Source organism: Pseudomonas sp. TAE6080 (assembly GCF_018732265.1).
Lineage (GTDB): Bacteria > Pseudomonadota > Gammaproteobacteria > Pseudomonadales > Pseudomonadaceae > Aquipseudomonas > Aquipseudomonas brenneri.
The window spans coordinates 1-114,719 of record NZ_JAHIDY010000004.1 but is presented as its reverse complement, the minus strand read 5'-3'; the positions used below and the strand labels follow the sequence as shown (position 1 = coordinate 114,719).

The following is a 114,719-nucleotide window of genomic DNA, read 5'->3' as shown; positions in this document are numbered from 1 at the left end:
CCTGACACCATGAAAAGCCAACTGACGATACAAGTTGCCGTAGCCAGGCGTTTCAACCACCACCGTGTCGCCGGCCTTGAGCAAGGTGCGTATCAACAGGTCCTGGGCATGGCTGGCACCGTGGGTGGTGAGGATCCGTTCGGCGCTGCTGGCGACCTGAATCTGGGCCAGGCGTTTGTGCAACTGTTCACGCAACACCGGCAACCCCAGGGGCGTGCTGTAGTTGAAAACCCCTGCGGTATCGGTGCGGCTGATTTCGCGAATCGCGTAGCTGATGTCATCCGCTTCACGCCAGGAGTCCGGCAGCCAACCGCACCCCAGCTTCAATTCGCCCAACTGGTTATCGGTAAAGGCCCCCCACCTGCGCTCCGCGCCCTCATACCACTGACACTCAGCCAGTGAGCTGCTGGCAGTCGGCTGTGCCGCGATCACAAACCCCGAGCCGGCTCTTGAAGCCAGCACCCCTTCGGCCACCATGCGTTCAAGGGCCTCGATCACACTGGATTGACTGAGCAGGTTGGCATGGGCCAGTTGCCGGATGGAAGGCAGGCGCGTTCCAGGGCTGACCCCGCTCTCCCGAATCCACGCGGCAATGGCGCTGACAATTTGCTGAACCACCGGCACAAGGGCTTGTCGATTGATCCCTAAATCCATGAGCCACCCCCTTCAACTGTTTGGCATTTAACTCAAAACAGTTAAGCACAGAAGGTCAGGATCACTCCGTTCATATTTTTATTAAATCATTGATTTTATTGAGATATTTACCTATTGAAACATAATGAGCCAGGGCATCTTGCCACCTGCGGAAACGCCCCACAGCACTCGAAATCACTTTCTCAGTAGCGCAGGGCAGCAGGTCCTAAATAGCCGTCGCACCACCATCTACGGCCAACGCATGACCGGTGGTGAACGCAGCGCCATCGCTGCACAGATAGAGCACCGCGCTGGCAATCTCACCGACTGTCCCAATACGCCCGACCGGATGCATGGCGGCGGCAAATTCGGCCTTGCGCGGATCGGCTTCATAGGCACGGCGGAACATGTCCGTATCAATCACCGCCGGGCACACCGCGTTGACGCGGATTTTCTTTTTCGCATACTCGATGGCCGCCGACTTGGTCAGGCCGATCACCGCATGCTTGGACGCTGCATAAATGCTCATCTTCGGCGCAGCCCCCAACCCGGCCACCGATGCGGTATTGACGATCGCCCCACCGCCCTGGGCCAGCAGCAACGGCAACTGATACTTCATGCACAACCACACGCCCTTGACGTTGACGCCCATGATGGCGTCGAACTCGTCCAGGGTGCCGTCAGCCAGCTTGCCCTGTTCAATCTCGATGCCGGCGTTGTTGAACGCATAGTCCAGGCGACCATAGCTGTGCAACACCTGCTGCATCAGTTGTTGTACATCCGCCTCCAGGGTGACGTTGCAGCGCACGAACACCGCTTCGCCGCCTGCCTCGCGGATCAACGCGATCGTACCTTCGCCGCCCGCCACATCCAGGTCGGCGACCACCACTTTCAAGCCTTCCTGGGCAAATGCCAGTGCCGTGGCGCGGCCAATGCCGTTGGCGGCGCCGGTGACCAGGGCAACCTGGCCGGAAAACGTCATGCTCATGCTTATTATCCTTGGATGAATGCCTTTGGACCCAGCATAGCCAGGAGCCAGCGCCGCGCGTCAGCACTATCAGAGGGCCGGTTGGACGCCCATGCGTGGCAGTGATAAGCCTGCCGGGCTCACTATCAACCCAGCCTATCGGCGGGCATTCGCAGTGATCGGCCGAGCTTGCTCCCATGGCCTGGAAGGTCTATCACTTGAGGTCCATTTACCCAGAGTCCTTGCCATGACTGCCCAGACCAACCGCCAATTCCTGCTTGCCAAACGCCCGGTCGGCGCGGCCACGCGGGACACCTTCACCTATCAGGAAGTGCCGGTGGGCAACCTGGCAGACGGCCAGGTGCTGGTGCGCAACGAATACCTGTCCCTCGACCCGGCCATGCGTGGCTGGATGAATGAAGGCAAGTCCTACATCCCGCCGGTAGCCATCGGCGAAGTCATGCGTGCACTGGGCGTAGGCCAGGTCATCGCCTCGAACAACCCGAAGTTCGCGATCGGCGATTACGTCAATGGTGCCCTGGGCGTGCAGGATTACTTCCTCGGCGAGCCGCGTGGTTTCTACAAGGTCGATCCGAAACTGGCACCGCTGCCGCGTTATCTGTCGGCACTGGGCATGACCGGCATGACCGCCTACTTCGCCCTGCTCGACACCGGCGCGCCCAAGGCTGGCGATACCGTGGTGATCTCCGGCGCCGCCGGTGCGGTGGGCAGCATTGCCGGGCAGATCGCCAAGATCAAGGGCTGCCGTGTGGTGGGAATTGCCGGCGGCGCCGACAAGTGCAAGTTTCTGGTGGATGAACTGGGGTTCGACGCGGCCATCGACTACAAGAGCGAAGACGTGCCGACGGCCCTCAAGCGCGAATGCCCGAAAGGCGTGGATGTGTATTTCGATAACGTCGGCGGCGATATCCTCGACGCCGTGCTCAGCCGTCTCGCGTTGAAAGCGCGGGTGGTGATCTGTGGAGCCATCAGCCAGTACAACAACAAGGAAGCCGTGAAGGGCCCGGCCAACTACTTGTCACTGCTGGTCAATCGGGCGCGCATGGAAGGCTTTGTGGTGATGGATCATGCGGCGAACTTTGCCGCGGCCGGGCAGGAAATGGCCGGCTGGATGGCCCAGGGCAAGCTCAAGAGCAAGGAAGATATTGTCGAAGGGCTGGAGACATTCCCGGAGACGCTGATGAAGCTGTTCAACGGTGAGAACTTTGGCAAGTTGGTGCTGAAGGTCAACTGACACACCACAAACCAATGTGGGAGCTGGCTTGCGTGCGATGCAGACGCCTCGGTTTTTCAGTAACCCCGAGGTGATGCTATCGCAGGCACGCCAGCTCCTACATTTTTAGCCCAAGGGCATCAGGCGATTTCGGCGACCACCGCCGCCAACGCCTTGGCCGGGTCAGCCGCCTGGCTGATCGGGCGACCGATCACCAGGTAATCGGAACCAGCATCCAACGCCTGGCGCGGGGTCAGGATACGACGCTGGTCGTCCTGGGCGCTGCCCGCTGGACGAATCCCCGGAGTCACCAATTGCAGCGCCGGATGGGCGGTCTTCAACGCCTGGGCTTCCAGCGCCGAACAGACCAAACCATCGAGGCCGGCCTTCTGCGCCAGGGCCGCCAGGCGCAACACCTGCTCCTGAGGTTCGATATCCAGGCCAATGCCGGCCAGGTCTTCACGCTCCATGCTGGTCAGCACGGTCACACCGATCAACAACGGCTTGGGACCGCTGCGTTGCTCCAGCACTTCACGGCACGCGGCCATCATGCGCAGGCCACCGGAACAATGGACGTTGACCATCCACACGCCCATTTCGGCAGCAGCCTTGACCGCCATCGCAGTGGTGTTGGGAATATCGTGGAATTTCAGGTCGAGAAATACTTCGAAGCCCTTGTCACGCAAGGTGCCGACGATTTCTGCGGCGCAACTGGTGAACAGTTCCTTGCCAACCTTGACCCGGCAAAGCTTGGGGTCCAACTGGTCAGCCAGCTTCAGTGCGGCGTCACGGGTGGGGTAATCCAGGGCGACGATGATAGGAGTCTGGCAGACGGACATTGGAATGGGCTCTCAGGCAAGTCGAAATCGGCGCGGATTGTAGCGCAAGCAGCGGCTTTGCGGGATCCGATGATCGGTAAATCCTCGGCAAGCGCTCATTTAACGGGGAGAACCGGCTAATATTTCAAAGCCGATACATTCGTTCACCGCAAGCCTCAAGGCCATCATCGCCGGCAAGCCGGCTCCTACAGGGGATCAGCCCACCTTGTCTTCCCGGCGCACCTGCGCCTGGCTCGCACTCCAATCCGTCAACAGGCTGTACGCCACTGCCAACAATGTCGGCCCGATAAACAAGCCGATAAAACCAAACGCGATCAACCCACCAAACACCCCCAGCAACACGATCACCAACGGCAGGTTGCCGCCGCGGCTGATCAGGTACGGTTTGAGTACGTTGTCCACGCCGCTGATGATGAACGTGCCCCAGACGCCAAGGAATACCGCGTAGGTGTAATCGCCCTTCCACACCAGCCAGGCGGTGGCCGGGATCCAGACGAGCGGCGGTCCCATGGGGATCAGGCTCAGCAGGAAGGTGACGATACCCAGTACCAGCGCCCCGGGCACTCCGGCGATCAGGAAGCCGATCAGTGCCAACAGTGCCTGGGCGGCGGCAGTGCCGATCACACCGTTGACCACCCGCTGTACAGTGCCGGCCACCAGGTCGATGTAGTAACCGGCACGTTCACCGATCAAGCGCTCCAGCAGGCGGTGAACGAACATCGCCAGGCGCGGCCCGTCGCGGTAGAAAAAGAATACAAACACCAGGCTCAGGGTCAGTTCCAGGATGCCGCCGCCAATCTGTGCGCTACGGGCCAGCAACCAGTTGCCGACCTGCCCCAGGTACGGCTTGATTGTGACCATCAAGGCCGCGCCCTGCTGGTCGATGCTGTCCCACATGCCAACCAGTCGTTCCCCGACAAAGGGGATCGAACCCAGCCACGTCGGTGCTTCGGGCAAGCCATCGACCTGCACATCCTTGATCAGCGCCACGGCGTCACGTACATGGTCGGCCAGGTTGAAGCCCAACCACACCAGCGGCACCGCCACCAATAACATCCAGCCCAAGGTCAGGATTCCGGCCGCCAGGGATTCGCGGCCGCCCAGGGCGCGGGTCAACAGGCGCATCAGCGGCCAACTGGCAAATGCCAGCACCGCGCCCCAGAACAGCGCCGACCAGAACGGCGCCATCACCCAGAAACTGGCACCGAACAGCACCAGGAGCAGGATCTGCACCAGCAGGCGATCATTGTTGAGCATGTGGTTTCTCGAAAAGAAGTTTGTAGAGCAAGAGCTTAGGCGAACGGCACGGGTCCGTTCGCCCTGGAGCGATCAGCGGATCACTTGCAGATGCAGGCCCTTGGCTTCTCCAGTGCCGGTTTCCAATCGCGCCGCGCGTACGCCCTTGTCGATCAGGCCCTGGCGCCAGGCTTCGGCGTTGGGCCCGCTCAAACTGACCCGCAAGGTGGTATCGAGGTTCAATCCACGGGAAATCAGGGTCAACCACGTTGTGTCGGGCTCAGTGCCCAACAAGGGGAAGTCCAGGTCGCCGGTGCTTTTCAATTCGCGCAGCAGCGTGGCCGAGGTCGGCAGCAATTGCCCCAGTGGCGCACTGGCGTCCATTTGCTCGACATGCAGGTAAGCCCGACGATTGCCGCGAGTGATGCCGTACAGCGCCACCAGGGAATTGTCCTGAGGGGCTGCGAGGCGCAGCAACAGGAATTCCTGCTGGCCATCGGCGCCGACCAGCTTGGCATTGCCCAGCACTTCATTGGCCCACAGGCTGCTTTCGCCACAATCGCGGGCCTGGCACCAGAACAGCAACTGCGCACCCTGCTCTTGCAATGCCTCACGCGTGGATTTGAAGGCCGCGCTGGAACTGTGTTCGGCGGGCAACTCATAGGTAATGGCTGTCACTTGGCCACGCGCCGTGGCCTGGCCTTCGTAACGCAACTGGCCGCTGATCTTGCGGATCGCGCCCATGGGGTAGATGCGTTCTTTTTCTTCGGCGGGCCGGTAGTCGACAATCTGCGCATCCACCTGACGGACTACGCTGGGCAAATCCTGGCTGCCTGGTACATCGGCAGCGAAGACCAACGGGCTGATACAGCACAGCCCAAGTACACGGATAACTCCCTTGGCACTACTCATCGGATCGGTGCGCCTTGGCCGGTGGATGCCTTCGCGGTATTCGGATTGTTCATGGTTGACTCCCTTTCAATCCGCCCAGCCTCGACAGTTGACCCCGTCAAGTCAAGGCGCGGTGAAGAACCGATTGAAACAGTCTGCAACAAGAGCAGCCCCCGACTCGTCGTTCAGGTGCAAATGATGGCCACCTGCAAGGGTGGTTACAGTGAAAGGAAGCTGCGCAAGCAGCTCGGGATGCTTGGCCAGCATGCCCTCTTGCGCAACGACCAACTGCGTAGGACACGCCACCCGACGCACGAAGGCCATGGCCTGTTCTTCCGTCAGGCGCATCGGGGATGCCAGGGTCAGGCGACTGTCGCTGCGCCAGGTATAACCACCCGGCACCGGCATCAAGCCCCGCTGGGCCAGGAGTTCCGCGGCTTCGCGGCTGACGGCGACCACGCCTTTCATCCGCGCCTCCACGGCTCGGTCGAGGGTGCTGTACACCGGCTTGCGCTTGTCTTGCAGATTGATTTGCGCCTGCAAGGCCATGCCCAGGCGCTCGGCGGCGTTCTCGCCGGTGGCAGTCGGCGGAATCACACCGTCGATCAACCCCAAGTGCGTCACACGCTCTGGCAAAGCCCCGGCCAACACCGTGGAGACAATCGCGCCGAGGGAGTGGCCAAGTAATGCAAAACGTTTCCAGCCCAGTTGCTCGGCCACTTGCAACACATCAAACACGTAATCCCACACAGCATAACCGGCGCCAGCCGGGCGGTGGGCCGAGTGGCCGTGACCGGCCATGTCCAGGGCGACAATGCGCAAGCCCTGCAGTTTGGGCGCCAGGCGCGCAAAACTGTTGGCGTTGTCCAGCCAGCCATGCAGGGCTATCACCGGCAGGCCATCTTCCGGGCCGAACAGGTGGGCCGCCAGCTCGATATGCGGCAGGCTCAGGCGTACTTCTTCGACGGGTGTGGTCATGCGCAACTGCGCTCGCGGGCTTCCCAGCGGGTAAACAGGTTCTTGATCAAGGCCGCCGTGTCCTGCGGACGCTCAAGGGGGAACATGTGGCCGCCGGGCATGGTCAGCATCTCGCCCATGGGCAGGCGCGCGACGCCGCTGGCGTGGTGGCGCATCACTACCCGGCTCTGCCGACCGCGCACCACGGCCAGCGGCACTTTCAGTTGGCGGGTCTGGCCAGGGCTGGTATGCGGCACGCCCCGGTAAATACTGATTTCGGTTGCCGGGTCGAACCGCAGGCGCAGGCGATCGCCGACCTGGTGCAAGCCGTGTTGCAGGTAGGCTTCCAGGCATTCGGGGTCAAACCCGCGAAACAGCGTCTTGCCGGAAAAATATTGGCGGGCGGCGTCCAGGTCAGAGAACTCTTCGCGCCGGCCCAGGGTACGGCCAGCAGGCGTCAGGCGATCAATCAAGCCAAAACGCTTGGCCGCGCGGATCACCCAGCGGTCGGCAAGGGTCAGCACCGGCGAGTCGAGCATTACCACCCCGCGATACAACTGCGGGCAGCGCAGGGCCGCGTGCAAATGCAACACCCCACCCAGTGAATGGCCCACGCCCCACACCGGCTCCGGTTGCTGCTCCAGGTGGTGGATCAGTTCATCCACCAGGTTCTGCCAATTATCGTCCACCGGAAACCGCGGATCGTGACCGTGCTGCGACAGGTGCGCCACCGCGTACTCCGGCGCCAGGGCGTCGAACAATTTGCCGTAGGTCGCCGAAGGGAAGCCATTGGCATGAGTGAAAAACACATGTTGCGACATAACCAGCCCATCATCCAAAACAGAAATCGATTGTCCCCATGCCCGGCCGCCACAGCAATGACTGTAACTGCCAGGAATGATGACACTCACGCCACACCTATCGCGCCGGCGGGTTTTCGCCCAAGGGCACCACGGCCATGGTCAGGCGCGATACGCAACTGGCCTTGCCCTCGTCGCTGGTCAGGCGAATATCCCAGACATGAGTGGTGCGCCCGATATGGATCGCCCGGGCCACCGCCGTCACCCGCCCGGAACGCAGGCCGCGCAGGTGGTTGGCATTGATTTCCAGACCCACGCAATAGAACTTGCTGGCGTCGATGCACAGGTAGCTGGCCACGGAGCCCACTGTTTCGGCCAGCACCACCGAGGCCCCGCCGTGCAGCAGCCCATAGGGTTGATGGGTGCGATGGTCGACCACCATGCTCGCGGTCAGGGATTCGTCGTCGAAGCTCTCGAAGCGGATATCCAGCACTTCACCAATGGTGTTTTTCTGCCTGGCATTGATTTGCTCGATGTTGGGAACGGTGCGCCACAGGCTCATTGCAGTGTCCTTATTGATTTTATTGAATGCTCAATCCTGCCACAGCACGGCCTCGGAGCGCGCGCTCCAGGCCTGGAACTGTGGGCCGTAGGTTGACTCGATGACGTTGCGCTTGATCTTCAGGGTCGGCGTCAGAAAGCCGTTTTCCACCGCCCAACTGTCTTTCACTACCACCAGTTGACGCAAGCGCTCATGTTTATCCAGCACCTGGTTGACCTCCTCCAGCAAGCGCTCCAGGCTGCCGTGCAATGAATGCCGGGCCTCGCTGGCGGCCTCCTGCAGGCCCACCGCAGACAGTACGCACAAGCCCATCGGTGCGCTCAAGCCATCACCGACCACGCACACCTGTTCGATGCGCCCATGCTCCGCCAGGCGGTTTTCGATGGGCGCCGGGGCGACGTACTTGCCCTTGCTGGTCTTGAAGATTTCCTTGAGACGCCCGGTCAGGCGCAAGCGGCCTTCGCCATCCTGCTCGCCCTTGTCACCTGTGCGCAGGAAACCGTCCTCGGTGAGGGTCTCGGCGGTTTTCTGCGGGTCCTTGAAATAGCCGAGCATAGTCGCGCCGCTGCGCACCTGGACTTCGCCGGCCAGATCAATGCGCACCTCCACGTCCGGGCACGCCAGGCCGATCCAGCCGATCTTCTGCTGGCCGGGGCGACAGACATGGGAATAACCACAGCTTTCGGTCATGCCATATACCTCCAGCACATCCAGGCCCAGGCGCAGGTACCAGCGCAGCAGCGCCTCGGGCACCGGCGCGGCGCCGGACAGGGCCACCCGCACCGCGTCCAGCCCAAGGCCGGCGAGGACCTTGTGACCGACCCGCTTGCCGATAAACGGCAGACGCAAGAGCCATTCCAGGCGTTTTTCCGGGATTTTTGCGTAGACGCCCATCTGGAACTTGGTCCAGATCCGCGGCACGCCAAACAAGGCCGTGGGCCGGGCACGCTGGAGATCGGTGAGGAACGTGTCGAGGCTTTCGGCAAAAAACACGGTTTGCCCGGTGTAGATCGAGGCCATTTCGACAAACATGCGCTCGGCCACATGGCACAGCGGCAGGTAGGACAGCAGGCGGTCGCCCTCCCCCAGGCCAAACAGCTCGGTGCCGCGGGTCGCCGCAAACCCCAGGCCGCCGAAGGTGTGCATCACGCCTTTAGGCAAGCCGGTGGTGCCGGAGGTGTAGATGATGGTGGCCAGATCTGTGGCCGCCGGCGCAGGGTCATCCTGGATCGGCGAGCAGGCCTGCAGGTCGGCCCAGGTGAAATCGAACCGGCCCTCGGGGCACAGCGGCAGACTGATGGTCGCAAGCCCGGCCTTGACGCCCGGGGCCATGGCCGGCCAGTCGTCGAGCTTGCCGATAAACACCAACGCCGCCTCGGAGTGCTCCAGCACATGGGCCACGGAGTCGGCGGTAAGGTTGGGATACAGCGGCACCGAGACATGCCCGGCCATCCAGATCGCCAGGTCGGCGATGATCCAGTGCGCGCAGTTTTTCGAGATCAGGGCAATGTGCGAGCCCTGGGGCAGGTCACGGGCGCGCAGCCAATGGGCAGCGCAACGTGCCTGATGGCCGACCTCGCCCCAGGTGAGGGTCTGCACCTCGCCGCCGCCAATGGGCTGGACCAGGAAGCGCTGGCGCGGATGGCGCGCCTCACGTTCAAAGAAGACCTGCAGCGGCAAACGAAAAGCGACAGACATGGGACGCGCTCCTGTGTGTTCAGATGGCAGCCAACCAAGCACTTGCTTGGTGGACTATTCCATGCACAAAGAAGCACTGCAAGTTCCTTGCAGGCATAACACAATCAAACGGTGGGAAAGACTTATTTGGGAAAGGGCTTGTGTGGGAGCGGGCTTGCTCGCGAAAGCGGTGCATCAGTCAATGAATGTATTGGCTGACACTCCGCTTTCGCGAGCAAGCCCGCTCCCACCGTTTGATTGCGTTGTGCCTGAAAAATCAGGGTTTTTTGACGCTATTGAGGCTCATCAACCCCGCCAACGGAAAGTCCCCTTCCAACTCCGCCAGGCTGGCGGTGGGCATCGGCTGGGGCTGGCGCTGGTGACCGTGCTGCAAAAAGCTGATCAGGTTGCCCACCAAGGGTTGATGGCTGACCAGCAGCACATTGTCATCGGTGTCGAGTTTCTCCAGCACTTGCAACGGATTGCCGTCTGGCGTCAGCCACGCAGCCGTGCGAATTTCAGGAGCAAAGCCCAACGCCTCACGCACCAGTTGCGCGGTCTGCTGCGCCCGCACGTAGGGGCTGGCGATGATGGCCTTGATGTCAGCGCCGATCAGGTGGGCAGCGCTGTGCAACACCTCCTGGCGACCACGCTCGGTCAGGTTGCGCTGGGCATCGCTCGGCGCATGGGACTCGGCTTCACCGTGACGCAATACCCACAGTTTCATAGCTTGGGCTCTTCATCACGCACCGGGTGCGGGGCCGGCGGCACGCTGTGGGCGGCCTCGCCTTCCGGCGCGCGCGGGGTTGGCCAGTCGGCGAAGGGCCAGGGTTTCTGCTCGCTGTGGAAGCTGCCAAAACGGCCAACCTGGGCGAGGAACTGGCTGAGGCTGTCGCCAAAGTTCATCAGGCCCAGGTTCGGCGCGCCGTAGATCAGGCGGTAGATCAACTGCACCACCACCAACGCCCCGAGGAGGAACTGGGCCACTTGCCATACCAGGGCAAACACCAGCATCCACAGGATGCGCAGGCCGATGGATTCATACTTGGGTGCTGTTTTCGGATCGTTCATCGCGCGTTCCTCAGTTGAAACCACTGGTGGAAATAAAGTCGACATCGGTCTTGGGTTCGGCCCTCATCAGCAACTCGATGACCTGGTTCAAGGTGCGCCCTTCGAACAGGATCGCGTGCAGGCCGGCGACCAACGGCATATAGACCCCGGTTTCCTGGGCCTTGGCCTTCAGTACTTTGAGGGTATTGACCCCTTCGGCCACTTCACCGAGGCGGGTGACGGCGTCTTCCAGGCTCAGGCCCTGGCCCAGGGCGAAACCCACCTGATAGTTGCGGCTTTTGGGTGACGAACAGGTGACGATCAGGTCACCGACCCCGGCCAGGCCGAGGAAGGTCATGGGGTTGGCGCCCTGGTTGACCGCAAAGCGGGTCATTTCCGCCAGAGCGCGAGTGATCAGCATGCTCTTGGTGTTTTCCCCCATGCCCAGGGCCACGGCCATGCCGGCGATGATGGCGTAGACGTTTTTCAACGCGCCGCCCAGTTCCACGCCAAAGCGGTCGGCACTGGCGTAGACCCGGAAGGTACGGCCATGCAGCACCGCCTGCACCCGCTCGCACAGAACCTCGTCTTCACTGGCGACCACGGTCGCGGTCAAGGCATGCTCGGCCACTTCGCGTGCCAGGTTCGGCCCGGAAAGCACACCGATACGGGCCTGGGGCGCGATTTCCTCAAGGATTTCGCTCATCAGCTTGAAGGTCTGGGCTTCGATGCCTTTGGTCAGGCTGACCAGCATCTTGCCCGCCAGCCGCTCGGCATGGGGTGCCAGTACCGTGCGCAGGGCGCTGGAGGGCAGCGCGACAAAGCACAGGTCGCAGTCATCCAGGGTGGCCTGCAGGTCGGTGACCGGCGTGACCGCCGCATGAATCTTGATGCCCTTGAGGTAACGGGGGTTTTCGCGGTTGACCCGGATGGCCTCGGCCTGTTCGGGATCGCGCATCCACTGGCGCACCTGATGGCCGTTTTCAGCCAGTAGATTAGCCACGGCGGTACCAAAACTTCCGCCTCCCAGGACCGCAATTGGGCGCTGTTCAGTCATATGCAATCCGTTAATCCATACCAGTGGCGATGGCGGCATTATACGGGCCGACCTGACGGCGACCAGCCCTTCTGTGATTTCCCGCGATTGTCGGAAAATGGCCGAATGGACCACAGTAATTGCGATAGCGCCGACTGGCAAAAGCGCTCGCCTCAGTTAACATGGTCGGCTATCCGCAATTATCAAGGCCGTGCCGTGTATTTGGGCCCTCCTCCTCGTTCATCTCTGTTGCTGGCGCTGCTGGTCAGTACGCCGTTGCTGGCCGACGATTTGTTCCTCGACAACCAGCCGCTGCCCCAAGTCCTGACGGCAACCCGGCTCAAGCAGTCGGCCGCCGCCGTGCCTGGCAGCATGACGGTGATCGACAGCGAATTGATCAAGGCCAGTGGTGCACGCGATATTGCCGAATTGCTGCGCCTGGTGCCGGGGATGATGGTGGGCTACACCTCGGGCAACCAGGCCGCCGTCAACTACCACGGCACCAGCGCCAACGAGGCGCGGCGCATGCAAGTGCTGATCGATGGCCGCTCGGTGTACCGCGCCGGCCTGGCCACCGTGGACTGGAGCGACATTCCAGTCGCCATGGAAGATATCGAGCGGATCGAAGTGTTCCGTGGCCCCAATACCGTCAGCTATGGCGCCAATGCGCTGATGGCGGTGGTCAATATCCTCACTCGCTCGCCGGCCAACAGCCTGGGTACCCGGATGAAAATGACCCGGGGCGAGCGCGGGATAAACGACTGGTATGCCAGCCAGGGCCTGGGCTGGGACACCGGCAACCTGCGACTGTCGCTGTCCGGGCAACAGGATGATGGCTTTGACAGTGACCGGGTCGGCGCCGACTACCGCGACAGCCGGCGGCTCAGCCGCTTCAGCCTGGCGGTCAGCCAGACGCTGAACCAGCAGCAGAGCATCGACTGGCAACTCAATGCCAAGGAAGGGACCAATCAGCGGCCATACACCTACAAGCCTGTGTTCGCCGGGATTACCGACGGTGGTACCGACTCCGACGTCACCGCCAAGGACTACGCTGCATCCCTGCGCTGGAACTTCGACTTCAACCCCGATCACAGCCTGTATATCCAGGGTTCGGCGCAACAATGGGACCGCCGGCAGGTCTGGAAAGCCTGCGACGCCAAGGTGTCGTTCAGCCCGCAGCTGACGCAACTGTGGCAGATGAACCCCAACTACGCCGAGCAGTTGGCGCGGCACATGAAGGACTATGAAAACGGCAGCCCACCGCCAGGCTCTGCCGCCGAGCAGGCGCTGGCCGAAGAAGTCCTGAAGCAATGGAATAACGGCGGCAAGGAAAGCGTCTGCGGCAATATCGACCAGAGCACCAAGGAAAGCCGCTACGACCTCGAAGTACAAGACACCCTGAGCCTGTCCGACAGCCTGCGACTGGTCAGTGGGATGAATTACCGCTACGACCGCGCCGACTCTGACACCTATTTCAACGGCACCCTGGACGACACCACCTGGCGCCTGTTCGGCCATCTGGAATGGCGGGCCAGCGAACACTGGTTGTTGCAGGGCGGGGCGATGTACGAAAACACCCACTTGAGCGGTAACTCGCTCACCCCCAGGGTTGCGGTCAACTACCTGATCAACCCGCGCCACGGCTTGCGCGCGGTGTACTCCGAAGCGATCCGCTCGCCGGACATGTTCGAGAACAACGTCAACTGGAGCTACCGGGTCACTGGCCTCAGCTCCCCCGCCTACGGGCAGACAACCGGCCAGTATTTCGTCAAGACCCGCGGCCCGGGCAACCTCGACAAGGAACTGATGCGCTCCCGGGAACTGGGCTACAACGGCTTTTTTGCCGATAGCGGGCTGAACCTCGACATCAAGCTGTTCTATGACGAAATCACCGGCATGATCAGCGAGCCCTTGCGCAATAACCAGTACATTGCCAGCAACAGTAACCGCTCACGCTTTGCCGGCGCCGAAACCCAGCTGGACTGGCACGTCAGTAGCGCTGACCGGCTGCGCCTGACCTATGCTTACGTCGATGCCAGCGCCAGCAACCCGCTGGACCAACGACAGACCGCGCGCAACAGCGGCTCAGCCGGCTGGATGCGCGAATGGGGACACGGCTGGTCCAGCGCGTTGTTCTATTATGGGGACGATGCACTTAACCAATATCGCTTTGAACGGGTCGATATGCGGGTCGCCAAGCGCATCGCCCTGGGCAAGGCCAACCTGGAGCTGGCCGGCATGCTGCAACAACGCCTCGATAACCAGCCCACTACCCAGATCGACAACAACTACGACCAACGCCATGTGCTCTACTTCAGCGCGGAGTTAGAGTTCTGACATGACCCCTGCCCAGTCAAGGATGACCGCCCTTCCCGGCGCCAGGTTCTGGCGCCGCTGCCTGCTGCTCGCCAGCCTGGCATTGGCCATGCCCGCGTGGAGCGCCGAAATCCTGCTGACCGCCGCCCAAGACAGCCCTGGCGTGCAGGCCTTTGCCCAGGCCCTGCGCGTGCAACGCCCCGTTGATGAGGTCACCTTCAAGGCGCTGCAAGACATGCCCGCCCCCGGTCAATTGCCGGCCAGCACCCGTCTGATCCTGCTGGACCTGCCCAGCCTCGACTGGCGCCTGCAGGACACCCAGGGCCCGGCGACGCTGGTGCTGCGCATCAGCCGCCTGCAAGCCCGCCAACGCCTGGGCAACCATGTGCCCGGCAAGATCAGCCTGCTGTGGAGCGACCCGCCCCTGGACCGGCAGTTACGCCTGATCGCCAATATCTTGCCCCAGGCCCAGCGCATTGGCGTGTTGTACGGCAACGACAGCGAGTTCCTGCTGCCGGAACTGCGCCAGCATGCCACGGCCCTGGGCCTGGAAATCGTCGCCCAGCCCTGGGACAACATTAATGACAGTCGCCCCCTGCTCAGCCTGTTTAAAAGCAGCGATGTGTTACTGGGCCTGGATGATCCACAGCTATACAACCCGAAGACCGTGAAAAACCTGCTGTTGAGCAGCTACGCCAGGCAATTGCCGCTGATCGGGCCCAACGCCGGTTTCGTGCGGGCCGGCAGCCTGGCCAGTACCTACAGCGACCAGGCCGATTGGCTGGATGTGCTCAACCGCCTGCTCGATCACCCGCCGGCCGGCTGGCCGCGCTCGCTGTACCCGGAACACTTCAAAGTCGTGGGCAACCCGCAAGTGGCGCGCTCGCTGGGGATCGAACAGGTGGACGAGAGCGCCGTCGCGACCCGATTGACCGAAGGGGAGAAACGCCCATGACCTTGCGTCGCCGTTGGGATATCAATACCCGAACCCAGATCATCACCCTGGGCCCGGCCCTGTTGCTGACGCTGCTGCTGATCAGCTTCTTTACGTTCGTGCGGATCCAGGACCTGCGCCAGGAACTGGACCACACCGGCCAGTTGATCGCCAACCAACTGGCGCCGGCCACCGAGTATGGCGTGATCTCGGGCAACAACGACGTGCTCGACAGCCTGCTGCGAGCGACCCTGGCCACGCCGCATGTGCGCTTCCTGGAAATCCAGGACAGCGCAGAAAACATCCTGGTCTATGTCGAACAGCCCTCGGAAAAGCACGACCGCTCGCTGTCGGTAAAAATCTTCCAGGCCCCGATTCGCTTGCAACATATCCAGTTGGGCAATGACTTTTTCCAGGACAGTACCGCGCAACCCAAGGCCCCCAAGGCCGACTATCTGGGCCGGGTGATCGTCGGCATGTCCAACGACGCCTTCAGCCAGCGCCAACAGGAAATCCTCTTCAAGGCCGGGATCCTTGCGCTGTTTGCCCTGCTCTTTACCTTCCTGCTGGCGCGGCGTCTGGCTGCCAGCCTGTCGCAACCGATCAGTGCCATGGGGCATGCGGTCAAGGCAATCCAGCGGGGCGACTACAAAACCCCACTGCCGATTGTCGATGACTCCGAACTGGGCGACCTGTCCCGCCATATCAACAACCTGGCCGAAGGCTTGCACCACGCCAGTCGCGAACAGCAGCAAGCCATGGCCCAGTTGATCCAGACGCGCGAGGAAGCCGAGCGTGCCAACAGCGCCAAATCCGACTTCCTGGCGATGATGAGCCACGAACTGCGCACGCCGATGAATGGCGTACTGGGCATGCTGCAACTGCTCGAAACCACCTCCATGACCGACGAACAGACCGAGTACGCCGCACTGGCCTCGGAGTCAACCGAACACCTGCTCAAAGTCATCAACGATATCCTCGACTTCTCGCGGATCGAACGCTCGGCCCTGGAGCTGGAACATATTCCGTTCAATCTGGTGGACCTGATCAACAGCTGTGCCCAGGCGTTTCAGCACAGCGCCATACAGCGCGGATTGGTCCTGGAGTTGCCAATCCCGCCGGGCATGGAAGCGTTGCGCGTGCAGGGCGATCCGACGCGGATCCGGCAGATCCTGGTGAACCTGATTGGCAATGCGCTGAAGTTCACCGAGCAGGGCACGGTCAGCGTCGAGCCCAACTGGCAAACCCTGGACCATGAACTGCTGTGGTTCACCTGTACGGTACGCGACACCGGGATTGGTATTTCGGCCGAGCGCCTGGAACTGATGTTCGACGCCTTTCAACAGGCTGACAGCTCTATCTCCAGGCGTTACGGAGGTACCGGCCTGGGCCTGCCGATTGCCCGTACCCTGGCCGAGCGGATGGGCGGCACCCTGCGCGCCCAGAGCGAAGAAGGCCTGGGTTCGGTGTTCACCCTGGAAATCCCGCTGGCGATCTACCAGCAAAGCCTGCCGCAGATTGCTGCGGACACCCCGCATAAAGCCAGCGCCGGTGACGGCCGCAATGTGCTGCTGGTGGAAGACAACCCGGTCAACCGCACCGTGGTCGAGGCCATGCTGCGAAGCCTGGGGTTCGAGGTGAGCATCGCCACCGATGGCGCCGAAGCGATTCGCAGTGCTGAAAGCCTGATTTTCACGGCGATTTTGATGGATTGCCGACTGCCGGTGATCGACGGCTATGAAGCCACCCGTCAGATTCGTCAGCTACCTGGCTGCGCCGACCTGCCGATCATTGCCCTGACGGCCAATGCGTTGCAGGGCGATCGCGAGGCGTGCCTGGCCGCCGGGATGAACGATTACCTGGCCAAGCCGTTCAAACGTACGGATTTGCAGCAAATCCTACAGCGCTGGGTGCATTAGATGGGCATCATCAGCCAACTGCGACTGGCGTGAAAGGCGAAAGTGCGGCAGTCTTAGGCACCCGAGCGGGCCCATAAATAAGCCCGGTTTAAAATTTCAGTGCACAAGTGTACATTCATGTCCTTGATGCTGTGACTTTCACTACAACGCAATAGTCTACCTGTAGGCTGCCGACGTGAGGCAAGCACGCTTCAGTCGGTCGGGAAGATTTACCCGGCCCTGCCGCATGGGATTATTGAGGAGCTCGCATGACCAAACAAAACGCCTTTACCCGGGAAGACCTGCTGCGCTGCAGTCGCGGTGAGCTGTTCGGCCCAGGTAACGCGCAACTGCCCGCCCCGAACATGCTGATGGTGGATCGCATCACCCATATCAGCGAAGAGGGTGGCAAGTACGGCAAAGGTGAATTGGTCGCCGAGCTGGATATCACCCCTGACCTGTGGTTCTTCGCCTGCCATTTCGAAGGCGATCCGGTCATGCCGGGCTGCCTGGGCCTCGACGCCATGTGGCAGCTGGTCGGTTTCTACCTGGGCTGGCAAGGCCTGCCGGGCCGTGGGCGTGCCCTGGGTTCGGGCGAAGTGAAGTTCTTTGGCCAGGTCCTGCCGACCGCCAAGAAAGTCACCTACAACATTCATATCAAACGCGTCCTCAAGGGCAAGCTGAACCTGGCCATCGCCGATGGTTCGGTCACTGTCGACGGGCGCGAGATCTACACTGCCGAAGGCCTTCGGGTCGGCGTGTTCACTTCCACTGACAACTTTTAAGGGTTATCCGCATGCGCCGCGTCGTTATCACTGGTCTGGGCATCGTTTCGTGCCTGGGCAATGACAAAGAGACCGTCACCGCTAACCTGCGTGCAAGTCGCCCTGGCATCCGCTTCAACCCGGAATATGCCGAAATGGGTCTGCGTAGCCAGGTTTCCGGCTCCATTGACCTACCCCTCGAAGAACTGATCGATCGCAAGATCTATCGCTTCGTCGGCCACGCAGCCGCCTACGCCTACCTGGCCATGAAAGACGCGATTGCCGATTCCGGCCTGAGCGACGACCAGGTGTCCAACGTGCGTACCGGCCTGATCGCCGGCTCCGGCGGTGCGTCGACCTTGAACCAGATGGAAGCGCTGGACATCCTGCGCGAGAAAGGCGTCAAGCGCGTTGGCCCGTACCGCGTCACGCGGACCATGGGCAGCACCGTTTCTGCGTGCCTGGCCACTCCATTCCAGATCAAGGGCGTGAACTACTCGATCTCCTCCGCCTGCGCCACCAGTGCCCACTGCATTGGGACTGCGGTCGAACAGATCCAGTTGGGCAAGCAAGACATCGTGTTCGCCGGTGGCGGTGAAGAAGAACATTGGAGCCAATCGTTCCTGTTCGACGCCATGGGCGCGCTGTCCACCCAGTACAACGAAACCCCGGAAAAGGCCTCCCGTGCCTACGACGCCAAGCGTGACGGTTTCGTCATCGCCGGCGGTGGCGGCATGGTCGTGGTCGAGGAACTGGAACACGCCCTGGCCCGTGGCGCGAAGATCTACGCGGAAATCGTCGGCTACGGCGCGACTTCCGACGGCTACGACATGGTTGCGCCAAGCGGCGAAGGTGCCATTCGTTGCATGCAGATGGCCATGGCCACCGTTGATACGCCAATCGACTACCTGAACACCCACGGCACCTCCACTCCAGTGGGCGATGCCAAGGAAATGGAAGGTGTGCGTGCGGTATTCGGCGACAAGGCACCAGCCATCAGCTCCACCAAGAGCCTGTCGGGTCACTCCCTGGGCGCCGCTGGCGTGCACGAAGCGATCTACTGCCTGCTGATGATGGAAGGCAACTTCATGGCGGGTTCGGCCAACATCGACGAGCTGGATCCAGCCGTTGCTGATATGCCGATCCTGACCAAGACCCGTGAAGATGCAACCATCAACACCGTGATGAGCAACAGCTTCGGCTTCGGTGGCACCAACGCCACCCTGGTACTGAAACGCTGGCAGGGCAAGTAAGCCCCGCAGGTTGATCATGTGAAAACGCCCCGACTGGTTCGGGGCGTTTTTTATTGGGCGGGGTTAATGCTGGTCCGTGTCGCCTTCATCGCAGGCACGCCAGCTCCCACATTGACTGTATTCGCAAATCAAAATGTGGGAGCTGGCTTGCCTGCGATAGAGCCAACTCAGGTCTGCAGCCCTACACCGAAAACCGCGCCACCATGGTGTTCAGGTCCACCGCCAACCGCGACAACTCCTGGCTCGCCGCACTGGTCTGGTTGGCCCCCGCCGACGTCTGCATCGCCAGGTCGCGAATGTTCATCAGGTTGCGATCCACCTCCCGTGCCACCGCCGCCTGCTGTTCCGAAGCGCTGGCGATCACCAGGTTGCGTTCGTTGATCAGGGTGAACGCCGAGGCAATTTCCTCCAGCGCAGTGCCCGCCGACTTGGCGATATCCAGGGTCGAACGCGCCCGGCTGTTGCTCTGCTGCATCGAGCTTACCGCCTGATCGGTGCCCTGCTGGATCCCGCCGATCATCTGCTCGATTTCCTGGGTCGATTGCTGAGTACGATGAGCCAGGGCCCGCACCTCATCGGCGACCACCGCAAACCCGCGCCCGGCCTCACCAGCCCGTGCCGCCTCGATTGCCGCGTTGAGCGCCAGCAGATTGGTTTGCTCGGCAATTGCGCGAATCACATCCAACACCTTGCTGATGCCGTATACCTTCTGCGCCAAGTCCTCGACCTGGGTGGCATTGGCCGTCACGTCATCAGCCAGCGACTCGATCGACAGCACCGTCTGATGCACTTGCTCACGCCCTTGCTGGGCAATGCGATCGGATTCGCGCGAGGCCTGCGAAGTGGCCACTGCATTACTGGCCACCTCCTCCACCGCCGCCGTCATCTGATTGACCGCCGTGGCAGCCTGTTCGATTTCCTGGCTTTGCTGGTGCAGGCCACGGGTGGCGTCCTCGGTGACACAACTGAGCTCCTCGGAAGCGGAGGCCAGTTGGTTGGAGGAATCGGAAATGCGTCGGATCGTCTCACGCAGGTTTTCCTGCATGCTCTTGAGCGCCTGCTGCAGGCGCGCTGGCTCGTCCTTGCCGCTGACGGTGATCTCGCCGGTCAAGTCGCCGCTGGCCACTCCCTGGGCGACCCTCACCGACTGCGCCAGTGGCAACACGATGCTACGGGTCAACAGGACGGCCAGACCGATGGTAATCAACGCGGTCATGGCGATCATGCCGATCACCCAGATCCGCGACTGGCTGAATACCTGCTGCGCCAAGTCTGCCGCCTGGTTGGCGCTGACCTTGTTGAGGATGACCAACTCGCCCAGGGTACCGGCCAAGGTATCCGCCAGGTGATTCATCTCGCCGTTGACCACCTTGAGCGCGTCTTCCAGCTGATTCTGCCGGGAAAACGCCATGACCTGCTCCTGGCGTTGCAAATACTGTTGCTGCTCAACCTTGAAGCGGTCGAACAGCACCTGGTCTTCGGGCAGGACAATCAACGCTTCATACAGACTCTGCGCGGTGTGCAGCTGCTTTTTGATATCGAGGATTTTTTGTTCATTCTGGGCCACCGCCTGAGGATCGCGGTTGATCAACAGACGCAAGGTCAAGGCGCGTATCCGCAGCAGGTCCTGATTCATTTCGCCGGCCGCCATCACGCTGGGCAGCCAGTTGGTTTCCACCTGGTCCGACTGCTCGCGCATATTGGCCATTTGCATCAAGGCGAACCCGCCCAGTACAAACACCATCAACGCCAACAATCCAAAACCCAGGCCAGCACGGGGAGCGATATTGAGACTTCTGATACTCATTGCTCGGATTCCTTTCAAGAGCGCTGCATCCACCTGCAGCGGGTTGCTCATGAAAGGTATCGGCGTCTTCGACTTTTTGCGTAAGACGAAAACGCGATATCAAAACGCCTTTATCTACCGACCCTATAACTGTAGCGATTCAGCGCACGGTAAAGCTCTTCTGGGTCAGCAGTCGATCACCCTGGAACACCATGAATCGCCACTCGCCCGGTACCACTTCGTGGCTTTCGGTGAACTCGTAGGCCATCACGTCCTGAGGCGCGCCAGGCACCAACTTCTGGGTCACTTCGAATTTGTCATGCCGCTGGCCATCGGCCGTGCGGATGCCAGGAGTGAAGTAGAGCAAGGTCAGCGGCGTGTCTTCGGCGACCTTGCCAAGCAACTGGTAACGCAGGCCAAACTTGGTCCCCAGCTTGGCCGGCACCACGGTGGTGGCCTGGATCTGCTCGTTGCTGCGGCGCAACACGCGCTCGCCCGACTGCAGCTCGGCTTTCGGGCCTTCAAACACGCCGAATTCCACCGGCCCTTCGATACGGACTTCGGCGCTGGCCATGCCGCTGATCATCATCATTGCCGCCAGGGCGCTTAAACGGGTGAGGTGCATAGTGGGCTCCTTGGATTAGATGGCGGGAGCTTATGACACCGGTATGACCGGACGATGACAAACCCGATCAGCGAGGCTTGGGCAAAATCGCCAGGAAATTGTCCCGCGCGACTTTTCGCGCAACGTCTTGCGGCAAGGCATCAAGGAAGGGATTGAAGCTGCGCATTTCCTTACCCAACTTGTTAAAGCGCCCTACAACATCAGAACCCAGCATAAAGCGCTCCGGAAAGCGCTCTACCAGCGCCAGCCATTCGGCCCGGGGCTTTCCCGCCTCGTCCAGCAGATAAGGCGTGAGCATGCTCCAGGACAGGTCGATATACAGGTTGGGATAAGCCTCCAGCATGCGGCTCAAGGTGGGCAGCAGGAAATCCAGCTGCGTCTGGTGACGGTGGATCTCCATGCTGGTGCCGGCATGGGCCCAAATGAACCGGGTGTGCGGATGATTGCGCAGCGGCGCTTCAATCTCTGCCAGGTACAGGGGATTGCGCTCGCGCTTGGACGTGATATTGGAATGCACCAGCACCGGCAGGTCGTTTTCGGCGGCCAGGTGATAGATCCGCGTCATCGCCTCGTTGTTCGCCCGCGGGGTATCGCCTGAGGTCAGGGCCGTCAGGTCGTCGTGACGGGTGAACACCTCGCCAATGCCCTGCCACAGGCCAGGATAGAGGTCGAGCATGCGCTGGATATGCGCCTCGGAGTTCTTGTCATTGGGGTTGAAGCCGCTCAAGAAGGGATGAAAATGCTGGCGTTGCTGCGGGGTCAGCTTGTTGACCGCTGCGGCGACGATCACATCGGTGGCGCTGTACCAATAGGCATCGGCGTCATCGCCGGCGTAGTAGCGCGGACGCTTGGGTTCGTCTTCATGCCATTTCTTCGCCACCGGGACGCCGGAAATCATCACGTGTTCGATACGGTTATCGGCCATGGCCTTGAGCAACTTGTCCATGCCCGCCGTCTCCTGGAAAAAATCGACGTAATGCAGGTGCGCGTCACTGTAGGCATAGTCGCGAGCCTGCACGGCAAGGCTGCTGGTGGCGAGCAACAGGGCAATACTCAGGCGGGTCCAGGGCACGATAAAACCTCAATCCAGGGGCAAGTCAGGTAGACCGCAGGCATTGCACGGGGGTTCACCGCGCAAAAAATGCGGAACACTCAAGTGCCAGCATGCTCTATAACTGCATGACCTTCATCCTGCCACCTTCCGAGGTTTGCCATGCCTGTTATCGTCAATACCCTGAATGCCGACAACTTTCGCCATAGCGTCAACATCAACAACCATGAATTGTTTACCGACCTGCCCAAGAGCCTGGGTGGAGACGACTCGGCGCCTTCGCCCCACGATTACTTCGACGCCGCGCTGGCCTCGTGCAAGGCGCTGACCGTCAAGCTGTATGCACAGAAAAAGGATATCCCCCTGACGGGTGTGACCGTGGAAGTCACCCACGACAGCACCGAAGAGCAAAAGGGCAAATACAAGCTCAACGTCAAGCTGACCCTCAAGGGCGTGCTGACTGATGCCCAGCGCGATGAACTGCATCGTGTGGCGGACAAGTGCCCGGTACACAAGCTGATGACCACCGCCGAGATCAGCATCGAGACCCGACTCTCGGAAGGCGCCTTCAGCCAATAACACCGATTTCCTGCCGGGCGGGTTATGCTCAAACCCATCGAACCCGCTCAGACAGGGATGCACCATGACCACCGTGACCGTAATTCGCCCACGCGCCGAAGATGTCGAGGGGCAGCCTATCCTGCGCCCCCTGCCCTCGCGGGAATGCCGCAGCGTCGGACCTTTCGTGTTCTTCGACCATATGCTCGAAACCCGCTACGCCCCTGGCAGCGGCATGAATATCCGCCAGCATCCGCATATTGGCTTGTCGACACTGACCTACTTGTTTGAAGGCGAACTCCTGCACAAGGACAGCCTCGGTTCTGATCAGGTGGTCAAGGCCGGTGACGTCAGCTGGATGACTGCCGGCAGCGAGATTGCCCACGTCGAGCGCACACCTGACGCCCTCAAGGCCAAGGGTTTCAACCTGCATGGCCTGCAAGTGTGGCTGGCGTCACCCAAGGCACACGAGCAAGGACCGGGGCATTACAGCCATCACCCGGCGGCGAGCCTTCCAGTCAGTGACAACCTTGGAGTAAGCATCCGCCTGATCGCCGGCAATGGGTTTTGCCTGGCGTCACCGGTACCGGTGCTGTCACCGACGCTGTATGCCGAAGTGCAGATGCAGACGGCCACCACCCTGCTAATTCCCGATGAACATGCCGAGCGCGCGGTGTATGTGCTGCAGGGTGATGCGCAACTCGACGGTGAGCCCCTGGAGGCCCATAGCCTGGCGGTGTTACCGGCGGGCCAGAGCATGGCGCTGTTTGCCGAGACCGAATGCCACCTGGTGATCTTCGGTGGCGCGCCGCTGGATGGGCCACGGCGGATCAACTGGAATTTTGTGGCCAGTGACTCGGCGCTGATCGAGCAGGCTCGCCAGCGTTGGGCGGCTGGGGATTGGCCAACGGTGCCGGGGGAGACCGGCAGAATTGAGTTGCCTGTCAAATAGCTATCGCGAGCAAGCGCGCCCCCACATCTACGGTATTCACCCATCAAAGTGTGGGAGCGGGCTTGCCCGCGATGAGGCCCTAACAGGCGCTGAAGACTCAGCCCTTGAACACTTCTTCCAACAGGTTATGCATCGCCTGGAACGCCCGCCCAGCCGTCTTGGCGTCATACATCATCTTGCCCGGCACATTGGCCTGCGGGTCGGTGAACGAATGCACCGCGCCGCCGTAGCTCAGTAACTGCCAATCCACACCCGCCGCGTTCATCTCTTCTTCAAATGCAGGCAGTTGCTCCCTCGGCACCAACGGATCGCTAGCGCCATGCAGCACCAGCACTGAACCCTTGATGTTCTGCGCGTCCGCCGGGTTTGGCGTGTCCAGGGTGCCATGGAACGACACCGCAGCCTTCAACGGCGCCCCGGTACGCGCCAGCTCCAGGGAGCAGCAACCGCCAAAGCAGAAGCCAAAGGTCGCCAGTTTCGTGGTATCGACAGCGGCTTCGACCTGGCCTTGCAGTTGTTCAAAGGCCGCCTGCATGCGCTTGTTCAGCAACCCACGGTCATTCTTCAACGGCATCATCGCCGCACCGGCTTCATCGCCATTGGACGGGCGCACGGTTTGCCCGTACAGATCAGCGATCAACACCACATAGCCCTTGCCGGCCACGGCCTTGGCGATCTCTTCGGCGCCTGCGCTGACACCCATCCAGTTCGGTGCCATCAGCAAGCCCGGCCGCGGGCCCTTGTGACTGGCATCGAAGGCCAGGCGGCTTTCATAAGACTGGCCATCAATCTGATAGACCACGGAACGCACAGTGACTTGGCTCATCATTTACTCCAGTTTTAGGTGGATTGACGATGCTCCCTGTAGGAACGAGCTTGCTCGCGAAGAACGTCAACGATAACGCGCAAATGCTGAATGAACGCGGTGATCTCACGTTTTTCGCGAGCAAGCTCGCTCCTACAGTAGAGCCAGAACGAAAAACCCCGCCGAAGCGGGGTTTTCTTGCAACGTTGTTAAACCGACAGTTCAACCAACAGCTTGTTCAGTCGGCGCACATAGGCCGCCGGGTCTTTCAGGCTGTCGCCTGCGGCCAGCGCCGCCTGGTCGAAGAGAATGTGCGACAGGTCGCCAAAACGCTCTTCGCTCTGCTCGCCGTCGAGTTTCTCGATCAACGGGTGAGCCGGGTTGAATTCGAAGATCGGCTTGGAGTCCGGCACCTTCTGCCCGCTGGCTTCGAGGATCTGGCGCATCTGCATGCCCAGGTCCTGCTCGCCGATGGCCAGGATCGCCGGGGAGTCGGTCAGACGGTGGGAAACCCGCACTTCGCTGACAGCATCGCCCAGGGCGGCCTTGATCCGTTCAACCAGGCCTTCTTTGGACTTGGCCACTTCTTCAGCGGCTTTTTTGTCCTCTTCCGAATCCAGGTTGCCCAGGTCCAGGTCACCACGGGCCACGTCGACAAAGCTCTTGCCGTCGAACTCGCTGAGGTAGCTCATCAGCCACTCATCGATACGGTCGGTGAGCAGCAGCACTTCGATGCCTTTCTTGCGGAAAACTTCCAGGTGCGGGCTGTTCTTGACCTGGGCGTAGGTTTCACCGGTCAGGTAGTAGATCTTGTCCTGCCCTTCCTTGGCGCGTGCCAGGTACTCGGCCAGGGACACAACCTGCTCGCCGTCTTCGCCCTGGGTGGAAGCAAAGCGCAACAGGCCGGCGATTTTTTCCTTGTTGGCGAAATCTTCTGCCGGGCCTTCCTTCATGACCTGGCCGAAGTTTTTCCAGAAGCCTTTGTATTGCTCAGGCTCGTTCTTCGCCAGTTTTTCCAGCATGTCGAGCACACGCTTGGTCAGCGCCGACTTCATCGAGTCGATGATCGGGTCTTTCTGCAGGATTTCCCGCGACACGTTCAGCGACAGGTCATTGGAGTCGACCACGCCCTTGATAAAGCGCAGGTACAGCGGCAGGAAGGACTCTGCCTGGTCCATCACGAACACACGCTGTACGTACAGCTTCAGGCCTTTGGGCGCTTCACGCTGGTACAGGTCGAACGGGGCACGGGCCGGGACGTAGAGCAGCGAGCTGTATTCCAGCTTGCCTTCGACCTTGTTGTGGCTCCAGCTCAACGGGTTTTCGTAGTCGTGGGCGATGTGCTTGTAGAACTCCTGGTATTCCTCGTCCTTCACTTCAGTGCGAGGACGGGTCCACAGGGCGCTGGCGCGGTTGACCACTTCCCATTCCAGGGCTGGAGCCTCTTCGCCTTCGGCTGCCGCTTGTTCTTTCGGCAGTTCGATTGGCAGCGCGATATGGTCGGAGTACTTCTTGATGATATTGCGCAGGCGCCAGCCATCGGCGAATTCGTCTTCACCGTCCTTGAGGTGCAGCACGATACGAGTACCACGGTCGGCCTTATCGATGGTGGCGATCTCAAATTCGCCCTCACCTTTAGAGGACCAATGCACGCCTTCACCAGCAGCGAGGCCGGCACGGCGGCTGAACACTTCAACCTTGTCGGCGACGATAAAGGCCGAATAGAAGCCCACGCCGAACTGGCCGATCAGGTGCGAATCTTTCTTCTGGTCGCCCGACAGGTTCTTCATGAAATCGGCGGTGCCGGATTTGGCGATGGTCCCCAGGTGGGTGATCGCGTCCTCACGGCTCATGCCGATGCCGTTGTCTTCGAGGGTGACGGTCTTGGCGTCCTTGTCGAAGCTCACACGGATTTTCAGTTCGGCGCCACCTTCCAGCAACTCAGGCTTGGACAGGGCTTCGAAACGTAATTTGTCGACAGCGTCAGAGGCGTTCGAGATCAATTCGCGAAGGAAGATTTCCTTGTTGGAATACAGCGAATGGATCATGAGGTGCAGCAGTTGCTTCACCTCGGTCTGGAAGCCCAGGGTTTCCTTTTGAGTTTCCACACTCATGGTCATCAAACTCCAATTGGATGGCAATGGCCGCCCCCGAAAGGGTTGGCGGCGGGTTGTCATCAAAGTTGGGGGCTAAGACCAGGATTTCAAGGGTGGCCCTGCTCCTGAATCTTGAAATGCGCCCGAGCGGTGGCAATGGGCTCGGCCGGGGTGCTTTGCCAGGCGGTGATCGCGACATTGGCCACGCGCCTCCCCTGGCGCCACACCTGACAAGTGGCGTAAGTGTCGCGAAACTGCCCGGCCCGCAGGTAATCCAGGGAAAAATCGACGATCTTGGGCAAACTCCTTTCAACCCCTGGAGCCTGCGTGGCTACCCATAAATGAAAGGCCGCCGACAGCTCCATAAAGCCTGCGATGACGCCCCCATGGATGGCCGGCAATATCGGGTTACCAATATTGTCCTTGTTGGCAGGCATGCGAAACAGCAATTCATCCCCCAGGCGCGTGCATTCGATGCCGATCAACCGGGCATAGGGGATCAGGTCGAGCAGCGCCTTGTAGTCGCCGCGCTGGTGGGCCTGCTCCATGCGGGTCTTGAATCGGTGTGTCATGCCTGTTCTCCCTTGATGCTGCTGCCAAATCCCCGCGTGCCCTTCAAACGCTTGCCCATGCGCATGAATGTGCCCACCACATGGGCAATCGGTTGCTCGGGGTCATCTTGATAAGCAAAACCACGGGTAAAAATCACATCAGTGGTCACCCGGTAGCATTGGGCAAACCCGAACACCGGCTTGTGCGGCTCGGCCGGGTGCATGTAATCGATGCGCAAATCCAGGGTGGGGCACACTTCAAATTCCGGCAGCACACACAAGGTGGCCATGCCGCAGGCCGTGTCCATCAACGAGGTCAAGGCGCCACCATGAATGATCCCGGTTTGCGGATCGCCAACGATCTGCGGGCTATACGGCAAGAGCAAGGTCATGCCGTCCGCGCTCGCGTCATGCACCTCGATACCCAGTACCTGACAGTGACGCAGGGCTGAGACAAAACGTGCGGCACGCTCTAAAAGGGGGTTATCGGTCATTCGATAAAGACTCTTATTAGTAGTGATCCGGCGAAACAAGTACCCCGGAAGAAAGTTCCTTGGAGAAACGGCTTATATATCTGTGAGATTAAAGGAACTAATACAGGCACCCCGTGCTCGAAAGGCCAGTAGATATCTTCAATAAGGAGAAACACCCCATGCGCAAGACTTTCGCTGTTTCCTTGATGTTGGCTGCCGCCCTTGGCCTCGCTGCCTGCGATAAGAAATCCGAGGACAAAGCTCAGGATGCCACCCAGCATGCTGAACAAGCTCAGGAAAAAATGAGCGAAGCTCAGGATAAAGTGAACGACGCTGCAAAAGAAAACGCCGAAGCCGCCAAAGCCCAAGCTGAATCTGACGCAGCCGCTGCTAAAGAAAACGCTCCAGCTACACCTGCAACCGGTTCCTGATACCGTGGTTTAAATACCATGTTGCAAAAGAAAGCCCGCTTAATAGCGGGCTTTACTTTGTGCGCTGTTTTTGTGAGCAGCCAAACCGGAAAGCCGGACTAAGCAGCCGTAATAAACGATCTAGTCAGGAAGCGACCTCTTTATTTACCTCAGGCAAAGGTGCCTCTGTCGGGGTATAAACCATGACTTCCAGAACATCGGAATGAAATTCCCGCCGGTACAGCACCAGCACCACCCCGCTGCTCATCAGCATGAACAGCCAGGGGCTGACAAACCAGGCGAGCATGGTCATGCCGAAGTAATAGGAACGCAGGCCGAAGTTGAACTGGTTGGCGGCCATGGAAATCACCCGCGCCGCCCGCAAGGCAAACGCCTTGCGCTCCTGCTCTGAGACATGCCGCTCACCGACCATCGGCGCCGAGCCAATCAGGATCGCTGCGAAGTTGTACTGGCGCATGCACCAACTGAAGGTGAAGAAGGCATAGACAAATACCAGGGCCAGGCACAGCAGCTTGATCTCCGACATGCCCTGGGACGCCTGTTGCACCATGGGGATATCCGCCAGCAGCGAGACAGCACGCTCTGAGGCCCCGAGCACGGTGAGGATACCGGCGAGGATGATCAGGGTGCTGGAGGCAAAGAATGAAGCGTTGCGCTCCAGGTTGCCGATCACGCTGGCATCGGCGATGCGGTTGTCGCGCAGCAGCATGCGACGCATCCAATCTTCGCGGTACAAGTGCAGCACACTGGCAAGGCAGGCAGTGTCTCGGGCTTTCCAGCTGGCATAGCGGGTGTAACCGCCCCAGCAGATGACAAACCAGAGCGCGGCAAGCAAGTGGATCAGGTTGGCTTCAACGAACGACATGCGGGTCCTTTACACGATGAGTCTGGCGAACGCAGAGCAAGGTGGGAGCGGGCTTGCTCCAACATTGTTCTGCGCTCCAACTTTGGAATTTCGTACCCCTTCGACGTTAGTCCACGAAAAAAGACACTGCCCGTCGCCCATAAAAAATGCCCCGGATCGATTGATACGGGGCATTTCGATTTCAGCGTATGTCAGATCGCTTTAGGCGATGGCTTCGCTGCGTTTGCCCAGCATACGGTCAACCCCGAATGCAGCCACCAGGGTAATCACACAAGGTACCAGCCACGCCAGGCCTTGTTCGCTCAATGGCAGGTTAGCCATTTGCGCAGGCATCCAACCGGCCAGGCCAGCGCCCTTGAGAGCGTCGATGGTGCCGAAGATGAACGACACCAGCATCACCGGGCCAAGGATGCGGCCATGCTCATGCCAGAAGTCCTTGCAGAAGCTCAGGGCCACCAGAACGATGCACGGCGGGTAGATGGCGGTCAGTACCGGGATCGAGAAGGCAATCAGCTTGGTCAGGCCCAGGTTCGACACCAGCAGCGAGAACGCAGCCAGGATCACCACCAGGGTCTTGTAGGACAGTGGCAACACCCGGCTGAAGTACTCGGCGCAGGCACAGGTCAGGCCTACCGCCGTGACCAGGCACGCCAGGGAGATCAGCACCGCAAGGAAACCGCTGCCCAGGGAGCCGAAAGTGTGTTGCACGTAGGCATGCAATACCGCTGCGCCATTGGCTGCACCGGCGGCCACCTCATGGCTGCCCGAACCGAGGCGGAACAGGCTGACGTAGACCAGCGCCAGGCCCACGCCGGCGATTAGCCCGGCAATGATCGCGTAGCGGGTAATCAGCTGTGGCGACTCGACGCCACGGGAGCGAATGGCGTTGACGATCACGATGCCGAACACCAGCGCGCCCAGGGTATCCATGGTCAGGTAGCCATTGATAAAGCCCTGGGAGAACGGTGCGGCGACGTATTCAGGCGTTGCAACGCCGATATCACCCGCAGGCAGGGCGAAGGCCGCGATCCCCAGGACCGCCAGTGCGATGATCTTCAGCGGCGCGAGGAAACGGCCGACGGTATCCAGCAAACGCCCTGGATACAGGGAGATGAAGAACACCAGCAGGAAGTACACCGAACTGTAGAGGAACAGGGCCAGCGGGCTTTCGCCGGTCAATGGCGCCAGGCCTACCTCGAACGAAACCGTCGCGGTACGTGGCGTGGCGAACAATGGGCCGACAGCCAGGTAGCACGCTGCAGCCAGGATGCCACCGGCGACCTTGCCGATGGGGCTGCTCAAGGCATCCATGCCACCACCGACCTTGGCCAGCGCGATAACGGTAACCACCGGCAAACCCACGGCGGTGATCAGGAAACCCAGCGCTGCCATCCAGACATGAGGCCCGGACTGCAAACCAACGATTGGCGGGAAGATGATGTTGCCGGCGCCCACGAACAGGGCAAAAGTCATAAAGCCCAACGCCAGGATATCCTGGCTTTTCAACACTTTCATTTGAGGAAATACCACACTACTGAATCGGAATTTAGAGAGGGATTCCCTATGGATGAGGGAAATACTGCCGGCCCTTATGGGGACCGACCGGTCTAGCACGCGGCTTCCTTTTGGGATGCGGGCGCATAAAGAGGCGGCTAGCGTACAGAATTTGCCTGACAAACGCACTGTTGCGGGGCAGACTGTCCGATAAGCGACACTTCGATGTCGCGTTTTCATACTTAACTTGGCAATGCAGTCCACTGTGGGAGCTGGCTTGCCTGCGATGCAGACGGCGCGGTGATACAGGCAAGCCAAGGTGATGCAATCGCAGGCAAGCCAGCTCCCACAATGGACGGCGTCAATTTCAACAAATGGATACACCCAGAAAGCACAAAGGCCACCCGAAGGTGGCCTTTGTGTGGTGAGGCGTCAGTTAAGCGCGAGGCTTACTTGACAGCCCAGCCAGTCAGCTCGGACAAAGCCTTGCCGATGTCTGCCAGCGAACGCACGGTTTTCACGCCTGCGTCTTCCAGGGCAGCAAACTTCTCGTCTGCAGTGCCCTTGCCGCCAGAGATGATTGCGCCAGCATGGCCCATGCGCTTGCCCGCAGGGGCAGTCACACCAGCGATGTAGGAAACAACCGGCTTGGTCACGTGTGCCTTGATGTAGGCAGCCGCTTCTTCTTCAGCCGAACCGCCGATCTCACCGATCATGACGATCGCTTCGGTCTTCGGGTCTTCCTGGAACAGTTTCAGGATGTCGATGAAGTTCGAACCTGGGATCGGGTCACCGCCGATGCCGACGCAAGTCGACTGACCGAAACCGGCGTCAGTGGTCTGCTTCACAGCTTCGTAGGTCAGGGTGCCGGAACGGGAAACGATACCGACTTTGCCTGGCAAGTGAATGTGACCTGGCATGATGCCGATCTTGCATTCGCCTGGAGTGATCACGCCTGGGCAGTTAGGGCCGATCAGGGTAACACCCAGCTCGTCGCACTTAACTTTAGCGTCCAGCATGTCCAGGGTAGGAATGCCTTCGGTGATGCAAACGATCAGCTTGATGCCGCCGAATGCCGCTTCCAGGATGGAGTCCTTGCAGAAAGGAGCTGGAACGTAGATCACGCTGGCGGTAGCGCCAGTTTGAGCAACAGCATCTTTCACGGTGTTGAACACTGGCAGGCCCAGGTGCTCGGTGCCGCCTTTGCCTGGCGTTACGCCGCCAACCATCTTGGTGCCGTATTCGATGGCTTGCTGGGTGTGGAAGCTACCTTGCGAACCGGTAATACCCTGGCAGATAACTTTGGTGTCTTTATTGATCAGGACGCTCATTATTTGCCCTCCGCAGCTTTGACAACTTGTTGAGCAGCGTCGGTCAGGCTGGTAGCAGCGATGATGTTCAAACCGCTTTCTGCCAGTACTTTAGCGCCCAGTTCAGCGTTGTTACCTTCAAGGCGTACAACAACCGGGATTTTCACGCCGACTTCTTTCACTGCACCGATGATGCCTTCGGCAATCATGTCGCAACGAACGATGCCGCCGAAGATGTTGACCAGTACTGCAGCGACGTTGGAGTCGGACAGGATGATCTTGAACGCTTCGGTAACGCGTTCCTTGGTAGCACCACCGCCTACGTCGAGGAAGTTGGCTGGCTTGCCGCCATGCAGGTTGACGATGTCCATGGTACCCATGGCCAGGCCAGCACCGTTGACCATGCAACCGATGTTACCTTCCAGGGCTACGTAGTTCAGTTCGAACTTGGCAGCGTGCGCTTCGCGCGGATCGTCTTGCGACGGATCGTGGAAAGTCTTCAGCTTAGGCTGACGGTACATAGCGTTGGCGTCGATGTTGATCTTGGCGTCGAGGCAATGCAGATCGCCGTCAGCCTTGATCACCAGCGGGTTCACTTCCAGCAGGGCCAGATCGTGATCCTGGAACAGTTTGGCCAGACCAACGAAGATCTTGGCGAACTGGGCAACTTGCTTGCCTTCCAGACCCAGCTGGAAAGCCAGCTCGCGACCCTGGAATGGCTGAGCGCCAACCAGTGGATCGATAGTGGCCTTGAGAATTTTTTCTGGGGTTTCGTGAGCGATCTTCTCGATGTCCACGCCACCTTCGGTGGAAGCCATGAACACGATGCGACGGCTCGAACGGTCAACGACAGCGCCCAGGTACAGCTCTTTAGCGATATCAGTGCACGATTCAACCAGGATCTTGGTGACTGGCTGGCCATTGGCGTCAGTCTGGTAAGTCACCAGACGCTTGCCCAGCCACTGCTGTGCGAAGGCCTTGGCGTCTTCTTTGCTGCGAACCAGCTTAACGCCGCCCGCTTTACCGCGACCACCAGCGTGGACCTGGGCTTTGACAACCCACTCGGTGCCGCCGATTTTGTCGCAAGCTTCTGCTGCTGCTTCCGGGGTGTCTACTGCGTAGCCCTTGGAAACTGGCAGGCCGTATTCAGCGAACAGCTGCTTACCCTGATACTCGTGAAGATTCATGCTTTTTACCGTCTTCGTTAGGTACTGCGCATTCGGCGCTGCGCTCATTATGAGTGCCGCGCCACCTGTGACTGCTGCTTGCCCAGCTTCATCGCCCTAAGGCCTTCAAAGCTGCGCAAGACTGCGTCCAGCGGATATTCCGCGGTGAGTCTTGCGCGCAAGGCTCACGACGGGCAACTCCGCCGTGGTTTCTTATTATCTCGCTTAGCGCTTCTTGCGGTTGGCGATGTGGATGGCGCCGCCATTCACAGCCAACGCTGCTTCGTGCAACGCTTCGGACAGGGTCGGATGGGAGAAGACCATCATGCCCAGGTCTTCGGCACTGGTGCCGAATTCCATACCGATAGCGCCTTGCTGAACCAGTTCTGCAGCGCTTGGGCCAATCACGTGGACGCCCAATACGCGGTCAGTCTTGGCATCAGCGATGACTTTAACAAAACCGCCAGTGTCGTTTGCTGCCATGGCACGGCCAGAAGCGGCAAACGGGAAGGTGCCGACGTTAACTTCAACGCCTTCAGCTTTCAACTGCTGTTCGTTCTTGCCGACCCATGCGATTTCCGGGTGGGTGTAGATAACCGAAGGGATCAGGTCGTAGTTCATCTGGGTCTTGTGACCCTTGATGCGCTCAACCACCATGATGCCCTCTTCGGATGCCTTGTGCGCCAGCATCATGCCGCGAACCACGTCACCGATGGCGTAAACGCCAGGAACGGTAGTGGCACAGTGATCGTCAACGTGCACGTAGCCACGCTCGTCAAGGGTCACACCGCTGTCGGAAGCCAGCAGGTCGGTGGTCACTGGACGGCGACCAACGGCTACGATCAGCTTGTCGAACGTGATGGTCTGCTCGCCGTCTTTATCGGTGTAGGTCACAACGACTTCTTCGCCGTTCACCTTCGAACCGGTAACACGGGCACCCAGCTTGATGTCCAGACCTTGCTTGGTCAGGGTCTTCAGGGCTTCTTTGGACACTGCGGTGTCGGCAGCCAGCAGGAACGTGTCCAGGGCTTCCAGAACAGTGACTTCGGAACCCAGACGGGACCATACCGAACCCAGTTCCAAGCCGATTACGCCAGCGCCGATCACGCCCAGACGCTTGGGAACAGCTTGGAATTCCAGGGCGCCGGTCGAATCAACGATCACGTTCTGATCAACTGGAGCAGGTGGAATGTCGATTGGGCGCGAACCTGGAGCCAGGATCACGTTCTCGGCTTCAATGATTTCGGTCGAACCATCTGGCTTGGTGATTTCAACTTTCTTGCCGGCCAGCAGTTTGCCGTGGCCCTGCAAGGAAGTGACGCCGTTGGCCTTGAACAAGGTCGCAACGCCGGAGGTCAGGCCTTTGACGATGTTGGCTTTACGGCCGACCATTGCAGGCACGTCCATAGTCACGCCAGCATGGTTGATGCCGTGGATCGCGAAACCGTCCTGGGCTTCGTGGAATTTCCAGGAGCTGTCCAGCAGCGCCTTGGAAGGAATGCAACCAACGTTCAGGCAGGTACCGCCCAGCGCCAGTTTGCCTTCCTTGTCGGTGTATTTTTCGATGCAAGCAGTCGAGAGGCCCAGTTGTGCGGCCTTGATGGCGGCAACGTAGCCGCCAGGGCCCGCACCAATCACTACGACGTCAAATTTCTGTGTCATGAAATAGATCCTCTATTAGCTTCAAGCTTCAAGCTCCAAGCCTCAAGCTGCAAGCCAAACTGCGTTTACTTGCAGCTTGCAGCTCGCAACTTGAAGCTGCTCCAATCAAATATCCAGGAGCAGGCGAGCCGGGTCTTCCAGCAGATTCTTGATGGTCACCAGGAAAGTCACGGCTTCTTTACCATCGATCAGGCGGTGATCGTAGGACAGTGCCAGGTACATCATCGGACGAATCACGACCTGGCCATTGATGGCCATCGGACGCTGGATGATGTTGTGCATGCCCAGGATCGCAGCTTGCGGCGGGTTGACGATCGGGGTCGACATCATCGAACCGAAAGTACCACCGTTGGTGATCGTGAAGGTCCCGCCGGTCATCTCGTCGATGGTCAGCTTGCCGTCACGGGCTTTCTTGCCGAAGCCGGCGATGCCGCCTTCGATTTCAGCCAGGCTCATCAGCTCGGCGTTACGCAGGACCGGTACCACCAGGCCACGGTCGCTGGACACGGCAACGCCGACGTCAGCGTAGCCGTGGTAAACGATGTCGCTGCCGTCGATGGAAGCGTTGACTGCCGGGAAGCGTTTCAGCGCTTCGGTGGCCGCTTTCACGAAGAACGACATGAAGCCCAGGCGTACGCCGTTGTGGGACTTCTCGAACAGATCCTTGTACTTCGAACGCAGGGCCATGACTTCAGTCATGTCGACTTCGTTGAAAGTGGTCAGCATCGCCATGTTCGACTGTGCTTCAACCAGGCGCTTGGCCACGGTGGCACGCACGCGGGTCATCGGTACGCGCTTCTCGGTGCGGTCGCCAGCAGCGAACACAGGAGCAGCGGCAGCCGGGGCAGCAGCCTTGGCAGGTGCGGCAGCCGGGGCGCTTTTCTTGGCTTCAACAGCGGCAACCACGTCTTCCTTGGTCACACGGCCGTCTTTGCCGGTGCCTTTGATGGAAGCCAGGTTGATGCCGTTTTCTTCAGCCAACTGACGTGCAGCCGGTGCAGCGATTGGGTCTTCACCACCAGCGGCCGGAGCGGCAGCAGCAGGTGCGGCAGCCGGAGCAGCAGCGGCGGCTGGAGCCGCGGCAGCAGCACTGCCCGCCTCGATCGAGCCCAGTACCTGGTTGGACAGGACGGTAGCGCCCTCTTCAGCAATGATGGCGCCCAGGACGCCGTCGGCTTCGGCCAACACTTCCAGTACAACCTTGTCGGTCTCGATGTCGACGATCAGGTCGTCACGCTTGACGGCCTCGCCTGGTTTCTTGTGCCAGGTGGCAACGGTGCCATCGGCAACCGATTCCGGGAATGACGGGGCTTTGATTTCGATAGCCATTATCTGTGGGTCCTTAAAATTCGGTTTCAGTCAGCGCGAAGGCGTTAAACAGTGAAAGCATCTTGCAGCAGTTTTTCCTGCTGCTCGGCGTGCATCGATGCATAACCACAAGCAGGTGCAGCAGAAGCATCACGACCGGCGTACTCCAGGCCCAGGGCCTTGTTGTGGTTGCCGATGCTGCGACGCAGGTGATGCTGGCTGCTGTACCACGCGCCCTGGTTCATCGGTTCTTCCTGACACCACACCACATTGGTGAGGTTGGTGTAAGGCGCGATGGCCTCCATCAGGTCGTCTTCCGGGAACGGGTAAAGCTGCTCGATACGCACGATGGCGATGTCTTCGCGGCCTTCGGCACGACGTTTTTCCAGCAAGTCGTAGTAAACCTTGCCGCTGCACAGGATCAGGCGAGTGACCTTGGCCGCGTCCAGGGTGTCGATTTCCGGAATAACGGTCTGGAACGAACCATCGGCCAGATCTTCCAGGGTCGAGATGGCCAATTTGTGACGCAACAGCGATTTCGGGGTCAACACTACCAGCGGCTTGCGCAGCGGGCGGATCACCTGGCGACGCAGCAAGTGGTAGATCTGGGCCGGGGTAGTCGGCACACACACCTGGATATTGTGCTCGGCGCACAATTGCAGGTAACGCTCCAGACGGGCCGAGGAGTGCTCCGGCCCCTGACCTTCATAACCGTGTGGCAGCAACATGGTCAGACCGCACAGACGGCCCCACTTGTGCTCACCGCTGGTGATGAATTGGTCGATCACCACCTGGGCACCGTTGGCGAAGTCGCCGAACTGGGCTTCCCAGATCACCAGCGCCTGAGGCGTAGTGGTCGAGTAGCCGTATTCGAACGCCAGAACGGCTTCCTCGGACAGGAACGAATCGTACAGGTCAAAACGTGGCTGGCCTGCATACAGGTTTTGCAACGGGATGTAGGTGCCCGCGTCTTTCTGGTTGTGCAGTACAGCGTGACGGTGCGAGAACGTACCGCGACCGATGTCCTGACCCGTCATGCGAATCGGGTGACCTTCGAATGCCAGGGTCGCGTACGCCATGGTTTCGGCGTAACCCCAGTTGATCGGCAGGCCGCCGGCTTGCATCTTCTGACGGTCTTCGTAGATCTTCGCAACCTGGCGCTGTACCACGAAGCCGTCCGGAATTTCCAGCAACTTGGCAGACAGTTCCTGCAGGGTCTTCAGATCGAACGAGGTGTCGTGACGCGCGGTCCAGGCGTGGCCCAGGTACGGACGCCAGTCAACGAACAGCTCTTTGTTCGGTTCTTTGACCAGGCTTTTTACTACATGCAGACCGTTGTCCAGCGCGTTGCGGTATTCATCGATCTTCGCCTGAACACGTGCATCGTCAACCACGCCGGCCTTGGTCAGGCTTTCGGCGTACAGCTCACGGGTGGTGCGCTGCTTGCTGATTTGCTGGTACATCAGCGGTTGGGTGCCGCTAGGCTCATCCGCTTCGTTGTGACCGCGACGGCGGTAGCAGACCAGGTCGATGACCACGTCACGCTTGAACTGCATGCGGTAGTCAATGGCCAGTTGGGTCACGAACAACACGGCTTCCGGATCATCCCCATTCACATGGAGGATCGGCGCCTGGATCATCTTGGCAACGTCGGTCGCGTACTCGGTAGAGCGCGCGTCCAGCGGGTTGCTGATGGTGAAGCCCACCTGGTTGTTGATGACGATGTGGATCGTACCGCCGGTCTTGAAGCCGCGGGTCTGCGACATCTGGAACGTTTCCAGGACCACGCCTTGACCGGCGAATGCCGCGTCACCGTGGATGGAAATCGGCAGGACCTTCTCACCGGTGGAATCGTTGCGACGATCCTGGCGAGCACGTACCGAACCCTCGACCACTGGAGAAACGATTTCCAGGTGGGATGGGTTGAACGCCATGGCCAGGTGAACTTCACCGCCGGTGGTCATCACGTTGGACGAGAAACCCTGGTGGTATTTAACGTCACCGGAACCCAGTTCGACCTTCTTCTTGCCTTCGAACTCGTCGAACAGCTCGCGCGGGTTCTTGCCGAAGGTGTTGACCAACACGTTCAGGCGACCACGGTGAGCCATGCCGATCACGATTTCCTTGGTGCCGTAGGAACCGGAACGCTGGATCAACTCGTCGAGCATCGGAATCAGGCTTTCGCCGCCTTCCAGGCCGAAACGCTTGGTGCCCGGGTATTTGGTGCCCAGGTATTTCTCAAGGCCTTCGGCAGCGGTTACGCGCTCAAGCAGGTGACCGCGCACATCGGCGGACAGCACCGGACGCCCACGCACGCCCTCAAGGCGATGCTGGAACCAGTGGCGCTGCTCGGAATCGGTGATGTGCGTGAATTCAGCGCCGATGGTGCGGCAATATGTCTGCTGCAACGCTTCGTGAATTTCGCGTAGGCTCGCTTCCTCTTTGCCGATGAACAGGTCGCCGGCACGGAAGGTCGTATCAAGATCGGCATTGGTCAAGCCGTAGTGATTGATCGACAGGTCTGCAGGTGCAGGACGCTGCCACAGCCCCAGCGGGTCAAGCTGGGCTGCCTGGTGGCCACGCATACGGTAGGCCTGGATCAGTCGCAATACTTCAACTTGCTTCTTCTCGTGCTCACTGCTCACGCTCCCGGCGGAAACCGGTTGGGCGCGGCGCTGGTTCTTTGCCAGCAGCACAAATTGATCGCGAATTGTTGCATGCGATACATCGGTGGCAGCGTTGCCGTCTGAAGACAACGTCTGAAATTTGGTGCGCCATTCTTCTGGCACAGCGTTAGGGTCGTGCAGGTAGAGCTCATAAAGCTCTTCCACATAGGCAGCGTTACCACCTGAAAGATAGCCGCTGTTCCACATGCGCTGCATCACGCTTTCTTGCATGCTTGGTCACCCTCGATTTGGGGACACCACCGGCGAAAACACCGAGTTTGCTTGCAAAAGGCCAAGTGCAGCGACCAAAACAAGCCACTTAGGATCACGCTGATAGTTCGGGTACCAACCCGAATGCCCCTGCTTGTCTCATTTCTTCAAAATAAGAGCTGCGGCTTTGTAAGTCGCTGCTCAAGTTAAAACTACGGCGCCGGTTGAAGCCTGCGCCGTAGCATTTACGGGCACAACGGTCCTGCTTTTGCTACAACGTCTTACACGCCGCTCTGCAGCAGCATGTTACGGATGTGACCAATGGCCTTAGTCGGGTTCAGGCCTTTGGGACATACGTTGACGCAGTTCATGATCCCGCGGCAGCGGAATACGCTGAACGGGTCATCCAGTGAAGCCAGACGCTCGGACGTCTTGGTGTCACGGCTGTCTGCCAGGAAGCGATAGGCTTGCAGCAGTGCAGCTGGACCCAGGAACTTGTCCGGGTTCCACCAGAAGGACGGGCAAGAGGTCGAGCAGCAAGCGCACAGGATGCACTCGTACAGACCGTCGAGCTTCTCGCGCTCTTCCGGGGACTGCAGACGCTCGATGGCCGGAGCCGGCGTGTCGTTCTGCAGGAATGGCTTAACCTTCTCGTATTGCTTGTAGAAGATGCTCATATCGACGACCAGGTCACGGATAACCGGCAAACCTGGCAGCGGACGTACAACGAGCTTGCCCTTCTTGACCACGGCAGACAGCGGCGTGACGCAAGCCAGGCCGTTTTTGCCGTTGATGTTCATGCCGTCGGAACCACAGACACCTTCACGGCAAGAGCGACGATAGGAGAAACCTTCGTCCTGCTCTTTGATCAGGGCCAGCACATCCAGCACCATCAGGTCTTTACCACCGGTATCGACCTCAAATTCCTGCATGAACGGCGCGGCGTCCTGATCAGGGTTGTAGCGATAAACACTGACTTTCAACATGGCAGCCACCCTTAGTAAGTCCGAATCTTCGGTTCAAACGTCGGAACCGTCTTCGGCGAGAAGTTCACGGCACGCTTGGTTACACGCTTGTCACCCGGGAAGTACAGGGTGTGGCACAACCAGTTTTCGTCATCGCGATCTTCAAAGTCTTCACGAGCGTGGGCACCACGGGATTCTTTACGAACCTCGGCGGCAATCGCAGTCGCTTCAGCCACTTCCAGCAGGTTTTGCAGCTCAAGGGCTTCGATACGAGCGGTGTTGAACGCCTGGCTCTTATCGTTGATCTTGACGTTGGCAATCCGCTTGCGCAGGTCAGCCAGCTGGGCAATACCCTTCTGCATGTATTCGCCAGTACGGAATACACCGAAGTAGTTCTGCATGCAGTTTTGCAGCTCGCGACGCAGGGTTGCCACGTCTTCGCCATCAGTGCGCTCGTTCAGAGCGTTCAGGCGTGCCAGGGCAGCCTCGATGTTGGCGTCGGTGGCGTCATCGTATTCGATGCCGTCGGTCAGGGCTTTTTCCAGGTGCAGGCCGGCAGCACGACCGAATACCACCAGGTCGAGCAGCGAGTTACCGCCCAGGCGGTTGGCACCGTGAACCGATACGCAAGCCACTTCGCCTACCGCGAACAGACCATGAATGATCTCGTCCACGCCTTCGGCGTTCTGGGTGATTGCCTGGCCGTGAATGTTGGTCGGCACGCCGCCCATCATATAGTGGCAAGTTGGAACTACTGGAACCGGAGCAACCACCGGGTCAACGTGCGCGAAAGTCTTGGACAGTTCGCAGATACCTGGCAGGCGGCTATGCAGCACTTCCTCGCCCAGGTGATCAAGCTTCAGCATCACGTGGTCGCCGTTCGGACCGCAACCGTTGCCAGCGATGATTTCTTTAACCATCGAACGGGCAACCACGTCACGACCAGCAAGGTCCTTGGCGTTCGGAGCATAACGCTCCATGAAACGCTCGCCGTGCTTGTTGATCAGGTAACCGCCTTCACCACGGCACCCTTCTGTAACCAGTACACCGGCGCCGGCGATGCCGGTTGGGTGGAACTGCCACATTTCGATGTCTTGCACCGGAACGCCTGCACGCAGGGCCATGCCAACGCCGTCGCCGGTGTTGATCAGGGCGTTGGTGGTCGACGCGTAGATACGACCAGCACCGCCAGTCGCCAGAACGGTAGCCTTGGCGCGGATGTAGGTGGTTTCACCGGTTTCGATGCAGATAGCGATCACACCGACGAACTCGCCTTGCGCGTTCTTGACCAGGTCAACTGCGTAGTACTCGTTCAGGAACGTGGTGCCGGCTTTCAGGTTGCCCTGATAAAGGGTGTGCAGCAGCGCGTGGCCGGTACGGTCGGATGCTGCGCAGGTACGGGCAGCCTGGCCGCCTTTGCCGTAGTCCTTGGACTGGCCGCCGAATGGACGCTGGTAGATACGACCTTGCTCGGTACGGGAGAACGGCAGACCCATGTGGTCCAGCTCGAACACCGCAGCCGGGCCTTCCTGACACATGTATTCGATAGCGTCCTGGTCACCGATATAGTCGGAACCCTTGACGGTATCGTACATGTGCCAGCGCCAGTCATCGTTCGGGTCAGCAGACGCGATGGCGCAGGTGATGCCACCCTGGGCCGATACGGTGTGGGAACGGGTCGGGAACACCTTGGTGATCACGGCCGTCTTGTGACCGCCCTGGGCCAGCTGCAGCGCGGCGCGCATGCCGGCGCCGCCGCCACCAATAATGATGGCGTCAAAAGAAATCGTTGGAATGTTAGCCATGAATCAGATACCCCAGAGAATCTGCACACCCCAGACGAAGTAAGCGAACATCGCGACGCCGCATACTGCCTGGAAAAGGAAACGTACTGCAGTCGCGGACTTGCCCAGCGCCATCGGCGTCAGGTAGTCGGTCGCGATGGTCCACATGCCGACCCAGGCGTGAGCGCCCAGGGCCACAAGGGCGAGCAGACTGAAGATACGCATCCCGTTGTGGGAGAACAGACCGTGCCATTGGGCGTAGCCAATGCCAGGGTTTGCAACGAGGTACCCGATCAGGAAAATGAAATAAGCCGCGAGAACGACCGCAGACACACGCTGTGCCATCCAGTCATAGAGGCCCGAACGCGAAAGGTTCGTAACGCTGGTTACCATATCCAAACTCCTGCCAGAACGATCAGCACCACGGAAATGGCGATGATGATTTTCGAGCCCAGGCGGCCGCCTTCCAGCGTCTCACCGATGCCCATGTCCATGATCAAGTGGCGCACACCGGCTACCAGGTGATACAGCAGAGCGGACAGGAGGCCCCATGCTACGAACTTGGCCAGCGGGCTGGTCAAGCATGCCTTCACCTCGGCGTATCCTTCCTCGGAACCCAGGGATTTGCTCAATGCATAAAGCATGATGCCCAAGCCCAGGAACAGGATGATGCCGGAAACACGGTGCAGGAACGACGTAACGCCGGTGATGGGGAGTTTGATGGTCCTTAGGTCTAGGTTTACAGGTCGTTGGCTATTCACGGCTTTTTTTCACACTGAAGAGCCCCTAACAATCAGGGCAAAGTTGTTGGGGAGTGCACTGGTCAGGTAAGCACCACCCAGGGAGTGCGACCCCCAATGAAAGCAAGCCCAAAAGCCCTTGGCGGTCGGTGGCCGAGTATAGACAGTTAGGCTACTAATGACAACGCGCGCTCCTCACCCTAATAGCTGATTGCGCTGACGGGATAAAAGGCGTAAACGGCAGGCAATTTCGAGGAAAAAGTACGGTTAAAGCCTTCTGGGGCAAGACTTTAGGCAAATTGACATCTGGATTTATATCAATATAGTGGTGCGGGCCCTGCGTGGGGGGTCTGTCTGATGATTTGAAGCATAAATAGGAGGCCACATGGCTGACAAAAAAGCGCAGTTGATCATCGAGGGCGCAGCCCCCGTCGAGCTGCCCATTTTAACCGGCACCGTTGGTCCCGATGTTATCGACGTACGGGGCCTGACGGCCACGGGCCGTTTCACTTTCGACCCTGGCTTCATGTCGACCGCCTCTTGCGAGTCGAAGATTACCTATATCGATGGCGATAATGGCATTCTGCTACATCGCGGCTACCCGATCGAACAACTGGCCGAGAAATCGGACTACCTGGAAACCTGCTACCTGCTGCTAAATGGCGAATTGCCAACAGCCGAACAAAAGGCCCAGTTTGTCAGCACCGTGAAGAACCACACCATGGTTCACGAGCAGTTGAAGACTTTCTTCAACGGCTTCCGTCGCGACGCCCACCCGATGGCCGTTATGTGCGGCGTAGTCGGCGCCCTGTCGGCCTTCTATCACGACTCCCTGGACATCAATAACCCGCAGCATCGCGAAATCTCCGCGATCCGCCTGGTTGCCAAGATGCCAACCCTGGCCGCAATGGTTTACAAGTACTCCATGGGCCAGCCCATGATGTACCCGCGCAACGACCTGACGTACGCGGAAAACTTCCTGCACATGATGTTCAACACCCCGTGCGAGATCAAACCGATCAGCCCGGTGCTGGCCAAGGCCATGGACCGGATCTTCATCCTCCATGCCGACCACGAACAGAACGCCTCGACGTCCACCGTACGCCTGGCAGGTTCCTCGGGGGCCAACCCGTTCGCCTGTATCGCCGCCGGTATCGCTGCTCTGTGGGGCCCTGCCCACGGCGGTGCGAACGAAGCCGTATTGACCATGCTCGATGAAATCGGCGATGTGTCCAACATCGACAAGTTCATCGCCAAGGCCAAGGACAAGAACGATCCGTTCAAGTTGATGGGCTTCGGTCACCGGGTCTACAAGAACCGCGACCCACGCGCCACCGTAATGAAGCAGACCTGCGACGAAGTGTTGAAGGAACTGGGCATCAACAACGATCCGCAACTCGAACTGGCCATGCGCCTGGAAGAGATCGCGCTGACCGACCCGTACTTCATCGAACGCTCGCTGTACCCGAACGTCGACTTCTACTCGGGGATCATCCTCAAGGCGATCGGCATTCCAACCAGCATGTTCACCGTGATCTTCGCCCTGGCGCGGACCGTGGGCTGGATCTCCCACTGGAAAGAAATGCTCTCCAGCCCGTACAAGATTGGCCGCCCGCGCCAGCTGTACACCGGCTACGAGTCGCGTGACATTACCAAGCTGGAAGACCGCAAGTAAGCATTCAACTGCTTAGTTGCATTGAGAACGGCCTCCCTTAGTGGAGGCCGTTTTTGTTTGTGCTGCCTGACCTACCGCTTGCTCGCGAAAGCAATAACCCAGGCAACACAGAACCCCAGGCAAAAAAATGCCCCGGCCTTTCGACCAGGGCATTTCTTATTGAACGACAACCTTAGTGATTAACCGCCCCGCTCGCCCCCAGACCAGTCTGTGAACGCACAAACTGCGGGAAGTACAGCGCACGCTCTTTCACCGCCGCCGCCGATTTGTCGGTGATGGAGAAGAACCAGATACCGACGAACGCAATGATCATCGAGAACAGCGCCGGGTATTCGTACGGGAAGATCGCCTTTTCATGGTGCAGGATCGAGACCCAGATGGTCGGACCAAGGATCATCAGGCCTACGGCACTGACCAGGCCCAGCCAACCGCCAATCATTGCGCCACGGGTGGTGAGGTTTTTCCAGTACATGGAAAGCAGCAGCACCGGGAAGTTACAGCTGGCCGCGATGGAGAACGCCAAGCCGACCATGAACGCAATGTTCTGGCTTTCGAACAGGATACCCAAGCCAATCGCCAGGACAGCCAGGGCGATGGTGGTGATCTTCGAGACGCGAATCTCATCCTTCTCGTTGGCCTTGCCTTTCTTGATCACGCTGGCATACAGGTCATGGGACACCGCCGAAGCACCCGCCAGGGTCAGACCAGCAACCACCGCGAGGATGGTGGCAAACGCCACGGCCGAGATGAAGCCCAGGAAGATACTGCCGCCCACCGCGTTGGCCAGGTGCACCGCCGCCATGTTGTTGCCGCCCAACAGAGCGCCTGCTGCATCCTTGAACGCCGGGTTGGTGCTGACCAGCAGAATCGCGCCGAAGCCGATGATGAAGGTCAGGATATAGAAGTAGCCGATAAAGCCTGTGGCATACAGCACGCTCTTACGGGCTTCCTTAGCGTCGCTCACGGTGAAGAAGCGCATCAGGATGTGTGGCAGGCCAGCGGTACCGAACATCAGGGCCAGGCCGAGGGAGAACGCCGAAATCGGGTCTTTCACCAGGCCACCCGGGCTCATGATCGCCTCACCTTTAGGGTGAACCTTGATCGCCTCGGAGAACAGCATGTTGAAGTCGAAGTTGACGTGCTTCATCACCATCAGCGCCATGAACGAAGCACCGGACAGCAGCAACACTGCCTTGATGATCTGTACCCAGGTGGTCGCCAGCATGCCGCCGAACAACACATAGAGGCACATCAGGATACCCACCAGGATCACCGCAACATGGTAATCAAGGCCGAACAGCAGTTGGATCAGCTTGCCCGCGCCAACCATCTGCGCGATCAGGTAGAACGCCACCACCACCAGCGAACCACAGGCCGACAGGCTACGGATCTGGGTCTGCCCGAGGCGATAGGACGCCACGTCAGCGAAGGTGTACTTGCCCAGGTTACGCAGGCGCTCGGCGATCAGGAACAGAATGATCGGCCAGCCCACCAGGAAGCCGATCGAGTAGATCAGGCCATCGTAGCCAGAGGTGAATACCAGCGCGGAAATCCCCAGGAAAGATGCCGCCGACATGTAGTCGCCGGCAATCGCCAGGCCGTTCTGGAAACCGGTGATCTTGCCGCCGGCCGCATAGTAGTCGGCCGCCGAGTTGTTACGCTTGGACGCCCAATAGGTAATGCACAAGGTAGCGCCGACGAAGGCGACAAACATCACGATCGCCGCGACATTCAACGGTTGCTTGTGCACTTCACCGGTCAATGCGTCCGCCGCCCAAACGGCAGGAGCAAACAGCGAAGCGCCGAATACAGCCAATAGACGACGGATCATTGCGCAGCCTCCTTGAGAATCGCATTGTTCAGGTCGTCGAATTCGCCGTTGGCGCGTCGTACATAAATGCCTGTGAGCACAAAGGCCGAGACAATCAGGCCGATCCCGATCGGGATTCCCCAGGTTATGGACGATTCAGGGCTGATCTTGGCTCCCAGAACTTGTGGTCCATAGGCAATCAACAGGATGAATCCGGAGTACAGCCCAAGCATGATCGCCGAGAGAATCCAGGCGAACTTTTCCCTTTTACTGACCAGCTCCTTGAAACGCGGGCTGTTTTGAATCGAGAGGTAAATGCTGTCGTTCATTGTTTTTATCCTCGCAGCACAGCTTTTTTATTATTGGAACATATCCACTGTATGCGGCTGCGGGAGAGGTTCCAGACGACCTTAGTCTTAGAACCCGTGTAGCGAGGGTTTACGGCGCGCCAGAAACAATTGCAGGAGCGAGCTTGCTCGCGAAAAACGTCAACGATAACGCGCACACCCTGGAGGATTGCGGCGTCTTTGCGTTCTTCGCGAGCAAGCTCGCTCCTACAGGTTTATCCGATTATTTGGCAGTCCACTCGGCCACACGCTCAGGGTGCTTGGCCACCCAATCCTTGGCCGCCACATCAGGCTTGGCACCTTCCTGGATCGCCAGCATGACTTCGCCGATTTCGTCCTTGGAGGCCCACTGGAATTTCTTCAGAAACGCAGCGACTTCCGGGGCTTTCTTTTCCAGGCCCTTGCTGCCGATGCTGTTGACGGTCTCGGCAGCACCATAAATGCCTTTTGGATCATCAAGGAAGCGCAGTTTCCACTTGGCGAACATCCAATGTGGCACCCAGCCAGTTACCGCGATGGAATCCTGCTTGTCTTCTGCGCGAGTCAATTCGGCGATCATGGCTGCGCCGGAACTGGCTTGCAGTTTGTAGTCCAGGCCGTATTGCTTGATGGCTTCGTCAGTCTTGAGCATCACGCCTGAGCCGGCATCGATGCCAACGATTTTGTTCTTGAAGGTGGTGTCGGTCTTCAAGTCCTCGATGGACTTGGCCTTGACGTACTCCGGTACGATCAAACCGATCTTCGCATCCTTGAAGTTGGGGCCGTAGTCGACCACCTTGTCCTTGTTCTTGGTCCAATACTCGCCGTGAGTCACCGGCAGCCAGGCCGAGAGCATCGCGTCGAGTTTGCCAGTGGCCACGCCCTGCCACATGATCCCGGTGGCGACCGCTTGCAGCTTCACGTCATAGCCGAGCTTTTGCTTGATCACTTCAGCTGCCACATGGGTGGTGGCAACGCTGTCCGACCAGCCGTCAACATAACCGATGCTCAGGGTCTTGCTGTCGGCGCTGGCCAGCGTGGAACCCATCGCAACTACCAACGTGGCAGCTGCGCCCAAGAGTCGTCGCATCTTCATAGTGCATCCCCGAAAGTGCTGCGCCCGACGGATGCCGAGCGACGTCAACCTGTTGTTCTATGGTGCTGTTCGATCATCAACCCGCCGCCCCCGGCGACCTGCTCTGACTGCGACCTCGGGTAAGCAAGAAACGACATCAAGTTGCCAGCAGGACGAACTGTAGGAAATTCCGTCAAAATTCCGCCCGAACTTTGCATGTCAAAATTATGCGGCCCCACTGGAAACCGGCAAATGCAGGTAAGATGCGCGGCTTTGCTCCCACACGGCCTGACCATGACCGCGACTGCCCGCTTCCCCTTCCTGCCTTATGTATTTGCCTTGCTGCTCGGCCTGTTTGCACTCGGCGGCTACTGGTACGGCCTTGGCCAGCCGGTGGTGCTGCCGGATGTGGCCAGCGCCAGCCACAAGCTGCAATGCGCGTCCTACACGCCATTTGACAAGGACCAATCGCCCTTCGACCAGCCGTTCAAACTGCGCCCCGAGCGCATGGACGCCGACCTGGCACTGCTGGCCACGCGTTTTGAGTGCATCCGCACCTACTCCATGACCGGCCTCGAAGCCCTGCCTGACCTGGCGCGCAAGCATGGCCTGAAGTTGATGAGCGGTGCCTGGATCAGCAGCAACCCGGTGGACAACGCCAAGGAAGTCGACCTGCTGATCGCCTCGGCCAATGCCAACCCCGACGTGGTCACGTCGGTGATCGTCGGCAACGAAGCCCTGCTGCGCAAGGAAATCACCGCCACGCAGTTGGTGAAGCTGATCGAGAAGGTCAAAAGCCAGATCCAGCAGCCGGTCACCTACGCCGACGTCTGGGAGTTCTGGCTGCAACACCCGGAGATCGCCCCGGCAGTGGATTTCCTGACCATCCACCTGCTGCCGTACTGGGAAGATGACCCGGCGGGCATCGATCAGGCCCTGCGCCACGTCGGCGATATCCGCCAGACCTTCGGTAACCGCTTTGCGCCCAAGGACGTGATGATTGGCGAGACCGGCTGGCCCAGCGAAGGCCGCCAGCGCGAAACCGCCGTGCCGAGCCGGGTCAACGAGGCGAAGTTCATTCGCGGCTTTGTCGCCATGGCCGAAGCCAATGGCTGGCACTACAACCTGATCGAAGCCTTTGACCAGCCATGGAAACGCGCCAGCGAAGGTGCGGTTGGTGGTTACTGGGGACTGTTTGATGCCGACCGCCAGGACAAGGGCATTCTGGCCGGCCCGGTCACCAACGTGCCGTACTGGCCGGTGTGGCTGGGCGTTGGCGGGTTGATCCTGCTGGGTACCCTGGTGCTCGGCGGGCGTGTGCGCACGACCCGCTCTGCCCTGCTGCTGCCGTTACTCGGCGCAGTGGCCGCCGGTTCGATTGGCAGTTGGGCCGAACTGACCCGGGTGACCGCACGCTTCACCGATGAATGGATCTGGGCAGCACTGCTGCTGGCATTGAACCTGTTGGTGCTGGCACACGCCGCCCTGGCCTTGAGCGCTCGCCAGGGTTGGCGCGAGCGGGCCTTTGCCTGGCTGGAGCAACGCGCTGGCTGGCTGATAGCATTTGCCGGATTCGCCGCGGCGGTCATGATGCTGGCGCTGGTGTTCGACCCGCGCTACCGCAGCTTCCCCAGTGCCGCCCTGCTGCTGCCGGCACTGGTCTACCTGCTGCGCCCTGTTACCGGGCCACGCCGGGAAATTGCCCTGCTGGCCTTCATCATCGGTGCCGGCATTGCGCCGCAGCTGTACCGCGAAGGCTTGATGAACCAGCAGGCGCTGGGTTGGGCATTGGTCAGTGGTTTGATGGTAGCTGCCCTGTGGCGTTGCCTGAGGGCGCGCAAACCCTGAGATTGCTATCGCAAGCAAGCCCACTCCCACATTGTGGGAGCTGGCTTGCCTGCGATTGGCCCTATCAGACAGCCCGAGGCGCCCTGACCAACCGCAACCCGGCAATCACCAACGCAAACACCGCAAAATTGGTGTTGTACAACGCCAACGCCGGAATCCCGAACGCCAACCCCAGCACCGCCAAGCCCCATCCGGCACGACCTGGCACAAAAAACGCCAGTACCGACGTGACCAACGCAGCCCAGCCCAACACCCGAAAGTGAATCATCAACCCCAGATTGGCGCGCAGCTGGCATTCCCAGCGGCTGGCGTCGTCAACGCAGATGCCCACCCACTGCCCATCTTCCATGAACCCGTAACGGGCGCCATAACTGGCGGCCAACCATAACGGCACGGCCAACAGCAGCAGGATCAGCGGCAAACGAGGGGACATAAGGGCACTCCGATAGGCGAAAACGGCGCCCAGCTTAATCTCCCCGGGGCCATTGGCAAGGGCTGCACGCAGATAACTATTCATCAAAGCGTGCCAAAGTGTATCGTCTGGCTACTATTACCTCGATTCCTACGTTTTTTTCCGATATTTAGTGCAGATGGTTGGCACTTCGGCGACAACGCGGTGGTCATAGCCTGCGAACTTCATTCAGCACGTTTTCCTCTTAGGGATTTAGTCATGCTCCGTTCCTTGCGCTGTGCTGCCCTGTTGGGTGGCCTTTTTCTGAGTGCGTCAGCACTGGCGGTCGATGTCGACCCGGCCAGCTATGGCTACCCTTTGACCAACCCGTTCGAGGCGACCATCGCCACCACGCCACCGGATCTGCGGCCGGATTTGCCATCCATCGATGACATCAACCAATCCGACTACAGCCTGACCATGCGCCCGGAGCGTGAATTCAGCCTGCCCGACAACTTCTGGCCGGTGAAAAAACTCACCTACCGCATTGCCAAGCAAGACCGCGCCGCGCCGCTGATTTTCCTGATCGCCGGTACCGGCGCGCGCTATGACAGCACCCTCAACGAATACCTGAAAAAGCTGTACTACAAGGCGGGTTACCACGTCGTCCAATTGTCGTCGCCCACCAGCTTTGACTTCATCAGCGCCGCCTCGCGCTTTGCCACCCCTGGCATCACCCAGGAAGACGCCGAGGACATGTACCGCGTAATGCAGGCCGTACGCGCACAAAATGCCACACTGCCGGTCACCGATTTCTACCTCACCGGCTACAGCCTGGGTGCGCTGGACGCGGCATTCGTCAGCAAGCTGGACGAGACCCGCCGCAGCTTCAACTTCAAGAAAGTGTTGCTGCTCAACCCGCCGGTCAACCTGTACACCTCCATCACCAACCTCGACAAGCTGGTGCAGACCGAGGTCAAGGGCATCAACAACAGCACGACTTTCTATGAGTTGGTACTGGCCAAACTGACCCGCTACTTCCAGGAAAAGGGCTATATCGACCTTAACGACGCCCTGCTCTACGACTTCCAGAACTCCAAGGAGCACCTGACCAACGAGCAGATGGCGATGCTGATCGGCACCTCGTTCCGCTTCTCGGCGGCCGATATCGCCTTCACCTCGGACCTGATCAACCGTCGCGGCCTGATCATCCCGCCCAAGTACCCGATCACCGAAAGCACCAGCCTCACGCCATTCCTCAAGCGTGCCCTGCAGTGTGATTTCGACTGCTACCTCACCGAACAAGTGATCCCGATGTGGCGCGCCCGCTCCGACGGCGGCAGCCTGCTGCAACTGGTCGATCAGGTCAGCCTGTATGCCCTTGAGGACTATCTGCGCGACAGCCCGAAAATCGCCGTGATGCACAACGCCGACGACGTGATCCTCGGCCCTGGCGACCTGGGCTTTTTGCGTAAAACCTTCGGCGATCGCCTGACCGTCTACCCACTGGGCGGCCACTGCGGCAACCTCAATTACCGCGTCAACGCCGACGCCATGCTGGAGTTCTTCCGTGGCTAAACATCTCCTGCTTCTTGCGGCCTTACTCTGTGCAGGCGTTGCCAACGCGGACAACAGCAAGGCTCACTCGCCGACCGTGGTTGATCAGGATGGCTTCAAGGAGCCCTTGAGCAAACTCAAGTTCAACCCCGGCCTGGACCAGCGCGAGTTCGAGCGCTCGACCCTCAACGCCCTCAACGTCTATGACCCGTTGGAGTCGTGGAACCGTCGGGTGTACCACTTCAACTATCGCTTCGACCAATGGGTGTTCCTGCCGGTGGTCGACGGCTATCGCTACGTCACCCCAAGTTTCCTGCGCACGGGCGTCAGCAATTTCTTCAACAACCTGGGCGATGTGCCCAACCTGTTGAACAGCCTGCTGCAACTCAAGGGCCATCGCTCCCTGGAAACTACCGGCCGCCTGCTGGTCAACACCACCCTCGGCATCGCCGGCCTGTGGGACCCGGCTACTGCCATGGGCCTGCCGCGTCAGAGCGAAGACTTCGGCCAGACCCTGGGTTTCTACGGCGTGCCCGGTGGGGCCTACCTGGTCCTGCCGATCCTCGGCCCGTCGAACCTGCGTGACACCGGCGGCCTGCTCGTGGACTACACCGCCGAATCGCAGATCAACTTCCTCAACGTCGCCGAAGTCAGCTCCAACCACCCGGAAATCTGGGCCCTGCGCGCGGTAGACAAGCGCTACCAAACGAGCTTTCGGTACGGCCAGATGAACTCGCCGTTCGAGTATGAAAAGGTTCGGTACGTGTACAGCGAGTCGCGAAAACTACAAATAGCAGAGTAATACTCAGCACAAACAAAAAGGCCATCGAACACCTCGATGGCCTTTTTTAATGCACGCAGGAGTCAATTTCGGTACGACTCGGAACCCTTTCGTACATGTTTGCCACGTACATCCTGGCACGCACGCTGATACGCCTGACAAACAACAGGCTGACTGCGCTGCCTACCTCGAACTTTCCAGTGGAGTTTCTACATGACGATATCTGGTTCCCAGCCCCCCATCACAGCCCCCTTCGTCCCCGGCTCTGTAGCCGTCGAGCCCAAGGCTTCGACACCCCCTGACCTGCAAGCTCCCAGAGGCGCCCATGGCCGACCTGCCGGCGATACTCGCAGCGCAGAACAAATCTTCAAGGACAACCCGATCCTGAAAGATGTCCTCAAACAAAATGGTCCTTTTGCGAACAACTTCTTCAATCAGCTCAAGAATCAAACCGGCGACTGGAGCCCCGCCAACCGTAACCCCGAATCACGCGCCGATGCCGCCTATAACCTGGCCGATGTGGTCAGTCATATCAATGGCCGCACAGACATCAAGCGCCAGGATCCGGCCCAACAGAACGATCAACACATACAAGGCTTCGGCCAGTTCGGTAGTGTTTCAGCAGGATCGGAAGCACAGAAGCTCAAGGCTTTCAGTGAAAAAGGCTACAGCGCGCTGTAACAATCCAACCCCATTTTGCCCTCTTCAACAGAGGGCCTTCGGTATGATCGTGGTTCACCCCTTCAAGGCACGCCACAGCTTGTTCACCACCGAGACCACTGCCAGTACCACCGCCCCGGCAATGACCCCCGCGACGGCATTGAGCAGGGTTGGCATCAGCCAACTGATGCCACCAACGCTCTGGCTCACGCTCTCAATCCAGTGATGCACCGCAGGCACGCCGTGGGTCAGGATGCCGCCACCGACCATGAACATCGCCGCCGTGCCAATTACCGAGAGGCTTTTCATCATGTACGGCGCGGTTCGCAGAAGCCCGTTGCCAATATCGCGTACCAATTGGCCGGGCTTTTGCGCCATCCACAGGCCCAGGTCATCGAGTTTGACGATGCCGGCCACCAGGCCGTACACGCCGATGGTCATGACCAGGGCGATGCCCGACAACACGATCACTTGCTGCATCAACGGCGCGTCGGCCACGGTGCCCAGGGTGATGGCGATGATTTCGGCGGAGAGGATAAAGTCGGTGCGGATCGCGCCCTTGATCTTGTCTTTCTCGAAGGCCACCAGGTCTGTTGCGGGGTCGGCCACCGCTTCGACTAACTGCGCGTGCTCGGCCTGAGCATCCGCCTTGCTGTGCAGGAATTTATGGGCGAGCTTTTCAAAGCCTTCGAAACACAGATAGGCACCGCCGAGCATCAGCAGTGGCGTGACCGCCCACGGCGCGAAGGCGCTGATCAATAGCGCGGTGGGCACCAGGATCAGTTTGTTGATAAACGAGCCCTTGGCAACGGCCCACACCACCGGGATTTCCCGCTCGGCGCGCACGCCAGAGACTTGCTGGGCATTGAGCGCCAGATCGTCCCCCAGCACCCCGGCGGTTTTCTTGGCGGCCATTTTTGTCATCAAGGCCACATCGTCGAGTACCGCCGCGATGTCATCAATCAAAACCAACAAGCTGCTTCCTGCCATGAATCGGACGTCCTTAATGTGGGATATTCCGCAGCATAGCGTGGTACAAAGCGTCGCGGGCACATTCTTGAGGCTCGCGGATCGCCGGTGCTACCATGCGCAACCGCCTGTCCTGGCAAGGAATCATCTGGTCTATGAGCACCATTCGCGAGCGCAACAAAGAACTGATCCTGCGGGCTGCCAGCGAGGAGTTTGCCGACAAGGGCTTCGCCGCGACCAAAACCAGCGATATCGCCGCCAAGGCCGGGCTGCCCAAGCCCAACGTCTACTACTACTTCAAATCCAAGGACAACCTCTATCGCGAGGTGCTCGAAAGCATCATCGAGCCGATCCTGGCCGCCTCCACGCCCTTCAACCCGGACGGCGACCCCAGGCAGGTGCTGAGCGGCTACATCCGCTCGAAAATCAGCATCTCCCGCGACCTGCCGTTTGCCTCCAAAGTGTTCGCCAGCGAAATCATGCACGGCGCACCGCACCTGAGCCCCGAACAGGTGGAACAGCTTAACGCCCAGGCCAAGCACAACATCCAATGCATCCAGAGCTGGGTGGATCGCGGCCTGATCGCCGCCATTGACCCCAATCACCTGATGTTCAGCATCTGGGCGGCCACCCAGACCTATGCCGATTTTGACTGGCAGATCTCAGCGGTCACGGGCAAGGCCAAGCTGGATGAAGCCGATTATGAAGCGGCGGCGCAGACGATTATCCGGTTGGTGTTGAAGGGGTGTGAGCCGGACTGAAAGACCGTGGTGTGGCTATCGCAGGCATGCCGGCTCCCACAGCGTCCGTGCCAGATACAAAATGTATGAACGACAAAAGTCCACTGTGGGAGCGGGCTTGCCCGCGATAGCAATAGCCCAGACACATCCTGCCAAAAGCCTGTTCATTCAACTCCATTTCCCGGATCTAGCCTCTCAGAACACCAACTGAAGAGAGGCAATGGAATGCCTGGTCTACCTGCATCAAATCGCCTGCGCATCGGGCGCTACAACGAACCTAATCGAATCTATCACCTCACCACCAATACACTTGACCGCGAACCTGTATTCCAAGACTTCAAATTGGGTCGATTAATCGTTCAGCAATTTAGAATCGCCCAAAACCAAGGACTAGCCACTTCACTGGCATGGGTGGTCATGCCCGATCATTTTCATTGGTTGATTTCACTGGATCAGGGCTCCCTGGCCGATTTGATGCGCCAGGTGAAATCCAAAAGTACCCGGGTGGTCAATGCTGTAGCTGGCCGACAGGGACGCCTATGGCAACCAGGCTTTCATGATCATGCTGTGCGCCGGGAAGAAAGCCTCGAAAGGATCGCTCGATATATCGTTGCCAATCCCCTGAGGGCTGGCCTTGTAAAAAAGTGCGGGGACTATCCGCTGTGGGATGCGATCTGGTTATGAGCACATACCGAGTCGCCAGCATCGCAGGCAAGCCAGCTCCCACAGGGATTTGCATGGATTGAACAATTTGTGTCTGGTACACATCCAGTGTGGGAGCGGGCTTGCTCGCGAAGAGGCCCTCCCAGTCACCCCAAAATCAAGCACTCACCCCCGCATCCGCCAACAACCCCACCCCCTCGATCGCACTGATCGCACACTGCTCATCAATATCCGACGTATCGCCACTGATCCCGATCGCCCCCAGCACCAGCCCCGCCTGATCGCGAATCAGCACCCCACCCGGCGCCGGCACTACACCGCCCTGCCCCAGGCTGTTCAAGGCGGCAATAAACGCCGGCCGCTGCTGTGCATCCAATGCCAGCAAGCGCGAGCCTTTGCCCAGGGCAATCGCGCCCCAGGCCTTGCCGATGGCAATTTGCGGGCGCAGCAGGCTGGCGCCGTCCTCGCGTTGCAGGGTGATCAGGTGTCCGCCGCTGTCGAGCACCGCAATGGTCAGCGGTGCAGCGGCAATGGTGCGGCCTGCGGTGATGGCCTGGCTGACCAGGTTGACTGCGACTTTCAAGGTTAAAGCGCTCATGGGTGCCGTCCTTATTTTGTTATTGAGAAAGCCTGGGGGCTCTGACTGATCAGAAGCCTGATACGACAAATAGATCACAATAGATTTATTTTTTGTATACAATTTTTCGAAACATACGCACCATACGTCGAAATACTCCCTGCAAAATGCCTTCCGACGAATGCACAGACGCTAGAACAAAATGGATTGACCTGCGCTGCTCGCCGTGAATACACTTTGACCCAACCGACTTGTATACAATTACAAAACGCAAGAGGCACCAAAACCATGAGCAAAATGAGAGCAATCGAAGCCGCCGTTCTGGTGATGCGCCGTGAAGGCGTGGACACCGCCTTCGGCATCCCAGGTGCCGCGATCAACCCGTTGTATTCGGCCCTGCAAAAGGTCGGCGGCATCGATCACGTCCTCGCTCGCCACGTGGAAGGCGCTTCGCACATGGCCGAGGGTTACACCCGTACCAAGGCCGGTAATATCGGCGTGTGCATCGGTACTTCGGGCCCGGCGGGCACCGATATGGTCACCGGCCTGTACAGTGCCTCGGCGGATTCGATCCCGATCCTGTGCATCACCGGGCAAGCACCGCGGGCCCGGATGCACAAGGAAGATTTCCAGGCCGTGGATATCACCAGCATCGTCAAGCCGGTGACCAAGTGGGCAACCACCGTGCTGGAACCGGGCCAAGTGCCCTATGCGTTCCAGAAAGCCTTTTATGAAATGCGCTCCGGCCGCCCTGGCCCGGTGTTGATCGACTTGCCATTCGACGTACAGATGGCCGAAATCGAGTTCGACATCGACGCCTACCAGCCACTGCCACTGGCCAAGCCACTGGCCACGCGCATCCAGGTCGAGAAAGCCCTGGCCATGCTCGACCAAGCCGAGCGCCCGCTGCTGGTCAGCGGTGGCGGCGTGATCAATGCCGACGCCAGCGAACTGCTGGTGGAGTTCGCCGAACTGACCGGTATCCCGGTGATTCCGACCCTGATGGGCTGGGGCACCATCCCCGACGATCACCCGCTGATGGTGGGCATGGTCGGTCTGCAAACCTCGCACCGCTACGGCAACGCAACGATGCTCAAGTCGGACGTGGTGCTGGGCGTCGGTAACCGCTGGGCCAACCGCCACACCGGTTCGGTGGAGGTGTACACCGAGGGTCGCAAATTCATTCACGTTGACATCGAGCCGACACAAATCGGCCGCGTGTTCACCCCGGACCTGGGCATCGTCTCCGACGCCGGCGCAGCGCTAACGATGTTTATCGAAGTGGCCCGCGAGTGGAAAGCCGCCGGCAAGCTCAAGGACCGCAGCGCCTGGCTGCATGATTGCCAGCAACGCAAGGCCACCCTGCACCGCAAGACCCACTTCGACAACGTTCCGGTCAAGCCGCAACGGGTGTACGAAGAGATGAACCAGGTGTTCGGCAAAGACACTTGCTATGTCAGCACCATCGGCCTGTCGCAGATTGCCGGCGCGCAGTTCCTGCACGTCTACAAGCCGCGCCACTGGATCAACTGCGGCCAGGCCGGCCCGCTGGGCTGGACCATTCCGGCTGCGCTGGGCGTGGTCAAGGCCGACCCGAGCCGCAAGGTGGTGGCACTGTCGGGCGACTATGACTTCCAGTTCATGATCGAAGAGCTGGCCGTGGGCGCGCAGTTCAAGCTGCCGTACATCCACGTGGTAGTGAACAACTCCTACCTGGGGCTGATCCGCCAGGCCCAACGTGGGTTTGAAATGGACTACTGCGTGCAGCTGTCTTTCGACAACCTCAACGCCCCGGAACTCAACGGCTATGGTGTTGACCACGTCGCCGTCGCCGAAGGCCTGGGTTGCAAGGCCCTGCGCGTGTTCGAACCGGCGCAGATCCAGCCGGCGTTGCGCAAGGCTCAGGAAATGATCGAGGAATTCAAGGTTCCAGTGATCGTTGAGATTATTCTGGAGCGTGTGACCAATATTTCCATGGGCACCGAGATCAACGCCGTCAACGAATTCGAAGACCTGGCACTGGTGGGCAATGACGCGCCTACCGCGATTTCACTGCTCGATTAATGACTGCACGTTCCCGCGCCCGACGCGGGAACGCTTTTGAGGAGATTCCCATGCCGCGTTTTGCCGCCAACCTGTCCATGCTGTTCACCGAGCAGGACTTCCTTGCCCGCTTCAAAGCCGCCGCCGACGCAGGTTTCAGTGGTGTGGAATACCTGTTCCCCTACGAGTTCAGCTCCGCCGAAATCAAGGCGCAGCTTGACGCCCACGGCCTGACCCAAGTGCTGTTCAACCTGCCGGCCGGTGACTGGGCCAACGGTGAGCGCGGCCTGGCCTGCCACCCGGATCGGGTCGAGGAGTTCCGTGCCGGCGTCAACCTGGCCATCGCCTATGCCCAGGTGCTGGGCAATACCCAGATCAACTGCCTGGCCGGCATCCGTCCACAAGGACTGGATGACGCCAGCGTCGAAAAAACCTTCGTCGCCAACCTCAAGTACGCCGCCGACAAGCTGCAAGCGGTGGGCATCAAGCTGGTGATGGAAGCGATCAACACTCGCGATATCCCAGGCTTCTACCTGAACAACACGGCGCAGGCCCTGGCGATCCGTGAACAGGTGGGCAGCGCCAACCTGTTCCTGCAATACGACATCTATCACATGCAAATCATGGAAGGCGACCTGGCCCGCACCATGGCGACGCACCTGGATCAGATCAACCATATCCAGTTGGCGGACAACCCCGGGCGCAACGAGCCGGGCACGGGCGAGATCAACTATCGCTTCCTGTTCGAACACCTGGACCGCATCGGGTATCAGGGCTGGGTGGGCTGCGAGTACAAGCCGCTGACCACGACCCAAGCCGGTCTTGGCTGGCTCAAGACCCATAACGCGATCTGACCAACACCATAAAAACCTGTAGGAGCTGGCTTGCCTGCGATACAGACACCTCGGTGTATCAGGCATACCCAGGTGATGCCATCGCAGGCAAGCCAGCTCCCACAGGGGGCAGTGCCAGACCTGCACAACTCATAAAAAGAGGATTTTGATCATGGCTAAAATCGGCTTTATCGGCACCGGCATCATGGGCCAACCCATGGCCGCGAACCTGCAGAAAGCAGGTCACCAACTGTTCCTCTCCGAGCATCACGGCAAGGCACCCGCCGAGCTAGTCGCCGCTGGCGCCGTGGCCCTGGCCAACCCGCAGCAAGTGGCCCAGGAAGCAGAATTCATCATTGTCATGGTGCCCGACACCCCGCAGGTCGACGACGTACTGTTCCGCGCCGATGGCGTGGCGGCCGGCCTGTCACCGAACAAAGTGGTGATCGACATGAGTTCGATCTCGCCCACCGCCACCAAGGCGTTTGCCGCGAAGATCAACGCCACCGGCGCGCAGTACCTCGACGCCCCGGTATCCGGCGGTGAAGTCGGCGCCAAGGCCGGGACACTGAGCATCATGATCGGCGGCCAGCCACAGACCTTCGAGCGCGCCCTGCCACTGTTCCAGAGCATGGGCAAGAACATCACCCTGGTGGGCGGCAATGGCGACGGCCAGACCGCCAAGGTGGCGAACCAGATCATCGTCGCCCTGAACATCCAGGCCGTGGCCGAAGCGCTGCTGTTCGCCTCGAAAAACGGCGCAGACCCCGCCAAGGTGCGTGAAGCGCTGATGGGCGGCTTCGCCTCGTCGAAGATCCTCGAAGTGCATGGCGAGCGGATGATCAAGGGCACCTTCGACCCAGGTTTCCGTATCAACCTGCACCAGAAGGATTTGAACCTGGCCCTGGCCGGCGCCAAGGAACTGGGGATCAACCTGCCCAACACCGCCGGCACCCAACAAGTGTTCAGCACCTGCACCGCGATTGGCGGCGGCAACTGGGACCACTCGGCGCTGATCAAGGGCCTGGAGCATATGGCGAATTTCTCGATTCGCGATAAGTAACCCCCGTTGAAATGAGGGCCAAATGTGGGAGCGGGCTTGCTCGCGATAGCGGTGTTCCAGTCAGCATGGATGTTGAATGTAAGACCATCGCGAGCAAGCCCGCTCCCACATTTTGATCCGGTTCCAAGTCTCAACTCTAATAACAAAAACCCGGGAGCCCGCTTATGTCGGTCGATCCGCAACACCTGCTTCGCGAGCTGTTTGCCACAGCCATCGACGCTGCCCACCCCCGGCAAGTCCTCGAACCTTATCTGCCTGCCGACCGCAGCGGCCGCGTGATCGTGATCGGCGCGGGCAAAGCCGCGGCCGCCATGGCCCTGGTCGTGGAAAACAGCTGGCAAGGCCAAGTCTCGGGCCTGGTGGTCACCCGCTACGGCCACGGCGCGCCCTGCCAGAAAATCGAAGTGGTCGAAGCCGCGCACCCGGTGCCCGATGCCGCAGGCCAGGCCGTGGCCAAGCGCGTGCTGGAGCTGATCAGCAACCTCAACGAAGACGACCGCGTGATCTTCCTCTTGTCCGGCGGTGGCTCCGCCCTGCTGGCCTTGCCGGCAGCGGGAATTACCCTGGCCGACAAGCAGGCGATCAACAAAGCCCTGCTCAAATCCGGCGCGACTATTGGCGAGATGAATTGCGTGCGCAAGCACCTCTCGGCAATCAAGGGCGGGCGATTGGCCAAGGCGTCCTGGCCCGCCACCGTCTACACCTATGCGATTTCCGATGTACCGGGCGATCAAGCCACAGTGATTGCCTCCGGCCCCACCGTGGGCGACCCGAGCACCTCACAACAAGCGCTGGCGATCCTCAAGCGTTACCAGATCGACATCCCGGCCTCGGTGCGCAGTTGGTTGCAGAGCCCTGAGTCGGAGACCGTCAAACCCGGTGATCCGTGCCTTGCGCGCAGCCATTTCCAACTGATCGCGCGGCCACAACAATCTTTGGAAGCCGTGGCGGTAAAAGTGCGCCAGGCCGGTTTCAGCCCGCTGATCCTCGGCGACCTGGAAGGCGAAGCGCGGGACGTGGCCAAGGTCCATGCCGGCATCACCCGGCAGATCATCCAGCACGGCCAGCCACTGGCAGCGCCCTGCGTGATCCTGTCCGGTGGCGAAACCACCGTGACCGTGCGCGGTAATGGCCGTGGCGGACGCAACGCCGAGTTCCTGCTGAGCCTGACTGACAGCCTCAAGGGCCTGCCCGGTGTCTACGCGCTGGCCGGGGACACTGACGGCATCGACGGTTCCGAAGACAACGCCGGGGCGATCATGACCCCCACCAGCTATGCCCGTGCCCAAACCCTGGGCCTGTCGGCCAGCGATGAGTTGGACAACAACAATGGCTACGGCTATTTCGCGGCACTCGACGCGTTGATCGTCACCGAGCCGACCCGGACCAACGTCAACGACTTCCGCGCCATTCTGATCCTTGAGAGTCCTGAACATGACGCCTGACAAGAAGGTCAAAATCCTCGCCACCCTGGGACCGGCCACCGACGGTATCGATGACATCCGCGAACTGGTGGAAGCCGGGGTGAACATCTTCCGCCTCAACTTCAGCCATGGCGACCACGCCGACCATGCCCAGCGCTACCAGTGGATCCGCCAGGTCGAGCGGCAATTGAACTACCCCCTCGGCATCCTGATGGACTTGCAAGGGCCCAAGCTGCGCGTCGGCCGGTTTGCCGAAGGCAAGGTGCAACTGGTGCGCGGCCAGGCCCTGCGCCTGGACCTGGACGACACCCCGGGCGACCAGCGCCGGGTCAACCTGCCGCACCCGGAAATCATCGCCGCCCTTGAACCGGGCATGGACCTGTTGCTGGACGACGGCAAGCTGCGCCTGCGGGTGACCGCCAAATACAGCGACGCCATCGACACTACCGTGCTCAACGGTGGCGAATTGTCGGACCGTAAAGGCGTGAACGTGCCACAAGCCTTGCTGGAGTTGAGCCCATTGACCGCCAAGGATCGGCGTGACCTGAGCTTTGGCCTGGAGCTTGGGGTGGACTGGGTCGCCCTGTCGTTTGTGCAGCGCCCGGAAGACATCCGCGAAGCCCGCGAACTGATTGGCGACAAAGCCTACCTGATGGCCAAGATCGAGAAACCCTCGGCCGTGCAACGCTTGCAGGAAATCGCCGAGCTGAGCGACGCGATCATGGTTGCCAGAGGGGATCTGGGCGTGGAAGTCCCGGCCGAAAGCGTGCCGCAAATCCAGAAAGACATCATCACCACCTGCCGCCAGTTGGGTAAACCGGTGGTGGTCGCCACACAGATGCTCGAATCCATGCGCTTCTCACCGGCCCCGACCCGCGCCGAAGTCACGGACGTGGCCAATGCCGTGGCCGAAGGCGCCGATGCGGTGATGCTCTCGGCCGAAACCGCCTCTGGCGAATACCCGCTGGAAGCCGTGCAGATGATGAGCAAGATCATCCGCCAGGTAGAGAACGGCCCCGATTACCAGACCCAACTGGATGTAAGCCGACCCAAGGCCGATGCCACGGTGTCCGACGCGATCAGCTGTGCGATCCGCCGGATCAGCAGCATCCTGCCGGTGGCGGTGCTGGTGAACTACAGCGAGTCCGGCACATCCACCCTGCGGGCAGCGCGGGAGCGGCCGGCGGTGCCGATCCTCAACCTCACGCCAAACCTGTCCACCGCCAGGCGCCTGAGCGTGGCCTGGGGCGTGCACTCGGTGGTCAATGATCGGTTGCGGCAGGTGGACGAGGTGTGTTCCACGGCGCTGGAAATCGCCCAGGCCCAGGGCATGGCCCAGCGTGGGGATACGTTGTTGATCACGGCGGGGGTGCCTTTCGGGCAGCCGGGGTCGACCAACTCGCTGCGTATCGAGACGCTACTGTAGGAGCGAGCGTGCTCGCGAAAAACCTGAGAACGACGCGTCCATTCAGACAGCACGCGTCATCGTTAACGACCTTCGCGAGCAAGCTCGCTCCTACAGGGGAGCGACCACCACCATGTCCAACCCAACCTGCCCCGACTGGGCCGAAGCCCTGCTCAACGGTTTCAGCCAGATCTTCCTGCAGCGCCACCCGCTGTGTGGCCTGCTGTGCCTGCTGGCGATCCTGACCTGTGCCCCGGCCCTGCTCGGCGGTGCGCTGCTGGGCGGGGTCGCCGGTTTGCTCACGGCCCAGCGCCGTGACTATCCCAAGGCCGAGCGCCAGGCCGGGCTCTATAGCTACAACGGTGTGCTGCTGGGGTTGCTGATCAGCCAGCACTTTGCCTGGTCGGCACTGTTGCCGCCGTTGATCCTGGCGTGCGGTGGCCTGAGTGCGATCCTGACGCGCCAATGGATCAAGCGCGTGGCCCATAGCGATGACTTGCCCGCCTACACCGCGCCCTTTGTCGGTTTGAGCTGGCTGTTGCTCGGCACGGTCTCACCTGTGGCGTTGACGATCAGCCCGCCGGATACCCTGGCGTGGCTCGGCGCACCGCTGGTTGGTCTTGGGCAGATCGTCCTGCTCGATCAACCGCTGGCCGGCCTGTTGATTGCCGTGGGGTTATGGCTGGCTGACCGGCGCGCGGCGCTGTGGGCCTTGATCGGCGCCTGCAGCGGCGTCGCGATGGGCCTGATGCTCGATGACCGCGCCGGCTCCCTGCTCGGCCTGCACAGCTATAACCCGGCACTCGCCGCCCTCGCCCTCAGCCAGTTCCGGCGCCAGCCCTGGCTGCCATTGTTCGGCATCCTGCTGGCAATCATCCTGACCCCAGGCTTCGCCGGCCTGCACCTGGCGCCGCTGACTGCGCCGTTTATCCTCGCCTGCTGGCTGGTACGCGCGACCCGGCGCCTGCTGCAAAGGCCCAACATGGACAGCCCGTTCGAATCCCCCTAGGCTTCGCAGACCTTCGATTCAGGCGAACTTCATGGACAGCAACAACGACTGGCGCCAGCGCCTCTACGTCATGGTATTCCAGAGCGACACCGCGGCCGGGCGGCGCTTCGACGGCATCCTGTTGCTGACCATCCTCGCAAGCCTGGTGATCGTGATGCTCGACAGCATCGACCAGATCCACCAGAACTACGCCGATGTACTGGCCTATATCGAGTGGGGCTTCACCATCATCTTCGCCATCGAATACGGCCTGCGCCTGTATTGCTCGCCCAAGCCGTTGCGCTATGCCTTCAGCTTCTACGGGCTGGTGGACTTGCTGGCCATCGTCCCCGGCATCCTTGCGCTGTACTACAGCGATGCCCAGTACCTGCTGATCATCCGCATCATCCGCATGCTGCGGATCTTCCGCGTGCTCAAGCTGGGTCCGTATCTCAAGCAGGCCAACTACCTGATGTCGGCGCTGCGCGGCAGCAAGCAGAAGATCGTGGTGTTCCTGGTCAGCGTGTGCACCCTGGTCACGGTGTTCGGCACCCTGATGTACGTGATCGAAGGCCCGGAGCACGGCTTTACCAGCATCCCCAAGGGCATCTACTGGGCTATCGTGACCCTGACCACCGTGGGCTTTGGCGATATCGTGCCCAAGACCCCGCTGGGCCAGGTGATTTCGTCGCTGGTGATGATCACCGGTTACTCGATCATCGCCGTACCCACCGGGATTTTTACCGCCGAGCTGGCCAACGCCATGCGCGGCGAGCAACTGCAACACGATTGCCCGGTGTGCAAGAAAAGCAGCCATGAACCCAACGCAGCCTTTTGCTCACGGTGTGGCAACGGGCTGTATCGCAAAGTGGAATAAGCAAAGTTCTTTTTAATCTTTAAGCGTCTATGCCGCCCCGGCTATAGTCGTGGGCTATAAGCCACTACCTTCTCGAACAACAAGGAATGAGCAGTGAAAAAACTCGTTAGCGCTTCTCTCCTGGCCGCCGGCCTCGCCCTGTCTATTGGCGCCCAGGCCGCATCGACCACCCTGCTCAACGTCTCCTATGACGTGATGCGCGATTTCTACAAGGATTACAACGCCGCGTTCCAGAAGCACTGGCAAGCCGAGCACCCGGACGACAAGCTGACCTTGCAGATGTCCTTCGGTGGCTCCAGCAAACAGGCACGCTCGGTGATCGATGGCCTGCCGGCTGACGTGATCACCATGAACATGGCCACCGACATCAACGCCCTGGCGGACAACGGCAAACTGGTGCCCGATAACTGGGTCACGCGCCTGCCGAACAACAGCGCGCCGTTCACCTCCGCCACCGTGTTCATCGTGCGCAAGGGCAACCCCAAGGCCCTGAAAGACTGGCCGGACCTGCTCAAGGATGGCGTACAAGTGATCGTGCCCAACCCCAAGACTTCCGGGAACGGGCGCTACACCTACCTGTCGGCCTGGGGTTATGTGCTGAAGAACGGCGGCGATGAAAACAAGGCCAAGGATTTTGTCGGCAAGTTGTTCAAACAAGCACCGGTACTCGATACCGGTGGCCGTGCCGCCACCACGACCTTCATGACCAACCAGATCGGCGACGTGCTGGTGACCTTTGAAAACGAAGCAGAAATGATTGCCCGTGAATTCGGTCGTGATCAGTTCGAAGTGATCTACCCAAGCGTCTCTGCCGAAGCCGAGCCGCCGGTGTCGGTCGTCGACAAAGTGGTCGACAAAAAAGGCACCCGTGCAGTGGCCGATGACTACCTCAAATACCTGTGGTCGCCAGTAGGCCAGGAAATCGCCGCCAACAACTACCTGCGTCCGCGTGACCCGGCGGTACTGGCCAAGTACACCGACCGCTTCCCGAAAGTCGACTTCCTGTCGGTGGAGAAGACCTTTGGTGACTGGCGCACCGTGCAGAAGACCCACTTCAATGATGGCGGGGTATTCGACCAGATCTACAGCGGCCAATAACTGACCGTGAGAGCCGGCTTGTGTGGGAGCGGGCTTGCTCGCTCCCACACAAGCCCGCTCCCACATTGGCTTGCGCGTAAGGCATCAATGCCAGGCATGACTGAAATCATCAGTAACACTTACTCCCTTCCTTCGCCTACCCTTTACCCTTCACGCCCTCCTTCCCCGCGTTAACGAGAACACCATGACCGCTACCCCACCCGCGACCGCCACCCTGACCCGTGGCATGGTGCTGCTGTTCGCGTTCTGCTGCGGGGCTATTGTCGCCAACATCTACTACGCCCAACCGATCATCGAGCTGATTGCCCCGGACATCGGCCTGACCCCGGCCATGGCCAGCCTGATCGTGTCCCTGACCCAGATTGGCTATGCCCTGGGCCTGTTCTTCCTGGTGCCGCTGGGCGACCTGTTGGAAAACCGCCGGTTGATGATCACCACCACCGTGGTTGCCATCGCCAGCCTGCTGGGCGCGGCCTTTACCGAACAGCCGAATCTGTTCCTGCTGGTGTCATTGTTGATCGGCTTCAGTTCGGTGTCGGTGCAAATCCTGATCCCCCTGGCTGCACACCTGGCCCCCGCCGAATCTCGGGGCCGGGTAGTGGGCAGTATCATGGGCGGCCTGTTGCTGGGCATCCTGCTGGCGCGTCCGGTTTCCAGCCTGGTCGCTGACCACTTCGGCTGGCGGACGATGTTCATGGCCGCAGCGGCGATGATGGCGGTGATCAGCGTGGTGCTGTTGTTGACTGTCCCCAAGCGCCAGCCAGACCACAGCGCCAGCTATGGCCAGTTGCTACGCTCGTTGGGCACTTTGCTGCGCGAGCAACCATCGCTGCGCCAACGGGCGTTCTATCAAGGCTGCATGTTCGCCGCCTTCAGCCTGTTCTGGACCGCCGTGCCGCTGGAGCTCTCGCGCAACCATGGCCTGAGCCAAAGCGAGATTGCCCTGTTTGCCCTGGTTGGGGCCCTGGGCGCCATCGCCGCACCGATCAGCGGACGCCTGGCAGACGCCGGCCACACCCATCGCGCCTCATTGCTGGCGATGTTGCTGGCGACCTTGAGTTTTCTTCCGGCACTGGTACACCCGGCCTACAGTGTCATCGGTTTGATGGTCACCGGCGTGGTCCTGGATTTTTGCGTGCAGATGAACATGGTCCTCGGCCAGCGCACCCTCTACGCCCTGGACGCCCACAGCCGCAGTCGCCTGAACGCGCTGTACATGACCAGCATCTTCATCGGCGGTGCTTTCGGTTCGGCGATTGCCAGCAGTGTGTACGAACATGGCGGCTGGCTTGGGGTGATTGTGGTCGGCAGCCTGTTCCCGTTGGTGGCGCTGTTGCGATTCTTGAGCGTATCCAGAGCCGCTTCGACAGTGAGCGCCTGACGTTCCGCCACGCCAGCACGCTCGGGATCCTGCCGATCATTTATCGCTGCCCTGGCTGACTTTTCTCCAACAGACGCATGAGCCCCTGCAACATCATCAGGGCTCCCTGCAGAACACTCGCCAGCGTGGCGAGTAGAGAAGCAGCGGGTTCTGGTGCCGGTGCCGGTGCCGGTGCCGGTGCCGGTGCCGGTGCCGGTGCCGGTGATGGTGATGGTGCCGGTGATGGTGATGGTGATGGTGATGGTTTTGGTGTCTGCGCACTCGTCACTACATCGCTTGCTTGAATTTTCCCCACAGTGTTGAGCAGAAAGTCAGGCTTGCCATTCCCGCTCATATCGATAGCCAGACTTCCACGCCCTGTGCTCGCGTCATGGCTCAGCACTGCGTTACCGGGTCGCCCATTGAATTGACTGGAAAAATTGAGGTCTTTGATACCAGCCTCTTTCAGGGCACCGGATACATCGATCTTATCGGTGCCGCTGGTGAAATCCTCGATCCGGTCGGGGTTCTGCAGCGTAGAGTCACTGGCTTTGTCGTAGGCAAACGTGTCAGCACCGCCTCCCCCTCGTAACGTGTCCGCCCCCCTGCCCCCCTTGAGGCGATTGTCCGCATCATTACCCGTAAGCCGATCATTACCTGATCCCCCAATGGCATTTTCCAGCGTTACGCCCTTGGCAATGGAGACGTTGCCTTTGAGTCCCCCGACATCCGAGAATGATTGCTCATTGAGATTAATGTTCTGGTTCTGCGAATACCCGGAGAAATCCAACGTGTCGTTCCCGCCACCGTCCCACACGCAAAATATTGCTGAGTCAGCCGCGCTCTTGACGCTCAGCGCCTCACGCTCGGTGTTGGAATTGAAGCCATAGGTCGTGTCCGTGTTGCGGGTAGCACGGTTGGCACCATATAGACTTTGGACCGCCGCGATGTCGTACATCATGGGCGCCGAGGGCCCCAGGTTTTTGAAGTTGTGGCCGGCGTGCTCGCGCTCAGACCAATAACTCATGACTGTGCCAGCCTTGGTGTCCTGCGCAAACTGTGCATTCTTCTCGTACGTACCTCCGCCGTTGTAATGGCCGGGGTGGGCGAGCCCAAGACAATGACCGATCTCATGAATCATGGTGGTGTGAAAATGACTCCCAGGCTTTGGGTCATGTGACACACCTTTTGTGCCGATCTGCGCGGTTGTCTTGGAGTTTTGCTCGCCAGACCGCCATGCCACCCCCCTGTCCGAGTTATGGGCGCCGGATACCTGAATGGAACCGTCAGTCTTGCGGGCATTCTCATGAAAACTGATATCAGCCACGTCTTGCCAAGCCTGCATCGCCCGGCGGGCACAGTTTTTTTGCTGCTCGGTGAAACTACTCAAGTTGAAAGATACCTGCGTCTTGCCATCCCGATCCCGATCATGAAAGCGCGTCCCCTCTCGCGTCAGATGCTTGGCGGCCTGATCAGTACTGATGGAGCGCTTCCCTCGGGCGGAAAATTGTTCCGTTGACGGCCCATACCTTTCTTCCGGGCAGCAACCTGGATGAGCAGCAGCGTTGTTGATTTGACTCATGGCGATCTCCAAATCGATTAATGACAGGGATAACAGCGTCCAATTGCGTCGGCTTTCATCACAGAAAGTCGCCTCGGCCACCGTCATCCGCCTCTAATCTTTCATGCAGGAAACCACCTCGCCACCTGGGCTTTGAGTCTTATTGAAACGTGTTGGGTTGCAGTTTGGTTTGCTGACAAAACACATGGCTCTTTACATTTATCACGTGTCACCCAGCCTCGAAAATGCGCCCCCAAGTCGCTGACGCGCCTGAACAAACGTAAAAAACAACAACCCGTCTGAATCCAAATCGCCGCGTTCTTAAGAAATATCCTCTCAGCATTTTCAGCTTCGACGTCAGGCACTTTCCCTCACCTATGGCGGGATCACCCACTAAGAGCGCACCAATTTCTCCAACGCCGCATCCGCCAGGAATGACGAACGGCTTTTGACTTTGTGCTCGCGCACATAACGGTCAATGCGCTGGATCACATACCCTGGCAAGGTCACATTGACCTTCTCGGTCTTGCCCAAATAAGGCGAGATATCCAGCTCCAGCATGCCCCAGCCCATCCCGGCATATTCCGTGTTGCCATGGTGCGTCGCGACCGAGGTCGGCATGGGAATCGCACGGCCTTCGCTGGCCATCTCTTGCAGCATGATGTGGGCCACTTCCACTGCGGCGTTGTAAGCCTCTTCAAAACTGTCCCCGGCCGTCACCGCACCTGGAATATCGGGGATCTGGATACCGGTGGCGGTAAAGTCATCGCCCCATTCGATACAAATTGGGTATTGCATGAATATTCTCCTGAAAACCGTTCTAGAACGAAAACAGCCCGGCGCGCTGCCTGATACTTCGCACGGTGCCCAAGGGCAGATCCTTCTTGGGGTGGGGCACCGGTATCGTGTATGGGTTATAGCGGTGGGTGAAAATATGATGGCTGCCCGTAACCCGATCCAGCACCCAGCCCGCCTCTTGCAGTTCCTTGATCAATAACCTGCTTTGCACCACAGCCTCCTTGCTCCGGCCCGAACAAAAGTAACCCTGGAGTTATCTTTACTCAAGCACAGATTTACCGGAGCAGACTGGCGGTTGTTTTGCCGGATATTGAAAAACTGAAGGCCTTGAGTTAAAGCACCCGCCCATCCCAGCCCACCGTCACATGGCGCGGCAATTCACCGCGATGTTGCAACAGCCAGGCATCGAGCGTATGCCCGACGTGGGTCAGTACGCCAAGCTCGGCGCCGCATGCTTCGATGCATTGCAAGGCCAATGTCAGGTCATTGTGATTACGCGGCGCCTGGGGTTGCGGCGGCATGGAGCAGTCGATGACCAGTACGTCCAGGGGCTCGCGCCGCAACCAATCGACGGTTGCCGGGGGCAGGCCCGTGGTGTCGGTGAGATAGGCGATACGCCGGCCCTGCCCTTGCAGCAGATAACCGAACGTCAGCTTGGAATGTTGCAGCGGCAACGCGGTGACCGTCAGCTCGCCAAACTGCCGGGTCTCGAACTCGGCGAAGGGCTGGCTGAAATCGAGGATGCCGGGGTGTTTGTAGAGGTCCGACAGGCCTTCGGGGTCTGCCGGTCCATGCACCGCAATAGTCAGGCCCTGGCCCCAGCGCAGATGCAGCAGGCCCTGGGCATGATCGGCGTGGTAATGGGTCTGCAGAATGCCGCTGAGACTGCGTGGCGGGAAGCGCTCGGTCAGGTCCGTCAGCCCGCTGTCGATCAACCAGCGCTGGTCACCGCACTCGACCAACGCGCTGCATTCGCGGCGGCGCAAGCGGGCATCGTTGCGGGCCAGGGCACAGGCGGCGCATTCACAGCCATACACCGGGACCTGGCGGGCATCGCCGGTGCCCAGCAAGGTCAGGCGCATGCCGAGTGTCCTGCGTCCAGGCACCTGAGCAAACGCTCAACGGTATGTGCCAGCGACCCGGAGTTATCCAGCAGAAATACGCCGGGGGCCGCCTCCAGGCTGTCAGTGAACTGCGTATTGCGCGCCAGGCGTGCGTCGATTTGCGCCACCGACTCACGCCCCCGCGCCAGCAGACGCTGGCGCAGCACCGCCTGATCAACCGTCAGCAACACCACCAGCAGCGTCGGATAACGCTCGCGAGTCTGCGCCAGATGACCGCGCGAGCCGTTGACCAGCACGTCGTCCCCCGCCGCCAGCCAGTCGTCGATCTGCCGGGGAATGCCATAGGACAAACCATTGGCCTGCCAACTGAGGGCAAAGGCGCCCTCGGCGTTCATCGCCGCAAACTGTGCGGGGCTGACCCCCTCGGCCGCCTCGCCCACCGCCTCCGCCGAGCGGGTGATCACTCGCCGCACAATGCGGCAACCGCGCTCGGCCAAACGTAGGCGCGCGGCATCCAGCAGGCTGTCCTTGCCCGAACCCGATGGCCCGATGAGATAGATCAACCTGCCTGCCATCAAAACACCCTCTTGGCTTGTCGCCAGACTTGTTGGACCACTGGCAGCCCTTCACGGCTCCGAGCTTGCACCAGGTCCGCCCGCAGGCCAATGGCAATTTCACCGCGATCATGCAAGCCCGCAGCGCGTGCCGGGGCCAGGCTGATCATCCTGACCGCGCGCGAAAGATCGCCGCCGTCCTGCTGATCGGCCAGGACGAACGCCGCCTGTAGCAGGCTGGCGGGGTAATAGTCACTGGAAAGTATATCCAGCAATCCTTCGGCGGCCAGGCCGGCGGCGGCCACATTACCCGAGTGCGACCCGCCACGCACCACGTTCGGGGCGCCCATCAGCACGTTCATCCCAAGTTGCCGGCAACCACGCGCCGCTTCCAGGGTCGTGGGGAACTCCGCGATGCTCATGCCGTAGCGCGCCGACTCCTCGACGTGGGCCAGCGTTGCATCGTCATGGCTGGCCACCGACAGGCCGCGCCCCAGGCAATGCTCGACAATCGCCGCACGATAGCGGGCACTGTAGGCCTTGGAATTGGCCATTTGCAGCACGATAAACGCGTCCATGGTCTCGTCGTTCAGGTGGTACTTGCCCATGTAGTACTCACGGTACTTGGACTCCAGCACAAACTGGCGCTGGCCTGGTGAGTGGTCCATCACCGACACCAGTTGCACCAGCGGGTTTTCCACCAGGTCGCGGAACACGCTCAAGGTGTCCGGGTGGCACAGCTCGCAACGCAGGTGCAGGCGGTGTTCGGCGCGGGTCAGGCCGGCCTCTTGCGCCGAGGCAATGGCATTGAGCATCGCCGGCAGTTTCTGCATGCGGTTGCCCTTGGGATTGACGTCGCCGATGGACACCGCGTCGAACACCGTGGTGATGCCGGCGGCGATGATCTGCGCGTCATGGCTGAGCACCGCCGAAGTCGACGGCCAGTCCACGCCGGGCCGTGGGGTCATGTGCTTTTCCAGGTTGTCGGTGTGCAACTCCACCAGCCCCGGCAGCAGGAAATCGCCGCCCAGGTCCTGGGCCTGGGGCAACTGGCTGCGGCCTTCGGCGAGGTCGACGATCATCCCGTCACGCAGCACCACGCTGCCGAGAAATACACGATCAGCCGTGACCAGCCGGGCATTGCTGAGGATCTGTTCAACGGGCATGAGCGTATTCCTCTTCGGCTTGATGGGCAGGTGTCATGTCCAAGTGACGATCGGCCACCGCCTCACGGGCGGCACGATCATGGAAGATGCCGATCAGTGCGGCACCGCCGGCCTTGGCTTCGTTCATCAGTTCCAGAACCACCTGGCGGTTGCTGTCGTCCAGGGACGCTGTCGGTTCGTCCAGCAACATCACCGGCCAGGCCACCATGAAGCCGCGTGCAATATTGACCCGCTGCTGCTCGCCACCAGAGAACGTGCCCGGCGCCAGTTGCCACAGGCGCTGCGGGATATTCAGGCGCGCCAACAAGTGCTCGGCCCGCGCCTGGGCTTGAGGTTTCGGCCAACCACGGGCCAATGCCGGTTCCATCACCACATCCAGGCACGCCACCCGTGGGATCACCCGCAAGAACTGGCTGACATAGCCCAGGGTCTGCTGGCGCACCTGCAGAATGTCCCGGGGTTGTGCGCCCACCAGTTCCAGCCATTGCCCGTCGTGGCAGAGGCGAATGCTGCCGCCCGCTGGCAGATAGTTGCCGTACAGAGTGCGCAGCAAGGTGCTTTTACCGGCGCCGGACTGGCCATGGAGCACCAGGCACTCACCGCCCCGCACACTGAAATCCACCCCGCGCAGCACGTTCAGCACCACGCCGTTCTGCTGGTGCAAGGTGAAGGTTTTCGACAGATCTCGGACCTCAATCAACGTATTCATCATGGCTGCAATACCGAAGACACCAGCAGTTGGGAATAAGGGTGCTGTGGATCGTCGAGGATCTGGTCGGTCAAGCCGGTTTCCACCACCCGTGAACGGCGCATCACCATCAGGCGGTCGGCCAGCAGACGCGCAACGGCCAGGTCGTGAGTGACGATGACTACCGCCAGGTCCAGCTCGCGCACCAGGCCGCGCAACAGATCAAGCAAGCGCGCCTGCACCGACACATCGAGGCCGCCGGTCGGCTCATCCATAAACACCAGGCGCGGGCTGGAAACGAGGTTGCGGGCGATTTGCAGGCGTTGCTGCATACCGCCGGAGAAGGTGCGCGGCAAGTCGTCGATACGCTGCGGGTCGATTTCCACCTGGCTCAGCCAATCCAGGCCGGCGCCGCGCAGCTGCTGGTAGTTGCGCACGCCCTGGGCCATCAAGCGCTCGCCGATGTTGGCGCCAGCCGAAACGCCCATGCGCAGGCCGTCGCGGGGATTCTGTTCAACGAAGCCCCATTCGGTGCGCAGCAAGGTACGACGTTCGGCTTCGCTGGCGCTGTACAGGTCCAGCCATTCGCCCTCCTTGCTCCGATAACCGATGCTGCCGGCCTGGGGTGGCAAGCGCCCGCTCAACAGCGAGAGCAAGGTGGATTTGCCCGAGCCGGACTCGCCGACAATCCCCAGCACTTCGCCGGGGTACAGATCAAAGCTCACGCCCTGGCAACCCTTCTGCGGGCCGTATAACAGGGACAGGTCACGCACTTGCAATAAGGGCTGGCTCACTGGTTGTTCTCCTTGACCCGTTGGGCGCAATACCAGGTGTCGGAACACACGAAACTCTGGGTGCCGGCGTCATCCAGAATCAGCTCGTCGAGGAATGATTCGTGGCTGCCACAGATCGCACAGCAGTGCTGCCACTTCTGCACTTCGAACGGGTGATCCTCGAAGTCCAGGCTGCTGACCTGGGTGTACGGCGGCACTGCATACAAGCGCTTTTCGCGACCGGCACCAAACAGCATCAGCGCCGGGCTCATGTCGAGTTTGGGGTTGTCGAATTTGGGGATTGGCGAGGGGTCCATCACATAGCGCTCGTCGACCATCACCGGGTAGGCATAGGCCGTGGCGATATGGCCAAAGGTGGCGATATCTTCGTAGAGTTTTACGTGCATCACCCCGTAGTCATTGAGGGCGTGCATGGTGCGGGTCTCGGTTTCCGAGGGTTCGATAAAACGCAGCGGCTCGGGGATCGGCACCTGATAGACCATGATCTGCCCGGCCTGCAACGGCGTTTCGGGGATGCGGTGGCGGGTCTGGATCACCGTCGCATCGGGGGTGGCCTCGGTGGTGGCGATGCCGGCGGTGCGCGCAAAAAAACGCCGGATGGACACGGCGTTGGTGGTGTCGTCGGCGCCCTGGTCGATGACCTTGAGCACGTCCTCGGCGCCCAGGATTGCCGCGGTCAATTGCATGCCACCGGTGCCCCAGCCATAGGGTAGCGGCATCTCGCGTCCACCGAATGGCACCTGGTAACCCGGGATTGCCACGGCCTTGAGCAAGGCGCGGCGGATCATGCGCTTGGTCTGCTCGTCGAGGTAGGCGAAGTTGTACGCCGGATCACGCGCGGGTATCTGGGTAATGTCATTCATGGCGGGAACCCTCGGCCGGTTGGCGCAGTTTGCGGATCAGCTCCAGTTCGGCCTGGAAGTCCACGTAGTGAGGCAATTTGAGGTGCGAGACAAAACCGGCTGCCTCGACGTTGTCGCAGTGGGCCAGCACAAACTCTTCACGCTGGGCCGGCGACACCACCTCTTCGTTGAACTCTTCGGCGCGCAGCGAGCGGTCCACCAGCGCCATGCCCATGGCTTTGCGCTCGGCATGCCCGAACGCCAGGCCGTAGCCACGGGTGAACTGCGCAAGCTCAGTGGCCGAGCCGACGAACTGGTTGACCATCTCGCACTCGGTGACTTCGATGCTGCCCAGGCAGATGGGAAAACCCAGTTCTTCGGGGTCGATCCACACCTCTACGTCACCGATGCGAATTTCCCCGGCAAAGGGGTGATTGCGCCCATAGCCACGCTGGGTCGAGTAGCCCAGCGCCAGCAGAAATCCTTCGTCACCACGGGCCAGGGCTTGCAGGCGCTCGGCACGGCTGGCGGGGAACTCCAGCGGGTCGCGGGTGATATCGGCAACGCTGGCGTTGTCGTCGGCTTCGTTCTTGATCAAGCCTTCTTTGGCCAACAACCCCAGCACGCGCGGGCAGGGTTCCAGGCGCGCATCCGCGGTGACCTGCGGGCCTGGATACTCACCTTCAGCCAGCAGCGCAAAATCCAGCAGGCGGTGGGTATAGTCGAACGTCGGGCCAAGCAATTGGCCGCCGGGCACGTCCTTGAAGGTTGCGGACAAACGCCGGCTGAGCTGCATCTGCGCGGTGTCGATCGGCAAACTGGGGCACAAGCGTGGCAACGTGGTGCGGTAGGCGCGCAACAGGAAGATCGCTTCCACCAGGTCCCCCGCCGCTTGCTTGATTGCCAGTGCGGCCAGTTCTTCGTCGTACAGCGAGCCTTCGGTCATCACCCGCGCAACGGCCAGCGGCAGTTGCTGGCGGATCTGCTCCACACTCAATTCAGGAATTGCGGTGTCGCCCCGGCGTTTTTTCGCCAGCAGGCGGTGGGCATTGTCGATGGCTTGTTCGCCACCTTTGACGGCTACGTACATCAGGCACACTCCTCTGCGACGCGGGTGCTACGGGGCAAGCCGAGCAGGTAGTGGCCGGCGCCGAACAGCACGTCCAGGCCACGGGGGAACGCCTCGCGACGCTGGCGTTCCAGCCAGAACGCCTGGGGCACTGGCAGGCTGACCTGGCGCCGGGCCTGGATGCCCGGGCCGCTCCAATTCAAGCCGCGCCCGCTATCGAGGTCGCTCAACTGGACGAGCAAGGTGCACGACTGGTCGGGATAACGATCATTGCCGTGGTCGAAGCCGCTCAGGTCGTGCAGGTCGTGTTCCCCCAACAAGGCGAACACCGCGTCTTCGCGGCGCGCGGCCAGCGGGCAGCCACAGTGGAAGGCCAGGTTGGCGCGGATCAGCGGCGTATCGAAGCGCGGCGCCAGCCACAACGGCGTGTCTGCATCCAGCAGCCCCAGGCACAAGGCGTAGGTGGCCGGCGCCAGGCCTTCGAGGTGCGGGGCCGCAGGCAGAGGCTGGATCAAACCCGGTTCGGCCAAGGCCTTGAGCGCTGCACGAAAGCTGCGTTGGGCATCCAGGACCGGATCGACAAATGCCGGTTGCAATAATTGAGCATTCATCAGTTTTCTCCTCGCACCAGGGTGAAGAACTCGACCTTGGTGGCGGCGGTATCGGCTTCTTTTTGCGCGCGGCGCCGGGCCTGGGCGTTGGCCAGTACGCGGATCAAATCACTGAGCCATTGGCTCGGCTGTGCGCTTTGCAGATGGGCATCGGCCAGGGCCGCCAGTTCGGCATGCACCTTGTCGCGCCCCGCCAGGTAGCTGTAGCCGGTGCGCCCATCGGCCAGGCGTACCACGCAACGGGTCACGCTCATTTCGCCGACGTTGAACGGTGCGCCATTGCCACCCATGCGCCCGCGTACCAGGGTCATGCCGATTTCCGGGGCGCGGATCAGTTGGTAATCGGCGTCGCGCAGGGCCGCTTCGTGGGGGATCAGTTCACTGCGAAGGGCGCGGGCAAGCACGCCGATCCAGTGTTGACGCGGGGACAGGCTCATCAAAGTCTCCATCAGGTCAGCACCTGGTACTGGAAGCGATCCGAACGGCTGGTGGACTGCGCCAGCTCCACCGGGCGGCCATCGCGATCGCGGGAAAGGGTGAATACGGTCAAGGCTGGCAAGTGCCGGGGCATCATCAGCAGCGCGGCCTCATCACGGTTGGGCAGGCGCGCACCGATCAGGCTCTGGGTGCGGGTCAGCGGCAGGTCGCGCTCGCGCAGGTATTGACGCAGGGAGCCGCCGTTGTAATCCGCCAGCAGCGGCGCATGGCTGGCGCAGTAACGATGGCGGATCAGGCTGACCGGCTGCTGGTCGAGTTTGCGCAGGGTTTGCAGTTCGATCATCGGCGCCATCTCGGCGATCCCCAGGTGCTGTGCTTCGTCGCGGCTGGCGTAGCAATAACGGCGCTTGAGCAACAGCGCCTGCACCCCGTGGCCCTGGGCCGACAGCGATTGGCTGTAGGCGGTGTCGGCGCCCATCGGGTAGATCAGCGGCCGGTCCAGCACTTGCGTGCCCTTGCCCTGCTGACGCAGCAGGCTGCCTTCGAACACCAACTCATCAATGGCCCGACGCAGCGTGTGGCGGTTGACGCCAAAACGTTCGGCCAATTGCACCTCGCCCGGCAGGAAGTCACCGGCCTGGTAGTCGCTGAGTTCGCGACGCAGGATATCGGCGAGTTCGCGGTACACCGGCTCATCTTGTCTAGACAACTGCATGCTTTAAAAAAGCGCCCTCAGGCACCCCTCCGAAGTCAGATAAACCGCTTGCGCAGGCGTTGGGACAGCACGTCGATCAGGCTTACGACCACGATGATCACCAGCAGCACTGCGCAGGTCTGGACGAACTGGAAGGCGCGGATGTTCTCCCACAGGATCACCCCGATCCCGCCGGCGCCGACCATGCCCACCACCGTTGCCGAGCGCACATTGGCTTCGAAGCGGTAGAGCGCGTAGCTCACCCACAGCGGCATCACTTGCGGGATCACGCCGTAGATCACTTCCTGCAAGGCACTGGCACCGGTAGCGCGCACCCCTTCCACCGGGCCTGGGTCGATGGCCTCGACCGCTTCGGCAAACAACTTGGCAAGGACCCCGGTGGTGCTGATCCACAAGGCCAGGACGCCGGCAAACGGACCCAGGCCGACCGCCACCACGAACAACATGGCGAACACCATTTCGTTGATCGAGCGGAAGGCGTCCATCACCCGGCGCAGCGGCTGGTGAATCCACCATGGGGTGATGTTGTCGGCGCAGAGGATGCCCAGGGGCACCGAGCAGACAATCGCCAATACCGTGCCCCAGAGGGCGATTTGCACGGTGACGATCATCTCCTTGAGGTAAGAGCGCCATTCATGGAAGTCCGGCGGGAAGAAGTCGGCGGCGAAGGTCGCCATGTTTCCCGAATCGCGATACAGCGCCAGCGGGTTCATCTCGGCGCCCTTCCAGGCCCAGGCCAACAGCACCAGGAACAGGCCCCAGCCGAGGTATTGCGGCCAGGTGCGCTTGCCGACGGCTTCAGCGTGCAACGTAGTCATGGGTCACTCTCGATGATTGTTGGAACTGGGCCCCTGTGGGAGCCCGCTCCCACAGGGGGTTAGCTGTTGGCGGCGGTTTTCTTGTCCAGCTCGGTCAGGCGCTGTTGCAGCTTGGCCAGGTCAGCATCGATCTCTGCCAGTTTCTTGGCCTTGTCAGCTTCGGCCAGCTTGCTGTCGGCGCTGATGGTGGTGCGCTGCTTGAACAGCTCCAGTTGGCGGATCGGCAGCAGCTGGTCGTCGTTGGAAGCGAGGAACTTGCCCAGTTGCATGTTCTTGAGTACCGCCTTCTCTTCATCGGTGTTGCCGTAGTTGAAGATGAAGTCGCGGATCTTGGTTTTCTCGCTGTCGGTCAACGCCTTGCTCCACACCAGCGGGTCGGCGGGGATCAGCGGTGACTTCCAGATCACCTTGAGTTGCGCGGCCTTGTCCGGTTGGGTGACCTCCAGGCGGTCCCAGCTTTCGGTGTTGAAGGTGGCCACGTCCAACTGCCCCTTGGCCACGCTCAATGCGTTGACTTCATGGCTGGAGTTGAGCGTGCGCTTGAAGGCGGTGGCCGCATCCACATTGTTCTTGGCGAACACGTAGTAGCCCGGCACCAGATAGCCCGAGGTGGAGTTCGGGTCGCCATTGCCGAAGGTCAGGTTCTTGGCGTTCTTGAGCATGTCTTCAACGGAGTTGAGGGGGCTGTCCTTGCGCACGATCAACAGGCTCCAGTAGCCGGCGGCGCCGTTGGCGGCAGCGGTCTGGGCGAAGATCTCGCCGTTGGAGCGGTCCACCGCTTCCATCGCCGCCTTGTTGCCGAGCCAGGCCACATCGACCTTGTTGAAACGCATGCCTTGGATCAGGCCGGCGTAGTCGGAGGCGAAAGTGGCGTTGATGGTCAGGCCGGTCTTCTTGTGCATGTCATCCAGGAATGGCTGCCAGATGCTCTTGAGGTTCTGCGAAGACTCGGTGGACATGATGCCAAAGTTGATCGCCTTGTCGGCAGCCTGGGCATTGCCCATGGCGACGCTGGCCAACAACACCGCAGACAGAAAAACATGACCGATACGGTTCAACATGGAACAGGCTCCTGTGGCTCGTAAGTAAGGGTTCAAGCGCGTGCCAGGGCCAGCCGCTGGGGCAGCTCGGCGTGGCGGGACTGGTCGCAAATCATCAGGCTGGCGTCGACATCGGCACCGTACAGATCGTTGAGGAAATGGCTGCTCATCGCGCTGCCCTGCCCGTCGAAATGAATGCGCCCCCCCTTGAGCGCCACGGCACGCGGGCAATAACGCATGGCGTAATCGACTTGATGCAGGGTCACCACCACGGTCTTGCCGTCGCGGCGATTGATGTCGGCGAGGATTTCCATGACCTTGCGCGCCGACTCTGGATCGAGTGAGGCGATGGGTTCATCGGCGAGGATCACTTCGGCGCGCTGGGTCAGCGCCCGGGCAATCGCCACGCGCTGCTGCTGGCCGCCAGACAAGGTGGAGGCGCGTTGCTGGGCCAGGTCCGCCAGGCCGACCCGCGCCAAAGATTGCATGGCACATTGCTTTTCCTCGGCATTGAACAACCCGAGGCTGCCGCGCCAGCGCGGCATGCGGCCCAGGCAACCGAGCAGCACGTTGTCGATCACACTCAGGCGATTGACCAGGTTGAACTGCTGGAAGATATAGCCGATATCCGCCCGCAACCTGCGCACCTTGCCATTCAACCGCCCACTGGCCTGCACCTCCCGGCCCAGCACCTTGACGCTGCCGCCATTGCCCTTGTCGCAACAGGCCAGGCCCGCCAAATGGCGCAACAACGTGGACTTGCCGGAACCGGACGCACCAATCAGCGCGACCATCTCACCCGTGGCGATGGTGAGTTCGAGGTCGACCAATGCGGTTTTCTTCGCAAAGGTCTTGTTCAGGTGATCGACATGGATAGCGGGAGTCATGGGCTTCTCTGTCTTGGTTTGAACAGCCTTCCATGGCTGTGTTTGAGTTCAAACGACAGTAGGCGCGGCAGGTGTCAGACCTATGACTTGCACATGACGGGAGGGGGGCGGTTTGATGAAGGTTTTATGAAAGGTTGGAATGACGCAGGCACGTGTTTCTTGAAGCCGCCGCAGCTCCTTGTGGGAGCGGGCTTGCTCGCGAAAGCGAGTCCCTGTATGAGCTGGCTTGCCAGCGATGGCCGTCAACGATGACGCGGGCATTCAGGATGACCGCAGCGTCTGGGAGTTTTTCGCTGGCAAGCCAGCTCCTACAGTAGAAGGGTGATGGCATGGGTAGCGGTGTTCCAGGCGGGCATGAAAAAGGCGACCCGAAGGTCGCCTTTTGTCATTGCGCGTAGTGCTTGCTCAACCCCGGCGGTACGCCCTGCACATTGGTCTCTTCCCAGGGCCCGTTCGGGCTGATGGAGCGGCTCCAGCCGTTGCTCCAGCGGTAGTAGGTGCGCTGGCGGTAGAAAGTGTCCGGTTGTTCGTCCAGCACGTAGACGCCCATCTTGCCGTCCCAGTGGCTGGCAGCGCCCGGAGGGGGAGCGAAGGTGGGAGAGGAACTGGGCAGTGCTTTGGGCGGGGCGGTGACCGGGCCGGAAGGTTTGGTCACCGGTTTGGTCGACGGACCCGACGGTGGAATGGTCGGGCCCGTAGGGGCAGGAGGTGGCCGGTGGACCGCGCAAGCACTCAGGCCCAATACCAGGCTGAGCAGGGTGATACGAGCGATGGCGGTCATGGGGGCTTCCTCGAAATTATTTGTCCGGACTGTCGATGGTCAACTGCTGGGTCGCGGTGGTGCTGCTGGCCAGGGGTTGACTGCGGCCGATCCACTCGCCGGCAGTCGGTTGACCGGCCCGTGAAATGCGCGCAACCAGTTGGACTTCGGGAAAGTTGGACAGTTTCAACTGCGGCATCATCGCGTCGGCATCGCCCAGTTCGACGGTCACCGGCAGGTCAGCCACGGTGACGCGCTTGGCGGCCAGTGGCGCGGGCGGGCCGGAAACGGCACGGGCGAAGATGAAGACGCTGTCAGTCGGCAGAGCGCGGGCTTTGACGTCGGCCGCCAGGTCCACCCGTACTTTCATCACGGCGGTCTTGGCAGTCGGTGCGACGGTACCGCCGCCCTCTTTCAACTTCTCGGCTGCGCGGTCGATGCCGCCTTGCAGCGCGGCGCGGGAGTTGTCTTTCTCCGGCAACTGAGCCAGCAGGCGGTTCCAGTAGTCGATGGCTTGCTGGTAACGCTGCCCTTCAAAGGCGGCGATACCCAGCAGGCCGAGGCTGGTGACTTCCTTCGGGTCGAGCTTCAGCGCTTCGTCGGTCAGGGCCTGAAGCTTGGGTGACCACTGTTTGTTGTCGGCAAAGTACTGCGCCTGGGCCCACTGCCCGAGCAATTCTGGCTGGCGACCGGCCAGGGCCACGGCGCGCTCGAAGACTTTCGCCGCATCGGCCGAACGGTCCTGGGCCATGTAGGCGCGGCCCAGGAAGTACAGGCCTTCGGCCGAATCCGGTTGCGCCGCCGCCGCCCGTTCCAGGCGCTGGGTCATGTCAGCAAGAGACACCGGTGGCTCGGCGAATTCGCGGGTCAGTTCAACCTTGTCGATAGCGCCGTAATGCAGGTACAGCGCAAGGCCCAATACCGGCACCAATACCGCCGCCAGCAGTGGCAGCGGCTTGCCCAGGCGCGATTCGCGGGGTTTTTCCACGCCTTCGGTATCGGCGAGCAATTCACGGGCGGCTTCGGCGCGGCCAGTGTCGAGTTGCGCCGCGTTGAGCACACCTTCGCTTTGTTGGGTTTGCAGTTCGGCGACACGTTCCTGATACAGCGCGACGTTCAAGGCGGTGCGGTCTTCTTCACGCTGGGCGCGACGTACGCGCAACACCGGGATCAACAGGAAACTCAAGGCAACCAGGAGCAGCAGGCCAGCTGCGAGCCAGAAATCAATCATCAGTTTTTTTGTCCAGCAGTTGGTCGAGGCGTTGGCGCTCTTGGGCAGATAGCGCGTCGGAGCCATCGGTGGGAGCCGCACGGCGACGGCGGACGATCACGGCCATGACCACCAGGCCGCCCAGCAACAGGGCGGCGGGGCCAAACCAGAGCAAAGCGGTCTTGCCGGTCAGCGCCGGCTTGTAGCGGACAAAATCACCGTAGCGATCAACCATGAAGTCGATGATCTGCTGGTTGTCCTTGCCCTCGCCCAACATGCGGAAAATCTCTTTGCGCAGGTCGGCGGCAATCGGCGCGTTGGAGTCGGCGATGTCCTGGTTCTGGCACTTGGGGCAGCGCAGTTCCTTGGTCAATTCGCGGAAACGCTCGCGGTCGCCATCGCGGGCAAATTCATAGGTGTCGATGGCAGCATGGGCCACGCCCACCAGCCCCAGCGCCAATACAGCAGCGGTCAGCCAACGTTTCATGGCTTGGCCTCATCCACCAGGGCCTGGTACTTGGCGGCCAGTTGTTCGCGCCAGATCACTTCGTCGATCACGCCCACGAACTTGTCGCGGATCACGCCCTTGGCGTCGATAAAGAAGGTTTCCGGGGCACCGTAGACGCCGAGATTCAGGCCGAGGTTGCCGTCTTCATCGCGAATATCCAACTGGTACGGGTTGTGGAACTCGGCCAGCCACTTCAAGGCCGACGCGTTGTCGTCCTTGTAGTTGATGCCGTAGATCACCACGCCCTTCTCGGCCAGTTTGTTCAGCACCGGATGCTCCACCCGGCACGAGATGCACCAGGTGGCCCACACATTGACCAGCGCTGGCTTGCCGATCAGGTCGGCCTGGGTCAGGGTTTTGTCACCCTGCACCGTCGGCAGCGAGAACGCCGGGAACGGCTTGCCGATCATCGCCGACGGCAGCTCGGCCGGGTCCAGGTACAGGCCCCGGTACAGGAACACCGCCACCAGCAAAAACAACGCCAGCGGCAAGACCATCAACCAACGCTTCATACCGCAGCTCCCTGCATGCCGAGGGCTTCACGCACCCGGCTCTTGACCTTGACCCGGTAACGCCGGTCCATCGCGGCCAGCAGACCGCCGAAGCCGGTCAGCAGGCCGCCGAACCAGATCCAGCGCACAAACGGTTTGACGTGCACGCGCACGGCCCAGGCGCCATCGCCCAGCGGCTCGCCCAGGGCCACGTAGAGGTCACGGGTGAACCCAGCGTCGATCCCGGCTTCGGTCATCATCGAGCTCTGTACGGTGTACAGGCGTTTTTCCGGGTGCAGCACGGCGATTTGCTTGCCATTGCGCACGACGCGCACGGTGCCTTTGTCAGAGGTGAAGTTCGGCCCTTCGAAGTGCTTGGCGCCTTCAAAGACGAACTGGTAGCCGGCCAGGTCCATGGACTCGCCAGGGGCCAGGCGCAGGTCGCGCTCGGCGCTGTTCTGGCTGGACAACACCACGCCCAGGGCACACACGGCGATGCCGATGTGGGCAATCTGCATGCCCCAGTAGCTGCGGGTCAGGGTCGGCAGGCCTTTGATCAGGCCCTTGTGGCGGGTCTTGTCGAAGATATCGCGCACACCGGCCAGCAGCACCCACGCAGCGAGCATGAAGGTGGCGAGCACCGCCCAGTTGAAGTCGCCGTAGGCAATCCCGGCAATCACCGACAAGGCGGCACTGCCCAGCAGCACCGGGATCAGCATACCCAGCAGCCATTTGACCGGGGTGTCTTTCCAGCGCACCAGCACACCAATGGCCATCACCACCATCAACAGGCCCATCAATGGGATGAACAGCGCATTGAAGTACGGCGGGCCGACCGACAGCTTGGCGCCGGTCAGGGCATCGAGTACCAGCGGATACAGGGTGCCCAGCAGGATCATCGAGGCAGCGACTATCAGTACCAGGTTGTTACCCAGCAGCAGGGTTTCCCGCGACCACAGGTTGAAGCCCACGTGGCTCTTGACCACCGGCGCACGCAAGGCGAACAGCGTCAGCGAGCCACCCACCACGCACAGCAGGAAGATCAGGATAAACACACCGCGCTCAGGGTCGGCGGCGAACGCATGCACCGAGGTCAGCACGCCGGAACGCACGAGGAAAGTGCCCAGCAGGCTCAGGGAGAAAGCGGCAATGGCCAGCAACACGGTCCAGCTCTTGAACACGCCACGTTTTTCGGTGACGGCCAGGGAGTGGATCAGCGCCGTGCCCACCAGCCAGGGCATGAAGGAGGCGTTTTCCACCGGGTCCCAGAACCACCAGCCGCCCCAGCCGAGTTCATAGTAGGCCCACCACGAGCCCAGGGTGATGCCGATACCGAGGAAAGCCCAGGCGACGATGGTCCACGGCCGCGACCAGCGTGCCCAGGCGGCGTCGAGACGCCCGCCGAGCAAGGCGGCGATGGCAAAGGCGAAGGCCACGGAGAAACCCACATAACCCATGTACAGCATCGGCGGGTGGACGATCAGGCCGATATCCTGCAGCAGCGGGTTGAGGTCGCGGCCATCGGTAGGAATCTGCGGCAAGATCCGCTCGAACGGGTTGGACGTCATGATCAGGAACAGCAGGAAGCCGATGCTGATCATGCCCATCACCGCCAGCACCCGCGCCAGCATCACTTGCGGCAACTGCCGGGAGAACACCGATACGGCGAAGGTCCAGCCGCCGAGGATCAGGGCCCAGAGCAGCAGGGAACCTTCGTGGGCACCCCAGACGGCGCTGAACTTGTAATACCAGGGCAAGGCGCTGTTGGAGTTGCTGGCGACATAGGCGACGGAAAAGTCGTCGGTCATAAAGGCGTAGGTCAGGCAAGCGAAGGCGAACGCCAGGAACGCGAATTGCCCCCAGGCGGCCGGCTGCGCCAGGCTCATCCACAGCCGATCACCACGCCAGGCGCCCAGCAGCGGCACGATGGCCTGGACGATGGCAAAGCACAGGGCGAGGATCATCGCCAACTGGCCCAACTCGGGAATAAACAATGTAGAGGTCATCGCTTAACCCTCCTTGGCTGGGGTTGGCGCGGATTGGCCGCTTTCTTTCAGGGCCTTGGTCACTTCCGGCGGCATGTATTTTTCATCGTGCTTGGCCAGCACTTCATCGGCCACCACCACGCCCTGGGCGTTGAGCTTGCCGAGGGCAACGATGCCCTGCCCTTCGCGGAACAGGTCCGGGAGGATGCCGCGGTAGGTGATGGTCACGGATTTGTTGAAGTCGGTGACCACGAAGGTCACGTCCAGGGAGTCGCCGGAGCGCTTCAGGGAGCCGGCCTCGACCATGCCGCCGGCACGGATGCGCGTGTCTTGCGGCGCTTCGCCATTGGCGATCTGGGTCGGGGTATAGAACAGGTTGATGTTCTGCTGCAAGGCGCTCAAGGCCAGGCCCACGGCAATGCCGACGCCCACCAGGATGGCAAGGATGATCAACAGACGCTTTCTACGCAGCGGATTCACTTTTCGGTCTCCCGGCGCAGACGACGCGCCTCTTGTTGCAGGTAACGCTTGCGGGCCAGGATCGGCGCAACAACGTTCAGGGCCAGTACCGCGAGGCTGATGCCATAGGCGGTCCAGACATACAGGCCGTGATGGCCCATGGCGAGAAAATCACTGAAAGAGGCGAAGCTCATCCACGGGCTCCCAGGCTGTTTTGTACTTCGACCTTGACCCAGCTGGCGCGGGCTTCACGCTTGAGCACTTCCAGACGCATGCGCATCAGCAACACCGCGCCGAAGAAGCAGTAGAAACCCAGGACCATCAGCAGCAACGGCGCCCACATTTCCACGGGCATCGCCGGTTTTTCGGTGAGGGTAAAGGTCGCGCCCTGGTGCAGGGTGTTCCACCACTCCACCGAGTACTTGATGATCGGGATGTTGATCACGCCGACAATCGCCAGCACCGCACAAGCCTTGGCCGCACTCTCACGATTGCTGATCGCGTTGCCCAGGGCAATCAGACCGAAGTACAGAAACAGCAGGATCAACATGGACGTTAGTCGCGCATCCCAGACCCACCACGAACCCCAGGTTGGCTTGCCCCAGATCGCCCCGGTCAGCAGCGCCACAGCCGTCATCCACGCACCAATGGGCGCCGCGCATTGCAGGGCGACGTCGGCCAGCTTCATCTTCCACACCAGCCCGACGATGCCGCACACCGCCAGCATCACGTAGCAGGACTGGGCCAGCAGCGCGGCAGGAACATGGATATAGATGATGCGAAAGCTATTGCCCTGCTGGTAGTCCGGCGGCGCGAAGGCCAGGCCCCAGACCAGGCCGATAGCGATCAGCAGGAAGGCGGCGACGGCGAGCCAGGGCAGCATTTTGCCGCTGATGCCATAGAACCACTTGGGCGAGCCGAGCTTGTGAAACCAGGTCCAGTTCATTGCTGTTTCCATCACGGTTGCTTCTTGTCGTGGCAAGAAGCTTAGGGTCTTTACTGACTAAGACAACGCCTAGTCAGACCTCATTATTCGCCGACGCTGATCTTCAGGCCGGCCGCTATAGCAAACGGTGTCAGGGTTACCGCCAGGGCGGTCAGGCTGCCAAGCCACAAGAGGTAACCGGTCGCCGGCATCCCCATGAGCGCGGCCTGCAAGGCACCGCTGCCCAGGATCAACACCGGGATATACAAAGGCAAAATCAGCAAGGCCAGCAGCAGCCCACCACGTTTCAAGCCGACGGTCAGTGCCGCACCCACCGCCCCCAGCAGGCTCAGCACCGGGGTGCCTAGCAACAACGAGGCCAGCAACACCGGCAGGCACTCGGCAGGCAAGCCCAGCATCATCGCCAGCAACGGCGCGAGCAGGACCAGCGCCAGGCCGGAGAAGGCCCAGTGTGCCAGTACCTTGGCCAGTACCAGAAGAGGCAGGGGGTGCGACGAAAGGACCCACTGTTCGAGGGAACCATCTTCAAAATCACTGCGAAACAGCCCGTCCAGCGAGAGCAGGACGGACAAAAGTGCCGCGACCCACACCAGTCCCGGAGACAAGGTTTGCAACAGTTTAGTCTCGGGACCGACCGCCAACGGGAACAGGGCGATGACAATCGCGAAGAACACCAGCGGGTTGGCCAACTCAGCCGGGCGCCGACACAACAAACGCGCTTCGCGGGCGACCAACAGGGCAAATACACTCATACAGACCACCGTGCCAGATCCAGCTCACGGTAACCGGCGGGCATGCGGGTCAAGGTGTGGTGGGTGGTAAGGGCGATCATGCCGCCTTGTTCGCAGTGCCTTGCCAGATGTTCTTCAAGTTGCGCCACGCCTTGTTTGTCGAGGGCGGTGAAGGGTTCGTCGAGGATCCACAGCGGCGGGCCCGGCAGATACAGGCGGGCCAGGGCCACGCGGCGCTGCTGGCCGGCCGACAGGGTGTGACACGGCACGTCTTCAAAACCCTTGAGGCCCACGGCGGCCAGGGCCTGCCAGATTGACTCGCGCGAGGCCGGGTGATGCAGGGCGCTGAGCCAACTGAGGTTTTCTTCAGGTGTCAGCACATCCTTGATGCCGGCGGCGTGGCCAATCCACACCAGGTTGCGCGCCAGCTCCGTACGTTGCTCGTGCAAGGGCTTGCCGTTGAGGCGTACCTGGCCCGCCGTCGGCTGCATCAAGCCAGCCAGCAGGCGCAGCAGACTGGTCTTGCCGCTGCCGTTGGGCCCACTGATCTGCACCATGTCGCCGCCCGCCAGACGCAGTTCGAGATGTTCGAACAGCATCCGCAGGTCTCGCTCACAGGCAAGCGCAACGGCTTCAAGTAGTGGACTGGTCACAAGATCGCGGGCCTTTACGGTTCAAGTCGGCGGTGGAACGGCCGTTAAAGAGATGCAGAATAAACGCATTGGCGGCCTGTTTTAGAGAGCTGGATCAATCAGTTGTGATGTTTTTGCGCCGCTCTTTGCAGACGGGCGGCATTATACATGCGATGCCCTACTCTAAAGAGGGCAATTTCCTTGAGACGGCGGCCACGATGAGCGGTGACATCAACCTTCCGACCCTTCCCCCAGCACCGGCTACCGGGCCCAGGCCTGCGCCTGCGGTGGGTGAGTTGCTGAAACTGCTGGAACCCCAGACAGGGTTGATCGACGCTGGCAAAACCGTGAACGCCGAAGTCCTGGCGCTCAAACAAGGCGGTGAAGCCTTTCAGCTGCTGCTCAAGCTGACCCTGGAAGGTGGCCGGCAAACCCTGGTGCAGGCCGCCAGCAGTCAACCGCTGCCGCTGGGCAGCAACGTGGCGGTGAGCCAGACGGCTTCGGGTGACCTGGCGATCAGCCTGCAACAGGCCTTGAGTGCCAATGTCGCGGCCCTGACCCGTATCGACACAAACCAGTTGCCGGTGGGCACGTTGTTGCAAGCCAAGGTGCTGACCTCGCAAATGCTGCCCCAGGGCACCGGGCAACCGGCGCTGTACCGCTCGCTGGTATCGGTGCTCAACAACGCGTTGAGCGGCACGACCCTGACCCTGGAAAGCCCGCAGCCGCTGCGCATCGGCAGTTTGCTCAGTGCCGTGGTCCAGGGTGCGCAGGCCCTGGACTTCGTGCCATTGAGCGGGCGCCAGGATCAACTGGCGATCAGCCAGCAGCTTGCAACCCAGCAAAGCCGCCAGGGCTCGCTGGAAGGTTTGCTCAACGCCCTGCAAAACCTGCCACGCAATGCCGAACTGCCAGCGGATCTGCGCGCCGCCGTGGAACGGGTACTGGCCGGGATGCCGGACCTGGCCCAGGTCAGCAATCCCAAGGTCCTCGCACAATTGCTGCACAACAGTGGCGCGCTCCTCGAAGCCAAACTGCTGGCCGGGCAAAACCCGCTGATCCCGCCCTTGGACATGAAGGGCAGCCTGCTACGCCTGGTGGCCGAGCTGATGCCCGCCCTGCCCGCCAGCACCAACCTCAATGCAATCCTGGCCGCCAACACCTTGGCGCAGATGCTGCCCAGCTTCGTCCGCAGCCCCCTGGGCACCCTCGGCCAGGTGGGCGCCCGCACCGCACCGGGCGGTTTCCCGCTGCCGGAGCGCCTGTTGCAGCGCCTGGACGGTGAAAACAGCCTGGAAAACCTGCTGCGCCTGGCCGCCGCTGCCATCTCGCGCTTGCAGAGCCATCAACTGTCGAGCCTGGAACAGACCGGCACCACCGCCGATGGTCGCCTGCAAACCACCTGGCAGATGGAAATCCCCCTGCGCACCTTGCAGGACATCGTGCCGTTGCAGGTCAAGTTCCAGCGCGAAGAACCGGCGCCGGACAAGGACGAACCCGAGCGCAAGATCGAGCGCGACGCGAAAAAGATGCTGTGGCGCGTGGAACTGGCCTTCGACATGGAGCCCCTGGGCCCGTTGCAGGTCCAGGCACAACTGAGCGAGGGCAAACTCTCCAGCCAGCTGTGGGCCACCCGCCCCTTCACCGCCAGCCTGATCGAAAGCCACCTGGGCAGCCTGCGCGAGCGCCTGGTGTCATCGGGCCTCAACGTCGGCGACATCGACTGCCACCTCGGCACCCCGCCTCGCGGGCCAAAGACCGGGCTTGAACAACGCTGGGTGGATGAAACCGCATGAAAAACCCCAACCCGCCACGCCAGGCCATAGCCCTCAAATACGACGGCAAGGCCGCCCCCGCCCTGACCGCCAAAGGCGACGACGCCCTGGCCGAGGCCATCCTCAAATTGGCGCGGGAACATGAAGTACCGATTTATGAAAACGCCGAACTGGTGAAATTGCTGGCGCGCATGGAACTGGGCGACAGCATTCCGGAAGAGTTGTACCGCACCATCGCCGAGATCATTGCGTTTGCCTGGACGTTGAAGGGCAAATTCCCGGTGGGCTATGACCCGCAGGCTGAGCCGATGGAGCGGGATGTGACCGCGCGCGGGGATGATTACTGAGGGCTTGCTCGCGATTGGCCCTAACAGACGCCGATAAATCTAGCCACCTTCACCGCTGTAGCCCCCAAATGCTGACGCCCTCAACGGCGTCAAGCCATGATTCTATTTCTGGCACTTGGTTCTCCGGGCAACGATTGGTTGGGGGCGTCACGGCTCCTCATAAAAGAAGTGACCTACCGTCCCCAACCAAAGCCAGACAACCTTCTCCCCATCAATCCAAGGCATCTGAGCTTCATCTTCAAACAATTGCAGCGTCCTGGGCTTGTACTCGCAAACCCACAGCCCGTGATAAGGACAAGGTTCGCCACTGTGCGCGTGCAGACCGCTCACGGCCCAGAGCCAGCGAACGACCTGGCCTTGATGGAGGGGGAGCCGTTCGTTCAACTTGACTTCACAATCTACACAACGATCGCGCTCCATTTCCCTGCGGCCTGCGCGCGGTGCCGGTTCATAGCTGTTGGCGAAAGCGGATGGTGTTTGATCGAGGTCACGCTGCCAAAACACTCTGTCGTCGCCTGAATCGCTGGCGAAGGCCGGCAGGATATCGCCCTGCTTGAAAGCACGTCGGGAGTACGCCTGACCGGGGACGAGCCACCAGCCGGTTTGAGTACACGCCATGCCCATCACAACGCTTAACGGCGTCGTGTTGTTGGAGGTCTGTGCCGGGGTCACTGGCGGTTTTATCAAGCGTGTTGCCGGAGTCGGCCAATCGCTGTCAGGGTCGAAACGAGCCATCCAGCGACGGCTGTCAGCGTCGGTGAACCGTTCGTTGGGGTCGCCGTCCCATTGGCCGAAGCCGAGTAAATCTAAGTAGTCGAAACGGATTGGCTTGATTAATTTATTCAAAAGCATAGGCAATTCGGGCACGCCTTGTTCGACCGGGTACAACTCGGGTTGTTCGCCCAGTTCGATCCATTGGCCGCTGTGTAATTCGGTGATGCTGATGCGAGGATGGGCCAGTGCTGCGCGTACTTGCTCGCGGGTGAGGTCAAGTTTTTCGCGCCAATGGTCGGCGAGCAGGAAGGCCCAGGTGGGGGGGCGGATACCGTTGCGCAGTTCGCTCTGCATGCCAAAAGGGAAGTCAATATCCAGGCCATAGAAGCTGGGAGCCAACGCCCGCTCCCAGGTCGTGATCGCGGATCGTGTGCCGAACTCAAGCGGATTGGCCATGGCAAAGCCGCTGTAGACCTGATGCGCCTTGAGCAGGTCAATGGTCTTGAGCACAAAGCGGCGCCATGCTTCGCGGTTGTCCAACCACCATTGCCAACGGTAATAAAACATGATTGAGGAATAGGCGGTTCTCCTACTTTCATCTCTTATGAACCATGTTCGCCAGAAATAACCCGCCGTCGTCGGGGATGACGCATGTTTTTTTTCATCGGTGAATTTGAAAACAAAGTGCTCGGAGCGAGAGGCTTTCCTGGCTTGGTCGTGTAGATCCGGCAACCGTGATGAGCCGTAAGGATGTGGACGCTCTGAAATCGGGTGGGTCCCAATGGTGTAGGGCTTTCCAAGTAATTGCTCAAAGGCTTCGTGAATATCCACCATCAGCAGTGCTACTTCTTCATGGTTATCCGGGCCTGGGGGAAAATAAAAACTGATGAAAGGGCTGACGCCCTGTGACGACTCTTCAGTGCCTGACTCTGAATTAGGCCACTCCTTCAACAACTCGGCAAATAGGTCTCGCTCTTCGGCGGTAAACATCTGATGAGTAGTACTCATAATTAGTTTTTCTTCCTCGTTTGTTGGTTTTGCGGCGCTTTCTTTTCATCTACGTCAAAGCCGGTGCAATCCTCCGGCACCCGCAGCAGTGCTACTTTTTCTTTGCCGATCTTGTCCCGATTGACACCTGTTTTCGGCGTCATGAGTTCCACATAACTCATCATTTGTTTGTCTTTTACCCAATCCCCCGGAAACTTTATTTCAATCGCCGCAAACACATTGTCCGTTTCAAACGCCTCCTGCCGGTACTCAACCACCACCAAATCCGGAGCCAGGCTTTCCCAGGGCCGCGGCCAGAACGGAAACACTTTGCCAAACCGCTTCGGCCGCGTTTCAGGCTCCCCCAGCAAGGCTTTTGCGCTGTTACGGTTGTAGTTGGGCTCAGCCTTGAGCGGGCTGCGCCACTCCAACACTTCGTCGATCGCCTCAAACAGCAACGAAGCGGTGGTTTGCTTGAGCGCCACCTCAATGGTGGTCGTGACACTGTCACCCGCGACGGCCTTGCGCAGACGGCGCGGAACCTTGATTGGCATCTGCAACGCGACGTTGCACACCTGGCTGATGGCCGGGCGAAACGGCACCTTGCGTTCGATGTATTCCTTAAAGGTCACGTTTTCATTGCCGCGCCGCGAAACGGTGCTATTGCCACCCCGGTCCACCACGGCAAACGTTGAACTCTTGATCTCGATTTCACGGGTCAGCGCTTCAATGGCCTGCTGCAAGACGTGCTTGATACTGCGCTTGCGTTCAGCGATTTCACTGGCGAGCCGCGCCAAGTCGGCGGCGCTCATGGCGGACTCATGGGCCTGATACACACGATAAGCACGGTATGCACCTGCAAGAATGGCAGCGGCGGCTGGGGCGGGCATCAGTCAAGGTCTCCCATGTATTGATCAAGAAAATCATCTGGAAAAAGCCCGGCGTCATCGTGAGCCACGGCTTGTTCTTCAATGAGGGCAACGCTGGGTCGCCAGGTTTCGGTGACACGCTGATCCTCACGCACAATTGCTTTATGGGCTTGCACGGCGCGGGTCGTTTGGGTCATTGCCCAGTCGGTTTCGCCCGATGAGTGAGTCAGGCCCTCGGCGAGTACGGCAGTGCCATCGGTGATGCGATACCGATAACCAGAGAAGGCGCGTTGATCGCTCTTGAGCAGCGTATAGCGCCCCAGGAAGTCGCCAGCAGGAGGAGCCGGCGAACGCTGCAGGCTTGCGAATGGATTGCCGGTGCTCATCCCATCGGCGGTCACCGGTCCTTGGATTTTTATGGTCAGCCCATCAAGGGTAATCCCATCGCTATCAATCGTTATGCTGCCTCCGGGCGCCTTCAAAACGATTCGTTGGCCTGCATCAACTTCAAACACCGTGGTTTTCTGCGCAATGCCTTCTCCGGTAGCCAGCCGGTAGTGACTCTTTACACAGTGCTCAACACTCCCGCCGATGCGGATGTCATGGTCGGCGGCGACTGTGTCGTATCGGTTGTTGCCCACCACCTCGACACGGTCCCTGCCAATGGTGGTCCGGTGGTCGCGGCCCAGCGTCTGAAAGCGATCCTGTACCACCCCAATTCGCTCATCGTTGCCTACCCGCTCATTGCGGTCATGGCCAATTTCAATGCTCTCGTCATGCCCAACTTTTTCACTGCGGTCATTACCCACAAACGTCGTGTTGTTGTGCTTGATATGAACGTTCTTGTCTTTCTCGGCATGTATAAATACCTCCTGGTGCCCCAGCTCATCCTCAAAGCGCAGCTCATTGAAGCCTGTACCCTTATGGGTTTGGCTCTTGATGGTCATCCGCGTCTTATGTTTGGGCAGTTCATACGGCGGCAGATTGGTCTCGCGGAAGGTGCGGCCCGTGGCGATGGGCTGGTCAGGATCACCGTCTAAATAGCCAATAATCAGTTCCTGACCGACTCGCGGCACGGCCATGGCGCCCCAGGTCGCACCCGCCCAGCCTTGAGCGACACGAATCCAGCACGAACTCTGATCGTTGTTTTTGTCAGCGCGATCCCACGGAAACTGCACCTTGACCCGGCCCCATTCATCGCAATAGATCTCTTCCCCCGGCGGGCCGACTACGGTGGCGATCTGCGGGCCGTCGATGCAGGGTTTGGCACGCAGGGGGGCTTTCCAGTCTGAGGTCCAGCGGATGGCAGTGGCTTCCAGAAAGTAAGAAGTACCGTGGTCACTGCCGAACGCTTCTTCCTGCAAACTGGTGTGCTGCTTGCCTTCGTGCTTGATGGCGACGGTGCGCCAACGATCATTGAAGTCCTCACGGGGATGCTCGTTGAGGTCGAAGGCCAACCCCGGTTGCAGGCGCTCATCGTCGCCTTCCACATGGGCCAGCTTGGCGTCGTTGCGCAGCGCCGCCAAGCGGGTCTTGGTGAAGGGCTTGCCAGCGATATCCCGTTTGTAGCGCCCGGGATAGTCGTAGCGCTCGTAGTCCTTGTGCTGGTTGTTCAGGTCCTGGTCGCCGGTGGCGGTGTGCTGCTGGTTGTAGCGCGGGTGGGTGAAGGTATAGTCGCGCTGTACCTGGCGCGCAGTACGTACTTGTTCGGTGTAGTGGAAGCGGGTCAACGCCGGTTCCATGGCGTCGCCACCACCCATGGGCTGGTAGATCACCGGGCAATTGGTGTGGGTGCCAATGGTGCCCAGCCCGCCAACGCGGTCGGTGAGGACCAGGGTGTGGCCGTCGGCGCGGTGTTCGAAGGTGTAGAGCAGGCCCTCTTCGGCGGCCAGGCGGGCGATGAAGTTGAGGTCAGTTTCACCGGCCTGTACGCAGTATTCGCGGGGCTGATGGTCGAAGCAGAGGTAGGTTTTAACATCGGTCAGGCGCTGATCCTTGAGGACTTCAAGGATGATATTGGGCACGCTCTGGCCCTGGAAGATGCGCCAGTTGGAGCGCAGTTCGAAGCGCGCCAGCGTCGGTTCGACCACGGCACTGTAGCGGGTACGGCGAAAGCCGGTATCGCCTTGGGTGAACAGGCTGACCAGGCCGTGAACGTAGCGCACAGGTGTTTCACCGCGCCAAATCGTGAACAGCCCCGTCAAATCCAGCACACGATTGAAGTCGATGGCTGCGTTATGGCTGGCCAGTTTCAGTTCCAGCTTGAAGGGTTGAGACAAGCCTTCTTCGAACTTGAACGATACTACGTCGAAGGCATCACCCTTCAAGGGTTCGAAGGTGTAGCGCAGGTCGCTTTGGCCCGGCATCGGGATTCCTTGTCAATCGGTGGTTTGCAGTCGTTCACGCATGAAGCGTCTTGGGTTTGTGGGGTTGCAACGTCTTGACCGCTTCGTTGCGCGAGCCACTCTAAGCAGGCGTGATTTGACGCCTCAATAGAGTGGCGACAATCAAGAGGCATCCGACATTTCGGACGTTGATGAGCTGTCGGAAATATCCCATAAGTTGCACACAGCTGGCTTACCCACTGATAAATAAATAGGTACCTCCACGAAGGATAAGCGCTATTCCAACATGGCCAAAACGTCACCAGACGTTTATGCCAGAAGGTATAGCCATGACAACCACAGATAACGAAACACCCCCCTCGCGTGACGAGGTAACACCCACCACAAGGCAGTTGGCCGACCTGGATCGCCGCATGGGCCCCCTGGCCATCGGCGACCTGACCGTCAGCCGGGTGGCACTTGCGCGAATGGGTGCACGCCTTGATGGCCGGGCGCTCAGCGCAAGTGATGTGAGCGGGACGGATGTCGATCAAGTCTTTATTGACGGCGTGCGCTTCTCCAGCGCCGATGTCGAGCAGGCTTTCAGGACGCCTGATTTGCCTGCCGATCTAAACCCACCCTGCCTATTGTTCGACCTTGCCTCATTGCGCTCGGTCTCGGCGCCTGCGTTGATCGAGGGAATCGGCGATCCATCCTCGGTCACGCTGATGAACAAGCTCAACGGCCTGTTGGATCGGGTGCAGCACTTCAATCCGGAGACTTCGCGCTCAACTGGCGGCAACTTCAACTGGGTCAATGCCCCGTTGAGCCGAAGTATGGAAACCACAGGCAATGGCCTCCAGGCCTACGGTTACTACAGCGCAATCGTCGCAATTGCCGGGGCGATCAAGGAAGGTGACAAGTCAGCAGCCATCATTGGCATCAGCAACCTGGCCGCTGAGTTCACTGCACAGGCCCTGGAACTGAGCCTGGCCAGAACCGGGCAGGCCATGCTCAAAAACAGCGCGAACCTGTTCAAAGGCTTCTCCGTCTCTCGCGCCGGTAAATTGCTGAAACGCAGCGCAGGGCCTATCGGCAGCGCGCTGACATTGCCGTTTGATATCTACAGCGCCATAAACTCGTTTAAGGCTGCCGCCAACGCACAAGGCAAGGAGGCCATGGACCATTACGTCAGCGCCGGCTTTGACTTGGTCAGCATCGGTTTGACGGTAGGCCTGGGGGCTGCCGCACTGGCGGGTTTTAGCCTTGCCGGCCCATTGGGCATCGTGGCTGCCATCCTGTTGGTGATCGGTGCCGAAATCTACAGGGCCGTCCGCACGATTGACGATATCGATGACTACATTGAACTCAGTATTCATGAGCGCCTGCGTTCAGGGTGGCTGGTGTTCTGGAGACTTCCTCTGGATACAGATGTCATGAATCGATACCTGATCGCTAGAACCGCAAGCAGTCATGCCGATCAATTGGAAGCTCAGGCTCGCAAATGGCTTGAAAGCACATTGAAGGACAATGTCGAAAGCATTGTAAACGGCAAGTTCAACGTCACTCTGCGCCCGGTAAAATCCTGGAAGATAAGCTGGAGTGAGGAAGAGCTGCCGTACACCCTGATAGACCAGCCGGTGATCGACGATGAGGACGACGTGATCAACGCCGCTGCATTCCCCATCGAAAATCTTCCGGGCTACGTGCCAGGCACTCAGGGGCCCACAAAAGGAATCGCCTGGAGATTGGGCGGTGGGGAAGACCTTGTCACCGGTCTGCCAGACAAACCCAATTTTTTCCATTACGGCCAGGGGCGCAAGTACCTGACAGGAGGCAAGGAAAACGATGAGTTCATTTTCGCAGTGCCGGACGGCACCCTTGATGGCATTAATCCACGCCAGAACCTGAGCTCACTCCAGGGAGAAGACGGTACCGATACTCTCAGGTTTGTCGGCAATCATCCCGGTGGCGCACCCGGCGCGGGCTATACCATTGACCTGGAGCGTCAGCGTGTCGAGCTGCACCGCAGCCCTACAGACCTCTATCCGCAGCTCACGGCCACATTGTCCTCGATCGAACAGGTGCAAACCCTCGCAGGCGCTTCCAGCCGTGTCACAGGCGCGCTCGACACCAAACAAATCGTCTCGATGGGTCAAGACACCATCAACGCCGGCCCCGCGGATAACACCCTGGTGATCGCCGGGAGCGGGGCACGCGTCAACGGTGGAGCCGGCAAGGACCGCTACCTGATAGCCAACGGCATCGGCGTAGTCCGCATCGATGAAGATGGCGAAGACCTCAGTCACGTGGAAATGGCATGGCCCTTTGAACGTCTCCAGAGCTGGAGCATTCACGAGAACACCCTGGTGATATCCGCATTGAGTGATGCCGATGGCGACCTGGCCGAGCAACAAGTCATCATCATGAACGTCTACGAGACAATCGCCGGTAATCGTGTGCTGAAAAACAACAAACTGGTGTTCCTGACCCAGGATGGCTACGTGCTCTTTCCTATACTCCCTATAGAACTGCTGGGTTCGGAGAATCACAGCGTAACGGTACAAATCATTGCCCGCGGCCCCGAGAAAACGCTCCAGGCTGTCATCAACAACCGCGAATACGCGCTGTCTGCAGATGGCGAGTCCAACTTGTTTATTCCTCGCGACACAATGCACACAACGCTACGGTTCATCTCGGCATCGGATGATGCTACTTGCACGCTGTATGTCGACTACCCAAAGGAACACATCGACAGTGTCACTTACTCCTATCAAGTCACGAAAAGCCGCAGTGGCCACTTTGACCTGCTGACCTATAACCACTTCAAACTCAGCATTACCTTCAAAGGCGGAAAAAGACTGATGCTCGTCGACTACGCCCTTGAAAAAGGCCGGCCCAGGACGGCGGGAAGCAGCATCATGACCGCGCCCATCATCACCCAGTGTCGCTTGCTACTGGTCATGGCTGATGGTGAATCCTGCAACATCACGGCACCTTGCGTCTTTACCCTCAGCGACCGGTCGTACCCTGGCCACAAGCTCCACGACGGTCAGGCGCATCTGCAATTTCGAACAGGAAAGTTCGCTTTTGTCAGACCACAGGTTTCAAAAAGCATTCATTGCAAGTCAACCCCGCAAACAATCCGACTACCGGCGTTTTCGGGCGGTGGTATTTATTGTTTAAAGGGCAAAGGCTCAAGTTATGAGGTATTTCCAGAAAGCAGAACGACGCTCTATTTATCGCCACAGTATCCGGACCAGGCACAGCCCTCTACCTGGATATTCAACATAAAGGATCCTAGCCAGTCTCCGGAAATCACCGTCAATGAACAAACCGTCTGCGTCGGCACAATAAAAATAGTATTACCCAAGGCAACCTCAACCACGGGCAAACCCGACAGAATCATTATTTACGCGACTTCTGGTCATAAGTATGAAATCAGCCATGACCAAACGAATGCTTTTTTGTATGAAATGAATGCTCTTGCCCATAAGTCCATCGAAAATATCCACCTTGAACTGCGCAAACTCAGACAAAACAGTCCGCAGGTGGCGTCACATATATTGATTAACGGGTTGACTGCCCAGCAGCACCCACAAGAGCGTGTTTATTATGACGTTCAGGATGATGGATGGACCTTATCCAAGGACAGCACCCGCCCGCTGAACACGTCCGAACTGCAACTTCTACCTGCTATTTAAGCCCCCCTTTTTATTCCACCCCATGACCCTTGATAGGTTGCGTGTACCTGTTTGCTGCATTCCAAAAAGTCCACACCAAGACAAGGCACGGGGTACTTCAATAACGGAGAACATCCATGCGTCAAAACCCATCATCTTCACGTCAGCCTGCGTCGCCTGGAAGCAGGCCACCACTGTCGCCCACCAGCCCCCCCACCGCAGCCATCAACTCACCGCCATGGGTGAGACGAGGTGCCGCCGGCACCTCCGCACCCCATCCGACCCTGCAAGACCTGCCAAACTACACGCCTAGCGTTCCCGCCACCAACACGCTACTGGTCAACCACTTCCAGGGTCATCAAACGCCCTCGGCACAACCACTTCCCGGCTATCCAGACAGCACCTGGAGTATTAACCCTTATAGCGTACCGGCCAGCGTCAGGCCCAATCCACCAGCGCTGGCGCCAGGAGAGGAAATGTTTTCCATAGGACCTCACGACTATGTCCGATCCTTGTCCGACAGGCGTGCGACCCTGTATCGGACAAACCCCGACGGCACGCGGCAGCAATGCGGGAAAATCGCCAAAGACGGTCTATATGAAATAACCGATGCGACCAATAACACTCCACAATCCAAATACTTAAATGCGGATGACAAATGGTGCCGAGTGGTGTTAGACGACAACCTGGGCACCTACAAACTGCTCCCTGAAGTCGGTAGCCCAGTGCTCAGGGACGTATACATCGAGGCCAGTGGCCAGACGTCCTGGATCCCCATGCTCGACTTGCCGAACATCGGGGAAGTCATCCACTACGCACGCCTGTCAAAACGCCAGAGCGACACCCATCCAATGACCCTGGATTCACTGTCCATACTGGAGCAAGACAAATCAGTGTATCGATTGGTCAGAACCTACGCGCGCCAGATCATTGGCTTTAGCGACCCAACTATCATGTCGGCGCCGGTTCGCCAACGCGACAAAATGATTGATGCATCCATCTGGAAACACGGCTATCCCTACCGATATTTATTGGGTGTGTTCAAAGGAACTTCAGAACATGGGCGTATTCCTGTGGGCGCACCGTACTTTGATCCGTTCCAGGGCATACACAGTTTCAAGTGCAGTGAGGGTGGTTCGTTCAATATTGACGCACTTAAAAAATCCAGCCTCTTTATCCCTGAAACGCGCGTCAGAACAGATGTCGAAATATCCGTTTTCAACCAATGGCAGCAACTGGATAGGCGCCAGACAGCCAATAACCTGCAACGCGGCCAACTGAACGAAAAAATGTATGAACTCATGATCAAGGACGGGGGCTACGTCGTGCTTGAGGGGGGAAAGTACGCCAATGGCCAGAATGGCTTTGATCTGGTCTTCCACGGCACCGACGATATTACTTACTTGATGGAGGTCAAACATATTACCGGCGAAAGCCCGACATCCTCCGGCAAGGTGCAATTATCCATCACGCCATATCCCTACCAACTAAGTGACGGCTGGATTGATCATGTGCTGAGCCATCCAGAAGCGTTGAACACACCCGCAGGGCAGGCCGTGCGTGATGCAAAGTCCCGTGGACGGCTGGTTCAACTGGTGGGGGCCACCAACCAGAATGGAGAAATGCTGATGTTCAAGGCCGACATGAGCGAAGCAGGAGGTTGACGGCACAACCTCCCGATTGAGCTTTGCAGGGGCTCAGCTTTTGTGCAACTTGCTCATCAACTGCGCCTCAGCCTGGGTCAGGCCGCAGGATTGGGTCAGTTCGTCCACCGTGGCGCCCATGCCTACCAGCTTGGCCGCCTGGGCAAAGGACAGGTTGGCCGGGTCGCGCTGTTCCAGCGCCGACAATTTGTCGGGCATCGGGGCGAGGATGGCGCGCAGTTCATGCACGTCCTCCCCTACCCGCACGGCGCTTTGCTGGTAGTTGTCGACGCGCTTGGCCATCTCGCGCAGGCGCTGGTCGCGCACGGCATCGCGCTCGGCCTGCTGCAGCGCCAATTCGCGTTGCTGGCGCATATGGCGCAGCAACACCACCAGAGTCCCGACCCACAGCAGGGCCAGGACGATTACCGCTGCCTCAAGCATCAATCAGATGTTCTCCAGGTCCGACCACTCTTCTTCGCTCATCATCTTGTCCAGCTCAACCAGAATCAGCAGTTCGCCGTTCTTGTTGCACACGCCCTGGATGAACTTGGCCGACTCTTCGTTGCCGACATTCGGCGCAGTCTCGACTTCCGACTGACGCAGGTAAACCACTTCGGCGACGCTGTCGACCATGATCCCGACCACTTGCTTGTCGGCCTCGATGATGACGATACGGGTGTTGTCGTTGACTTCAGTCGGCATCAGGCCAAAGCGCTGGCGGGTGTCGATCACCGTCACCACGTTGCCGCGCAGGTTGATGATGCCCAGTACATAGCTCGGCGCACCCGGTACCGGGGCGATCTCGGTGTAGCGCAATACTTCCTGCACGCGCATCACGTTGATGCCGTAGGACTCGTTGTCCAGCTTGAAGGTCACCCATTGCAGAATCGGATCATCCAAACCCTGTGCGGACGCTGACTTGTTCATACCCCTGACCCCTTCAAATACCGTTGAGCACGGCGTGTGTTCTTCTTGGGCAGCGCCGTGGCGCTGCGTCTTTTATCAAGTACGTTTGTTACCTGGCAGATCCTTTACCGCGCCGCTGGCAATCAGCTCCGCCAATTCGGCGACATCCAGCAGCGCGCACATATGTTCAATCACCGTGCCCGCCAGCCATGGCCGCTGGCCCCGGTGGCTGCGCCATTTGATTTCGTTGGGGTCCAGGCGCAACGAACGGCTGACCTGATGCACCGCCAGCCCCCATTCGTAGCCCTGCACCGAAATCACGTATTGCAGGCCCTGGCGGAAATCATCGCGGTAGCGGTCGGGCATCACCCAACGCGCGGTGTCCAGCACCTTGAGGTTGCCGGCCTGGCTTGGCAGGATCCCGAGGAACCACTCCGGCTGGCCGAACAACGGTGTCAATTCCTGGCCTTCCAGGGAGTAGATCGAGCCCAGGCACACCAGCGGCACCGCCAGCGTCAGCCCGGCAACGTCGAACAGCAGGCATTCAAACGGCTCGGCGGCCCAGGACGGCCGGCCATCCGTCTCCACCGGAGGCGGTGTAATGCTTGGCGGGCGATGCACCTCGGCCACGGGCGGCACCAGGACCAGGGGCGCAGGCGCCTCCAGGGCCGGGACTTCGACCGCAACCACAACAGGCATCACCACCGCATCGCGGGCCTGCTCTTGCAGGACCGCCAATTGAAACTCATCCAGCTGGGTCTCAGGCTCAAGAACAGGCAGCGGTTCGACTTCGTCCAGCACCAGGATCGGTTCGGGCAGTTCTTCCTCGGTGGCATCCTGCAGCAGCGCGTCCAGGTAGGATTGCAACGCCAGCTGCGGGCGGCTCTTGATATCGACAGGACGGTTCATCTGTATGCCCACGCGCAAGCCCCGTTAACCGTGTATTCAAAGGTTATCGGCGCGATGCCCCGTGGACTTGAATGTGTGCTCATCTCACGCCACCTGTGCCACAAGTTGTTGGGCCAGCAGATGCTTGAGCAAGGCCCGGTAAGCCAGGACGCCACGGCTTTTGCCGTCGAACTGCGAAGGCGTGAGGCCTGCGCGACTGGCGTCTCGCAGGCGCGTATCCACCGGGATATAGCCTTGCCAGATGGTCTCAGGGTAGGCGTCACGCAGTACCCGCAAGGTGCCGAGGGAGGCCTGGGTGCGGCGGTCGAACAGGGTCGGCACGATACTGAACGGCAACGCCTGCTTGCGCGAGCGGTTGATCATGGTCAGGGTGCTAACCATGCGCTCCAGGCCCTTGACCGCCAGGTGCTCGGTCTGTACCGGGATCACCAGTTGCTGGCTGGCCGCCAGGGCATTGACCATCAGCACGCCGAGCAATGGCGGGCTGTCGATGATTGCGTAGTCAAAGTCCTGCCACAATTGCGCCAGGCTCTTGGCGATCACCAGGCCCAGGCCGCTCTGCCCCGGCGACTGGCGCTCAAGGGTGGCCAGCGCGGTGCTGGAGGGCAACAGCGAAATCTTGTCGTTGCTGGTGGGCAACAACAGTTGCCCGGGCAAGCCTTGGGGGACGCTGCCCTTGTGCAGGAACAGGTCGAAGCAGCTGTGCTCCAGCGCATCGGGGTCATAGCCGAAATAGCTGGTCATCGAGCCGTGGGGATCCAGGTCGACAATGACCACGCGCTTGCCCGCCTCGGCCAGCAAGCCGGCTAAGGCGATGGAGGTGGTGGTCTTGCCGACCCCACCTTTTTGATTGGCAACTGCCCAGACTCTCATTCGGATTGTTCCTTCCGGTGGGCGCTGGCTCGACCGAGAAATAGCACGAGGTTATAGAGCCGGTGACGGAGAATTGACGGCACTCCCGCGTTCCGGCGGCTTTACGGGCATCGGTGCAGTTTGTGTGCCAGCCCGCTTCATTGCTGCATCAGGTTGTGCATTGGCCGCACCCGTCGCGGTCAGGCTGCGGCGCACATCCAGGTTACGCGACACCACCAAGACCACCCGGCGGTTGCGCGCGCGGCCTTCGGCCGTCGCATTATTGGCCACCGGCTGGAATTCACCATACCCCACCGACGCCAGGCGCCCAGGGTTTACGCCCTGCATCGCCAACATACGCACGATGCTCGCCGAACGCGCCGACGACAGTTCCCAGTTGGTGGGGAATTGCGCAGTATGGATCGGCTGGTCATCGGTAAAGCCTTCGACATGGATCGGGTTGTCGAAGGGTTTCAAAATGGCCGCCACCTTGTCGATGATGCTGAAGGCAATATCACTGGGCAAGGCATCGGCGCTGGCGAACAGCAGGCTGGAGTTGAGCTCGATCTCCACCCACAACTCGTTGCCACGAATGGTCATCTGGTTGGAGCTGATCAGGTCGCCAAATGCCGCGCTGATATCGTCGGCGATGCTCTTGAGCGGGTCGCTGCCGCCACTGATGCCGGCGTCGGTCTCTTCACTGTCCTTGACCAGGGGTTTGGCCGGGGTCGTGGTCTTGGGCCGCTCATCGCCAATGGGAATCGGCTTGAGGGCCCGGTCCGAGTCGGTGAATACGCCGACCAGGGCTTCAGAGATGACCTTGTATTTGCCTTCATTGATCGAGGAAATGGAGTACATCACCACGAAAAACGCGAACAGCAGGGTGATGAAGTCGGCGTAGGACACCAGCCAGCGTTCATGGTTGACGTGCTCTTCAGGCTCGCGGCGGCGACGGCTCACAGGCAATACCCCTCGCAACACACATCAACTGTAGGAGCGAGCTTGCTCGCGAAAATCGCGAACGATAACGCGGGCCTGCAGGTTAAACGCAGCGCTCTCGGGTTTTTCGCGAGCAAGCTCGCTCCTACAGGGAGAGGGAGGCGCATGCTCATGCCCATCAATCCATGAAGCCCTGGAGCTTCAATTCGATGGAACGCGGGTTCTCACCCTCGGCAATCGACAGGATGCCCTCCAGGAGCATTTCCCGGTAACGGGACTGGCGCATGGCAATGGATTTGAGTTTGCTGGCAATCGGCAGCAGCAACAGGTTGGCACTGGCCACGCCGTAGATGGTCGCGACAAATGCCACGGCAATACCGCTGCCCAGTTGCGAGGGGTCGGCCAGGTTGCCCATTACGTGGATCAGGCCCATGACCGCACCGATGATGCCGATGGTCGGCGCGTAGCCACCCATGCTTTCAAAGACTTTGGCCGCGTTGATATCGCGGCTTTCCTGGGTGTAGAAGTCCACTTCAAGGATGCTGCGGATGGCTTCCGGCTCAGCGCCATCGACCAGCAGTTGCAGGCCTTTGCGCGCGTAGCTGTCGGGCTCGGCATCGGCCACGCCTTCCAGGCCCAGCAGGCCTTCCTTGCGCGCGGTGAGGCTCCAGTTGACCACGCGGTCGATGCCGCCGGCCAAGTCCACGCGCGGCGGAAAAATGATCCACACCAGGATCTGCATCGCGCGCTTGAACGAGCTCAAGGGCGACTGCAACAACGCCGCGCCGACGGTGCCGCCGATCACGATCAGCGCCGCCGGACCATTGGCCAGGGCGCCCAAATGGCCGCCTTCCAGGTAGTTGCCGCCAATGATGGCGACAAACGCCAGGAGTATCCCAACCAGGCTCAACACATCCATCAGTGACAGGCCTCCACCAGGTGCTTGCCGATGTCATCCAGGCTGTAGACCGCGTCGGCCAGGTCAGCCTTGACGATGGCCATGGGCATGCCATAGATCACGCAACTGGCTTCGTCCTGGGCCCAGATCGAGCTACCGCCCTGCTTGAGCAGGCGCGCGCCTTCGCGGCCATCGGCGCCCATGCCGGTGAGGACCACCGCCAGAACTTTGTCGCCGTAGGACTTGGCCGCCGAACCGAAGGTGATATCCACGCACGGTTTGTAGTTCAGGCGCTCGTCGCCCGGCAGGATTTTCACCGCGCCGCGACCATCGACCATCATTTGCTTGCCACCCGGGGCCAGCAACGCAAGACCCGGGCGCAGGATATCGCCGTCTTCGGCTTCCTTGACGCTGATCCGGCACAGCTTGTCCAACCGCTCGGCAAAGGCCTTGGTGAAGGCCGCGGGCATGTGCTGGACCAGCACGATGGGCGCCGGGAAGTTGGCCGGCAACTGGGTCAAGACGCGCTGCAAGGCTACCGGGCCGCCGGTGGAAGTACCGATCGCCACCAGTTTGTAGGCCTTGCGCTTGGGCGCAGGCGACGCTGGGCTCGGCGCCGCTGTACGCGCCGGGGCCACGGCAGGCCGTGCCACTGGGGCCGGTGCCGGACGCCCGAAACTGCTGCTGGTCGGTGCAGGTGCCACTACCGGGGCGGGAGCCACCGGGGCACGGAAGCTGCTGCGATTGCTGCGCGAGATGCTGTGCACCTTCTCGCAGAGCATCTGCTTGACCTTCTCCGGGTTGCGCGAGATGTCTTCGAAATTCTTTGGCAAAAAGTCCACGGCGCCAGCGTCCAGCGCATCGAGGGTCACCCGGGCGCCTTCGTGGGTCAGCGACGAGAACATCAAGACCGGGGTCGGGCAGCGCTGCATGATGTGGCGCACCGCGGTGATGCCATCCATCATCGGCATCTCGTAGTCCATGGTGATCACGTCCGGCTTCAATGCCAGGGCCTGATCAATCGCCTCTTTGCCGTTGGTGGCCGTACCGACCACCTGGATGTTGGAATCCGCTGAAAGAATTTCCGAGACGCGGCGGCGGAAAAAACCCGAATCGTCCACCACCAGAACCTTGACTACCATAACCACTCCGTTAGGCAGGGCGAGGGACAACCGCCCTGCCCGGGCCGAATCAAATACGCCGCGCGGCGTAACGCTTGAGCATGCTCGGAACATCGAGAATCAGCGCGATCCGACCGTCACCGGTAATGGTCGCACCCGACATGCCTGGCGTTCCTTGCAGCATCTTGCCCAATGGCTTGATGACCACTTCTTCCTGGCCAACCAGTTGATCGACGACAAAGCCGATACGCTGGGTGCCCACGGACAGGATCACCACGTGGCCTTCGCGCTGCTCTTCATGAGCGGCGGACGCCACCAGCCAACGCTTGAGGTAGAACAGTGGCAACGCCTTGTCGCGCACGATCACCACTTCCTGGCCGTCGACCACGTTGGTGCGCGACAGGTCGAGGTGGAAGATTTCGTTGACGTTGACCAGCGGGAAGGCGAACGCCTGGTTGCCCAGCATCACCATCAGGGTCGGCATGATCGCCAGGGTCAACGGCACCTTGATGACGATCTTCGAGCCCTGGCCCTTGGTCGAATAGATATTGATCGAGCCATTGAGCTGGCTGATCTTGGTCTTCACCACATCCATGCCCACGCCACGGCCGGACACGTCGGAAATCTCGGTCTTGGTCGAGAAGCCCGGGGCGAAGATCAGGTTGTAGCACTCGGTGTCGGTCAGGCGGTCGGCGGCGTCCTTGTCCATGACGCCGCGCTTGACCGCGATGCCGCGCAGGATGTTGGAGTCCATGCCTTTGCCGTCATCGGTGATCGACAGCAGGATATGGTCGCCTTCCTGTTCGGCCGCCAGGATCACTTTGCCCAGGCGCGGTTTGCCGCTGGCTTCGCGCTCTTCCGGGGTTTCCACACCGTGGTCGACCGCGTTGCGCACCAAGTGGACCAGCGGGTCGGCCAGGGCCTCGACGAGGTTTTTGTCGAGGTCGGTTTCTTCACCCACCAGTTCCAGAGCGATCTCTTTTTTCAACTGCCGGGCCAAGTCACGGACCAGGCGCGGGAAGCGCCCGAAGACCTTCTTGATCGGCTGCATGCGCGTCTTCATCACCGCGGTCTGCAGGTCGGCCGTGACCACGTCGAGGTTCGACACGGCCTTTTGCATGGCTTCGTCGCCGCTGTTCAGGCCCAGGCGCACCAGGCGGTTACGCACCAGCACCAGTTCGCCGACCATGTTCATGATGTCGTCCAGGCGCGCGGTATCAACCCGCACGGTGGTTTCGGCTTCACTGGCCGGGGCTTTGTCGGCAGCCGCTGGCGCACGGGCCGGGGCCGGTGCAGCGGCGCGGGCTGGTGCAGGCGCAGCAGCCTTGGCTGCCACCGCTGCCGGCTTGGCGACGGCAGCAGTGGCGGTGGCCGCTGCAGCAGGTGCCACTTCAGAGAACTTACCCTTGCCGTGCAACTCGTCCAGCAGGGATTCGAATTCGTGATCGGTAATCAGGCCATCCGCCGCAGGGGCGGCAGCAGCAGGCGGGGCAGCCGCCGCAACTGCCGGCAATGCATCGGCAGCAAACGAGCCCTTGCCATGCAACTGATCCAGCAGTGCTTCAAATTCGTCATCGGTGATGTCGGTGCTGACCGGCTGGGCAGGCTCCACAGCCGCTGGCGTTGCCGCCACAGCGTCCGGGGCGAACTGGCCCTTGCCGTGCAACTGATCGAGCAACGACTCGAACTCGGCATCTGTAATGTCTTCGCTGGTCGGCACCATGGCCGGTGCAGCCGTTGCCGGTGCTTCTGCCTGCGCCTTGACGGCATTGAGGGAGTCCAGCAGTTGTTCGAATTCGCTGTCGGTGACGTCAGGCTCGACCACCGGTTCAGGCGCGGCTTCAACCACCGGGGCAGTATTCAGGGCAGCAGGCTCTGCCAGGCGCGCCAGGGCGGCCAGCAGCTCCGGGGTGGCGGCGGTAATCGGTGCGCGTTCACGCACTTCATTGAACATGCCGTTGACCGCGTCCAGGGCTTCGAGGATCACGTCCATCAGTTCCGAATCAACGTGCCGCTCACCCTTGCGCAGGATGTCGAACACGTTTTCGGCGATGTGGCAGCACTCCACCAGCTCATGGAGCTGGAGGAAGCCGGCGCCCCCTTTTACAGTGTGAAAACCGCGAAAAATTGCATTGAGCAGGTTCGCATCATCCGGTCGGCTTTCCAGCTCGACCAGTTGCTCGGACAACTGCTCTAGAATTTCGCCGGCCTCTACAAGGAAATCCTGAAGGATTTCTTCATCGGCGCCGAAGCTCATATTGCGTGCTCCTTAGAAGCCTAAACTGGACAGCAAATCGTCTACGTCATCTTGACCTGACATAACGTCTTCACGTTTATCGGCATGAATCTGCGGACCTTCACCCTTGGCGAGGTGTTTTTGTGGATCTTTTTCCGAGAGGATCGCTTCGCGGTCATGTTCGATGCCGGCAAAACGATCGACCTGGCCAGCCATCAGCACCAGCTTGAGCAAGTTGCTTTCCACTTCAGTGACCAGCAGGGTCACACGCTTGATCACCTGACCGGTGAGGTCCTGGTAATCCTGGGCCAGCAGAATGTCATTGAGGTTGCTGGAAACCGTACGGTTTTCCTGCTCGCTGCGTGACAGAAAACCTTCGACCCGACGCGCCAGGTCACGAAATTCTTCTGCGCCCACTTCGCGACGCATGAAGCGCCCCCAGTCAGCACTCAACGCCTTGGCCTCATTGGCCATGCCGTTCACCAGAGGCGTGGCGTTTTCCACCAGGTCCATGGTGCGATTGGCTGCCGCCTCAGTCAGCCTGACCACATAGGACAGGCGTTCGGTGGCATCAGTGATCTGCGAGATTTCCTCGGCCTGGGGCATGTGCGGGTCGATCTGGAAATTGACGATCGCACTGTGCAACTCACGGGTGAGCTTGCCCACTTCCTGGTACAGGCCGCGGTCGCGGGTCTGGTTGAGCTCATGGATCAACTGCACTGCGTCGCCGAACTGGCCTTTTTCCAGGCTTTCGACGAGTTGGTGAGCATGTTTTTTCAGGGTCGACTCAAAGTCGGCCTGCGATGATTCTTTATGCTCCATAGCTCCCCCGTGGCAGCATCAATGACCGATGCGTTCGAAGATTTTTTCAATCTTCTCTTTCAAGGCCAATGCAGTGAATGGCTTGACCACGTAGCCGTTGACCCCGGCCTGGGCGGCTTCGATGATCTGTTCACGCTTGGCTTCGGCGGTCACCATCAACACCGGAAGATTGCGCAGTTTTTCATCGGCGCGCACATGGCGCAGCAGATCGATACCGGTCATGCCAGGCATGTTCCAGTCGGTTACCAGAAAGTCGATGCTCCCGCTGTTGAGGATCGGAATCGCCGTAATGCCGTCATCCGCCTCGACCGTGTTAGTGAACCCAAGGTCACGCAACAGGTTTTTTATGATCCGCCGCATCGTTGAGAAGTCATCAACGATGAGGATTTTCATGTTCTTGTCCAATTCGACCTCCAAGCAGTCTTAAACGCGTCCAGCACCTGGGCGCGCCATATCATTCAACAGGCATTACACAAAAAGGACTGCTAGGGCACACCACAGGTCGCTCCCGCCTGGCTTGCGCCCTGGCGGTTATCGCTCGCACTGTCCCCACACTGCCTGTCAGCGCGCTCGCCACTCGCCCAAACGCCCCCGCAAGCGGGCCGCGCATTGGCTATGGAGCTGACTGACCCGCGATTCGCTGACCCCCAGGACCTCACCGATTTCCTTGAGGTTCAGCTCTTCGTCGTAGTACAGCGCCAACACCAGTCGCTCACGTTCCGGCAGATTGGCAATCGCCTCTGCCAGGGCGCCCTGGAAGCGTTCATCTTCCAGGTCGCGTGAAGGCTCCTGGTGAGCACTCGCGCCGTCCTCGTGCAGCCCTTCATGTTCGCCGTCCTGTAGCAGGTCGTCGAAACTGAACAGGCGGCTGCCCAAGGTATCGTTCAAAATCCCGTAGTAATCGTCGAGACTCAATTGGAGTTCGGCCGCAACTTCGTGATCTTTAGCGTCGCGACCGGTTTTTGCTTCAATTGAGCGAATTGCGTCACTCACCATCCGGGTATTGCGGTGAACCGAACGCGGCGCCCAATCACCTTTACGCACTTCATCGAGCATCGCGCCACGGATACGGATACCCGCATACGTCTCGAAACTCGCACCCTTGCTCGCGTCGTACTTGGTCGACACTTCGAGCAGGCCGATCATCCCCGCCTGGATCAGGTCTTCGACCTGGACACTGGCGGGCAGGCGTGCCAGCAGGTGGTAGGCAATGCGCTTGACCAGAGGCGCATAGCGCTCGATCAATTCGCCCTGGCTGTCACGCGCTGATTTTTTGTAAAGGTTGTAGCCGCTGGCTGTCATAGCACCGGTCCCGCACTCGTCTGATGCACCAATCGCTCGACGAAAAACTCCAGATGCCCCCGGGGATTGGCGGGCAGTGGCCAGGTATCGACCTTCTGAGCAATTGCCTTGAACGCCAACGCGCATTTCGAACGAGGGAACGCTTCATAGACTGCACGCTGCTTTTGCACAGCCTTGCGCACACACTCGTCATAGGGAACTGCGCCGACGTATTGTAAGGCGACATCGAGGAAGCGATCCGTGACCTTGGTCAACTTGGCGAACAGGTTGCGCCCTTCCTGTGGACTCTGGGCCATGTTGGCCAGCACGCGGAAGCGGTTCATGCCGTAGTCGCGGTTGAGCAGCTTGATCAGGGCGTAGGCGTCGGTGATCGAGGTGGGTTCGTCGCAGACCACCAGCAACACTTCCTGCGCGGCGCGCACGAAGCTGACCACGGACTCGCCGATCCCGGCGGCGGTGTCGATCACCAGCACGTCGAGGTTGTCGCCGATATCACTGAAGGCCTGGATCAGGCCGGCATGCTGCGCCGGGCTCAGATGCACCATGCTCTGGGTGCCGGAGGCGGCCGGGACGATGCGAATCCCCCCAGGCCCCTGCAACAGCACATCGCGCAGCTCACAGCGGCCCTCAATGACATCGGCCAGGGTATGTTTGGGGGTCAGTCCCAGCAGAACGTCAACGTTCGCCAGTCCCAGGTCGGCATCCAGCAGCATGACACGGCGGCCAAGCTCTGCCAGGGCCAGGGACAAATTCACTGACACGTTAGTTTTCCCGACGCCACCTTTGCCGCCGGTCACCGCGATCACCTGTACGGGATGCATGCTGCCCATGTTCTTTCTTTACCTTGTCTTGCTTAGCCGCAGGCTACATAGGGTGGCCGCGGTAGCAGACCATCGATGTAGGTACATTGCACTGTGTTTCATGTTGCCTTCAGCCGACCCGCTTGGCTGGGTTGTGATAGAGGTCGGCGAACATGTCCGCCATCGCCTCTTCACTGGGTTCGTCCTGCATTTGCACACTGACTGCACGGCTGACCAGTTGATGACGGCGCGGCAGATGCAAGTCATCCGGGATCCGCGGCCCGTCGGTCAGGTAGGCGACCGGTAATTCATGGCTGATGGCAAGGCTCAACACTTCGCCCAGGCTTGCGGTTTCATCCAGCTTAGTCAGGATGCAACCGGCCAGCCCGCAACGCTTGTAGCTGTGGTACGCAGCAGTCAGAACCTGTTTTTGGCTGGTTGTTGCAAGTACCAGGTAATTTTTTGACTTGATCCCGCGTCCGGCCAGGCTTTCCAGTTGCATGCGCAACGCCGGGTCGCTGGCTTGCAGGCCGGCGGTATCGATCAGCACCACGCGTTTGCGCAGCAGCGGGTCGAGGGCGTTGGCCAGGGACTGGCCCGGGTCGACATGGGTCACCGGCACATTGAGGATCCGGCCCAAAGTCTTGAGCTGCTCCTGGGCACCGATGCGGTAGCTGTCCATGCTCACCAGCGCAATATTGTGCGCGCCGTACTTGAGTACATAACGGGCGGCCAATTTGGCCAGGGTGGTGGTCTTGCCCATGCCGGCAGGGCCGACCATGGCAATCACGCCACCTTCTTCAAGGGGTTCGATTTCCGGGGTCTGAATCATCCGCGCCAAGTGGGCCAGCAGCATGCGCCAGGCCTGGCGAGGTTCTTCGATACCGGTGGTCAGCTCCAGCAGGTCGCGCGACAACGGGCCGGACAGGCCGATGCGCTGCAGGCGACGCCAGAGGTTGGCCTGTTGCGGCTTGCTGCCTTGCAACTGGTTCCAGGCCAGTGAGCCCAACTGCACTTCCAACAGTTCGCGCAGGCCATTGAGTTCAAAACGCATCGAGTCGAACACGCGCTGGTCGACCGCCGCAGCCGGCGCCGGCGCAGCAGGACGCGGCGGCTCGACGAAGGTCGGCTCAACCAATGGCTCGGCCGCAGTCAGCGGCAGGCCGGCAAACAATTGGCGGTTGGTGGTCGCATCGCTGTCGCCACGCATGCTCAGTTCGGCCTGGGCCGAGACAATGCGCGAGGCGGTCTTGCGCAACTCGTCTTCGAGTTCCATGTTCGGCACGCGCGGCGCCAGGGCCTGGGGTTTGTAATCCAGGGCAGCCGTCAGCTCGACACCGCCGGCAATGCGACGGTTACCGATAATAGCCGCGTCGGCGCCCAGTTCATCACGAACCAGCTTCATGGCCTGACGCATATCGGCGGCGAAAAAACGCTTTACTTGCATAACCCACTACCTCAGCCGTTGGGCCCTACTGTCGCGACGATAGTCACTTGCTTGTTGTCAGGAATTTCCTGATAAGCCAATACGTGCAAATTCGGTACTGCCAGGCGTCCAAACCGCGACAACATCGCCCGGACGGGGCCGGCCACCAGCAGGATCACCGGTTGGCCCTGCATTTCCTGGCGCTGTGCGGCATCGATCAACGAACGCTGCAGCTTTTCAGCCATGCTTGGCTCCAGCAGGACGCCCTCTTCCTGGCCTTGTCCTGCCTTCTGGATACTATTGAGCAATATTTGTTCCAACCTTGGTTCCAAGGTGATGACAGGCAGCTCGGAGTCAAGCCCGACAATGCTTTGGACGATGGCACGCGACAAACCGACGCGCACCGCAGCCACCAGAGCGGCAGTATCTTGACTCTTGGCGGCATTGTTGGCGACGGCCTCGGCAATGCTGCGAATGTCGCGTACCGGCACCTGCTCGGCCAACAGTGCCTGCAACACCTTGAGCAACTGCGACAACGACAGGATGCCCGGCACCAGCTCTTCGGCCAGCTTTGGCGAGGCCTTGGCCAGCAATTGCATGAGTTGCTGGACTTCTTCGTGGCCAATCAGCTCGTGAGAGTGCTTGTACAGAATCTGGTTGAGGTGCGTGGCGACTACCGTGCTGGCATCCACCACGGTGTAACCCAGGGACTGCGCCTGGCTACGCTGGCTGACTTCGATCCACACCGCGTCCAGGCCAAAAGCCGGATCTTTGGCGGTTATGCCGCTCAGGGTGCCAAACACCTGGCCCGGGTTGATCGCCAACTCGCGGTCCGGGTAGATCTCGGCTTCGGCCAGGGTCACGCCCATCAGCGTCAGACGGTAGGCACTGGGGGCCAGGTCGAGGTTGTCGCGAATGTGGACGGTGGGCATCAAGAAGCCCAGGTCCTGGGACAACTTCTTGCGCACACCCTTGATCCGCGCCAGCAGTTGGCCGCCCTGGTTGCGGTCGACCAGCGGGATCAGGCGATAGCCGACTTCCAGGCCGATCATGTCGATCGGGGTCACGTCATCCCAGCCCAACTCCTTGGTTTCCTGGGCGCGGGCCGGCGACGGCAGCAAGTCCTGCTGGCGCTCCACCTCTTTCAAGGCCTGGACCTTGACCGCATTCTGCTTCTTCCAGAACAGGTACGCGCCGCCGCCGGCCAGGGCGGCCATGCTCAGGAACGAGAAGTGCGGCATGCCCGGCACAATGCCCATGATCGCCATGATGCCGGCCGCCACGGCCAGGGCCTTGGGCGAGGAAAACATCTGGCGGTTGATCTGCTTGCCCATGTCTTCGGAGCCGGACGCACGGGTCACCATGATCGCCGCAGCTGTGGATAACAACAGTGATGGCAATTGCGCCACTAATCCGTCACCGATGGTCAGCAAGGCGTACACCTTGCCCGCATCGCCGAAAGTCATGCCGTGCTGGAAGATACCGACCGCCATGCCGCCGATCAGGTTGATAAACAGGATCAGCAGGCCGGCGATGGCGTCGCCACGCACGAATTTGCTGGCACCGTCCATCGAGCCGTAGAACTCGGCCTCCTGGGCCACTTCGGAACGACGGGCCTTGGCCTGGTTCTGGTCGATCAAACCGGCGTTAAGGTCGGCGTCGATCGCCATTTGCTTGCCGGGCATGGCGTCGAGGGTAAACCGTGCGCTCACCTCGGAAATCCGCCCGGCGCCCTTGGTCACCACCACGAAGTTGATGATCATCAGGATCGCGAACACCACGATACCGACCACGTAGTTGCCGCCGATCACCACCTCACCAAAGGCCTGGATCACCTTGCCGGCGGCGGCGTGACCGTCCTGGCCGTGGAGCATCACCACCCGCGTGGAGGCCACGTTAAGGGCCAGGCGCAGCAGCGTGGCAACCAGCAAAATGGTGGGGAAGACCGCAAAATCCAAAGGCCGCAGCGCGTAGACGCACACCAGCAGCACCACAATGGACAGGGCAATGTTGAAGGTGAAGAACACGTCCAACAGGAACGGCGGCATTGGCAACATCATCATTGCCAGCATGACCAACAGCAACAACGGCACACCCAGGTTGCCTCGCGAGAGGTCCGTCAGGGTGCCACGGGCGTTGTTGAGCATTTGAGAGCGATCCACCACCGGTATTCCTCGTTGCCTTGAAGCAAAACTTTGACGCCAGGAGGCGACTTGGAGGGGCTTGTGCAAGAAGCCTTCCAACTTTTGCTTGAGGCATACCGGGGGACGATTATTGTTAGCCGCTAGAGTGGCTGGACGTTTTCTGCCTGAATACCTTTAGGGCCGTGGACAACCGCATATTGCACCTTTTGGCCCTCTGTCAGCGCCTTGAATCCCTCGGTTTGAATGGCCGAGAAGTGAACAAACAGATCCTCTCCCCCATCATCCTGTTTAATGAAGCCAAAGCCCTTTGACTCGTTGAACCACTTCACAGTGCCCGTTGCCATTGCCCTTCTCCCGAATCCTTGCTTGAACATCCGCGCGCTATCAAACCGCGAAGCAGAGGCAGTGGCTACTGTCAGAGTTGACAGGTAGACATGGGAGGCAAGCGATGTTAGGCCGGGCATCGGGCGCTTGCTACCTGTTCGGACGCCATCGCGGGCAAGCCCGGCTCCCACAGTTGATCGCCTGTCTCTTATACACATCT

General features: G+C 60.3%; 109 protein-coding genes and 1 pseudogene (1 of these 110 running past the window's edge). 29 read left to right on the top strand and 81 right to left on the bottom strand.

The window, feature by feature from the left end; translation table 11 throughout:
* Together KL786_RS05180 and KL786_RS05175 are read right to left on the bottom strand one after the other, a co-directional pair.
* Positions 1-654: the beginning of an aminotransferase-like domain-containing protein gene (locus tag KL786_RS05180; RefSeq protein WP_215516975.1), read on the bottom strand. It extends 771 nt beyond the left edge of the window; 654 of the gene's 1,425 nt are visible here — the first part of the coding sequence; its start codon is at positions 652-654; the stop codon falls past the left edge of the window.
* A gap of 205 nt (positions 655-859) precedes the next feature.
* Entirely contained in the window at positions 860-1,621 is a 762-nt protein-coding gene (locus KL786_RS05175) for an SDR family oxidoreductase (RefSeq protein ID WP_215516974.1), read from the bottom strand.
* A 226-nt stretch (positions 1,622-1,847) separates the two neighbouring features.
* On the opposite strand from KL786_RS05175, the gene KL786_RS05170 reads away from it, so the two are divergent.
* On the top strand, positions 1,848-2,855 hold the full coding sequence (locus KL786_RS05170; RefSeq protein ID WP_215516973.1) for an NADP-dependent oxidoreductase: 1,008 nt from the start codon (positions 1,848-1,850) through the stop codon (positions 2,853-2,855).
* Between the two features lie 119 nt (positions 2,856-2,974).
* Here KL786_RS05170 and pyrF read toward each other — a convergent pair whose 3' ends face one another.
* From pyrF to KL786_RS05120, 10 genes are all read right to left on the bottom strand, one after another.
* Positions 2,975-3,673: an orotidine-5'-phosphate decarboxylase gene (gene pyrF / locus KL786_RS05165; RefSeq protein ID WP_038447139.1), complete on the bottom strand. Its 699-nt coding sequence runs from the start codon at positions 3,671-3,673 to the stop codon at positions 2,975-2,977.
* A 195-nt stretch (positions 3,674-3,868) separates the two neighbouring features.
* A complete protein-coding gene (locus tag KL786_RS05160) occupies positions 3,869-4,930 on the bottom strand; it encodes an AI-2E family transporter (RefSeq protein WP_070995387.1) in 1,062 nt (353 codons plus the stop codon).
* A gap of 72 nt (positions 4,931-5,002) precedes the next feature.
* Positions 5,003-5,821, bottom strand: coding sequence for a DUF4892 domain-containing protein (locus KL786_RS05155; RefSeq protein WP_032859226.1), 819 nt, complete (start codon positions 5,819-5,821; stop codon positions 5,003-5,005).
* A 102-nt stretch (positions 5,822-5,923) separates the two neighbouring features.
* Entirely contained in the window at positions 5,924-6,778 is an 855-nt protein-coding gene (locus KL786_RS05150) for an alpha/beta hydrolase (RefSeq protein ID WP_032859224.1), read from the bottom strand.
* Complete coding sequence (locus tag KL786_RS05145) at positions 6,775-7,578, bottom strand: alpha/beta fold hydrolase (protein ID WP_032859223.1); 804 nt, start codon at positions 7,576-7,578, stop codon at positions 6,775-6,777. Before KL786_RS05145 ends, KL786_RS05150 begins: the two co-directional genes overlap by 4 nt.
* A 97-nt stretch (positions 7,579-7,675) precedes the next feature.
* On the bottom strand, positions 7,676-8,119 hold the full coding sequence (locus KL786_RS05140; protein WP_065943518.1) for a hotdog fold thioesterase: 444 nt from the start codon (positions 8,117-8,119) through the stop codon (positions 7,676-7,678).
* Between the two features lie 30 nt (positions 8,120-8,149).
* On the bottom strand, positions 8,150-9,817 hold the full coding sequence (locus tag KL786_RS05135; protein WP_215516972.1) for an AMP-binding protein: 1,668 nt from the start codon (positions 9,815-9,817) through the stop codon (positions 8,150-8,152).
* A 256-nt stretch (positions 9,818-10,073) separates the two neighbouring features.
* Positions 10,074-10,523 (bottom strand): phosphohistidine phosphatase SixA, encoded by a 450-nt coding sequence (gene sixA, locus KL786_RS05130; RefSeq protein ID WP_215516971.1) that lies wholly within the window; start codon positions 10,521-10,523, stop codon positions 10,074-10,076.
* Positions 10,520-10,867 carry a DUF4389 domain-containing protein gene (locus KL786_RS05125; RefSeq protein WP_090290685.1) on the bottom strand — a complete coding sequence of 116 codons (348 nt, stop codon included), beginning with the start codon at positions 10,865-10,867 and terminating at the stop codon, positions 10,520-10,522. The genes sixA and KL786_RS05125 overlap by 4 nt, the downstream gene beginning before the upstream one ends.
* Positions 10,868-10,877: 10 nt before the next feature.
* Positions 10,878-11,903 (bottom strand): NAD(P)H-dependent glycerol-3-phosphate dehydrogenase, encoded by a 1,026-nt coding sequence (locus KL786_RS05120; protein ID WP_215516970.1) that lies wholly within the window; start codon positions 11,901-11,903, stop codon positions 10,878-10,880.
* A gap of 195 nt (positions 11,904-12,098) precedes the next feature.
* Between KL786_RS05120 and KL786_RS05115 the strand changes: the two genes are divergently transcribed.
* The 5 genes from KL786_RS05115 (at position 12,099) to fabB (ending at position 19,047) form a co-directional block, all read left to right on the top strand.
* Positions 12,099-14,219, top strand: a complete 2,121-nt coding sequence (locus tag KL786_RS05115) for a TonB-dependent receptor plug domain-containing protein (RefSeq protein ID WP_215516980.1) — start codon at positions 12,099-12,101, stop codon at positions 14,217-14,219.
* Between the two features lie 22 nt (positions 14,220-14,241).
* Entirely contained in the window at positions 14,242-15,153 is a 912-nt protein-coding gene (locus tag KL786_RS05110) for an ABC transporter substrate-binding protein (protein WP_502937843.1), read from the top strand.
* Positions 15,150-17,051 carry an ATP-binding protein gene (locus KL786_RS05105; RefSeq protein ID WP_215516968.1) on the top strand — a complete coding sequence of 634 codons (1,902 nt, stop codon included), beginning with the start codon at positions 15,150-15,152 and terminating at the stop codon, positions 17,049-17,051. Before KL786_RS05110 ends, KL786_RS05105 begins: the two co-directional genes overlap by 4 nt.
* A 248-nt stretch (positions 17,052-17,299) precedes the next feature.
* Positions 17,300-17,815, top strand: a complete 516-nt coding sequence (fabA, locus tag KL786_RS05100; protein ID WP_032859207.1) for a 3-hydroxyacyl-[acyl-carrier-protein] dehydratase FabA — start codon at positions 17,300-17,302, stop codon at positions 17,813-17,815.
* A gap of 11 nt (positions 17,816-17,826) precedes the next feature.
* The gene (fabB, locus tag KL786_RS05095; RefSeq protein ID WP_032859205.1) at positions 17,827-19,047 is read left to right on the top strand and encodes a beta-ketoacyl-ACP synthase I; all 1,221 of its coding nucleotides are present in this window, start codon (positions 17,827-17,829) and stop codon (positions 19,045-19,047) included.
* Positions 19,048-19,228: 181 nt separating this feature from the next.
* Here the strand turns inward: fabB and KL786_RS30045 are convergent, their stop codons facing one another.
* The 4 genes and pseudogenes from KL786_RS30045 to KL786_RS05080 all read right to left on the bottom strand — a co-directional run bounded on the left by KL786_RS30045 (position 19,229) and on the right by KL786_RS05080 (position 22,530).
* Positions 19,229-20,092, bottom strand: coding sequence for a methyl-accepting chemotaxis protein (locus KL786_RS30045; RefSeq protein WP_421526746.1), 864 nt, complete (start codon positions 20,090-20,092; stop codon positions 19,229-19,231).
* Positions 20,084-20,854, bottom strand: a pseudogene (locus KL786_RS30040) (MCP four helix bundle domain-containing protein); the annotation flags it as partial. The gene KL786_RS30045 and the pseudogene KL786_RS30040, both read right to left, overlap by 9 nt.
* Positions 20,855-20,993: 139 nt before the next feature.
* Positions 20,994-21,458 (bottom strand): DUF3859 domain-containing protein, encoded by a 465-nt coding sequence (locus KL786_RS05085; protein WP_215516966.1) that lies wholly within the window; start codon positions 21,456-21,458, stop codon positions 20,994-20,996.
* Positions 21,459-21,525: 67 nt separating this feature from the next.
* Positions 21,526-22,530 (bottom strand): amidohydrolase family protein, encoded by a 1,005-nt coding sequence (locus tag KL786_RS05080; protein ID WP_215516965.1) that lies wholly within the window; start codon positions 22,528-22,530, stop codon positions 21,526-21,528.
* A gap of 141 nt (positions 22,531-22,671) precedes the next feature.
* On the opposite strand from KL786_RS05080, the gene KL786_RS05075 reads away from it, so the two are divergent.
* Positions 22,672-23,088: an OsmC family protein gene (locus KL786_RS05075; RefSeq protein WP_215516964.1), complete on the top strand. Its 417-nt coding sequence runs from the start codon at positions 22,672-22,674 to the stop codon at positions 23,086-23,088.
* A gap of 64 nt (positions 23,089-23,152) precedes the next feature.
* Complete coding sequence (locus tag KL786_RS05070; RefSeq protein ID WP_215516963.1) at positions 23,153-24,019, top strand: pirin family protein; 867 nt, start codon at positions 23,153-23,155, stop codon at positions 24,017-24,019.
* 97 nt (positions 24,020-24,116) lie between these two features.
* Here the strand turns inward: KL786_RS05070 and KL786_RS05065 are convergent, their stop codons facing one another.
* The 4 genes from KL786_RS05065 to KL786_RS05050 form a co-directional block, all read right to left on the bottom strand.
* Entirely contained in the window at positions 24,117-24,845 is a 729-nt protein-coding gene (locus KL786_RS05065; protein ID WP_215516962.1) for a dienelactone hydrolase family protein, read from the bottom strand.
* A 188-nt stretch (positions 24,846-25,033) separates the two neighbouring features.
* On the bottom strand, positions 25,034-26,938 hold the full coding sequence (htpG, locus tag KL786_RS05060; protein ID WP_032859654.1) for a molecular chaperone HtpG: 1,905 nt from the start codon (positions 26,936-26,938) through the stop codon (positions 25,034-25,036).
* A gap of 89 nt (positions 26,939-27,027) precedes the next feature.
* Positions 27,028-27,492, bottom strand: a complete 465-nt coding sequence (locus KL786_RS05055; protein ID WP_215516961.1) for a PaaI family thioesterase — start codon at positions 27,490-27,492, stop codon at positions 27,028-27,030.
* Positions 27,489-27,965 (bottom strand): PaaI family thioesterase, encoded by a 477-nt coding sequence (locus tag KL786_RS05050; RefSeq protein ID WP_032859187.1) that lies wholly within the window; start codon positions 27,963-27,965, stop codon positions 27,489-27,491. Before KL786_RS05050 ends, KL786_RS05055 begins: the two co-directional genes overlap by 4 nt.
* Positions 27,966-28,123: 158 nt before the next feature.
* Between KL786_RS05050 and KL786_RS05045 the strand changes: the two genes are divergently transcribed.
* Positions 28,124-28,375, top strand: a complete 252-nt coding sequence (locus KL786_RS05045; protein ID WP_154842058.1) for a hypothetical protein — start codon at positions 28,124-28,126, stop codon at positions 28,373-28,375.
* 124 nt (positions 28,376-28,499) lie between these two features.
* Here the strand turns inward: KL786_RS05045 and KL786_RS05040 are convergent, their stop codons facing one another.
* The 11 genes from KL786_RS05040 to sdhC form a co-directional block, all read right to left on the bottom strand.
* Positions 28,500-29,240, bottom strand: coding sequence for a DUF599 domain-containing protein (locus tag KL786_RS05040; RefSeq protein WP_215516960.1), 741 nt, complete (start codon positions 29,238-29,240; stop codon positions 28,500-28,502).
* Positions 29,241-29,441: 201 nt separating this feature from the next.
* Positions 29,442-30,755 carry a branched-chain amino acid transport system II carrier protein gene (brnQ, locus tag KL786_RS05035; protein ID WP_065943512.1) on the bottom strand — a complete coding sequence of 438 codons (1,314 nt, stop codon included), beginning with the start codon at positions 30,753-30,755 and terminating at the stop codon, positions 29,442-29,444.
* A 428-nt stretch (positions 30,756-31,183) separates the two neighbouring features.
* The gene (gene sucD / locus KL786_RS05030) at positions 31,184-32,065 is read right to left on the bottom strand and encodes a succinate--CoA ligase subunit alpha (RefSeq protein WP_032859181.1); all 882 of its coding nucleotides are present in this window, start codon (positions 32,063-32,065) and stop codon (positions 31,184-31,186) included.
* A complete protein-coding gene (gene sucC / locus KL786_RS05025) occupies positions 32,065-33,231 on the bottom strand; it encodes an ADP-forming succinate--CoA ligase subunit beta (RefSeq protein ID WP_003233235.1) in 1,167 nt (388 codons plus the stop codon). The genes sucD and sucC overlap by 1 nt, the downstream gene beginning before the upstream one ends.
* 204 nt (positions 33,232-33,435) lie before the next feature.
* Positions 33,436-34,872, bottom strand: a complete 1,437-nt coding sequence (lpdA, locus tag KL786_RS05020; RefSeq protein ID WP_215516959.1) for a dihydrolipoyl dehydrogenase — start codon at positions 34,870-34,872, stop codon at positions 33,436-33,438.
* Between the two features lie 105 nt (positions 34,873-34,977).
* Complete coding sequence (odhB, locus tag KL786_RS05015; protein WP_215516958.1) at positions 34,978-36,201, bottom strand: 2-oxoglutarate dehydrogenase complex dihydrolipoyllysine-residue succinyltransferase; 1,224 nt, start codon at positions 36,199-36,201, stop codon at positions 34,978-34,980.
* Positions 36,202-36,245: 44 nt separating this feature from the next.
* Positions 36,246-39,077: a 2-oxoglutarate dehydrogenase E1 component gene (locus tag KL786_RS05010; protein WP_215516957.1), complete on the bottom strand. Its 2,832-nt coding sequence runs from the start codon at positions 39,075-39,077 to the stop codon at positions 36,246-36,248.
* Between the two features lie 260 nt (positions 39,078-39,337).
* Entirely contained in the window at positions 39,338-40,042 is a 705-nt protein-coding gene (locus tag KL786_RS05005) for a succinate dehydrogenase iron-sulfur subunit (RefSeq protein ID WP_029292674.1), read from the bottom strand.
* An 11-nt stretch (positions 40,043-40,053) separates the two neighbouring features.
* Complete coding sequence (gene sdhA, locus KL786_RS05000; protein WP_032859173.1) at positions 40,054-41,826, bottom strand: succinate dehydrogenase flavoprotein subunit; 1,773 nt, start codon at positions 41,824-41,826, stop codon at positions 40,054-40,056.
* Positions 41,827-41,829: 3 nt separating this feature from the next.
* Entirely contained in the window at positions 41,830-42,198 is a 369-nt protein-coding gene (gene sdhD, locus KL786_RS04995) for a succinate dehydrogenase, hydrophobic membrane anchor protein (protein WP_029292670.1), read from the bottom strand.
* Positions 42,192-42,566 (bottom strand): succinate dehydrogenase, cytochrome b556 subunit, encoded by a 375-nt coding sequence (gene sdhC, locus KL786_RS04990; protein WP_003172804.1) that lies wholly within the window; start codon positions 42,564-42,566, stop codon positions 42,192-42,194. The genes sdhD and sdhC overlap by 7 nt, the downstream gene beginning before the upstream one ends.
* Before the next feature lie 364 nt (positions 42,567-42,930).
* Here sdhC and gltA point away from each other — a divergent pair, with 364 nt between their 5' ends.
* Positions 42,931-44,220, top strand: coding sequence for a citrate synthase (gene gltA / locus KL786_RS04985; protein ID WP_003222994.1), 1,290 nt, complete (start codon positions 42,931-42,933; stop codon positions 44,218-44,220).
* Positions 44,221-44,392: 172 nt separating this feature from the next.
* Here the strand turns inward: gltA and KL786_RS04980 are convergent, their stop codons facing one another.
* The 3 genes from KL786_RS04980 to KL786_RS04970 form a co-directional block, all read right to left on the bottom strand.
* Entirely contained in the window at positions 44,393-46,051 is a 1,659-nt protein-coding gene (locus tag KL786_RS04980) for a cation acetate symporter (RefSeq protein WP_032859168.1), read from the bottom strand.
* Positions 46,048-46,359, bottom strand: a complete 312-nt coding sequence (locus KL786_RS04975) for a DUF485 domain-containing protein (RefSeq protein ID WP_032859167.1) — start codon at positions 46,357-46,359, stop codon at positions 46,048-46,050. The genes KL786_RS04980 and KL786_RS04975 overlap by 4 nt, the downstream gene beginning before the upstream one ends.
* Before the next feature lie 241 nt (positions 46,360-46,600).
* Positions 46,601-47,452 carry a glycine betaine ABC transporter substrate-binding protein gene (locus KL786_RS04970; RefSeq protein WP_032859165.1) on the bottom strand — a complete coding sequence of 284 codons (852 nt, stop codon included), beginning with the start codon at positions 47,450-47,452 and terminating at the stop codon, positions 46,601-46,603.
* Positions 47,453-47,683: 231 nt separating this feature from the next.
* On the opposite strand from KL786_RS04970, the gene KL786_RS04965 reads away from it, so the two are divergent.
* Positions 47,684-49,279 (top strand): glycoside hydrolase family 17 protein, encoded by a 1,596-nt coding sequence (locus KL786_RS04965; protein WP_215516956.1) that lies wholly within the window; start codon positions 47,684-47,686, stop codon positions 49,277-49,279.
* Between the two features lie 64 nt (positions 49,280-49,343).
* Here KL786_RS04965 and KL786_RS04960 read toward each other — a convergent pair whose 3' ends face one another.
* Entirely contained in the window at positions 49,344-49,712 is a 369-nt protein-coding gene (locus KL786_RS04960) for a hypothetical protein (protein WP_215516955.1), read from the bottom strand.
* 237 nt (positions 49,713-49,949) lie between these two features.
* Here KL786_RS04960 and mlaY point away from each other — a divergent pair, with 237 nt between their 5' ends.
* From mlaY to KL786_RS04945, 3 genes are all read left to right on the top strand, one after another.
* A complete protein-coding gene (gene mlaY / locus KL786_RS04955) occupies positions 49,950-51,248 on the top strand; it encodes a lipid asymmetry maintenance lipase MlaY (RefSeq protein WP_032859159.1) in 1,299 nt (432 codons plus the stop codon).
* Complete coding sequence (locus tag KL786_RS04950) at positions 51,241-52,029, top strand: MlaA family lipoprotein (protein WP_215516954.1); 789 nt, start codon at positions 51,241-51,243, stop codon at positions 52,027-52,029. Before mlaY ends, KL786_RS04950 begins: the two co-directional genes overlap by 8 nt.
* Positions 52,030-52,221: 192 nt before the next feature.
* Positions 52,222-52,689, top strand: coding sequence for a hypothetical protein (locus tag KL786_RS04945; protein WP_215516953.1), 468 nt, complete (start codon positions 52,222-52,224; stop codon positions 52,687-52,689).
* Positions 52,690-52,743: 54 nt separating this feature from the next.
* Here the strand turns inward: KL786_RS04945 and KL786_RS04940 are convergent, their stop codons facing one another.
* Positions 52,744-53,658, bottom strand: a complete 915-nt coding sequence (locus KL786_RS04940) for a DUF808 domain-containing protein (protein ID WP_215516952.1) — start codon at positions 53,656-53,658, stop codon at positions 52,744-52,746.
* Between the two features lie 134 nt (positions 53,659-53,792).
* Here KL786_RS04940 and KL786_RS04935 point away from each other — a divergent pair, with 134 nt between their 5' ends.
* Complete coding sequence (locus KL786_RS04935) at positions 53,793-54,398, top strand: TetR/AcrR family transcriptional regulator (RefSeq protein ID WP_032859153.1); 606 nt, start codon at positions 53,793-53,795, stop codon at positions 54,396-54,398.
* Positions 54,399-54,602: 204 nt separating this feature from the next.
* Positions 54,603-55,061: an REP-associated tyrosine transposase gene (locus KL786_RS04930; RefSeq protein WP_215516951.1), complete on the top strand. Its 459-nt coding sequence runs from the start codon at positions 54,603-54,605 to the stop codon at positions 55,059-55,061.
* Between the two features lie 136 nt (positions 55,062-55,197).
* Here the strand turns inward: KL786_RS04930 and KL786_RS04925 are convergent, their stop codons facing one another.
* Complete coding sequence (locus KL786_RS04925; protein ID WP_032859150.1) at positions 55,198-55,638, bottom strand: GlcG/HbpS family heme-binding protein; 441 nt, start codon at positions 55,636-55,638, stop codon at positions 55,198-55,200.
* 267 nt (positions 55,639-55,905) lie between these two features.
* Between KL786_RS04925 and gcl the strand changes: the two genes are divergently transcribed.
* The 9 genes from gcl to KL786_RS04880 all read left to right on the top strand — a co-directional run bounded on the left by gcl (position 55,906) and on the right by KL786_RS04880 (position 66,729).
* Positions 55,906-57,681 (top strand): glyoxylate carboligase, encoded by a 1,776-nt coding sequence (gcl, locus tag KL786_RS04920; protein WP_032859149.1) that lies wholly within the window; start codon positions 55,906-55,908, stop codon positions 57,679-57,681.
* A gap of 50 nt (positions 57,682-57,731) precedes the next feature.
* Positions 57,732-58,514 (top strand): hydroxypyruvate isomerase, encoded by a 783-nt coding sequence (gene hyi / locus KL786_RS04915; protein WP_032859147.1) that lies wholly within the window; start codon positions 57,732-57,734, stop codon positions 58,512-58,514.
* A 151-nt stretch (positions 58,515-58,665) separates the two neighbouring features.
* Entirely contained in the window at positions 58,666-59,556 is an 891-nt protein-coding gene (locus tag KL786_RS04910; RefSeq protein ID WP_215516950.1) for a 2-hydroxy-3-oxopropionate reductase, read from the top strand.
* A gap of 164 nt (positions 59,557-59,720) precedes the next feature.
* The gene (locus KL786_RS04905) at positions 59,721-61,001 is read left to right on the top strand and encodes a glycerate kinase type-2 family protein (RefSeq protein ID WP_215516949.1); all 1,281 of its coding nucleotides are present in this window, start codon (positions 59,721-59,723) and stop codon (positions 60,999-61,001) included.
* Positions 60,991-62,406, top strand: a complete 1,416-nt coding sequence (pyk, locus tag KL786_RS04900) for a pyruvate kinase (protein ID WP_215516948.1) — start codon at positions 60,991-60,993, stop codon at positions 62,404-62,406. Before KL786_RS04905 ends, pyk begins: the two co-directional genes overlap by 11 nt.
* 112 nt (positions 62,407-62,518) lie before the next feature.
* On the top strand, positions 62,519-63,394 hold the full coding sequence (locus KL786_RS04895) for an urea transporter (RefSeq protein ID WP_215516947.1): 876 nt from the start codon (positions 62,519-62,521) through the stop codon (positions 63,392-63,394).
* A gap of 31 nt (positions 63,395-63,425) precedes the next feature.
* Positions 63,426-64,250, top strand: coding sequence for an ion transporter (locus KL786_RS04890; RefSeq protein ID WP_215516946.1), 825 nt, complete (start codon positions 63,426-63,428; stop codon positions 64,248-64,250).
* A gap of 93 nt (positions 64,251-64,343) precedes the next feature.
* A complete protein-coding gene (locus tag KL786_RS04885; RefSeq protein ID WP_215516945.1) occupies positions 64,344-65,348 on the top strand; it encodes a sulfate ABC transporter substrate-binding protein in 1,005 nt (334 codons plus the stop codon).
* Between the two features lie 184 nt (positions 65,349-65,532).
* Entirely contained in the window at positions 65,533-66,729 is a 1,197-nt protein-coding gene (locus KL786_RS04880; RefSeq protein WP_215516944.1) for an MFS transporter, read from the top strand.
* 40 nt (positions 66,730-66,769) lie between these two features.
* Here KL786_RS04880 and KL786_RS29835 read toward each other — a convergent pair whose 3' ends face one another.
* From KL786_RS29835 to ccmA, 26 genes are all read right to left on the bottom strand, one after another.
* On the bottom strand, positions 66,770-68,377 hold the full coding sequence (locus tag KL786_RS29835) for a M10 family metallopeptidase C-terminal domain-containing protein (RefSeq protein WP_215516943.1): 1,608 nt from the start codon (positions 68,375-68,377) through the stop codon (positions 66,770-66,772).
* 285 nt (positions 68,378-68,662) lie between these two features.
* A complete protein-coding gene (locus tag KL786_RS04870) occupies positions 68,663-69,067 on the bottom strand; it encodes a type II toxin-antitoxin system HicB family antitoxin (protein WP_215516942.1) in 405 nt (134 codons plus the stop codon).
* Positions 69,068-69,089: 22 nt separating this feature from the next.
* Entirely contained in the window at positions 69,090-69,278 is a 189-nt protein-coding gene (locus KL786_RS04865) for a type II toxin-antitoxin system HicA family toxin (protein WP_115127685.1), read from the bottom strand.
* Between the two features lie 121 nt (positions 69,279-69,399).
* Positions 69,400-70,149 (bottom strand): phosphonate metabolism protein PhnP, encoded by a 750-nt coding sequence (gene phnP, locus KL786_RS04860; protein WP_215516941.1) that lies wholly within the window; start codon positions 70,147-70,149, stop codon positions 69,400-69,402.
* Entirely contained in the window at positions 70,140-70,706 is a 567-nt protein-coding gene (phnN, locus tag KL786_RS04855) for a phosphonate metabolism protein/1,5-bisphosphokinase (PRPP-forming) PhnN (RefSeq protein ID WP_215516940.1), read from the bottom strand. Before phnN ends, phnP begins: the two co-directional genes overlap by 10 nt.
* Positions 70,706-71,851, bottom strand: coding sequence for an alpha-D-ribose 1-methylphosphonate 5-triphosphate diphosphatase (locus KL786_RS04850; protein ID WP_215516939.1), 1,146 nt, complete (start codon positions 71,849-71,851; stop codon positions 70,706-70,708). The genes phnN and KL786_RS04850 overlap by 1 nt, the downstream gene beginning before the upstream one ends.
* Positions 71,841-72,560: a phosphonate C-P lyase system protein PhnL gene (gene phnL / locus KL786_RS04845; protein ID WP_215516979.1), complete on the bottom strand. Its 720-nt coding sequence runs from the start codon at positions 72,558-72,560 to the stop codon at positions 71,841-71,843. Before phnL ends, KL786_RS04850 begins: the two co-directional genes overlap by 11 nt.
* Positions 72,560-73,369: a phosphonate C-P lyase system protein PhnK gene (phnK, locus tag KL786_RS04840; RefSeq protein ID WP_162237639.1), complete on the bottom strand. Its 810-nt coding sequence runs from the start codon at positions 73,367-73,369 to the stop codon at positions 72,560-72,562. Before phnK ends, phnL begins: the two co-directional genes overlap by 1 nt.
* Positions 73,330-74,196 (bottom strand): alpha-D-ribose 1-methylphosphonate 5-phosphate C-P-lyase PhnJ, encoded by an 867-nt coding sequence (locus KL786_RS04835; RefSeq protein WP_215516938.1) that lies wholly within the window; start codon positions 74,194-74,196, stop codon positions 73,330-73,332. Before KL786_RS04835 ends, phnK begins: the two co-directional genes overlap by 40 nt.
* Positions 74,189-75,265: a carbon-phosphorus lyase complex subunit gene (locus KL786_RS04830; RefSeq protein WP_215516937.1), complete on the bottom strand. Its 1,077-nt coding sequence runs from the start codon at positions 75,263-75,265 to the stop codon at positions 74,189-74,191. The genes KL786_RS04835 and KL786_RS04830 overlap by 8 nt, the downstream gene beginning before the upstream one ends.
* On the bottom strand, positions 75,265-75,855 hold the full coding sequence (phnH, locus tag KL786_RS04825) for a phosphonate C-P lyase system protein PhnH (RefSeq protein WP_215516936.1): 591 nt from the start codon (positions 75,853-75,855) through the stop codon (positions 75,265-75,267). The genes KL786_RS04830 and phnH overlap by 1 nt, the downstream gene beginning before the upstream one ends.
* Complete coding sequence (phnG, locus tag KL786_RS04820) at positions 75,855-76,292, bottom strand: phosphonate C-P lyase system protein PhnG (RefSeq protein WP_032859108.1); 438 nt, start codon at positions 76,290-76,292, stop codon at positions 75,855-75,857. The genes phnH and phnG overlap by 1 nt, the downstream gene beginning before the upstream one ends.
* 11 nt (positions 76,293-76,303) lie before the next feature.
* Positions 76,304-77,008 carry a phosphonate metabolism transcriptional regulator PhnF gene (gene phnF, locus KL786_RS04815; RefSeq protein ID WP_166647836.1) on the bottom strand — a complete coding sequence of 235 codons (705 nt, stop codon included), beginning with the start codon at positions 77,006-77,008 and terminating at the stop codon, positions 76,304-76,306.
* A 35-nt stretch (positions 77,009-77,043) separates the two neighbouring features.
* Positions 77,044-77,826, bottom strand: a complete 783-nt coding sequence (phnE, locus tag KL786_RS04810) for a phosphonate ABC transporter, permease protein PhnE (protein WP_032859104.1) — start codon at positions 77,824-77,826, stop codon at positions 77,044-77,046.
* 59 nt (positions 77,827-77,885) lie between these two features.
* The gene (gene phnD, locus KL786_RS04805; RefSeq protein ID WP_032859102.1) at positions 77,886-78,887 is read right to left on the bottom strand and encodes a phosphonate ABC transporter substrate-binding protein; all 1,002 of its coding nucleotides are present in this window, start codon (positions 78,885-78,887) and stop codon (positions 77,886-77,888) included.
* 32 nt (positions 78,888-78,919) lie between these two features.
* Positions 78,920-79,753, bottom strand: coding sequence for a phosphonate ABC transporter ATP-binding protein (gene phnC, locus KL786_RS04800; RefSeq protein WP_215516935.1), 834 nt, complete (start codon positions 79,751-79,753; stop codon positions 78,920-78,922).
* Positions 79,754-80,138: 385 nt separating this feature from the next.
* Positions 80,139-80,534 carry a hypothetical protein gene (locus tag KL786_RS04795; protein ID WP_090290673.1) on the bottom strand — a complete coding sequence of 132 codons (396 nt, stop codon included), beginning with the start codon at positions 80,532-80,534 and terminating at the stop codon, positions 80,139-80,141.
* 16 nt (positions 80,535-80,550) lie between these two features.
* Entirely contained in the window at positions 80,551-81,744 is a 1,194-nt protein-coding gene (gene ccmI / locus KL786_RS04790; RefSeq protein ID WP_215516934.1) for a c-type cytochrome biogenesis protein CcmI, read from the bottom strand.
* Entirely contained in the window at positions 81,737-82,210 is a 474-nt protein-coding gene (locus KL786_RS04785) for a cytochrome c-type biogenesis protein (RefSeq protein WP_169955964.1), read from the bottom strand. The genes ccmI and KL786_RS04785 overlap by 8 nt, the downstream gene beginning before the upstream one ends.
* Positions 82,207-82,743 (bottom strand): DsbE family thiol:disulfide interchange protein, encoded by a 537-nt coding sequence (locus KL786_RS04780; RefSeq protein ID WP_215516933.1) that lies wholly within the window; start codon positions 82,741-82,743, stop codon positions 82,207-82,209. The genes KL786_RS04785 and KL786_RS04780 overlap by 4 nt, the downstream gene beginning before the upstream one ends.
* Positions 82,740-84,728, bottom strand: coding sequence for a heme lyase CcmF/NrfE family subunit (locus KL786_RS04775; protein ID WP_090290671.1), 1,989 nt, complete (start codon positions 84,726-84,728; stop codon positions 82,740-82,742). Before KL786_RS04775 ends, KL786_RS04780 begins: the two co-directional genes overlap by 4 nt.
* Positions 84,729-84,731: 3 nt before the next feature.
* Positions 84,732-85,187, bottom strand: coding sequence for a cytochrome c maturation protein CcmE (gene ccmE, locus KL786_RS04770; protein ID WP_032859090.1), 456 nt, complete (start codon positions 85,185-85,187; stop codon positions 84,732-84,734).
* A complete protein-coding gene (gene ccmD / locus KL786_RS04765) occupies positions 85,184-85,360 on the bottom strand; it encodes a heme exporter protein CcmD (protein ID WP_032859088.1) in 177 nt (58 codons plus the stop codon). The genes ccmE and ccmD overlap by 4 nt, the downstream gene beginning before the upstream one ends.
* On the bottom strand, positions 85,357-86,112 hold the full coding sequence (locus tag KL786_RS04760) for a heme ABC transporter permease (protein WP_215516932.1): 756 nt from the start codon (positions 86,110-86,112) through the stop codon (positions 85,357-85,359). The genes ccmD and KL786_RS04760 overlap by 4 nt, the downstream gene beginning before the upstream one ends.
* An 83-nt stretch (positions 86,113-86,195) precedes the next feature.
* Positions 86,196-86,864 (bottom strand): heme exporter protein CcmB, encoded by a 669-nt coding sequence (gene ccmB, locus KL786_RS04755; protein ID WP_032859085.1) that lies wholly within the window; start codon positions 86,862-86,864, stop codon positions 86,196-86,198.
* Positions 86,861-87,496, bottom strand: coding sequence for a cytochrome c biogenesis heme-transporting ATPase CcmA (ccmA, locus tag KL786_RS04750; RefSeq protein ID WP_215516931.1), 636 nt, complete (start codon positions 87,494-87,496; stop codon positions 86,861-86,863). The genes ccmB and ccmA overlap by 4 nt, the downstream gene beginning before the upstream one ends.
* A 197-nt stretch (positions 87,497-87,693) precedes the next feature.
* On the opposite strand from ccmA, the gene fliK reads away from it, so the two are divergent.
* On the top strand, positions 87,694-89,271 hold the full coding sequence (fliK, locus tag KL786_RS04745) for a flagellar hook-length control protein FliK (RefSeq protein WP_215516930.1): 1,578 nt from the start codon (positions 87,694-87,696) through the stop codon (positions 89,269-89,271).
* Positions 89,268-89,597, top strand: coding sequence for an EscU/YscU/HrcU family type III secretion system export apparatus switch protein (locus KL786_RS04740; RefSeq protein WP_215516929.1), 330 nt, complete (start codon positions 89,268-89,270; stop codon positions 89,595-89,597). Before fliK ends, KL786_RS04740 begins: the two co-directional genes overlap by 4 nt.
* A 147-nt stretch (positions 89,598-89,744) precedes the next feature.
* Here the strand turns inward: KL786_RS04740 and KL786_RS04735 are convergent, their stop codons facing one another.
* The 3 genes from KL786_RS04735 to KL786_RS04725 all read right to left on the bottom strand — a co-directional run bounded on the left by KL786_RS04735 (position 89,745) and on the right by KL786_RS04725 (position 94,533).
* A complete protein-coding gene (locus KL786_RS04735; protein ID WP_215516928.1) occupies positions 89,745-91,319 on the bottom strand; it encodes a type VI immunity family protein in 1,575 nt (524 codons plus the stop codon).
* Between the two features lie 2 nt (positions 91,320-91,321).
* The gene (locus tag KL786_RS04730; RefSeq protein ID WP_252193605.1) at positions 91,322-92,110 is read right to left on the bottom strand and encodes a VRR-NUC domain-containing protein; all 789 of its coding nucleotides are present in this window, start codon (positions 92,108-92,110) and stop codon (positions 91,322-91,324) included.
* Between the two features lie 77 nt (positions 92,111-92,187).
* Positions 92,188-94,533 carry a type VI secretion system Vgr family protein gene (locus KL786_RS04725; RefSeq protein ID WP_215516926.1) on the bottom strand — a complete coding sequence of 782 codons (2,346 nt, stop codon included), beginning with the start codon at positions 94,531-94,533 and terminating at the stop codon, positions 92,188-92,190.
* Between the two features lie 308 nt (positions 94,534-94,841).
* Between KL786_RS04725 and KL786_RS04720 the strand changes: the two genes are divergently transcribed.
* Complete coding sequence (locus KL786_RS04720) at positions 94,842-98,195, top strand: calcium-binding protein (protein WP_215516925.1); 3,354 nt, start codon at positions 94,842-94,844, stop codon at positions 98,193-98,195.
* 116 nt (positions 98,196-98,311) lie between these two features.
* Positions 98,312-99,838 carry a hypothetical protein gene (locus KL786_RS04715; RefSeq protein ID WP_215516924.1) on the top strand — a complete coding sequence of 509 codons (1,527 nt, stop codon included), beginning with the start codon at positions 98,312-98,314 and terminating at the stop codon, positions 99,836-99,838.
* A gap of 33 nt (positions 99,839-99,871) precedes the next feature.
* Here the strand turns inward: KL786_RS04715 and KL786_RS04710 are convergent, their stop codons facing one another.
* The 15 genes from KL786_RS04710 to KL786_RS04640 form a co-directional block, all read right to left on the bottom strand.
* Positions 99,872-100,264 (bottom strand): DUF2802 domain-containing protein, encoded by a 393-nt coding sequence (locus KL786_RS04710; protein WP_215516923.1) that lies wholly within the window; start codon positions 100,262-100,264, stop codon positions 99,872-99,874.
* A complete protein-coding gene (locus tag KL786_RS04705) occupies positions 100,265-100,747 on the bottom strand; it encodes a chemotaxis protein CheW (RefSeq protein ID WP_032859076.1) in 483 nt (160 codons plus the stop codon).
* A 75-nt stretch (positions 100,748-100,822) separates the two neighbouring features.
* Positions 100,823-101,635: a CheW domain-containing protein gene (locus KL786_RS04700; RefSeq protein WP_215516922.1), complete on the bottom strand. Its 813-nt coding sequence runs from the start codon at positions 101,633-101,635 to the stop codon at positions 100,823-100,825.
* A gap of 84 nt (positions 101,636-101,719) precedes the next feature.
* Positions 101,720-102,508, bottom strand: coding sequence for a ParA family protein (locus KL786_RS04695; protein ID WP_032859072.1), 789 nt, complete (start codon positions 102,506-102,508; stop codon positions 101,720-101,722).
* A gap of 51 nt (positions 102,509-102,559) precedes the next feature.
* Entirely contained in the window at positions 102,560-103,447 is an 888-nt protein-coding gene (motD, locus tag KL786_RS04690; RefSeq protein ID WP_032859070.1) for a flagellar motor protein MotD, read from the bottom strand.
* Positions 103,448-103,604: 157 nt separating this feature from the next.
* Complete coding sequence (locus KL786_RS04685; protein WP_029292570.1) at positions 103,605-104,345, bottom strand: flagellar motor protein; 741 nt, start codon at positions 104,343-104,345, stop codon at positions 103,605-103,607.
* On the bottom strand, positions 104,345-105,466 hold the full coding sequence (locus KL786_RS04680) for a protein-glutamate methylesterase/protein-glutamine glutaminase (protein WP_215516921.1): 1,122 nt from the start codon (positions 105,464-105,466) through the stop codon (positions 104,345-104,347). Before KL786_RS04680 ends, KL786_RS04685 begins: the two co-directional genes overlap by 1 nt.
* 49 nt (positions 105,467-105,515) lie before the next feature.
* A complete protein-coding gene (locus KL786_RS04675) occupies positions 105,516-107,702 on the bottom strand; it encodes a chemotaxis protein CheA (protein WP_215516920.1) in 2,187 nt (728 codons plus the stop codon).
* Between the two features lie 12 nt (positions 107,703-107,714).
* Positions 107,715-108,503 carry a protein phosphatase CheZ gene (locus KL786_RS04670; protein ID WP_104911848.1) on the bottom strand — a complete coding sequence of 263 codons (789 nt, stop codon included), beginning with the start codon at positions 108,501-108,503 and terminating at the stop codon, positions 107,715-107,717.
* Positions 108,504-108,521: 18 nt separating this feature from the next.
* Entirely contained in the window at positions 108,522-108,896 is a 375-nt protein-coding gene (locus KL786_RS04665; protein ID WP_162237637.1) for a chemotaxis response regulator CheY, read from the bottom strand.
* Between the two features lie 168 nt (positions 108,897-109,064).
* A complete protein-coding gene (gene fliA, locus KL786_RS04660) occupies positions 109,065-109,805 on the bottom strand; it encodes an RNA polymerase sigma factor FliA (RefSeq protein ID WP_029292560.1) in 741 nt (246 codons plus the stop codon).
* Positions 109,802-110,635 (bottom strand): flagellar synthesis regulator FleN, encoded by an 834-nt coding sequence (gene fleN / locus KL786_RS04655; RefSeq protein ID WP_003192912.1) that lies wholly within the window; start codon positions 110,633-110,635, stop codon positions 109,802-109,804. The genes fliA and fleN overlap by 4 nt, the downstream gene beginning before the upstream one ends.
* Before the next feature lie 100 nt (positions 110,636-110,735).
* Entirely contained in the window at positions 110,736-112,052 is a 1,317-nt protein-coding gene (flhF, locus tag KL786_RS04650; RefSeq protein ID WP_029292553.1) for a flagellar biosynthesis GTPase FlhF, read from the bottom strand.
* A gap of 11 nt (positions 112,053-112,063) precedes the next feature.
* The gene (gene flhA / locus KL786_RS04645; protein WP_252193609.1) at positions 112,064-114,178 is read right to left on the bottom strand and encodes a flagellar biosynthesis protein FlhA; all 2,115 of its coding nucleotides are present in this window, start codon (positions 114,176-114,178) and stop codon (positions 112,064-112,066) included.
* A gap of 137 nt (positions 114,179-114,315) precedes the next feature.
* A complete protein-coding gene (locus tag KL786_RS04640) occupies positions 114,316-114,519 on the bottom strand; it encodes a cold-shock protein (RefSeq protein ID WP_169897504.1) in 204 nt (67 codons plus the stop codon).
* Positions 114,520-114,719: the final 200 nt, after the last annotated feature.

Bases quoted from the DNA above. Each gene is read 5' to 3' on its own strand.
- KL786_RS05175 (WP_215516974.1), bottom strand. From the start codon at position 1,621: ATGAGCATGACGTTTTCCGGCCAGGTTGCCCTGGTCACCGGCGCCGCC.
- KL786_RS05170 (WP_215516973.1), top strand. From the start codon at position 1,848: ATGACTGCCCAGACCAACCGCCAATTCCTGCTTGCCAAACGCCCGGTC.
- pyrF (WP_038447139.1), bottom strand. From the start codon at position 3,673: ATGTCCGTCTGCCAGACTCCTATCATCGTCGCCCTGGATTACCCCACC.
- KL786_RS05160 (WP_070995387.1), bottom strand. From the start codon at position 4,930: ATGCTCAACAATGATCGCCTGCTGGTGCAGATCCTGCTCCTGGTGCTG.
- KL786_RS05155 (WP_032859226.1), bottom strand. From the start codon at position 5,821: ATGAGTAGTGCCAAGGGAGTTATCCGTGTACTTGGGCTGTGCTGTATC.
- KL786_RS05150 (WP_032859224.1), bottom strand. From the start codon at position 6,778: ATGACCACACCCGTCGAAGAAGTACGCCTGAGCCTGCCGCATATCGAG.
- KL786_RS05145 (WP_032859223.1), bottom strand. From the start codon at position 7,578: ATGTCGCAACATGTGTTTTTCACTCATGCCAATGGCTTCCCTTCGGCG.
- KL786_RS05140 (WP_065943518.1), bottom strand. From the start codon at position 8,119: ATGAGCCTGTGGCGCACCGTTCCCAACATCGAGCAAATCAATGCCAGG.
- KL786_RS05135 (WP_215516972.1), bottom strand. From the start codon at position 9,817: ATGTCTGTCGCTTTTCGTTTGCCGCTGCAGGTCTTCTTTGAACGTGAG.
- sixA (WP_215516971.1), bottom strand. From the start codon at position 10,523: ATGAAACTGTGGGTATTGCGTCACGGTGAAGCCGAGTCCCATGCGCCG.
- KL786_RS05125 (WP_090290685.1), bottom strand. From the start codon at position 10,867: ATGAACGATCCGAAAACAGCACCCAAGTATGAATCCATCGGCCTGCGC.
- KL786_RS05120 (WP_215516970.1), bottom strand. From the start codon at position 11,903: ATGACTGAACAGCGCCCAATTGCGGTCCTGGGAGGCGGAAGTTTTGGT.
- KL786_RS05110 (WP_502937843.1), top strand. From the start codon at position 14,242: ATGACCGCCCTTCCCGGCGCCAGGTTCTGGCGCCGCTGCCTGCTGCTC.
- KL786_RS05105 (WP_215516968.1), top strand. From the start codon at position 15,150: ATGACCTTGCGTCGCCGTTGGGATATCAATACCCGAACCCAGATCATC.
- fabA (WP_032859207.1), top strand. From the start codon at position 17,300: ATGACCAAACAAAACGCCTTTACCCGGGAAGACCTGCTGCGCTGCAGT.
- fabB (WP_032859205.1), top strand. From the start codon at position 17,827: ATGCGCCGCGTCGTTATCACTGGTCTGGGCATCGTTTCGTGCCTGGGC.
- KL786_RS30045 (WP_421526746.1), bottom strand. From the start codon at position 20,092: ATGCAGGAAAACCTGCGTGAGACGATCCGACGCATTTCCGATTCCTCC.
- KL786_RS05085 (WP_215516966.1), bottom strand. From the start codon at position 21,458: ATGCACCTCACCCGTTTAAGCGCCCTGGCGGCAATGATGATGATCAGC.
- KL786_RS05075 (WP_215516964.1), top strand. From the start codon at position 22,672: ATGCCTGTTATCGTCAATACCCTGAATGCCGACAACTTTCGCCATAGC.
- KL786_RS05070 (WP_215516963.1), top strand. From the start codon at position 23,153: ATGACCACCGTGACCGTAATTCGCCCACGCGCCGAAGATGTCGAGGGG.
- KL786_RS05065 (WP_215516962.1), bottom strand. From the start codon at position 24,845: ATGAGCCAAGTCACTGTGCGTTCCGTGGTCTATCAGATTGATGGCCAG.
- htpG (WP_032859654.1), bottom strand. From the start codon at position 26,938: ATGAGTGTGGAAACTCAAAAGGAAACCCTGGGCTTCCAGACCGAGGTG.
- KL786_RS05055 (WP_215516961.1), bottom strand. From the start codon at position 27,492: ATGACACACCGATTCAAGACCCGCATGGAGCAGGCCCACCAGCGCGGC.
- KL786_RS05050 (WP_032859187.1), bottom strand. From the start codon at position 27,965: ATGACCGATAACCCCCTTTTAGAGCGTGCCGCACGTTTTGTCTCAGCC.
- KL786_RS05045 (WP_154842058.1), top strand. From the start codon at position 28,124: ATGCGCAAGACTTTCGCTGTTTCCTTGATGTTGGCTGCCGCCCTTGGC.
- KL786_RS05040 (WP_215516960.1), bottom strand. From the start codon at position 29,240: ATGTCGTTCGTTGAAGCCAACCTGATCCACTTGCTTGCCGCGCTCTGG.
- brnQ (WP_065943512.1), bottom strand. From the start codon at position 30,755: ATGAAAGTGTTGAAAAGCCAGGATATCCTGGCGTTGGGCTTTATGACT.
- sucD (WP_032859181.1), bottom strand. From the start codon at position 32,065: ATGAGCGTCCTGATCAATAAAGACACCAAAGTTATCTGCCAGGGTATT.
- sucC (WP_003233235.1), bottom strand. From the start codon at position 33,231: ATGAATCTTCACGAGTATCAGGGTAAGCAGCTGTTCGCTGAATACGGC.
- lpdA (WP_215516959.1), bottom strand. From the start codon at position 34,872: ATGACACAGAAATTTGACGTCGTAGTGATTGGTGCGGGCCCTGGCGGC.
- odhB (WP_215516958.1), bottom strand. From the start codon at position 36,201: ATGGCTATCGAAATCAAAGCCCCGTCATTCCCGGAATCGGTTGCCGAT.
- KL786_RS05010 (WP_215516957.1), bottom strand. From the start codon at position 39,077: ATGCAAGAAAGCGTGATGCAGCGCATGTGGAACAGCGGCTATCTTTCA.
- KL786_RS05005 (WP_029292674.1), bottom strand. From the start codon at position 40,042: ATGTTGAAAGTCAGTGTTTATCGCTACAACCCTGATCAGGACGCCGCG.
- sdhA (WP_032859173.1), bottom strand. From the start codon at position 41,826: ATGGCTAACATTCCAACGATTTCTTTTGACGCCATCATTATTGGTGGC.
- sdhD (WP_029292670.1), bottom strand. From the start codon at position 42,198: ATGGTAACCAGCGTTACGAACCTTTCGCGTTCGGGCCTCTATGACTGG.
- gltA (WP_003222994.1), top strand. From the start codon at position 42,931: ATGGCTGACAAAAAAGCGCAGTTGATCATCGAGGGCGCAGCCCCCGTC.
- KL786_RS04980 (WP_032859168.1), bottom strand. From the start codon at position 46,051: ATGATCCGTCGTCTATTGGCTGTATTCGGCGCTTCGCTGTTTGCTCCT.
- KL786_RS04975 (WP_032859167.1), bottom strand. From the start codon at position 46,359: ATGAACGACAGCATTTACCTCTCGATTCAAAACAGCCCGCGTTTCAAG.
- KL786_RS04970 (WP_032859165.1), bottom strand. From the start codon at position 47,452: ATGAAGATGCGACGACTCTTGGGCGCAGCTGCCACGTTGGTAGTTGCG.
- KL786_RS04965 (WP_215516956.1), top strand. From the start codon at position 47,684: ATGCAGGTAAGATGCGCGGCTTTGCTCCCACACGGCCTGACCATGACC.
- KL786_RS04960 (WP_215516955.1), bottom strand. From the start codon at position 49,712: ATGTCCCCTCGTTTGCCGCTGATCCTGCTGCTGTTGGCCGTGCCGTTA.
- mlaY (WP_032859159.1), top strand. From the start codon at position 49,950: ATGCTCCGTTCCTTGCGCTGTGCTGCCCTGTTGGGTGGCCTTTTTCTG.
- KL786_RS04945 (WP_215516953.1), top strand. From the start codon at position 52,222: ATGACGATATCTGGTTCCCAGCCCCCCATCACAGCCCCCTTCGTCCCC.
- KL786_RS04940 (WP_215516952.1), bottom strand. From the start codon at position 53,658: ATGGCAGGAAGCAGCTTGTTGGTTTTGATTGATGACATCGCGGCGGTA.
- KL786_RS04935 (WP_032859153.1), top strand. From the start codon at position 53,793: ATGAGCACCATTCGCGAGCGCAACAAAGAACTGATCCTGCGGGCTGCC.
- KL786_RS04930 (WP_215516951.1), top strand. From the start codon at position 54,603: ATGCCTGGTCTACCTGCATCAAATCGCCTGCGCATCGGGCGCTACAAC.
- KL786_RS04925 (WP_032859150.1), bottom strand. From the start codon at position 55,638: ATGAGCGCTTTAACCTTGAAAGTCGCAGTCAACCTGGTCAGCCAGGCC.
- gcl (WP_032859149.1), top strand. From the start codon at position 55,906: ATGAGCAAAATGAGAGCAATCGAAGCCGCCGTTCTGGTGATGCGCCGT.
- hyi (WP_032859147.1), top strand. From the start codon at position 57,732: ATGCCGCGTTTTGCCGCCAACCTGTCCATGCTGTTCACCGAGCAGGAC.
- KL786_RS04910 (WP_215516950.1), top strand. From the start codon at position 58,666: ATGGCTAAAATCGGCTTTATCGGCACCGGCATCATGGGCCAACCCATG.
- KL786_RS04905 (WP_215516949.1), top strand. From the start codon at position 59,721: ATGTCGGTCGATCCGCAACACCTGCTTCGCGAGCTGTTTGCCACAGCC.
- pyk (WP_215516948.1), top strand. From the start codon at position 60,991: ATGACGCCTGACAAGAAGGTCAAAATCCTCGCCACCCTGGGACCGGCC.
- KL786_RS04895 (WP_215516947.1), top strand. From the start codon at position 62,519: ATGTCCAACCCAACCTGCCCCGACTGGGCCGAAGCCCTGCTCAACGGT.
- KL786_RS04890 (WP_215516946.1), top strand. From the start codon at position 63,426: ATGGACAGCAACAACGACTGGCGCCAGCGCCTCTACGTCATGGTATTC.
- KL786_RS04880 (WP_215516944.1), top strand. From the start codon at position 65,533: ATGACCGCTACCCCACCCGCGACCGCCACCCTGACCCGTGGCATGGTG.
- KL786_RS29835 (WP_215516943.1), bottom strand. From the start codon at position 68,377: ATGACGGTGGCCGAGGCGACTTTCTGTGATGAAAGCCGACGCAATTGG.
- KL786_RS04870 (WP_215516942.1), bottom strand. From the start codon at position 69,067: ATGCAATACCCAATTTGTATCGAATGGGGCGATGACTTTACCGCCACC.
- phnP (WP_215516941.1), bottom strand. From the start codon at position 70,149: ATGCGCCTGACCTTGCTGGGCACCGGCGATGCCCGCCAGGTCCCGGTG.
- phnN (WP_215516940.1), bottom strand. From the start codon at position 70,706: ATGGCAGGCAGGTTGATCTATCTCATCGGGCCATCGGGTTCGGGCAAG.
- KL786_RS04850 (WP_215516939.1), bottom strand. From the start codon at position 71,851: ATGCCCGTTGAACAGATCCTCAGCAATGCCCGGCTGGTCACGGCTGAT.
- phnL (WP_215516979.1), bottom strand. From the start codon at position 72,560: ATGAATACGTTGATTGAGGTCCGAGATCTGTCGAAAACCTTCACCTTG.
- KL786_RS04835 (WP_215516938.1), bottom strand. From the start codon at position 74,196: ATGAATGACATTACCCAGATACCCGCGCGTGATCCGGCGTACAACTTC.
- KL786_RS04830 (WP_215516937.1), bottom strand. From the start codon at position 75,265: ATGTACGTAGCCGTCAAAGGTGGCGAACAAGCCATCGACAATGCCCAC.
- phnH (WP_215516936.1), bottom strand. From the start codon at position 75,855: ATGAATGCTCAATTATTGCAACCGGCATTTGTCGATCCGGTCCTGGAT.
- phnG (WP_032859108.1), bottom strand. From the start codon at position 76,292: ATGAGCCTGTCCCCGCGTCAACACTGGATCGGCGTGCTTGCCCGCGCC.
- phnF (WP_166647836.1), bottom strand. From the start codon at position 77,008: ATGCAGTTGTCTAGACAAGATGAGCCGGTGTACCGCGAACTCGCCGAT.
- phnE (WP_032859104.1), bottom strand. From the start codon at position 77,826: ATGACTACGTTGCACGCTGAAGCCGTCGGCAAGCGCACCTGGCCGCAA.
- phnD (WP_032859102.1), bottom strand. From the start codon at position 78,887: ATGTTGAACCGTATCGGTCATGTTTTTCTGTCTGCGGTGTTGTTGGCC.
- phnC (WP_215516935.1), bottom strand. From the start codon at position 79,753: ATGACTCCCGCTATCCATGTCGATCACCTGAACAAGACCTTTGCGAAG.
- KL786_RS04795 (WP_090290673.1), bottom strand. From the start codon at position 80,534: ATGACCGCCATCGCTCGTATCACCCTGCTCAGCCTGGTATTGGGCCTG.
- ccmI (WP_215516934.1), bottom strand. From the start codon at position 81,744: ATGATTGATTTCTGGCTCGCAGCTGGCCTGCTGCTCCTGGTTGCCTTG.
- KL786_RS04785 (WP_169955964.1), bottom strand. From the start codon at position 82,210: ATGAAACGTTGGCTGACCGCTGCTGTATTGGCGCTGGGGCTGGTGGGC.
- KL786_RS04780 (WP_215516933.1), bottom strand. From the start codon at position 82,743: ATGAAGCGTTGGTTGATGGTCTTGCCGCTGGCGTTGTTTTTGCTGGTG.
- KL786_RS04775 (WP_090290671.1), bottom strand. From the start codon at position 84,728: ATGACCTCTACATTGTTTATTCCCGAGTTGGGCCAGTTGGCGATGATC.
- ccmD (WP_032859088.1), bottom strand. From the start codon at position 85,360: ATGAGCTTCGCCTCTTTCAGTGATTTTCTCGCCATGGGCCATCACGGC.
- KL786_RS04760 (WP_215516932.1), bottom strand. From the start codon at position 86,112: ATGAACTGGACCTGGTTTCACAAGCTCGGCTCGCCCAAGTGGTTCTAT.
- ccmB (WP_032859085.1), bottom strand. From the start codon at position 86,864: ATGAGTGTATTTGCCCTGTTGGTCGCCCGCGAAGCGCGTTTGTTGTGT.
- fliK (WP_215516930.1), top strand. From the start codon at position 87,694: ATGAGCGGTGACATCAACCTTCCGACCCTTCCCCCAGCACCGGCTACC.
- KL786_RS04740 (WP_215516929.1), top strand. From the start codon at position 89,268: ATGAAAAACCCCAACCCGCCACGCCAGGCCATAGCCCTCAAATACGAC.
- KL786_RS04735 (WP_215516928.1), bottom strand. From the start codon at position 91,319: ATGAGTACTACTCATCAGATGTTTACCGCCGAAGAGCGAGACCTATTT.
- KL786_RS04730 (WP_252193605.1), bottom strand. From the start codon at position 92,110: ATGAGCGCCGCCGACTTGGCGCGGCTCGCCAGTGAAATCGCTGAACGC.
- KL786_RS04725 (WP_215516926.1), bottom strand. From the start codon at position 94,533: ATGCCGGGCCAAAGCGACCTGCGCTACACCTTCGAACCCTTGAAGGGT.
- KL786_RS04720 (WP_215516925.1), top strand. From the start codon at position 94,842: ATGACAACCACAGATAACGAAACACCCCCCTCGCGTGACGAGGTAACA.
- KL786_RS04715 (WP_215516924.1), top strand. From the start codon at position 98,312: ATGCGTCAAAACCCATCATCTTCACGTCAGCCTGCGTCGCCTGGAAGC.
- KL786_RS04705 (WP_032859076.1), bottom strand. From the start codon at position 100,747: ATGAACAAGTCAGCGTCCGCACAGGGTTTGGATGATCCGATTCTGCAA.
- KL786_RS04700 (WP_215516922.1), bottom strand. From the start codon at position 101,635: ATGAACCGTCCTGTCGATATCAAGAGCCGCCCGCAGCTGGCGTTGCAA.
- KL786_RS04695 (WP_032859072.1), bottom strand. From the start codon at position 102,508: ATGAGAGTCTGGGCAGTTGCCAATCAAAAAGGTGGGGTCGGCAAGACC.
- KL786_RS04685 (WP_029292570.1), bottom strand. From the start codon at position 104,345: ATGGATGTGTTGAGCCTGGTTGGGATACTCCTGGCGTTTGTCGCCATC.
- KL786_RS04680 (WP_215516921.1), bottom strand. From the start codon at position 105,466: ATGGTAGTCAAGGTTCTGGTGGTGGACGATTCGGGTTTTTTCCGCCGC.
- KL786_RS04675 (WP_215516920.1), bottom strand. From the start codon at position 107,702: ATGAGCTTCGGCGCCGATGAAGAAATCCTTCAGGATTTCCTTGTAGAG.
- KL786_RS04670 (WP_104911848.1), bottom strand. From the start codon at position 108,503: ATGGAGCATAAAGAATCATCGCAGGCCGACTTTGAGTCGACCCTGAAA.
- KL786_RS04665 (WP_162237637.1), bottom strand. From the start codon at position 108,896: ATGAAAATCCTCATCGTTGATGACTTCTCAACGATGCGGCGGATCATA.
- fliA (WP_029292560.1), bottom strand. From the start codon at position 109,805: ATGACAGCCAGCGGCTACAACCTTTACAAAAAATCAGCGCGTGACAGC.
- fleN (WP_003192912.1), bottom strand. From the start codon at position 110,635: ATGGGCAGCATGCATCCCGTACAGGTGATCGCGGTGACCGGCGGCAAA.
- flhF (WP_029292553.1), bottom strand. From the start codon at position 112,052: ATGCAAGTAAAGCGTTTTTTCGCCGCCGATATGCGTCAGGCCATGAAG.
- flhA (WP_252193609.1), bottom strand. From the start codon at position 114,178: ATGCTCAACAACGCCCGTGGCACCCTGACGGACCTCTCGCGAGGCAAC.
- KL786_RS04640 (WP_169897504.1), bottom strand. From the start codon at position 114,519: ATGGCAACGGGCACTGTGAAGTGGTTCAACGAGTCAAAGGGCTTTGGC.